General features: G+C 42.2%; 117 protein-coding genes and 1 tRNA gene (2 of these 118 cut by a window edge). 97 read left to right on the top strand and 21 right to left on the bottom strand.

The features are described from left to right. From OCV99_RS03235 to OCV99_RS03200, 8 genes are all read left to right on the top strand, one after another. On the top strand, positions 1 to 432 hold the final stretch of the coding sequence (locus OCV99_RS03235; protein ID WP_158368104.1) for a diaminopimelate decarboxylase. Its footprint begins 843 nt before the window's first position; only the last 432 of its 1,275 coding nucleotides appear in the window; the start codon falls outside the window, past its left edge; its stop codon occupies positions 430 to 432. Between the two features lie 80 nt (positions 433 to 512). Beyond that, positions 513 to 595: transfer RNA gene (locus OCV99_RS03230), tRNA-Leu, on the top strand. Positions 596 to 679: 84 nt separating this feature from the next. Further along, entirely contained in the window at positions 680 to 3,295 is a 2,616-nt protein-coding gene (gene polA / locus OCV99_RS03225) for a DNA polymerase I (protein WP_158368102.1), read from the top strand. A 12-nt stretch (positions 3,296 to 3,307) separates the two neighbouring features. Then, positions 3,308 to 3,898 carry a dephospho-CoA kinase gene (gene coaE, locus OCV99_RS03220; RefSeq protein WP_158368100.1) on the top strand — a complete coding sequence of 197 codons (591 nt, stop codon included), beginning with the start codon at positions 3,308 to 3,310 and terminating at the stop codon, positions 3,896 to 3,898. A 23-nt stretch (positions 3,899 to 3,921) separates the two neighbouring features. Then, positions 3,922 to 4,719, top strand: a complete 798-nt coding sequence (locus OCV99_RS03215; RefSeq protein WP_158368098.1) for an MBL fold metallo-hydrolase — start codon at positions 3,922 to 3,924, stop codon at positions 4,717 to 4,719. Between the two features lie 27 nt (positions 4,720 to 4,746). Then, entirely contained in the window at positions 4,747 to 5,019 is a 273-nt protein-coding gene (locus tag OCV99_RS03210; protein ID WP_158368096.1) for an ACT domain-containing protein, read from the top strand. Between the two features lie 40 nt (positions 5,020 to 5,059). Beyond that, a complete protein-coding gene (locus OCV99_RS03205) occupies positions 5,060 to 6,424 on the top strand; it encodes a PFL family protein (RefSeq protein ID WP_158368094.1) in 1,365 nt (454 codons plus the stop codon). A gap of 17 nt (positions 6,425 to 6,441) precedes the next feature. Beyond that, a complete protein-coding gene (locus OCV99_RS03200) occupies positions 6,442 to 7,299 on the top strand; it encodes a DegV family protein (RefSeq protein ID WP_158368092.1) in 858 nt (285 codons plus the stop codon). Positions 7,300 to 7,355: 56 nt separating this feature from the next. Here the strand turns inward: OCV99_RS03200 and OCV99_RS03195 are convergent, their stop codons facing one another. Then, positions 7,356 to 8,639, bottom strand: a complete 1,284-nt coding sequence (locus OCV99_RS03195) for a nucleotidyltransferase (RefSeq protein ID WP_158368090.1) — start codon at positions 8,637 to 8,639, stop codon at positions 7,356 to 7,358. A 109-nt stretch (positions 8,640 to 8,748) separates the two neighbouring features. Here OCV99_RS03195 and mgtE point away from each other — a divergent pair, with 109 nt between their 5' ends. The 15 genes from mgtE (at position 8,749) to OCV99_RS03120 (ending at position 25,360) form a co-directional block, all read left to right on the top strand. Further along, entirely contained in the window at positions 8,749 to 10,095 is a 1,347-nt protein-coding gene (mgtE, locus tag OCV99_RS03190; protein ID WP_158368088.1) for a magnesium transporter, read from the top strand. A gap of 127 nt (positions 10,096 to 10,222) precedes the next feature. Further along, positions 10,223 to 11,224: a phosphate acetyltransferase gene (gene pta, locus OCV99_RS03185; protein WP_158368087.1), complete on the top strand. Its 1,002-nt coding sequence runs from the start codon at positions 10,223 to 10,225 to the stop codon at positions 11,222 to 11,224. Positions 11,225 to 11,249: 25 nt separating this feature from the next. Continuing rightward, entirely contained in the window at positions 11,250 to 12,440 is a 1,191-nt protein-coding gene (locus OCV99_RS03180; RefSeq protein WP_158368085.1) for an acetate/propionate family kinase, read from the top strand. Between the two features lie 66 nt (positions 12,441 to 12,506). Beyond that, positions 12,507 to 13,034, top strand: coding sequence for a YceD family protein (locus OCV99_RS03175; RefSeq protein WP_158368083.1), 528 nt, complete (start codon positions 12,507 to 12,509; stop codon positions 13,032 to 13,034). Positions 13,035 to 13,037: 3 nt separating this feature from the next. Further along, positions 13,038 to 13,217: a 50S ribosomal protein L32 gene (gene rpmF, locus OCV99_RS03170; protein WP_004606185.1), complete on the top strand. Its 180-nt coding sequence runs from the start codon at positions 13,038 to 13,040 to the stop codon at positions 13,215 to 13,217. Positions 13,218 to 13,351: 134 nt separating this feature from the next. Further along, positions 13,352 to 14,374, top strand: a complete 1,023-nt coding sequence (plsX, locus tag OCV99_RS03165) for a phosphate acyltransferase PlsX (RefSeq protein ID WP_158368081.1) — start codon at positions 13,352 to 13,354, stop codon at positions 14,372 to 14,374. 34 nt (positions 14,375 to 14,408) lie between these two features. Continuing rightward, a complete protein-coding gene (gene acpP, locus OCV99_RS03160; RefSeq protein WP_158368079.1) occupies positions 14,409 to 14,642 on the top strand; it encodes an acyl carrier protein in 234 nt (77 codons plus the stop codon). 55 nt (positions 14,643 to 14,697) lie between these two features. Next, positions 14,698 to 15,393, top strand: a complete 696-nt coding sequence (gene rnc / locus OCV99_RS03155) for a ribonuclease III (protein WP_158368572.1) — start codon at positions 14,698 to 14,700, stop codon at positions 15,391 to 15,393. A gap of 7 nt (positions 15,394 to 15,400) precedes the next feature. Next, positions 15,401 to 18,961 carry a chromosome segregation protein SMC gene (gene smc, locus OCV99_RS03150; protein WP_158368077.1) on the top strand — a complete coding sequence of 1,187 codons (3,561 nt, stop codon included), beginning with the start codon at positions 15,401 to 15,403 and terminating at the stop codon, positions 18,959 to 18,961. Positions 18,962 to 18,976: 15 nt separating this feature from the next. After that, positions 18,977 to 19,936 (top strand): signal recognition particle-docking protein FtsY, encoded by a 960-nt coding sequence (gene ftsY / locus OCV99_RS03145; RefSeq protein ID WP_158368075.1) that lies wholly within the window; start codon positions 18,977 to 18,979, stop codon positions 19,934 to 19,936. Between the two features lie 19 nt (positions 19,937 to 19,955). Beyond that, on the top strand, positions 19,956 to 21,170 hold the full coding sequence (gene ilvA, locus OCV99_RS03140) for a threonine ammonia-lyase (RefSeq protein WP_158368073.1): 1,215 nt from the start codon (positions 19,956 to 19,958) through the stop codon (positions 21,168 to 21,170). Positions 21,171 to 21,336: 166 nt separating this feature from the next. Then, positions 21,337 to 22,737 (top strand): beta/alpha barrel domain-containing protein, encoded by a 1,401-nt coding sequence (locus OCV99_RS03135; protein ID WP_158368071.1) that lies wholly within the window; start codon positions 21,337 to 21,339, stop codon positions 22,735 to 22,737. A 3-nt stretch (positions 22,738 to 22,740) separates the two neighbouring features. Then, positions 22,741 to 23,394, top strand: a complete 654-nt coding sequence (locus OCV99_RS03130) for a GntR family transcriptional regulator (RefSeq protein WP_158368069.1) — start codon at positions 22,741 to 22,743, stop codon at positions 23,392 to 23,394. A gap of 29 nt (positions 23,395 to 23,423) precedes the next feature. Further along, on the top strand, positions 23,424 to 24,620 hold the full coding sequence (locus tag OCV99_RS03125) for an NADP-dependent isocitrate dehydrogenase (protein ID WP_158368067.1): 1,197 nt from the start codon (positions 23,424 to 23,426) through the stop codon (positions 24,618 to 24,620). A 32-nt stretch (positions 24,621 to 24,652) separates the two neighbouring features. Continuing rightward, complete coding sequence (locus OCV99_RS03120) at positions 24,653 to 25,360, top strand: S-layer homology domain-containing protein (RefSeq protein WP_158368065.1); 708 nt, start codon at positions 24,653 to 24,655, stop codon at positions 25,358 to 25,360. 54 nt (positions 25,361 to 25,414) lie between these two features. On the opposite strand, the gene abc-f is transcribed toward OCV99_RS03120, so the two are convergent. After that, the gene (abc-f, locus tag OCV99_RS03115) at positions 25,415 to 27,334 is read right to left on the bottom strand and encodes a ribosomal protection-like ABC-F family protein (RefSeq protein ID WP_158368063.1); all 1,920 of its coding nucleotides are present in this window, start codon (positions 27,332 to 27,334) and stop codon (positions 25,415 to 25,417) included. Positions 27,335 to 27,480: 146 nt separating this feature from the next. On the opposite strand from abc-f, the gene OCV99_RS03110 reads away from it, so the two are divergent. From OCV99_RS03110 to OCV99_RS02995, 24 genes are all read left to right on the top strand, one after another. Next, positions 27,481 to 28,131 (top strand): redox-sensing transcriptional repressor Rex, encoded by a 651-nt coding sequence (locus tag OCV99_RS03110; RefSeq protein WP_158368061.1) that lies wholly within the window; start codon positions 27,481 to 27,483, stop codon positions 28,129 to 28,131. A 102-nt stretch (positions 28,132 to 28,233) separates the two neighbouring features. After that, entirely contained in the window at positions 28,234 to 29,730 is a 1,497-nt protein-coding gene (locus OCV99_RS03105) for an NAD(P)H-hydrate dehydratase (protein WP_158368059.1), read from the top strand. A 6-nt stretch (positions 29,731 to 29,736) separates the two neighbouring features. After that, entirely contained in the window at positions 29,737 to 30,903 is a 1,167-nt protein-coding gene (gene alr / locus OCV99_RS03100) for an alanine racemase (RefSeq protein ID WP_158368057.1), read from the top strand. Positions 30,904 to 30,984: 81 nt separating this feature from the next. Beyond that, positions 30,985 to 31,332 (top strand): type II toxin-antitoxin system PemK/MazF family toxin, encoded by a 348-nt coding sequence (locus OCV99_RS03095; RefSeq protein ID WP_158368055.1) that lies wholly within the window; start codon positions 30,985 to 30,987, stop codon positions 31,330 to 31,332. A gap of 20 nt (positions 31,333 to 31,352) precedes the next feature. Further along, positions 31,353 to 32,156, top strand: a complete 804-nt coding sequence (locus tag OCV99_RS03090; RefSeq protein WP_158368053.1) for a hemolysin family protein — start codon at positions 31,353 to 31,355, stop codon at positions 32,154 to 32,156. A 52-nt stretch (positions 32,157 to 32,208) separates the two neighbouring features. Beyond that, complete coding sequence (locus tag OCV99_RS03085; protein ID WP_158368051.1) at positions 32,209 to 32,940, top strand: YebC/PmpR family DNA-binding transcriptional regulator; 732 nt, start codon at positions 32,209 to 32,211, stop codon at positions 32,938 to 32,940. Between the two features lie 8 nt (positions 32,941 to 32,948). After that, a complete protein-coding gene (locus tag OCV99_RS03080; RefSeq protein WP_158368050.1) occupies positions 32,949 to 33,707 on the top strand; it encodes a CFI-box-CTERM domain-containing protein in 759 nt (252 codons plus the stop codon). A gap of 15 nt (positions 33,708 to 33,722) precedes the next feature. Beyond that, complete coding sequence (locus tag OCV99_RS03075; RefSeq protein ID WP_158368047.1) at positions 33,723 to 35,003, top strand: O-acetylhomoserine aminocarboxypropyltransferase/cysteine synthase family protein; 1,281 nt, start codon at positions 33,723 to 33,725, stop codon at positions 35,001 to 35,003. A gap of 43 nt (positions 35,004 to 35,046) precedes the next feature. Beyond that, the gene (locus tag OCV99_RS03070; RefSeq protein ID WP_158368045.1) at positions 35,047 to 35,727 is read left to right on the top strand and encodes a ClpP family protease; all 681 of its coding nucleotides are present in this window, start codon (positions 35,047 to 35,049) and stop codon (positions 35,725 to 35,727) included. 65 nt (positions 35,728 to 35,792) lie between these two features. Beyond that, a complete protein-coding gene (locus tag OCV99_RS03065; protein ID WP_158368043.1) occupies positions 35,793 to 38,177 on the top strand; it encodes an FtsK/SpoIIIE family DNA translocase in 2,385 nt (794 codons plus the stop codon). Positions 38,178 to 38,200: 23 nt separating this feature from the next. After that, positions 38,201 to 39,871: a formate--tetrahydrofolate ligase gene (locus OCV99_RS03060; RefSeq protein ID WP_158368041.1), complete on the top strand. Its 1,671-nt coding sequence runs from the start codon at positions 38,201 to 38,203 to the stop codon at positions 39,869 to 39,871. An 18-nt stretch (positions 39,872 to 39,889) separates the two neighbouring features. After that, positions 39,890 to 41,128 (top strand): chitobiase/beta-hexosaminidase C-terminal domain-containing protein, encoded by a 1,239-nt coding sequence (locus OCV99_RS03055; protein ID WP_227191905.1) that lies wholly within the window; start codon positions 39,890 to 39,892, stop codon positions 41,126 to 41,128. A 178-nt stretch (positions 41,129 to 41,306) separates the two neighbouring features. Next, positions 41,307 to 42,488, top strand: coding sequence for an iron-containing alcohol dehydrogenase (locus OCV99_RS03050; protein ID WP_158368039.1), 1,182 nt, complete (start codon positions 41,307 to 41,309; stop codon positions 42,486 to 42,488). Between the two features lie 155 nt (positions 42,489 to 42,643). Continuing rightward, on the top strand, positions 42,644 to 43,531 hold the full coding sequence (locus OCV99_RS03045; protein WP_158368037.1) for a sulfide/dihydroorotate dehydrogenase-like FAD/NAD-binding protein: 888 nt from the start codon (positions 42,644 to 42,646) through the stop codon (positions 43,529 to 43,531). Beyond that, positions 43,531 to 44,919 (top strand): NADPH-dependent glutamate synthase, encoded by a 1,389-nt coding sequence (gene gltA, locus OCV99_RS03040; RefSeq protein ID WP_158368035.1) that lies wholly within the window; start codon positions 43,531 to 43,533, stop codon positions 44,917 to 44,919. Before OCV99_RS03045 ends, gltA begins: the two co-directional genes overlap by 1 nt. Before the next feature lie 141 nt (positions 44,920 to 45,060). Then, complete coding sequence (locus OCV99_RS03035) at positions 45,061 to 45,828, top strand: DUF975 family protein (protein ID WP_158368033.1); 768 nt, start codon at positions 45,061 to 45,063, stop codon at positions 45,826 to 45,828. A gap of 22 nt (positions 45,829 to 45,850) precedes the next feature. Continuing rightward, positions 45,851 to 46,582, top strand: a complete 732-nt coding sequence (locus OCV99_RS03030) for a DNA alkylation repair protein (RefSeq protein ID WP_158368031.1) — start codon at positions 45,851 to 45,853, stop codon at positions 46,580 to 46,582. Positions 46,583 to 46,590: 8 nt separating this feature from the next. Next, positions 46,591 to 47,217: an HAD family hydrolase gene (locus OCV99_RS03025; RefSeq protein WP_158368029.1), complete on the top strand. Its 627-nt coding sequence runs from the start codon at positions 46,591 to 46,593 to the stop codon at positions 47,215 to 47,217. Beyond that, positions 47,214 to 47,693: a 23S rRNA (pseudouridine(1915)-N(3))-methyltransferase RlmH gene (rlmH, locus tag OCV99_RS03020; protein WP_158368027.1), complete on the top strand. Its 480-nt coding sequence runs from the start codon at positions 47,214 to 47,216 to the stop codon at positions 47,691 to 47,693. Before OCV99_RS03025 ends, rlmH begins: the two co-directional genes overlap by 4 nt. Positions 47,694 to 47,735: 42 nt before the next feature. Then, positions 47,736 to 48,359, top strand: coding sequence for an NUDIX hydrolase (locus OCV99_RS03015; RefSeq protein WP_158368025.1), 624 nt, complete (start codon positions 47,736 to 47,738; stop codon positions 48,357 to 48,359). Continuing rightward, entirely contained in the window at positions 48,360 to 49,052 is a 693-nt protein-coding gene (locus tag OCV99_RS03010) for an alpha/beta fold hydrolase (protein WP_158368023.1), read from the top strand. A gap of 34 nt (positions 49,053 to 49,086) precedes the next feature. Next, positions 49,087 to 49,455, top strand: a complete 369-nt coding sequence (locus OCV99_RS03005) for a pyridoxamine 5'-phosphate oxidase family protein (protein ID WP_158368021.1) — start codon at positions 49,087 to 49,089, stop codon at positions 49,453 to 49,455. 62 nt (positions 49,456 to 49,517) lie between these two features. Next, positions 49,518 to 49,880: a VOC family protein gene (locus OCV99_RS03000; RefSeq protein WP_158368019.1), complete on the top strand. Its 363-nt coding sequence runs from the start codon at positions 49,518 to 49,520 to the stop codon at positions 49,878 to 49,880. Positions 49,881 to 50,091: 211 nt separating this feature from the next. Beyond that, positions 50,092 to 51,735, top strand: coding sequence for an S-layer homology domain-containing protein (locus tag OCV99_RS02995; RefSeq protein WP_158368017.1), 1,644 nt, complete (start codon positions 50,092 to 50,094; stop codon positions 51,733 to 51,735). Between the two features lie 57 nt (positions 51,736 to 51,792). Here the strand turns inward: OCV99_RS02995 and OCV99_RS02990 are convergent, their stop codons facing one another. Then, the gene (locus OCV99_RS02990; RefSeq protein ID WP_158368015.1) at positions 51,793 to 52,725 is read right to left on the bottom strand and encodes a LysR family transcriptional regulator; all 933 of its coding nucleotides are present in this window, start codon (positions 52,723 to 52,725) and stop codon (positions 51,793 to 51,795) included. A 124-nt stretch (positions 52,726 to 52,849) separates the two neighbouring features. Between OCV99_RS02990 and OCV99_RS02985 the strand changes: the two genes are divergently transcribed. The 41 genes from OCV99_RS02985 (at position 52,850) to OCV99_RS02785 (ending at position 96,434) form a co-directional block, all read left to right on the top strand. After that, positions 52,850 to 53,569 (top strand): YoaK family protein, encoded by a 720-nt coding sequence (locus OCV99_RS02985; RefSeq protein ID WP_158368014.1) that lies wholly within the window; start codon positions 52,850 to 52,852, stop codon positions 53,567 to 53,569. An 88-nt stretch (positions 53,570 to 53,657) separates the two neighbouring features. Further along, a complete protein-coding gene (locus OCV99_RS02980) occupies positions 53,658 to 54,068 on the top strand; it encodes a PH domain-containing protein (RefSeq protein WP_158368012.1) in 411 nt (136 codons plus the stop codon). Positions 54,069 to 54,081: 13 nt separating this feature from the next. After that, positions 54,082 to 55,566 carry an S-layer homology domain-containing protein gene (locus OCV99_RS02975; protein ID WP_262574676.1) on the top strand — a complete coding sequence of 495 codons (1,485 nt, stop codon included), beginning with the start codon at positions 54,082 to 54,084 and terminating at the stop codon, positions 55,564 to 55,566. Between the two features lie 72 nt (positions 55,567 to 55,638). Further along, positions 55,639 to 56,535, top strand: coding sequence for a radical SAM protein (locus OCV99_RS02970; RefSeq protein WP_331490625.1), 897 nt, complete (start codon positions 55,639 to 55,641; stop codon positions 56,533 to 56,535). 3 nt (positions 56,536 to 56,538) lie between these two features. Next, a complete protein-coding gene (locus tag OCV99_RS02965; protein WP_264471370.1) occupies positions 56,539 to 57,096 on the top strand; it encodes a VanZ family protein in 558 nt (185 codons plus the stop codon). Between the two features lie 149 nt (positions 57,097 to 57,245). Further along, the gene (gene pflB, locus OCV99_RS02960) at positions 57,246 to 59,498 is read left to right on the top strand and encodes a formate C-acetyltransferase (protein WP_158368008.1); all 2,253 of its coding nucleotides are present in this window, start codon (positions 57,246 to 57,248) and stop codon (positions 59,496 to 59,498) included. A gap of 33 nt (positions 59,499 to 59,531) precedes the next feature. Continuing rightward, entirely contained in the window at positions 59,532 to 60,260 is a 729-nt protein-coding gene (gene pflA / locus OCV99_RS02955; RefSeq protein ID WP_158368006.1) for a pyruvate formate-lyase-activating protein, read from the top strand. Between the two features lie 110 nt (positions 60,261 to 60,370). Then, entirely contained in the window at positions 60,371 to 61,855 is a 1,485-nt protein-coding gene (locus OCV99_RS02950; protein WP_158368004.1) for an S-layer homology domain-containing protein, read from the top strand. A gap of 111 nt (positions 61,856 to 61,966) precedes the next feature. Next, positions 61,967 to 62,515 (top strand): biotin transporter BioY, encoded by a 549-nt coding sequence (locus OCV99_RS02945; RefSeq protein ID WP_158368002.1) that lies wholly within the window; start codon positions 61,967 to 61,969, stop codon positions 62,513 to 62,515. Continuing rightward, positions 62,506 to 62,913, top strand: a complete 408-nt coding sequence (locus tag OCV99_RS02940) for a DUF1284 domain-containing protein (RefSeq protein ID WP_227191897.1) — start codon at positions 62,506 to 62,508, stop codon at positions 62,911 to 62,913. The genes OCV99_RS02945 and OCV99_RS02940 overlap by 10 nt, the downstream gene beginning before the upstream one ends. 66 nt (positions 62,914 to 62,979) lie before the next feature. Beyond that, positions 62,980 to 66,204, top strand: a complete 3,225-nt coding sequence (gene carB, locus OCV99_RS02935) for a carbamoyl-phosphate synthase large subunit (protein ID WP_158368000.1) — start codon at positions 62,980 to 62,982, stop codon at positions 66,202 to 66,204. Between the two features lie 19 nt (positions 66,205 to 66,223). Further along, entirely contained in the window at positions 66,224 to 66,640 is a 417-nt protein-coding gene (gene mscL, locus OCV99_RS02930; protein WP_158367998.1) for a large conductance mechanosensitive channel protein MscL, read from the top strand. Positions 66,641 to 66,670: 30 nt separating this feature from the next. Next, the gene (locus OCV99_RS02925) at positions 66,671 to 67,972 is read left to right on the top strand and encodes a pyrimidine-nucleoside phosphorylase (protein ID WP_158367997.1); all 1,302 of its coding nucleotides are present in this window, start codon (positions 66,671 to 66,673) and stop codon (positions 67,970 to 67,972) included. Between the two features lie 76 nt (positions 67,973 to 68,048). After that, positions 68,049 to 68,339: a YabP/YqfC family sporulation protein gene (locus OCV99_RS02920; protein ID WP_158367995.1), complete on the top strand. Its 291-nt coding sequence runs from the start codon at positions 68,049 to 68,051 to the stop codon at positions 68,337 to 68,339. 11 nt (positions 68,340 to 68,350) lie between these two features. Next, on the top strand, positions 68,351 to 69,625 hold the full coding sequence (locus OCV99_RS02915; RefSeq protein WP_158367993.1) for a sporulation protein YqfD: 1,275 nt from the start codon (positions 68,351 to 68,353) through the stop codon (positions 69,623 to 69,625). Further along, positions 69,612 to 70,595, top strand: coding sequence for a PhoH family protein (locus OCV99_RS02910; RefSeq protein ID WP_158367991.1), 984 nt, complete (start codon positions 69,612 to 69,614; stop codon positions 70,593 to 70,595). The genes OCV99_RS02915 and OCV99_RS02910 overlap by 14 nt, the downstream gene beginning before the upstream one ends. A 1-nt stretch (position 70,596) precedes the next feature. Beyond that, the gene (ybeY, locus tag OCV99_RS02905; RefSeq protein WP_158368562.1) at positions 70,597 to 71,091 is read left to right on the top strand and encodes an rRNA maturation RNase YbeY; all 495 of its coding nucleotides are present in this window, start codon (positions 70,597 to 70,599) and stop codon (positions 71,089 to 71,091) included. Positions 71,092 to 71,108: 17 nt separating this feature from the next. Beyond that, complete coding sequence (locus tag OCV99_RS02900; protein ID WP_158367989.1) at positions 71,109 to 72,773, top strand: putative polysaccharide biosynthesis protein; 1,665 nt, start codon at positions 71,109 to 71,111, stop codon at positions 72,771 to 72,773. Between the two features lies 1 nt (position 72,774). Next, positions 72,775 to 73,602 carry a pyridoxamine kinase gene (locus tag OCV99_RS02895; protein WP_158367987.1) on the top strand — a complete coding sequence of 276 codons (828 nt, stop codon included), beginning with the start codon at positions 72,775 to 72,777 and terminating at the stop codon, positions 73,600 to 73,602. 38 nt (positions 73,603 to 73,640) lie between these two features. Further along, the gene (locus OCV99_RS02890; RefSeq protein WP_158367985.1) at positions 73,641 to 74,003 is read left to right on the top strand and encodes a hypothetical protein; all 363 of its coding nucleotides are present in this window, start codon (positions 73,641 to 73,643) and stop codon (positions 74,001 to 74,003) included. A gap of 71 nt (positions 74,004 to 74,074) precedes the next feature. Next, a complete protein-coding gene (locus OCV99_RS02885; RefSeq protein ID WP_158367983.1) occupies positions 74,075 to 74,296 on the top strand; it encodes a DUF896 domain-containing protein in 222 nt (73 codons plus the stop codon). A 3-nt stretch (positions 74,297 to 74,299) separates the two neighbouring features. After that, on the top strand, positions 74,300 to 74,476 hold the full coding sequence (locus OCV99_RS02880) for a DUF4250 domain-containing protein (protein ID WP_158367981.1): 177 nt from the start codon (positions 74,300 to 74,302) through the stop codon (positions 74,474 to 74,476). Continuing rightward, positions 74,442 to 75,884 carry a tRNA (N6-isopentenyl adenosine(37)-C2)-methylthiotransferase MiaB gene (gene miaB, locus OCV99_RS02875; protein WP_158367979.1) on the top strand — a complete coding sequence of 481 codons (1,443 nt, stop codon included), beginning with the start codon at positions 74,442 to 74,444 and terminating at the stop codon, positions 75,882 to 75,884. Before OCV99_RS02880 ends, miaB begins: the two co-directional genes overlap by 35 nt. A gap of 69 nt (positions 75,885 to 75,953) precedes the next feature. Then, on the top strand, positions 75,954 to 76,370 hold the full coding sequence (locus OCV99_RS02870) for a putative ABC transporter permease (RefSeq protein WP_158367977.1): 417 nt from the start codon (positions 75,954 to 75,956) through the stop codon (positions 76,368 to 76,370). 78 nt (positions 76,371 to 76,448) lie between these two features. Next, the gene (gene mutS, locus OCV99_RS02865) at positions 76,449 to 79,094 is read left to right on the top strand and encodes a DNA mismatch repair protein MutS (RefSeq protein WP_331490622.1); all 2,646 of its coding nucleotides are present in this window, start codon (positions 76,449 to 76,451) and stop codon (positions 79,092 to 79,094) included. Positions 79,095 to 79,096: 2 nt separating this feature from the next. After that, positions 79,097 to 81,010 (top strand): DNA mismatch repair endonuclease MutL, encoded by a 1,914-nt coding sequence (gene mutL / locus OCV99_RS02860; RefSeq protein ID WP_158367975.1) that lies wholly within the window; start codon positions 79,097 to 79,099, stop codon positions 81,008 to 81,010. A gap of 12 nt (positions 81,011 to 81,022) precedes the next feature. Beyond that, on the top strand, positions 81,023 to 81,961 hold the full coding sequence (gene miaA, locus OCV99_RS02855; protein ID WP_158367973.1) for a tRNA (adenosine(37)-N6)-dimethylallyltransferase MiaA: 939 nt from the start codon (positions 81,023 to 81,025) through the stop codon (positions 81,959 to 81,961). Further along, positions 81,962 to 83,248 (top strand): methionine gamma-lyase family protein, encoded by a 1,287-nt coding sequence (locus OCV99_RS02850; protein WP_158367971.1) that lies wholly within the window; start codon positions 81,962 to 81,964, stop codon positions 83,246 to 83,248. It begins immediately after the preceding gene. Further along, on the top strand, positions 83,245 to 84,516 hold the full coding sequence (locus OCV99_RS02845) for a BaiN/RdsA family NAD(P)/FAD-dependent oxidoreductase (RefSeq protein ID WP_158367969.1): 1,272 nt from the start codon (positions 83,245 to 83,247) through the stop codon (positions 84,514 to 84,516). The genes OCV99_RS02850 and OCV99_RS02845 overlap by 4 nt, the downstream gene beginning before the upstream one ends. Further along, a complete protein-coding gene (locus tag OCV99_RS02840; protein ID WP_158367967.1) occupies positions 84,503 to 86,143 on the top strand; it encodes an NAD(P)/FAD-dependent oxidoreductase in 1,641 nt (546 codons plus the stop codon). The genes OCV99_RS02845 and OCV99_RS02840 overlap by 14 nt, the downstream gene beginning before the upstream one ends. Before the next feature lie 109 nt (positions 86,144 to 86,252). Continuing rightward, on the top strand, positions 86,253 to 86,954 hold the full coding sequence (gene radC, locus OCV99_RS02835) for a RadC family protein (protein ID WP_158368558.1): 702 nt from the start codon (positions 86,253 to 86,255) through the stop codon (positions 86,952 to 86,954). A gap of 6 nt (positions 86,955 to 86,960) precedes the next feature. Next, a complete protein-coding gene (locus tag OCV99_RS02830; protein ID WP_158367965.1) occupies positions 86,961 to 87,980 on the top strand; it encodes a rod shape-determining protein in 1,020 nt (339 codons plus the stop codon). 1 nt (position 87,981) lies between these two features. After that, positions 87,982 to 88,887: a rod shape-determining protein MreC gene (mreC, locus tag OCV99_RS02825; RefSeq protein ID WP_158367963.1), complete on the top strand. Its 906-nt coding sequence runs from the start codon at positions 87,982 to 87,984 to the stop codon at positions 88,885 to 88,887. 3 nt (positions 88,888 to 88,890) lie between these two features. Next, positions 88,891 to 89,409, top strand: coding sequence for a rod shape-determining protein MreD (gene mreD, locus OCV99_RS02820; protein WP_158367961.1), 519 nt, complete (start codon positions 88,891 to 88,893; stop codon positions 89,407 to 89,409). Further along, the gene (locus OCV99_RS02815; RefSeq protein ID WP_262574661.1) at positions 89,402 to 92,332 is read left to right on the top strand and encodes a penicillin-binding transpeptidase domain-containing protein; all 2,931 of its coding nucleotides are present in this window, start codon (positions 89,402 to 89,404) and stop codon (positions 92,330 to 92,332) included. The genes mreD and OCV99_RS02815 overlap by 8 nt, the downstream gene beginning before the upstream one ends. A gap of 25 nt (positions 92,333 to 92,357) precedes the next feature. Beyond that, entirely contained in the window at positions 92,358 to 92,948 is a 591-nt protein-coding gene (locus OCV99_RS02810; RefSeq protein WP_158367957.1) for a septum site-determining protein MinC, read from the top strand. Beyond that, positions 92,930 to 93,721, top strand: a complete 792-nt coding sequence (gene minD / locus OCV99_RS02805; RefSeq protein ID WP_158367955.1) for a septum site-determining protein MinD — start codon at positions 92,930 to 92,932, stop codon at positions 93,719 to 93,721. Before OCV99_RS02810 ends, minD begins: the two co-directional genes overlap by 19 nt. 11 nt (positions 93,722 to 93,732) lie before the next feature. Next, positions 93,733 to 93,945, top strand: coding sequence for a cell division topological specificity factor MinE (locus OCV99_RS02800; RefSeq protein WP_158367953.1), 213 nt, complete (start codon positions 93,733 to 93,735; stop codon positions 93,943 to 93,945). Further along, positions 93,942 to 95,072 (top strand): FtsW/RodA/SpoVE family cell cycle protein, encoded by a 1,131-nt coding sequence (locus tag OCV99_RS02795; protein WP_158367951.1) that lies wholly within the window; start codon positions 93,942 to 93,944, stop codon positions 95,070 to 95,072. Before OCV99_RS02800 ends, OCV99_RS02795 begins: the two co-directional genes overlap by 4 nt. 11 nt (positions 95,073 to 95,083) lie before the next feature. Next, positions 95,084 to 95,479, top strand: a complete 396-nt coding sequence (gene mgsA / locus OCV99_RS02790) for a methylglyoxal synthase (protein ID WP_158367949.1) — start codon at positions 95,084 to 95,086, stop codon at positions 95,477 to 95,479. Next, on the top strand, positions 95,463 to 96,434 hold the full coding sequence (locus OCV99_RS02785; protein ID WP_158367947.1) for a D-alanyl-D-alanine carboxypeptidase family protein: 972 nt from the start codon (positions 95,463 to 95,465) through the stop codon (positions 96,432 to 96,434). Before mgsA ends, OCV99_RS02785 begins: the two co-directional genes overlap by 17 nt. A 37-nt stretch (positions 96,435 to 96,471) precedes the next feature. On the opposite strand, the gene OCV99_RS02780 is transcribed toward OCV99_RS02785, so the two are convergent. Continuing rightward, a complete protein-coding gene (locus tag OCV99_RS02780) occupies positions 96,472 to 96,678 on the bottom strand; it encodes a DUF378 domain-containing protein (protein WP_158367945.1) in 207 nt (68 codons plus the stop codon). Between the two features lie 78 nt (positions 96,679 to 96,756). On the opposite strand from OCV99_RS02780, the gene mnmL reads away from it, so the two are divergent. From mnmL to OCV99_RS02740, 8 genes are all read left to right on the top strand, one after another. Continuing rightward, positions 96,757 to 97,704, top strand: a complete 948-nt coding sequence (mnmL, locus tag OCV99_RS02775; RefSeq protein WP_158367943.1) for a tRNA modification radical SAM protein MnmL/YtqA — start codon at positions 96,757 to 96,759, stop codon at positions 97,702 to 97,704. A 17-nt stretch (positions 97,705 to 97,721) separates the two neighbouring features. Continuing rightward, positions 97,722 to 99,119 carry a biotin/lipoyl attachment domain-containing protein gene (locus OCV99_RS02770; RefSeq protein ID WP_158367941.1) on the top strand — a complete coding sequence of 466 codons (1,398 nt, stop codon included), beginning with the start codon at positions 97,722 to 97,724 and terminating at the stop codon, positions 99,117 to 99,119. A 16-nt stretch (positions 99,120 to 99,135) separates the two neighbouring features. After that, positions 99,136 to 99,831, top strand: a complete 696-nt coding sequence (locus OCV99_RS02765; RefSeq protein WP_158367939.1) for a YggS family pyridoxal phosphate-dependent enzyme — start codon at positions 99,136 to 99,138, stop codon at positions 99,829 to 99,831. 33 nt (positions 99,832 to 99,864) lie between these two features. Next, entirely contained in the window at positions 99,865 to 100,437 is a 573-nt protein-coding gene (locus OCV99_RS02760) for a cell division protein SepF (protein ID WP_158367937.1), read from the top strand. Between the two features lie 13 nt (positions 100,438 to 100,450). Next, entirely contained in the window at positions 100,451 to 101,206 is a 756-nt protein-coding gene (locus OCV99_RS02755) for a YlmH family RNA-binding protein (protein ID WP_158367935.1), read from the top strand. A gap of 45 nt (positions 101,207 to 101,251) precedes the next feature. Then, a complete protein-coding gene (lspA, locus tag OCV99_RS02750; protein WP_158367932.1) occupies positions 101,252 to 101,764 on the top strand; it encodes a signal peptidase II in 513 nt (170 codons plus the stop codon). Further along, entirely contained in the window at positions 101,742 to 102,656 is a 915-nt protein-coding gene (locus OCV99_RS02745; protein ID WP_158367930.1) for an RluA family pseudouridine synthase, read from the top strand. The genes lspA and OCV99_RS02745 overlap by 23 nt, the downstream gene beginning before the upstream one ends. Before the next feature lie 95 nt (positions 102,657 to 102,751). After that, positions 102,752 to 103,396, top strand: a complete 645-nt coding sequence (locus OCV99_RS02740; RefSeq protein ID WP_158367928.1) for a cytidylate kinase-like family protein — start codon at positions 102,752 to 102,754, stop codon at positions 103,394 to 103,396. An 88-nt stretch (positions 103,397 to 103,484) separates the two neighbouring features. Here OCV99_RS02740 and OCV99_RS02735 read toward each other — a convergent pair whose 3' ends face one another. The 3 genes from OCV99_RS02735 to OCV99_RS02725 all read right to left on the bottom strand — a co-directional run bounded on the left by OCV99_RS02735 (position 103,485) and on the right by OCV99_RS02725 (position 105,770). Continuing rightward, positions 103,485 to 104,219, bottom strand: coding sequence for a tRNA 2-thiocytidine biosynthesis TtcA family protein (locus OCV99_RS02735; RefSeq protein ID WP_158367926.1), 735 nt, complete (start codon positions 104,217 to 104,219; stop codon positions 103,485 to 103,487). 33 nt (positions 104,220 to 104,252) lie between these two features. Further along, on the bottom strand, positions 104,253 to 105,320 hold the full coding sequence (locus OCV99_RS02730; protein ID WP_158367924.1) for a tyrosine-type recombinase/integrase: 1,068 nt from the start codon (positions 105,318 to 105,320) through the stop codon (positions 104,253 to 104,255). A 102-nt stretch (positions 105,321 to 105,422) separates the two neighbouring features. Beyond that, a complete protein-coding gene (locus tag OCV99_RS02725; protein WP_158367922.1) occupies positions 105,423 to 105,770 on the bottom strand; it encodes a LysM peptidoglycan-binding domain-containing protein in 348 nt (115 codons plus the stop codon). A gap of 230 nt (positions 105,771 to 106,000) precedes the next feature. Here OCV99_RS02725 and lexA point away from each other — a divergent pair, with 230 nt between their 5' ends. Further along, positions 106,001 to 106,618, top strand: a complete 618-nt coding sequence (lexA, locus tag OCV99_RS02720) for a transcriptional repressor LexA (RefSeq protein ID WP_158367920.1) — start codon at positions 106,001 to 106,003, stop codon at positions 106,616 to 106,618. 39 nt (positions 106,619 to 106,657) lie between these two features. Here lexA and rsfS read toward each other — a convergent pair whose 3' ends face one another. The 14 genes from rsfS to OCV99_RS02650 form a co-directional block, all read right to left on the bottom strand. Further along, a complete protein-coding gene (gene rsfS / locus OCV99_RS02715) occupies positions 106,658 to 107,008 on the bottom strand; it encodes a ribosome silencing factor (protein ID WP_158367918.1) in 351 nt (116 codons plus the stop codon). 5 nt (positions 107,009 to 107,013) lie between these two features. Then, the gene (gene yqeK / locus OCV99_RS02710; RefSeq protein WP_158367911.1) at positions 107,014 to 107,601 is read right to left on the bottom strand and encodes a bis(5'-nucleosyl)-tetraphosphatase (symmetrical) YqeK; all 588 of its coding nucleotides are present in this window, start codon (positions 107,599 to 107,601) and stop codon (positions 107,014 to 107,016) included. A gap of 15 nt (positions 107,602 to 107,616) precedes the next feature. Then, on the bottom strand, positions 107,617 to 108,228 hold the full coding sequence (nadD, locus tag OCV99_RS02705; RefSeq protein ID WP_158367909.1) for a nicotinate-nucleotide adenylyltransferase: 612 nt from the start codon (positions 108,226 to 108,228) through the stop codon (positions 107,617 to 107,619). A 31-nt stretch (positions 108,229 to 108,259) separates the two neighbouring features. Next, positions 108,260 to 108,550, bottom strand: coding sequence for a ribosome assembly RNA-binding protein YhbY (gene yhbY / locus OCV99_RS02700; RefSeq protein WP_158367907.1), 291 nt, complete (start codon positions 108,548 to 108,550; stop codon positions 108,260 to 108,262). Between the two features lie 23 nt (positions 108,551 to 108,573). Then, on the bottom strand, positions 108,574 to 109,854 hold the full coding sequence (gene obgE, locus OCV99_RS02695) for a GTPase ObgE (RefSeq protein ID WP_158367905.1): 1,281 nt from the start codon (positions 109,852 to 109,854) through the stop codon (positions 108,574 to 108,576). A 104-nt stretch (positions 109,855 to 109,958) separates the two neighbouring features. Then, positions 109,959 to 110,240: a 50S ribosomal protein L27 gene (gene rpmA, locus OCV99_RS02690; RefSeq protein ID WP_158367903.1), complete on the bottom strand. Its 282-nt coding sequence runs from the start codon at positions 110,238 to 110,240 to the stop codon at positions 109,959 to 109,961. Positions 110,241 to 110,245: 5 nt separating this feature from the next. Then, entirely contained in the window at positions 110,246 to 110,578 is a 333-nt protein-coding gene (locus OCV99_RS02685) for a ribosomal-processing cysteine protease Prp (protein ID WP_158367901.1), read from the bottom strand. A gap of 18 nt (positions 110,579 to 110,596) precedes the next feature. Beyond that, a complete protein-coding gene (gene rplU, locus OCV99_RS02680) occupies positions 110,597 to 110,905 on the bottom strand; it encodes a 50S ribosomal protein L21 (protein WP_158367899.1) in 309 nt (102 codons plus the stop codon). Positions 110,906 to 111,049: 144 nt separating this feature from the next. Next, positions 111,050 to 112,060: an aspartate--ammonia ligase gene (gene asnA / locus OCV99_RS02675; RefSeq protein WP_158367897.1), complete on the bottom strand. Its 1,011-nt coding sequence runs from the start codon at positions 112,058 to 112,060 to the stop codon at positions 111,050 to 111,052. A gap of 2 nt (positions 112,061 to 112,062) precedes the next feature. Next, on the bottom strand, positions 112,063 to 112,872 hold the full coding sequence (locus tag OCV99_RS02670; RefSeq protein ID WP_158367895.1) for an amidohydrolase family protein: 810 nt from the start codon (positions 112,870 to 112,872) through the stop codon (positions 112,063 to 112,065). Further along, the gene (locus OCV99_RS02665) at positions 112,865 to 113,290 is read right to left on the bottom strand and encodes a CBS domain-containing protein (RefSeq protein ID WP_158367893.1); all 426 of its coding nucleotides are present in this window, start codon (positions 113,288 to 113,290) and stop codon (positions 112,865 to 112,867) included. Before OCV99_RS02665 ends, OCV99_RS02670 begins: the two co-directional genes overlap by 8 nt. Positions 113,291 to 113,327: 37 nt before the next feature. Further along, positions 113,328 to 114,647, bottom strand: coding sequence for an aspartate kinase (locus OCV99_RS02660; protein WP_158367891.1), 1,320 nt, complete (start codon positions 114,645 to 114,647; stop codon positions 113,328 to 113,330). Positions 114,648 to 114,689: 42 nt separating this feature from the next. Next, complete coding sequence (gene ybaK / locus OCV99_RS02655; RefSeq protein WP_158367889.1) at positions 114,690 to 115,172, bottom strand: Cys-tRNA(Pro) deacylase; 483 nt, start codon at positions 115,170 to 115,172, stop codon at positions 114,690 to 114,692. A gap of 81 nt (positions 115,173 to 115,253) precedes the next feature. Next, positions 115,254 to 115,343, bottom strand: the final stretch of a protein-coding gene (locus OCV99_RS02650) for a TIGR03936 family radical SAM-associated protein (protein WP_158367886.1). It continues 612 nt past the right edge of the window; 90 of the gene's 702 nt are visible here — the last part of the coding sequence; its start codon lies off the right edge, out of view — the gene reads right to left on this strand; its stop codon occupies positions 115,254 to 115,256.

The raw sequence follows: 115,343 nt of genomic DNA, 5'->3' as shown, positions 1-115,343 counted from the left end.
TATGGCTGTCTGGTTACGACTGCGATTCATGAAAAGCATACACATAAGGAGTATATTGGAGTAGATGCCTGTGCGGCAAATCTGATGCGGCCGGCAATGTATGGCGCATACCATCACATAACGGTTCTTGGAAAGGAAAACGAACCCTGCAGCCATATGTATGATGTGACCGGTTCTCTGTGTGAGAATAATGATAAGTTTGCAATTGACAGGATGCTGCCCAAGATTGATATGGGAGATGTCCTGGTAATTCATGATACAGGCGCCCACGGGTTCTCTATGGGATACAATTATAACGGACGGCTTCGGTCTGCCGAGGTGCTGCTGAAAGAAGATGGAAGCACACAACTGATTCGCCGTGCGGAAACGCCTTCTGATTATTTTGCAACATTTGATTGCTTTGATATTGGAAAAAAATTAATTGCAAAATAATTGCAAATTGAGACAAAAAAGTATTGTTTTTTTTAAAATACTATGATACAATGAATCTCGGCTTGAAAAGGTCGGGATATGCGGATGTGGCGGAATGGCAGACGCACAAGACTCAAAATCTTGCGGGGGTGACCTCGTGTGGGTTCAAGTCCCACCATCCGCATTGAAGAAAGAACACTGGATTGCCTGAGATGAAGGAATTCCAGTGTTTTTTAAATTAAAAAAATAACCAGATTGGAGAATTCTTATGGCTGGAAAAATTGTATTGATTGACGGACACAGTATTTTGAACCGGGCATTTTATGGACTTCCTGATTTGACAAATGCAGAGGGACTCCATACAAATGCGGTTTATGGTTTCCTGAATATCATGTTTAAAATCCTGGAGGAAGAAAAGCCGGAATATCTGACGGTAGCATTTGATGTTCATGCCCCTACTTTCCGTCATAATATGTATGCGGAATACAAAGGGACCCGGAAGCCTATGGCAGACGAACTGCGTCAACAGGTTCCTATTATAAAAGAAGTGCTGCATGCCATGGGAATTAAGACGATTGAAAAAGCGGGACTAGAAGCTGATGACTTGCTGGGAACCATTTCCAGACGCTGCGAACAGGAGGGAATGGAGGTATCGGTTATCAGTGGGGACAGAGATTTGCTTCAGCTTGCAACGGAGCATGTAAAGATACGGATTCCTAAGACAAAGCAGGGAAAGACGGAAGTAGAAGATTATTATGCCAAGGATGTGAAAGAACGGTATCAGGTGACGCCGAAAGAGTTTATTGATTTGAAAGCACTAATGGGAGATACTTCAGATAATATTCCCGGAGTCCCCAGCATTGGCGAGAAGACAGCCACAAAAATCATAACAGAATATCATTCCATCGAAAATGCATATGAGCATGTGGAGGAAGTAAAGCCGCCCCGTGCCTCAAAAGCTTTAAAGGAACATTGGGATTTGGCAGTTATGAGTAAGACTCTTGCAACGATTCATGTGGATGCAGATTTTGCATACTCCCTGGAAGAGGCGAGGCTGGGTAATATTTATACGGAAGAAGCCTATGCATATTTCCAGAGGCTGCAATTTAAGAATTTGTTGAATAGATTTGACGTAACCGCCCCATCCAATGCAGTAGAAGATGGCTTTACAGAAATCAGGGAGCGGAAAGAGGCAGATCGGATATTTGCAAAGGCGGGAAAAGCTTTGGCAGTGGGGGTATGTGTTTTTAAGAATACGAAAAATGTCCTGCCCCTTTTTGCGGGACAGGCAGGCCCTGGTGGGATTGGCATTTGTTTCGGGAGAGAGAATGTCTTTTGTATTTATGCAGAGAACGACATTACGATGGATTATCTGGTTGAGCGTGTGAAAGAAGTGTCGGAGTCGGTACAGGTTTTTTCCATGTTTGATATAAAAGCTGCTATGAGCTATCTGGAAATAGGAGGAAGAGAGCATTCTTTCGATGCGCTGGTCGCTGCATATTTGCTGAATCCGCTTAAGAATGATTATACTTATGAAGATGTTGCCAGAGAACAGCTGGATCTTATTTTGGAGGATAAAGCCGAAGACTATGTGAAGGTGTGTTATGAAGCATATACTGCATGGGCAAGTATAGAACCACTCACAGCCAAATTAAAAGAAGAGCAGATGTGGCAGCTTTTTACAGAGATAGAAATGCCGTTGGTTTTTACGTTATATGACATGGAGCAGAATGGCGTGAAGGTTGAGGCAGAAGCTTTGCGTTCTTATGGGGCACAACTTGGTGTAAAAATCGTGGAGCTGGAAAAGGAAATTTATGATACGGCGGGTGAAGAGTTTAATATCAATTCTCCAAAACAGCTGGGTGTGATTTTGTTTGAAAAGATGGGGTTAAAAGGCGGCAGAAAGACGAAAACGGGATATTCTACCGCAGCCGATGTGTTGGAAAAACTGGCACCGGACTATCCGATTATTACAAAAATTCTGGAGTATCGTCAGCTTACAAAATTAAAGTCCACGTACGCTGACGGGCTGGCTGCCTATATTAATGAAGATGGAAGAATCCATGGCAGATTCAATCAGACAATCACTGCTACCGGAAGAATCAGCAGCACAGAGCCAAACTTGCAGAATATTCCTATCCGTATGGAGCTTGGCAGATTGATTCGCAAAGTATTTGTGCCGGAAGAAGGATATGTGTTTGTCGATGCAGATTATTCACAGATTGAGCTTCGTGTGCTGGCGCACTGTTCTGAGGATGCACAGTTAATTCAGGCATATAAAGAAGCACAGGACATCCATAGACTTACGGCGTCGCAGGTCTTTCATACGCCGTTTGAAGAGGTGACAGACTTACAGCGCAGGAATGCAAAGGCTGTTAATTTTGGAATTGTATATGGCATTAGTTCCTATGGGCTTAGTGAAGACCTGAGTATAGATATTAAAGAGGCAAAACAGTATATTGAGCAGTATTTTAAAACATATCCGGGAATCAAAAGCTTTCTGGATGATACAGTGAAGCATGCGAAGGAAATGGGATATGTGGTTACGCTCTTTGGAAGAAGAAGACCTGTGCCGGAGCTTAAATCCAGTAATTTTATGCAGCGATCCTTTGGAGAGCGGGTTGCAATGAATGCACCAATTCAGGGAACTGCGGCCGATATTATGAAGATTGCTATGTGTGCTGTGAATAACAGGCTGAAAGAAAACCACATGAAGTCCCGGCTGGTTTTGCAGGTACATGATGAATTACTTGTAGAGACGTATCATACGGAAGTAGAGGAAGTAAAACAGATTTTAAAAGAGGAAATGGAACAGGCGGCTTCTCTGGAAGTGCCGTTGGTAGTGGATATGCATACCGGAGAAAACTGGTATGAAGCAAAATAATCGAGGTAAGAGATGAAAGTTATAGGAATTACAGGTGGAATAGGTTCTGGGAAAAGCGAAGTGTTGGAATATCTGAGACGGGAATATGGAGTATATGTCTGTGAGGCGGATCGCGTAGCAAAAACCTTACAGCAAAAGGATACGGACTGTTACCGGGCAATTGTTGAAAGCTTTGGAGAAGAGATATTGGATGAAGAAGGAGAGCTTGACCGGGCAGGACTGGCAGAGAAAGTTTTCGTCAGTCCGCAGCTTTTGGAACGGTTAAACGGAATCGTTCATCCTGCTGTAAAGGAAATTATCTGCCAAGAGATAGAGGCGCAGCGTGCGGCTGGTGAAAAAATGTTTGTACTGGAAGCGGCGCTTTTATTGGAGGACCATTATGACGAAATTTGTGATGAGGTCTGGTTTATCTATGCAGACCGGGATGTCCGCAGAAGGAGGCTTAAGAATTCCAGAGGCTATAGTGACGACAGGATTACGGCCATTTTTGATTCGCAGATGACGCGGGATGCATATCTGGAAAGATGTGACCGGGCAATTGATAATAGCAGGAGCTTTGATGAAACGTGCGTTCAGCTCGATAGTATAATGGATAGGATGTAAAGGAAGCAGCAGGAGATAGTTATATGAGATTATGCAGTATTGCCAGTGGAAGCAGTGGAAATTGTATCTATGTGGGAGATGAAAGGACGCATCTGCTTGTGGATACCGGAATCAGTAAGAAGAGAATCGACGAAGGGTTACATACGCTGGGAGTGAAAGCAGATGAGCTTTCGGGAATCCTGATTACCCATGAGCATTCGGATCACATTCAGGGGCTGGGAGTGTTCAGCCGAAAATATGAGATTCCTATTTATGCCACAAAAGGGACGATTGACGGAATCAAAGAATACAAAGCATTGGGGAAAATGCCGGAAGGTCTTTTACATCCGGTGGATATAGATCATAAATTCCAGCTTGGAGATATGGAAATCCAGCCCTTTGCCATTTCCCACGATGCCAAAGAACCGTCGGGCTATCGGATTGAACACGGGACAAAATCCGTAGCGGTGGCAACAGATCTTGGAATTTATGATGAATATACGGTGGAGCACTTGAAGAATCTGGATGCTGTGCTTTTGGAAGCTAATCACGACATTCATATGTTGGAGGTAGGACCTTATCCGTATCCGCTGAAGCGGAGAGTGATGGGAGAGAAAGGACATTTATCGAATGAATTGTCAGGAAGGCTTCTTTGTGATATACTACATGATAATTTGAAATGCGTACTCTTAGGGCATCTTAGTAAGGAGAATAATTATGCTGAGCTTGCTTATGAAACTGTCAAACTGGAAGTAACCATAGGAAATAACCCATACAAAGGAGAGGATATTCCACTGATGGTTGCCAGGAGAGATAGCATATCAGATATTATAACAGTTTAATGTAAAGACATGAGGAGGAAACGAACAATGAAAAAATGTGTTATTACTGTTGTAGGGAAAGACACGGTGGGGATTATTGCGAAAGTATGTACCTATCTTGCAGAAGCCAATATTAATATTCTGGATATTTCACAGACGATAGTAGACGGTTATTTTAATATGATGGCAGTTGTTGATGTGACGCAGGCAGTAAAAGAATTCGCAGAGTATGCAGAAGACCTTGAAAAACTGGGCCTTGCAATTGGCGTAACAATCCATTGTCAGAGAGCAGAGATTTTTGAAAAGATGCATAGAATATAATATGGCTCTGACAGATTGAGAGAAAGGACATGCGCAGAAGATGATTAATATATATGAAGTAAACGAAACAAACCAGATGATTGAACAGGAGAATCTTGATGTAAGAACCATAACCTTGGGAATCAGCCTGATGGATTGCATTGATTCAGATCTTAACAAGTTAAATGAAAATATATATCAGAAGATTACGACGATCGCCAAAGACCTGGTGGCTACCGGGGAGGCTATTGAAAAGGAGTTTGGAATCCCGATTGTGAACAAAAGAATTTCCGTTACGCCTATTGCCCTGATAGGCGGTTCTGCCTGTAAGTCTCCGGCAGATTATGTGTCTGTTGCCAGAACTTTGGATAAAGCAGCTAAGGAAGTAGGCGTTAATTTTATCGGCGGCTATTCCGCTCTGGTGTCTAAGGCTATGACAACAGGGGATGAGAATTTGATTCGTTCCATCCCGGAGGCGCTTGCCTGCACAGAGCGGGTGTGCAGTTCCATTAATGTCGGGTCTACAAGAACCGGGATTAATATGGATGCGGTACGTCTGAGCGGAGAGATTGTGAAGGCAACTGCGGAAGCTACGAAAGAGCAGGATTCCCTGGGTTGTGCAAAGTTGGTTGTTTTCTGTAATGCCCCGGATGACAATCCGTTTATGGCAGGTGCCTTTTTGGGAATTACTGAAGGGGATGCGGTAATCAATGTGGGAGTAAGCGGACCGGGAGTCGTGAAAAATGCCATTGCTAAGGTCAGAGGGCAGGGATTTGAAAAATTGTGTGAGATGATTAAAAAGACTGCATTTAAAGTGACTCGTGTGGGACAGCTTGTAGCAGGGGAAGCATCTAAAAGAATGGGAGTTCCTTTCGGAATTGTGGATCTCTCTCTGGCTCCTACACCTGCAATCGGCGACAGTGTGGCGGAGATCCTGGAAGAGATAGGATTGGAACGCGTAGGGGCTCCGGGGACGACGGCGGCACTTGCGATGTTAAATGATCAAGTGAAAAAGGGCGGTGTTATGGCATCTTCCTATGTTGGAGGGCTTAGCGGAGCCTTTATTCCGGTCAGTGAAGACCAGGGGATGATTGATGCAGTGAAGGTGGGCGCCCTGACAATAGAGAAACTGGAAGCCATGACCTGTGTTTGCTCTGTGGGACTGGATATGATAGCTATTCCGGGAAAAACAAGCGCCACTACAATTTCCGGAATTATTGCGGATGAGATGGCGATCGGCATGGTAAATCAGAAAACAACGGCTGTGCGTTTGATTCCTGTTATCGGAAAAGATGTTAGAGAAACGGCAGAATTTGGCGGCTTGCTTGGATACGCTCCTATTATTCCGGTCAATGAGTTTGACTGCAGTGCGTTTATCAATAGAAAAGGAAGGATTCCGGCACCTATCCATAGTTTCAAGAATTAAAAAGAGAGGTTGGTTAAATGGGAAAAGTAGCAATTGTGACAGACAGTAACAGTGGGATTACACAGAAGGAAGCGAAGGAACTTGGAATCCGGGTTCTTCCCATGCCGTTTTATATCAATGGGGACCTATACTATGAAGATATTACTCTTACACAAGAAGAGTTTTATAAAAAACTGGAGGAAGACGCGGATATTTCTACGTCTCAGCCGTCTCCGGGCGAGGTAACCGATTTATGGGAGGAATTACTTAAGGTATATGATGAGATTGTTTATATCCCGATGTCCAGCGGTTTATCCAGCTCTTGCGAAACAGCAATTATGCTTTCCGAAGATTTTGGCGGTAAAGTGCTGGTTGTAAATAATCAGAGAATATCCGTTACACAGAGACAGTCTGTCCTGGATGCAATACAATTGGCAGAAGAAGGAAAGACTGCCCGTGAGATTTATGATATATTAATGCGGGAAAAATTAGAAGCAAGCATTTATATTACGGTAGATACGCTGAAATATCTTAAAAAAGGAGGCCGTATTACCCCGGCCGCCGCAGCAATCGGTACGGTTTTGAATTTGAAGCCGGTACTGCAGATTCAGGGAGAAAAGCTGGATGCATTTGCAAAGGTTCGTGGATGGAAGGCAGCGAAGAAGACGATGCTGGATGCGATGGAGAAGGATATCAAACAGCGTTTTGCAGGAAAAGAGGTTCATCTGGAAGCAGCTTATACCTGTTCGGAAGAAAAAGCGCAGGAGTGGAAGGAAGAAATTGCGGCAAGGCTTCCCGGTTATGAGATACACATGGATAAATTGTCTTTGAGTGTTGCCTGCCATATAGGAGCCGGTTCTATGGCAATTGCCTGCAGTAAAAAAATAGAGAGTTAAAGAAAAGCCGTCATTTGACGGCCTTTCTTGTTTCACAAACTCTTTTTATCAGTCCTTCACACTATAACCAGGGAGTGCTGGTATTCATGGATGAACCGGGATTGAAATTTATTGGTTATAACAGATTCATAAAGGTTGGAGGCAAAGATATCATTTTGCAGCATCTGGCGTGCCGAATTGCTTAATTCCTGTGTCTGAGTAAGCTTTGTTATAAGTGGGATGGAAGAATGCTCTTTCAGGTATTTCAGTATGTCTGTTTCTTCTTTTCGGAAGCCCAGAATACGGGCATACCGGCAGCCTTCCTCCTCTTTATAAAGCTGCATGTCTTCTTTGCGGATATCCAGCAGGATATGCAGCAGCGCCCGGCTGATGCGGGTATAGGTCATATCCCGGGTCTTCAGAAGAGTGCAAAATTGTTCATAGGTAATAAAATCATTGACATGATTCATAATCCGGTTTGCCAATTCGTCGGTGACGTCCATGTATTCCGTAAGACTTTTCCTTGTTGCTGTAAGAAGCTTATATTTTAATAGAAGAGAAAAATCATTACTATAGATGGGATACCGGATTTGGTACGCTTCTTTCAAAAGGCGAACACACGCGGGCGGCATCTGTCCTTCCAATTTTGTAAGAACTTTGGACGGCATGAATTCGTCAGATATTCCTTTGCCCTCCGGAAGAAAAGTACTGCCGTCCTGCCAGAGCAATCTTCGGATTGCAGAGGCAGAGCTGCAGGTGTCTTTTAGTTCAGTGTCATGGTAGTCAGAAATCATTCGTTTCATCGTGTATGCTTTCATGGAACTGTGTCTGGTATAGAGCGCTTTGATGTATTCGATTCCGAGAATATTATTGGGCTGTTCCAAAATTGCATTTACAGAATCATCTTTTAAATATTCTTTTAACGCGTTTTGGCGAGCCTTTGGAAAGGAAATGCCGGCTCTTAGCTGGTCTTGCAGATGGCTGCGGAAGGGCTCTGGTTCATTGGCAAGAACTAGGGCAGCCTGTTCTAACATTTTGTAATCTCCACATTCACTGCCAAAGCAGATTGCATCAATACAGCCCAGCTTCTCCAGAATTGAGATGGCGCCGGATGCAAAATATTCTGCACTTCCGGTGGAGTAACATACGGGAAGTTCTATTACAATAGGGACACCCGCTTCCAGAGCTGCTTTTGCACGAAGGTGCTTTGGCATGACAGCAGGCGCGCCGCGCTGCACATAGTTGCCGCTCATAATGACAATAACAGCGTCGGCACCGGTAAGCTCTTTTGCTTTCTTTAAGTGGTAAAGATGACCGTTGTGGAAAGGATTGTACTCTGTAATGAGACCTGTGATTTTCATAAATTCTCTCCTTGTATATCTTTCTGAAATTGATTATACTATATGAGGATGATTCTATGCAATAAATGTATGATACATGCAGATAAACAGCAAGAAGGGAGGATACAAAATGGGAGTTGAGTGGAAAGAACATATTTTGGATATGTTGGAAGCAAGAAGGTATAAAGAACTGAAAGAAGAACTTGAGAATAATATGTATCCGGTCGATCTTGCTGACTTGATGGAAGGGTTTAGCCAAAAGCAGCTTGTGATGGTATTCCGTCTTCTGGCGAAAGAAGAGGCTGCAGAGACATTTTCCTATATGGACAGTGATTTAAGAGAGCTTCTGATTAACGGACTTACCGATTCAGAATTGGAAGAAATCATGGAGGAAATGTATCTGGATGATACGGTCGATGTGTTGGAAGAGATGCCTGCGAACGTGGTAGACAGGCTTTTGATGGCGACGGACGAGGAAACGAGACAGCAGATTAACCAACTTTTACAGTACCCTGAGGACAGCGCCGGAAGCGTCATGAACGTAGATTACATTGCACTGCGCAAAGAGATGACGGTGGCAGAGTCGATTTTAAAAATCCGTCAGGTGGGTCTGAACCGGGAGACGATTTATACCTGCTATGTGACGGAAAAGCGTAAGTTAATCGGATCTGTTGATGTTAAGGAGCTTCTGACTACCAGCGAATCGAAAAAAATCGAAGAAATCATGGATACCAATATGCTTTACGGGAGAACCACGGATGATCAGGAGGATGTAGCCGGGATTATCCGGAAATATGGTCTGATTGCACTTCCGATCGTGGATCATGAGATGTGTATGGTAGGTATTGTAACGGTTGACGATGCGATGCTGGTTTTGCAGGAAGAGGCAACCGAAGATATCAGCATCATGGCAGGTGTCAATCCAAGTGAGGAATCTTATTTTGGCACGACGGTAGTGGAACATGTAAAAAGCCGTCTTCCGTGGCTTTTGTTCCTGATGCTTTCGGCAACTGTGACACAGATGATTATGAACAGCTATGAAGCAGCACTGGCGGTTATGCCGCAGCTTGCAGGATTTATCCCTATGCTGACAGGAACCGGCGGTAACTGTGGGTCGCAGAGTTCCACCTTGGTGATCCGCGGGCTTACTGTGGGAGAGATTGAATTTCATGATCTTTTTAAGGTGATCTGGAAAGAAATACGTATTGCAGTCTGTATTAGTCTGGTTCTTTCTGTAGTAAATGGAATCCGTATTGTACTGATGGGACAGGGGGACATGCTGATGGCGCTTACAATCGGGCTGACGATGGCGTGTACGGTTGTTATTGCAAAGGTGGTAGGCTGTACGTTGCCGCTTGTGGCAAAGAAGGTGGGCCTGGATCCGGCGGTTATGGCAACTCCTTTGATTTCGACATTGGTCGATATCAGTACAATCAGTGTTTATTTTGCAATCGTAAGCACGGTATTCCAGCTCTAAAAAATGAGAAAATCGGTCAATTGTATGTAAAAATAGACAGAAGATTCGCCTAAGAGACCTTGCTCGCAGGGTCTCTTTGTATTATAATATATTCATGTGAGAAAATATGGAAAGGAGTCTTTAAATCATGGGATTTATTGATGAAATTAAGGAAAAAGCAAAAGCGAACAAGAAAACAATTGTACTCCCGGAGACAGAAGATGCAAGAACTTATGAGGCTGCAGAAGCAGTGTTAAAAGAAGGGACTGCCAATCTGATTTTGGTGGGAAGCGAAGAAGAAATCGCAAAAAATAAAGGTTCTTTTGATATCTCTGGTGCAGCAATCGTGGATCCGGCAACAAGTGACAAGACAGAGGGGTATATTGCAAAATTAGTAGAACTTCGTCAGAAAAAGGGTATGACGGAAGAGCAGGCAAGAGAGCTGCTTCTTACGAATTATCTGTATTATGGCGTAATGATGGTAAAGATGGGAGATGCAGACGGAATGGTATCCGGCGCCTGCCATTCTACCGCAGATACACTTAGACCATGTTTGCAGATTCTTAAGACCAAGCCGGGCACGAAGCTGGTATCTGCATTCTTTGTTATGGTAGTTCCTGATTGCGATATGGGTGCAGACGGAACTTTCATTTTTGCTGATTCCGGTCTGGAGCAGAACCCTGATCCGGAGAAGCTTGCGGCGATTGCGCTTTCATCAGCAGAATCCTTCAGGCTTCTTACGGGCAAGGAACCGGTGGTTGCTATGTTGTCCCACTCTACCAAGGGAAGTGCAAAGCATGCAGATGTGGACAAAGTAGTGGAAGCAACACGGATTGCAAAAGAAAATGCACCGGAAGGATTGATGTTGGACGGTGAATTCCAGTTGGATGCTGCGATTGTTCCGGAAATCGGCGCTTCTAAAGCTCCCGGCAGCCCGGTTGCAGGAAAAGCAAATGTATTAGTATTTCCGGATCTTGATGCTGGTAACATTGGATATAAGCTGGTTCAGAGACTTGGTAAGGCAGAAGCTTATGGACCACTTACCCAGGGAATTGCAGCTCCGGTTAATGATTTGTCACGTGGATGCAGTGCGGAAGACATTGAGGGTGTTGTAGCGATTACAGCGGTTCAGTGCCAGGCTGCTGATTAATAAAAAGTAAAGAGAGGTAATACCAATGAATGTATTAGTAATCAATTGCGGAAGTTCTTCTTTGAAATTCCAGTTAATTAATTCTGATTCCGAACAGGTACTGGCGAAAGGACTTTGCGAAAGAATCGGAATTGACGGAAGTCTTACTTATCAGCCGGCAGGCGAAGAAAAGGTAAAAACAGATAAAGAGATGCCTACACATACAGAAGCTATTCAATTTGTTATTGATGCACTTACAGATGCGCAGACGGGTGTTGTTAAGAGCCTGGAAGAGATTGGGGCAGTAGGACACCGTGTCGTACATGGCGGTGAGAAATTTGCAAGCTCAGTTGTAATCACAGACGAGGTATATCAGGCAATTGAAGAGTGCAACGACCTTGCGCCGCTTCATAACCCTGCAAACCTGATTGGTATTGCAGCATGCCAGAAGTTAATGCCGGGTACTCCGATGGTTGCAGTATTTGATACAGCTTTCCATCAGACTATGCCGCAAAAGGCATATATGTATGGCCTTCCATATGAATATTATGAAAAATACAAAGTAAGACGTTACGGTTTTCATGGGACAAGCCACAGCTTTGTTTCCAAAAGAGCGGCAGAGCTGGTTGGAAAGCCCTATGATCAGGTGAAGACGATCGTATGCCATCTTGGCAATGGTGCCAGTGTGTGTGCGGTAGAAAATGGTAAATCTGTAGATACATCCATGGGACTGACACCTCTGGAGGGTCTGGTAATGGGAACCCGCTCCGGCGACATTGATCCGGCCATCCTGGAGTTCATTGCGAAGAAAGAAAATCTGGATATTGCGGGTCTTATGAATATGCTGAATAAGAAATCCGGTGTGTTTGGACTTTCGAATAATCTTTCCAGTGATTTCCGCGATCTGTCCGCGGGAGCAGCAGAGGGAAATGTACCGGCTAAAATTGCCCTGGAAGTATTCTCTTACCGTGTAGCTAAGTATATAGGAAGTTATGCGGCAGCAATGAATGGCGTAGATGTAATCGCGTTTACGGCAGGTATTGGTGAAAACGATGGTGGCGTACGAGAGATGGTTATGCAGTATCTTGGTTATCTGGGTGTTGAAATGGATGAAAAGGCTAATGCTACAAGAGGAGAGGAGATTACAATCTCTACTCCGGATTCCAAAGTAACCGTTATGGTAATTCCGACTAACGAAGAACTGGCAATTGCCCGTGAAACAGTTGCATTAATATAGAAGATTTATGGTTGACAAATTTGTTTTACGTGATATAATAGTCTAGGTGTGAATAGGAGTAATAATATGATATTAAACCTATCAGATGTTTTGTCTGAACAACATAAGACCATTGAAGAAGATGTTCTCATAGAGATGGAGAGATTCGGGTCTAAGCTGGGATGCTTCCCAATAATAGAAAAAGAGCCGCTGTCTATTAAAGTGGAACATGTGAAGGAAAGAGAATTACTGATTACCGGAAAAGGAAAAATTGTGCTGGAGATTCCGTGCGACAGATGTCTGGAACCGGTGAGGACGGAGCTGTTTCTTGATTTCACGAAAGATGTGGATTTGGATGTGGCCGATGGGGAGCAGACAGAAGAATTAGATGAAACAAATTATATTGACGGATATGCACTCGATGTAGAGCAGTTGCTTTACAACGAGATACTAATAGGGTGGCCGACGAAGATTCTGTGTAGCGAAGACTGTAAAGGAATTTGCAATGTGTGTGGTCAAAACCTGAATCAGGGAACTTGTGACTGTGAAGATACAAGTCTTGACCCTAGAATGTCAGTTATCCGCGATGTTTTTAAGAATTTTAAGGAGGTGTAACCCATGTCAATTTGTCCAAAAAACAAATCTTCTAAGGCAAGAAGAGATAAAAGAAGAGCTAATTGGAAGATGAGCGCTCCAAACCTGGTTAAGTGCAGCAAGTGCGGCGAATTAATGATGCCTCACAGAGTATGCAAGGCTTGTGGCAGCTACAACAAAAAAGAAATTATTCCACAGGATTAATTTTAAGAATAAAAAAGCGAGGGCTGTTGCTCTCGCTTTTTTATAACTTTTTTATATGACAGAAAATTCCTTTTTAGTTGATTTTTATATGGATGTTTAGTAGAATGAACCTAGTAATGCTGGGAGGAATAAGAATGGCAGAAATTACAAAAGTCGTGTTGGACGCTATGGGAGGAGATAATGCTCCTGTCGAGATGGTGAAAGGCGCGGTAGACGCAACGGGAAAAGAGAAAAATGTCAAAGTATTTTTAGTGGGAAAAGAAGAGCTTGTAAAATCGGAGCTTGATAAATATACTTATGACAGAGAAAGAATTGAAATTGTGAATGCAACGGAGGTGATTGAGACAGCAGAGCCGCCCGTGAATGCAATCAGAAAAAAGAAGGATTCTTCTATAGTAGTGGGCATGAAGATGGTGAAGGCAGGAGATGCCGATGCTTTTGTGTCTGCCGGCAGTTCAGGAGCAATTCTTGTAGGCGGTCAGACATTGGTAGGCCGAATCAAGGGTGTAGAGCGTCCGCCGCTTGCGCCGCTGATCCCGACGGAGAAGGGAGTAGCACTTTTGATCGACTGCGGAGCCAACGTAGATGCACGCCCCTCTCATTTGGTGCAGTTTGCCAGAATGGGATCCATTTATATGGAACATGTGGTGGGAGTTAAGAACCCAAAAGTGGCAATTGTGAATATAGGAGCTGAAGAAGAAAAAGGCAATGCCCTTGTAAAGGAAACCTTCCCCTTGTTAAAAGAACTCCGGGATATTAATTTTACCGGGAGTATTGAGGCGAGAGAGATTCCTCGCGGACAGGCAGATGTGATTGTGTGCGAAGCCTTTACGGGAAATGTAATCTTAAAACTGACGGAAGGATTGGCTTCGACGCTTATCAGCAAGATTAAAGGCGGTATGATGAGTTCTTTCCGCAGTAAAATAGGCGCTTTGCTAGTTAAACCTGCACTAAAGAAGACATTGAAAGAATTTGACGCCAGTGAGTATGGCGGAGCGCCGCTTCTGGGACTTAACGGTTTAGTAGTGAAGACCCATGGAAGTGCAACGGCGAAGGAAGTGTCGAATTCGATTCTTCAATGCATTACATTTAAAGAGCAGAAAATCAATGAAAAAATCAAAGAGTGTATTCAAACGGACCGAAAGTCCGCTGAATAGATGAATATGTAACTAAAAAAGGAGAAGAAAGAAAATGGAATTTGAAAAATTACAGGAAATCATAGCAGATGTACTTAATGTTGAGACAAATGATATTACAGAGGATACGACATTCGTAGATGACCTGGGAGCGGATTCTTTAGACATTTTCCAGATTATTATGGGAATTGAGGAAGCTTTTGATATTGAAATTGATAATGATGATGCAGAGCAGATCCGAACGGTCGGCGATGCTGTAGAGCAGATTAAGAATGCAACAAGCAACTAGGCATATTATACGAAAAAGCCCAGGAACGGGCTTTTTCGTCTTGTGAGGCATGGATATGAATCAGGATTTAAAATTATTGGAGAAAAAAATAGGATATACATTTAATGACCGTCATCTTTTAAAAAAAGCAATGATTCACAGTTCTTATGCAAATGAAAAACATCTGCCTAAATATGAGTGCAACGAAAGACTTGAATTTTTGGGAGATGCAGTTCTGGAGATTATTTCCAGTGAGTTTCTGTTTTATGAGCACAAGAAGATGCCGGAGGGAGAACTTACTAAGACAAGAGCAAGCATGGTTTGTGAACCGGCACTTGCATTTTGCGCGCGGGAAATCGGCCTTGGAGAGTATCTTCTGCTTGGCAAGGGTGAGGAGGCTACAGGAGGCAGAAAAAGAGACTCTATCACTTCAGATGCGTTGGAAGCGCTTATTGGCGCTGTGTATATTGATGGTGGTTTTGCTAGTGCAAAAGAGTTTGTTCATCAATTTGTTTTAAATGATCTTGAACATAAGAAGCTCTTTTATGATAGCAAGACTATCCTGCAGGAAATTGTGCAGGCGAATTTTGCAGAAGGGGTTTCCTACCATTTAGTTGGAGAGGAAGGACCGGATCATGATAAATCCTTCCAGGCAGTGGTAAAAATTGGAGAAGAAGAATATGGAAGCGGTAAAGGAAGAACTAAGAAAGCTGCTGAGCAGAAGGCAGCATACCAGGCGATTCTTGCGCTGCATAATAAAAATATAAAGTAGGTGCTGTATGTATTTAAAAAGCATAGAGGTGCAGGGCTTTAAGTCTTTTGCGAACAAGATAGTATTTGAATTTCATAATGGAATTACAGGTATTGTCGGACCAAACGGCAGCGGAAAGAGCAATGTGGCAGATGCAGTTCGCTGGGTTCTGGGAGAGCAGAGTGTGAAGCAGCTTCGGGGCGGCAGCATGCAGGATGTCATTTTTTCGGGAACCGAGAACAGAAAGCCTCTGAGTTATGCATCGGTGGCAATCACGCTGGACAATTCCGATCATCAGCTTCAGATTGAATATGAAGAAGTAACTGTCACAAGAAAATTATATCGTTCCGGAGAGAGTGAATACTTGATTAACGGAAGTACTTGCCGATTGAAAGATATCAATGAATTGTTTTATGATACAGGTATTGGAAAAGAAGGATATTCGATTATCGGTCAGGGACAGATTGACAAAATCCTGAGTGGGAAGCCGGAAGAGCGCAGGGAGCTCTTTGACGAGGCGGCAGGAATTGTGAAGTTTAAGCGCCGAAAGAAGATGTCTGTAAAAAAATTAGAAGATGAACGGCAGAATCTTCTGCGTGTGAATGACATTCTTGCAGAATTAGAAAAACAGATCGGACCGTTGGAAAAGCAGTCAGAAGTTGCAAAAGAGTATCTGAAGAAGAAGGAAGAATTAAAAACATATGACATCAATATGTTTTTACTGGAATCTGCCCGACTGAAGGAACAAATTCAGGAAATGGAAGAAAAGCTTTCTATTGCGCAAAACGAGTTGGATTCGACAAATGAAGCATATGCGAATACGAAGACCGAGTATGAACAGATAGAAAGACAGGTAGAGGAGATTGACGATTCCATTGAGTCGTATAAAAACAAATTAAATGAGACGAATCTTTTAAAACAGCAGCTTGAAAATCAGATCGAGCTTTTGAAGGAACAGATTCATAGTGTACATCTTTCGGATGAACATTATGAACAAAGAGTACTTACCATAGAAAAGGAAGTACAGACTCGTAAAGAACAGCTTGCCCAATTGCATGGGGAGACAGAAACTGTGAGTGAGCAGCTTACTAAGAAGGCGGCGGCTGAAGCACAGACGAAGGAGACTCTGATTGCAATACAGACAAGAATTGCTTCTTTGACAAACCAGATTGAGAATGATAAAAGCAGTATTATTGAACTGTTGAATAACCGTGCTTCAACCAAAGCAAAGATTCAGCGCTATGATACCATGTTGGAGCAGATTCAGGTGCGAAAGTCTGAAATGTACCAGAAAATGATTTTGTCTGAGAGTGAAGCAAGTGAAGCGGCAGAAAATCTGAAGGAATACGAAGAGTCTCTAAAACAAGTTTCCGGAGAGATTATTGCACTTACGGAGGAGAGCAAGGAATACGAAGCGAAGATTGCAGTTATGCAAAAAGAAATGGCAAAACAGTCTGAAACTCTGAGAATCGGACAGACGGCTTATCACCGTGAGCAGTCCCGGCTGGAATCTCTTAAGAATATTACAGAGCGTTATGATGGTTATGGCAATAGTATCCGGAAAGTCATGGAATGCAAAAAGACGGAACCAGGACTTATTGGTGTTGTGGCGGATATTATTAAAGTGGAACAGAAGTATGAAGCCGCTATTGAGACTGCACTTGGCGGAAGTATTCAAAACATTGTGACAGATACAGAGAATACTGCGAAGAAAATGATTGCTTTTCTGAAGAAGAATAAGTATGGGCGGGCAACCTTTCTTCCGCTTACCAGTGTAAATGGAAGTTCTGGAATCCAGAGACAGGAAGCTCTGAAAGAAAAAGGTGTGATTGGTGTTGCGAGCACATTGGTAAAGGTTGAGGATGCCTTTTCAGGGCTTGCCGCTCACCTGCTGGGAAGAACGATTGTGGTAGACCACATTGACAACGGAATTGCGATTGCCAGAAAGTACAAGCATTCTCTGCGGTTGGTAACACTGGAGGGTGAACTGCTGAATCCGGGTGGATCTATGACCGGCGGTGCGTTCAAAAATTCCAGCAATCTTCTAAGCAGAAGAAGAGAGATTGAAGATTTTGAAAAGACGGTCCGGCAGCTGAAGTCAGAAATGGAAGCTATGGAGCAGTCTTTGGAAGCTATGCGCCAAGAGCGTACCGGATACTATGCAAGAGTTGACGAGATACAAAAAGAGCTGCAGGAAGTCTATGTTCGTCAGAATACGGCGAAGATGAATGTAGAACAGGCAAGATCTAAAATCACACTTGCCAAAGAAGCATCAGAAAGTGTAAGGAAGGAGACAACCGAATTAGATCAGCAAATTACGGATATCAGTGATAATCAGGAATCCATTACTGTAGAGCTGGAAACTTCTGAAAAATTGGAAGAAGAACTTTCGGCAGAGATTGAAAAGAACCGGGAATTGCTGGAGGAACAGAAACTTCTGGAAACGAAAGGGCAGAAAGATGCCGAAGATGCACATCTGGAACGTGTAAGCCTGGAGCAGAAAAATGACTTCCTTTTGGAAAATAAAACCCGTATTGAAGAAGAAATTACCAAATTTGAAGAAGAGCTGCGAGAGCTTGCTGATGGAAAAAATGATGCATCCAGGGAAATTCAGGAGAAAGAAAATCAAATCCAGTCGATTCGCCAGACCATAGAAAATTCAAAAGAAGTATTTGAAGAAATTGAAAAAGAGATTGAAGAGGCTGCAGAAAAAAGAGAAAAGCTGAACCATCAGCACAAAGCATTTCTTCAGAAGAGAGAAGAGCTTTCAAAACATATGTCAGATCTGGACAAAGAGGTTTTCCGGCTGGAAAGCAGAAAAGAAGGTTACGAAGAGACGGCAGAGAAGCAGATGAATTACATGTGGGAAGAATATGAGCTTACCTACAACCGTGCACTGGAACTTAGAAATGAAAATCTGACAGATCTCTCCGTGATGAAACGAAGAATACAGACTTTAAAAAATGAAATTAAGGCGTTGGGTTCTGTTAATGTCAACGCGATTGAGGATTTTAAGAATCTGTCTGAACGGTATACATTTTTGAATAATCAGCATAATGACCTGGTGGAGGCAGAAGCAACGCTGGTAAAGATTATCGAAGAGCTGGATGAAGCAATGCGCAAACAGTTTGCCGAGCAGTTTGCCAGAATTGCAAAAGAATTCGATACGGTATTCAAAGAACTTTTCGGCGGCGGTAAGGGAACACTTGAACTTATGGAAGATGAAGATATTCTGGAAGCGGGAATCCGCATTATTGCACAGCCGCCCGGAAAGAAACTGCAGAATATGATGCAGTTATCAGGCGGAGAGAAGGCTCTGACAGCTATTTCGCTTTTATTTGCAATACAGAATTTAAAACCCTCTCCTTTCTGTCTTCTTGACGAGATTGAGGCGGCGTTAGATGATTCAAATGTTACAAGGTTTGCCAGATATCTTCACAAACTAACAGCGAATACACAATTTATAGTGATTACCCATAGAAGAGGAACTATGACGGCTGCGGATCGGCTGTATGGAATTACCATGCAGGAAAAGGGCGTCTCTACCCTTGTTTCGGTTAGCCTTTTAGAGGATGAATTAGATAAGTAGGAACAGGAGGAAAATATGGCGGAGGAAAAAGGTTTTTTTAAACGGTTATTTTCCGGACTTTCTAAGACCAGAGACAATATTGTGTCTGGTATGGATAGTATTTTTAACGGATTTAGCAAGATTGATGAAGAGTTTTATGAGGAATTGGAAGAAGTTCTGATTATGGGAGACCTGGGAGTACAGGCAACCTACGATATTCTGGATGATTTAAGAGAGAAAGTGAAGACACAGCATATCAAGGAGCCTGCTGCCTGCAGACAGATTTTAATTGATAGTATTAAAGAACAGATGGATGTGGGAGAGACAGCCTATGAATTTGAGGACAAAACATCTGTTGTGATGGTAGTGGGTGTCAATGGCGTCGGCAAGACTACTACTATTGGCAAGCTTGCCGGAAAACTCCGGGCACAGAATAAGAAAGTCATACTGGCGGCGGCAGATACTTTCCGGGCAGCCGCGGGAGAACAGTTGAAAGAGTGGGCGAACCGGGCGCAGGCAGAACTAATTGGGGGCCAGGAGGGTTCCGATCCGGCGTCGGTGGTATATGACGCAGTTGCTGCGGCGAAAGCAAGACATGCGGATGTGCTGCTGTGTGATACAGCGGGGCGTTTGCACAACAAGAAGAATTTAATGGAAGAACTGAAGAAGATTAACCGGATTGTGGACAGAGAATACCCGGAAGCGTTCCGCGAGACTCTGGTGGTTCTTGACGCGACGACAGGACAGAATGCACTTCAGCAGGCGAGAGAATTTAAGGAGGTTGCCGATATTTCCGGTATTATCCTTACGAAAATGGACGGAACTGCTAAGGGAGGAATTGCTGTAGCGATTCAGTCAGAACTTGGCATCCCGGTAAAATACATTGGGGTTGGAGAAACCATCGACGATCTGCAAAAATTTAATGCGGATACGTTTGTGGATGCATTATTCGCATCCACAGACAGAGAATCAGAAACGGACAACGAAGAAATATAGAAGAGAAAGAGGAGAGAATATGCTGACATTAGAGAAGTTTGAAGAAGCAAGTGAACTTGTAAAGAAAGTTACAAATCCAACGAAGCTGGTATATAGTGAGTTTTTAAGTGAACAGACCGGAGGAAAGGTTTATCTGAAGCCGGAGAATATGCAGTATACCGGAGCGTATAAGGTAAGAGGGGCATATTATAAAATCAGTACCTTGTCTGAAGAAGAACGGGAAAAAGGGCTGATTACGGCATCGGCAGGGAACCATGCACAGGGAGTTGCTTATGCAGCACAAAAGTTTGGATGCAAGGCAGTTATTGTGATGCCCACGGTAACCCCTCTGATTAAAGTAAACCGCACGAAAAATTATGGAGCGGAAGTGATCCTTCATGGAGATGTATATGATGATGCCTGTGCATATGCTATGAAACTGGCTGAGGAGAAGGGCTATACTTTTGTGCATCCTTTTGACGATCTGGATGTGGCAGCCGGCCAGGGAAGTATTGCCATGGAAATCGTTCAGGAATTGCCTACGGTAGATTATATTTTAGCGCCCATCGGTGGCGGCGGGCTGATTACCGGAGTGGCTACTCTTGCGAAAATGCTGAATCCCAAGATTAAGGTAATCGGCGTTGAACCATCTCCGGCAGCCAGTATGACTGCCGCACTGCGGGCGGGTGAACCAGTGACGCTGCCGACTGCCAATACCATAGCAGATGGCACGGCTGTCAAGCGAGTGGGTGAAAAGATATTCCCTTATGTTCAGGAGAATGTGGATCAGATTCTGACAGTAGAAGATGATGAACTAATCGGAGCATTTCTTGATTTGGTTGAGAATCATAAAATGATTGTGGAGAATTCCGGTCTTCTTACGGTGGCGGCATTGAAGCAATTAGAGCTGACAGGAAAGAAGGCGGTGGCCATTTTAAGCGGCGGAAATATGGATGTCATTACCATGTCTTCCATTGTACAGCATGGATTGATTCAGAGAGACCGTATTTTTTCTGTGTCTGTACTGCTTCCGGATAAACCGGGTGAGCTGGTTCGTGTTGCTGCGACAATTGCCAATGCGCAGGGAAATGTAATTAAACTGGAGCATAACCAGTTTGTCAGCACAAACCGAAATGCGGCAGTGGAGCTGAGAATTACGATGGAGGCTTTTGGAACAGAGCATAAACAGGAAATTATGCAGGCTTTGGAAGATGAAGGATTTCGTCCAAGAGAAATAGGAGCAAAGTTATACTAAAGTTTTTTGGAACAAATGCGAAAAAGGAGGATTGCAGTTATGAAGCGGCAATCCTTTTTTTGATTGTTAATATTTTATCTTGACAGAGTGTGTATAATTGTATACAATTATACAAGTTAAAAAGAGGAAATAAATGCCTTGTTATTTAAAGATGGGAGAGATAGAGATGGAAAACAGAAAAGTGTATTTCGATAAGCACACAAATCTATTACAGTTAGAGGAACACATGTATCCGCTTGTAGATGTGGATACCCCGAATGTGTTCCGCAATCTGTTCCATTATGATGAAATTCCGAAAATTGCATTTAATGACCGTATTGTTCCCCACAGTATGCCGGATGAAATATGGATTACGGATACGACTTTCCGTGATGGCCAGCAATCCCGTGCGCCATACAGCACAGAGCAGATTGTAACCCTATATGATTATTTTCACAAGCTTGGAGGACCAAACGGTAAGATACGTCAGAGTGAATTTTTCTTATACAGCAAGAAAGACAGGGATGCTGTATATAAATGCCTGGAAAGAGGATACGAGTTTCCGGAAGTGACAAGCTGGATCCGTGCGAGTAAGAAGGACTTTGAGCTGGTAAAAGATATTGGAATGAAAGAGACCGGAATTCTGGTAAGCTGTTCTGATTATCATATTTTTTATAAATTAAAAATGACAAGACGGGAATGTATGAATCATTATCTGTCTGTTATAAGAGAATGTCTGGAGAAGGGAATCAGCCCGAGATGCCATCTGGAAGACATTACGAGATCAGATATTTATGGCTTTGTAATTCCGTTTTGTTTGGAGCTTATGAAATTAATGGAGGAATATAAGATTCCGGTTAAGATTCGTGTCTGCGATACTATGGGATATGGAGTCAATTATCCGGGGGCTGTAATTCCGCGTTCCATACCGGGAATTATTTACGGACTCCGTGTCCATGCAGGAGTTCCAAGCGAGCTGATTGAATTTCACGGACACAATGATTTCTATAAAGCAGTCAGCAATTCTACGACAGCGTGGCTTTATGGGGCGTGTGGTGTAAATTGCTCCCTGTTTGGAATTGGCGAGAGGACGGGGAATACTCCTCTGGAGGCTATGGTGTTTGAATATGCACAGCTCAGAGGGACGCTGGATGGTATGGATACCACAGTTATTACAGATCTGGCAGAATACTATGAGAAAGAAATTGGCTACCGTGTTCCGTCGAGAACGCCTTTTGTGGGGAGAAATTTTAATGTGACAAGAGCTGGGATCCATGCGGACGGGCTTTTGAAAAATGAAGAGATATATAATGTGTTTGATACGGATAAATTCTTGAAGCGGCCGCCACTGGTGGCAGTATCCAATACATCCGGACTTGCCGGGATTGCGCATTGGATTAATACTTATTTCCGGTTGCCGGAAGGAAAGCAGGTTGATAAAAACACAGAGCTGGTAACGATGGTAAAGGCATGGGTAGACAAGGAATATGAAGAAGGGCGTGTTACTGTATTGACAGATGATGAACTGCTTGCCGTTATTGATGATGCCTGCCGTCAGCTTGGAATAGAGTTAACCGGGGAGAAATAAGTTATGGAAGAGTATCAGGATCAATCGCTCAGAGGAAAAGTATTCCGTAAGTTAAGGGAAGATATTTTATCCGGTGTCTATAAAGAGCATGATGAACTCCGTGAAATTACGATTGGCGAGGAGATGGGGGTAAGCAGAACCCCGGTAAGAGAAGCTTTGCGGCAGCTGGAGCTGGAAGGTCTTGTAGCAATCATTCCCAATAAAGGAGCTTATGTAACAGGGATTACACCGAAGGACGTGCACGATATATATAAAATCCGGTCTATGCTGGAGGGGCTCTGCGCACGGTGGGCAACCATGAATATTACGGAAAATCAAATCAGTGAATTGGAAGAAATTATTTTGCTTTCAGAATTTCATTTAAAAAAAGCAAGTAGCGGGAAGGCCAAACAAGTATCAGAACTTGACGGAAAATTTCATAAAGTCTTGTATATAGCATCAAATAGCCGTATACTGGAACATGTATTATCCGATTTCCATAAATATGTGCAGGTGGCAAGAACCATGTCTGTTGGTGCAGAGAGCCGCGCCGAAAAATCTATAGCAGAACACAGAGACATTTTGGAGGCGATAAAAAGCAAAGATGCAGATCTGGCAGAGCGGCTTGCGAATGAACATATTATGAGGGTTATGGAAAATCTTCATATAGAAGAGTAGTGTAAATAAAACAAAAAGGAGTGTAAGCGATGGCAAAAATTAAAATGACGACACCAATCGTAGAGATGGATGGAGACGAGATGACAAGAATCCTTTGGAAGATGATTAAAGAAAATCTTCTGGAGCCATTTATTGAGTTGAATACAGAGTATTATGATTTGGGTCTGGAGAACAGGAATGCAACGGATGATCAGGTGACGGTAGATTCTGCCAATGCAACGAAAAAGTATAAGGTGGCGGTAAAATGCGCGACAATCACACCAAATGCCGCACGTATGACAGAATATGACCTGAAGGAGATGTGGAAGAGTCCGAATGGCACGATCCGTGCGATTCTTGATGGAACTGTGTTCCGCGCCCCGATTGTGGTAAAGGGAATTGAACCGTGCGTAAAAAATTGGAAGAAGCCTATCACTATTGCAAGACATGCCTATGGTGATGTATATAAGGGATCGGAAATGAAAATTCCGGGAGCAGGAAAGGTGGAGCTGGTTTATACTGCTGAGGATGGCTCAGAGACAAGAGAGCTGGTACATAATTTTGATGGAGTCGGGATTGTGCAGGGAATGCATAATATCAACCGTTCTATTGAAAGCTTTGCAAGAAGCTGCTTTAATTATGCCCTGGATACCAAACAGGATCTTTGGTTTGCAACGAAAGATACAATTTCTAAAAAATATGACCATACATTCAAAGATATTTTCCAGGAAATCTTTGATGCAGAATATAAAGAGAAGTTTGAGCATGCCGGAATTACTTATTTTTATACTTTGATTGATGATGCAGTTGCCCGCGTTATGAAGTCCGAGGGCGGTTATATCTGGGCATGTAAGAATTACGACGGAGACGTGATGAGTGATATGGTATCCTCTGCTTTCGGTTCACTGGCAATGATGACCTCTGTTCTGGTATCGCCGGACGGATATTATGAGTATGAGGCGGCGCACGGAACCGTACAGCGTCATTATTACAAGCATCTGAAGGGGGAAGAGACATCAACTAACTCAGTGGCAACCATTTTTGCATGGACAGGAGCGCTTAGAAAACGTGGAGAGCTGGATGGCAATGAAGAACTGATGGCATTTGCTGATAAGCTTGAGAAAGCAACAATTGAAACAATTGAAGATGGTAAAATGACAAAAGATCTGGCGCTGATTACAACGATTGAGAATCCGACAGTGCTTAACAGTGAAGCGTTTATCAAAGCAATTGCAGAGAGGTTGTAATGATATAATTTCATACTTAAAGGGGGATTATTGTGAAAAAGAAAATAGTGAGGGCTGTGGCTCTTGTATTGGTATGCAGCATGATGGTACTGCCGGTTTCCGCAGCAGAAATGACGGAAGAAGCAGTAAATGCGGTAGGCGGAGAAGTTATTGAGCTTAGTGAGGAAGAATCACTCTATGATTTTCCGTATGTCGATGTAGATGAAAATGAATGGTTTGCGCTGGAAGCCTATGTTATGTATGAAACCGGGCTGATGATGGGAAAAGACACTGAGCATTTTGCCCCATATGAGCCACTGGCGCGCGCTCAGTTTGCAATGATTATCTGGAGAACCGTCGGCGAACCGGATATTCCGTATGATGAGATTTTTCCGGATGTACCGGATGGGACATGGTATACCCGGGCTGTTCTTGCAGCATATGGACTTAATATAATTACAGGTTATTCAGATACCGGATATTTTGGACCGAGCGACTACATTACCAGGGAACAGATGGCTACAATGATGTACCGTCTTGCGATTACAGCAGAGCTGGATGTAAGTGCAAGATCGGATTTCGGTAATTTTGTTGATGGAGAAAGTGTAAGTTCTTTTGCACAGGATGCAATGTCATGGGCAGTTGCCAGAGGGATCATTACGGGAAAGGATAGCGGTACGAGGCTTGACCCGCAAGGAAGTACCAGCCGTGCGGAAACGGCAGTTATTTTGACAAGATTCTTCTTAAGTTATGGTGAGTAAATAAAAGGAAACAGGGAGCGAAAGTACGTGTTTTTGCTCCCTGTTTCTTCTTAATTATTCAGCCAAAGATTCCCAGCGTTCATAGAGTGTTTCCAGTTCCAGAGCAATTTGGGATTTTTCTTTTGAAAGCTCCTGGCATTTTACAGAATTGGTATAAATTTCTTCCCGGGTCATAAGCTCGTCAATCTCAGCATCCCGTTCTTCCAGTTCGCTGATATGGTTTTCTGTTTTTTTCAAATCGTTTAAGCGCTTTCGTTCTTTAGCCTGCGCTTCTTTCTGCTCCTGCCAGCTGAGTTTAGAATCGGATACCGTTTCTTTTGCAGAAATGGAAATCTCTGCATTAGGAACACCGGCGTAAGCAGCGGTCAGGGTTTCTTTCTTTTCTAAATAATAATCGTAATTTCCGATATAATTTACAAACTTATGATTTATAAGTTCCAAGATTCTGGTAGCTGTTTGATTAATAAAATACCTGTCATGGGATACAAAGAGTACTGTTCCGGTATAATTGTTCAACGCTTTTTCCAGAATTTCTTTGGAGGTAATATCCAGATGGTTGGTCGGCTCGTCCAGAATCAGGAAATTTGCTTCTGACAGCATTAGTTTTGCCAGAGAGACACGTCCACGCTCTCCGCCGCTTAAATCAGAGATCTGTTTGAATACATCGTCGCCGGTGAATAAAAAGGCGGCCAGAATGTTGCGGATTCTGGTATTGGTGAGAGTGGGATAGGCATCTGATATTTCTTCAAAAATAGTCTTCTCCATGTGAAGTACATGATGTTCCTGATCGTAATATCCTATCTTGACATTGGTTCCCAGCGTAAAGGTTCCTGTATCCGCGGGAAGGACTTCGTTTAAAATCTTAAGAAGCGTTGTTTTACCTGTTCCGTTATCGCCGATAATCGCAACATGTTCGCCGCGTTTGATGTCAAAGTTTATGTCGGAAAACAGGGTTTGCGAGGAAAATGCTTTGCTTAAATGTTCTACAGTCAGAACATCGTTTCCGCTGGTGCAGGAGGGCTCTAAAGTCAGATGAATCTCACTGTGAATTTCGGCAGGTTTTTCCACAGGCGTTATTTTATTCAGCATTTTTTCCCGGCTTTCTGCTCGTTTAATGGATTTTTCCCGGTTGAAGGAACGTAATTTTTCGATGACAGCTTCCTGGTGTTTGATTTCCTGCTGTTGGTTTAAATATTCTTTTAATTTTGCATTCCGGATCTGTTCTTTTTTTTCGGCGTAAGCAGTATAGTTGCCGAGGAATGTCATAAGCCTTCCAGACTCGATTTCAATAACTTTTGTGACGACTCTGTTCAGAAAATAACGGTCATGAGATACAATCAAAACTGCTCCTGGATAGTTAAGCAAATAATTTTCCAGCCATGCAATAGAGTTTAAGTCCAGGTGGTTGGTGGGTTCATCCAGAAGCAGAACATCGGGTTTTGTGAGAAGCAGCTTTCCCAGCGCTACCCGTGTTTTCTGACCTCCGGAAAGTGTATCGACGGATTTATTAAATTCTGATTCGTGAAAGCCAAGTCCTTTTAAAACACCTGTAATCTCACTTTCGTATGCATATCCGTTTTCACGTTCAAAGCGGTCTGTCAGACGGTGGTAGGCGGCAAGGCGGTTTTCCAGTTCCTGACCGGCCAGAGTTTTCAATTCCAACTCAATGCTTCGGATTTGTTTTTCCATTTTAATAATATTTGCTTTTGCAGTCTTTACTTCTTCGTATATGGTATGTCCGTTTGTGACTTCCTGATGCTGGGAGAGATATCCCAGAGTTTTGCCCTTGGCAAGGGTAACAGTCCCGGCGTCCAGGGAAAGTTCCCCCACAATCATTTTGAGGATTGTGGATTTCCCTGCACCATTTAATCCTACCAGGGCGGCTTTTTCGTGTTCTTCTATATGAAAAGAGCCATGTTCGACAATAACTTCTTCTCCAAATGCTTTTTTAATGTCATGGCAAGCTAAAATCATAGTATAACCTCCGTAAATTCTTCCACTTCATTATACAAAAAACAAAAGAAATTACAACTAAAGTAGAAAGATTTTTATCAAAAGTTTGACATTAATTAAACAATTCTATATAATATCTCTAGAATGTAATCGGGAAGGTGAGACTAGTGGAAGAAAGAGAGATCTCTCAGGCAGTGATACGAAGACTCCCCAGATATTATCGTTATCTTGGAGAACTGTTGGAAAATGGAGTGGAGCGTATTTCCTCCAATGATTTGAGCAAGAGAATGAAAGTTACGGCATCTCAGATCAGACAGGATCTGAATAACTTTGGCGGATTTGGCCAGCAGGGATATGGATATAATGTGAAATATTTGTATACGGAGATTGGTAAGATACTCGGGTTGGAGCAGCATCATAATATTATTATTATCGGGGCAGGTAATCTTGGACAGGCGTTAGCGAATTATGCAGATTTTGAGAAACGAGGCTTCATTCTGAAGGGGATTTTTGATGTTAATCCGACTTTGGCAGATGTATCAATCCGCGGTGTTCCGGTTCGGATGATGGATGAATTGGAACAGTTTGTCAGAGAGAATGATATAGAGATCGGTGTGCTGACGATTCCCAAGACAAAGGCAGTTGAAGTGGCGAATAACCTGGTGAATAATGGTGTTCGGGCAATTTGGAATTTTGCTCACATTGATTTGAATCTTCCTGAAAATGTGATTGTTGAAAATGTGCATTTATCAGAAAGTCTGATGCGGCTGTCTTATAATATCAGCCGGTATCATGAAGAACATAAAGAAAGTAAGTAAAAAGACATTGCGGCGTGTATGGAAGGCCTGTATAACGGGCTTTTTTTACACGTTGTTTTGTATAACGGACATTGTCATAAAATAGTCGAAGAAGGTGGAAGAATGATATATTTTCCAGATGCAGGGCAGATGAAGGCGGCGGACAGATACACCATTGATGTGTTGGGAATTCCATCGCTGGAACTTATGGAAAGAGCGGCGGAAAGTTGTGTACAGATTATGGAGGCGGAAGGCATTGACTTGTCGAAAATATGCGTGATATGCGGATCGGGAAATAACGGCGGAGACGGATTCGCCATTGCACGGATGCTGAAGGAGAAGAAGTTGGATGTGGAGCTTGTCTTTATCGGAAAGGAAGTTAGCTGTACGGAGGAAACCAGGAGGCAGATGCAGTTATTTCAGAAAGTTGGCGGAAGAATAAGCAACACTTATGAAGAGAAAGAATATAGTGTAATAGTAGATGCAATATTTGGTGTAGGCCTCAGCAGACCGATTGAAGGGAAATATTTCGAGATTATAGAATCTTTGAACCGCTCTAAAGCTGTGAGAGTGGCTGTAGATATTCCTTCTGGCATATCAGCAGATACAGGATGTGTGATGGGAACGGCTGTTCGCGCGGATCTGACGGTTACTTTCCAGAAAAGGAAACTTGGTCTTATCTTTTATCCCGGATGTGAGTATGCAGGAAGAGTGTTTATTGCCGATATTGGAATTTGCACAGAGAAAATGGAAGAGGATGCAGAGACTGTGTTTTCTTATGAGCCTTCACTGTTTTCAGAACTCTTGCCGGAACGAAAACCGGATTCTCATAAAGGAACTTATGGAAAAGTGCTGATTATTGCAGGGAGTAAGGGAATGGCCGGAGCTGCGTACTTGAATGCATTGTCCGCTTATCGGACAGGTGCCGGGCTGGTTCAGATTTATACGGTGGAAGAGAACAGAATGATTCTGCAGCAGCTTTTGCCAGAAGCAATTATTACGGCATATGATTCTTATGATGAAGAGGAAGTACGAGGGCTTCTGACGTGGGCAGATGTTGTGTGTATTGGTTCGGGAATCGGCGTCAATGAGTGCTCGGAAAAGATTTTGGAGATGGTTGTAAAGAATGTTCAGGTACCTTGCGTTGTTGATGCGGATGGACTGAATATTTTAGCAGGACATCCGCAGTATCTGGAAGGAATATCTGCCGGGCAATTTGTATTTACCCCACATCTGAAAGAAATGTCCAGACTGACACGGATAGATGTAGAAACATTGAAGAGCCGCAGAATAGATGCAGCCAGAGCATTTGCAGAAAAATATCCCGTTGTCTGCGTTATGAAAGATGCCAGAACGGTGGTGGCCTGTGCAGGCAGACAGACCTACGTAAATATTAGTGGGAATGCAGCTATGGCGAAAGCTGGTTCTGGCGATGTGCTGGCGGGTATCATTACAGGTCTTTTGGCTCAGGGCAAGGATTGCTTTGAAGGCGCATGTATAGGAGTGCTTCTGCATGGAATGGCGGGAGATGCGGCAAAGGTTGAGAAAGGCAGCTATAGTGTACTGGCAAGAGAGCTGGCGGATGGAATCGCGGCTGTGCTCAGCCGGAAGGAGGATTAAGAGAGCATGAAAAAGTACAGCAGAGTATGCGCAAGAATTGATTTGGACGCGATTGAATATAATATGGAAATGATGAAGAAGAATATAGCGGCAGATACAAAGATTATTGCCGTACTTAAGACGGATGCCTACGGGCATGGAGCAGTTCAGATCGCAAGATTGTTTGAATCTGTCGAATATATATGGGGATATGCTGTCGCAACAGCGGATGAAGCAGTTTTGCTGAAAGAAAAGGGGCTGAAAAAACCTGTTTTAGTGCTGGGTTGTGTCTTTCCGGAGCAGTGGGCGGAGATGATTGAAAAAGAAGTGCGCATGACTTGTTATTCGGAAGAAATGGCAGAGGGAGTTTCCAGTCTTGCTTTTGATATGGGAAAAAAGGCTTATCTTCACATAAAAATTGACACAGGAATGGGAAGACTTGGCTTTTCTGTATGTGAGGAAAGTGTTGATAAGATTGCAGGAATTGCAGCCATGCCTTGTCTGGTGTTGGAGGGGATGTTTACACATTTTGCGAAAGCAGATGAGACGGATAAAGGATATACGGATCAGCAGATAAAGGAATATCTGTGGATGAAGAAAGCGCTGGAGGAAAGAAAAATCTGCTTTCCATATTGTCATTGTTCTAACAGTGCCGGAATTATAGATATAAAAGAAGCCAATATGGATCTTGTCCGCGCCGGGATTTCTATTTACGGAATGTATCCGTCGGAAGAAGTGAGAAAAGAGAATGTCCCATTAAAACCTGCAATGGAATTAATCAGCCATGTAACTTATGTAAAATGGATAGAGGCAGGAACGTCCGTTAGCTACGGGGGAACATATACGGCAAAAGAGAAGCGGAAGATTGCTACCATTCCGGTAGGCTATGGCGACGGTTATCCCAGAAGCTTGTCTAACAAAGGCTACGTGTTGATTCATGGCAGGAAGGCGCCAATCTGTGGAAGAGTGTGCATGGATCAGTTTATGGTTGATGTTACAGAAATTGAAGATGTAAAATTCGGAGATAGAGTTGTCCTTGTAGGATATGATGGGGCAGAACATCTTCCGGTGGAGACACTTGGCGATATTTCCGGCAGATTTAATTATGAATTTGTCTGTTGTCTCAGTAAACGTATACCAAGGGAATATCTGCGTCAGGGTAAATTGGTAAAGCAGATTGATTTTTTCACGTAGGTAAAAATAAAACTCTGCAGAATACATCCGAAAAAGATGGAAATACTTATTTTATCTTAGAAAATCGGAGTGTGAAATAGAGTGCAGGTAAGACGTGGAGATATTTATTATGCAGATTTAAGTCCGGTAGTGGGTTCAGAACAGGGAGGCATCAGGCCGGTGCTGATTATTCAGAATGATATTGGGAACAGGCACAGTCCAACTGTGATCTGTGCGGCGATCACTTCCCGCATGAATAAGGCAAAGCTTCCGACACATGTGGAAATTGATGCACGCAAATATCAGATTGTCAAGAATTCGGTTATTCTGCTGGAGCAGATTCGTACGATTGATAAACAAAGGCTCAAAGATATGGTTTGCCATTTGGATAAAGAACTAATGAATAAAGTAGATGAAGCAATTAAAGTTAGTTTTGAGCTTCATACATAGAAAAGGAGCATAGGCGAAAAATGGAAGAAGGCAGTTTATTTCTGCGGATGAAGGAAATATTTCAGGGAGAAAATGGGCAGAAGGAAGTCCTGGGGAAAGAGGCGGCGGATTTAATTCGAAATATTTTCCGGTATATGGATAAAGATGCAAAAGATATCATGACGCACCGGAGAGATATTGTGGCGATTGACGGAGAAGAAACGCTGGAAAAGGCGTTAAAGTTTATGTTAGATGAAAAGTTTTCACGCTTTCCAATTTACAGGGAAGATATTGATGAAATTATTGGAATCTTTCATTTGAGAGATGCGATGAAAGCTTATCTGGACAAAACGCTCCGGGAAACTCCGGTAAAAGACCTTGAAATGTACATACGTCCGGTAGCATTTATTCCGGAAACGAAGAGTATCGACAGACTTTTCAAGGAAATGCAGGCAGAGAAAAACCACATAGCCGTTGTACTGGATGAATATGGTCAGACTTCGGGTATTGTGGCAATGGAAGATATTCTGGAAGAGATTGTCGGAAATATCATGGACGAGTATGATGAAGAGGAAGAAACGATTGTCTGTCAGGCGGATGGCTCTTATATTGTAAATGGGTTTATCGATCTGGAAGATTTGGAAGACTTGATGGGGCTTAGTTTTGACAAAGAAGAGTATGAGACGCTTAATGGATTCCTGATTGCGGAGCTTGACCGGATACCGGGAGAGAATGAGCGATGTGCCGTAGAATATGAAGGATATCGCTTTACGATATTATCTGTAGACAATAATACAATTCAATCTGTGAAAATGGAAAGGATTGCAAAAAACGAACAGGAGTGATAAGATAGAAAGTGTGAGTAAAAATTAGGAAGATACAAGGAGAGATCAAGACATGTCAGGACATTCAAAATTTGCCAATATTAAGCATAAGAAAGAGAGAAATGATGCCGCAAAGGGAAAGATTTTTACGAAGATCGGGAAAGAGCTTGCTGTTGCGGTAAAGGAAGGCGGAAGTGCAGATCCTGCGAATAACAGCCGTCTCCGCGATGTGATTGCAAAGGCGAAAGCGAATAATATGCCCAATGACACCATTGACAGAAGTATTAAGAAAGCGGCAGGCGATGCCAATTCTGCTAATTATGAGCATATTACATATGAGGGATATGGTCCGAATGGAACGGCAATCATTGTAGAGACACTTACTGACAATAAGAATCGTACGGCATCTAATGTAAAGAGCGCATTTACTAAAGGAAGCGGAAATGTGGGAACACCGGGATGCGTATCTTTTATGTTTGATAAAAAAGGACAGATCATTATCGACAAAGAAGAATATGAAGGGGATGCGGATGATCTGATGATGCAGGCGCTTGACGCGGGGGCAGAAGATTTTAGCGAGGAAGAAGACAGTTATGAAGTGCTTACAGATCCGGAAGATTTTAGTGCGGTTCGACTTGCGTTGGAAGAGGCGGGAATTGCTATGGCACAAGCAGAAGTAACAATGATTCCGCAGACATGGGTAGAATTAACAGACGAAAAAGATATCCAGAATATCAGAAGGACATTGGACTTATTGGAAGATGACGATGATGTTCAGAATGTGTACCACAATTGGAATGAATAGGTGATAGAATGGAACGAGTAAAACAGAAATTAATTGATTTATTTCTGGATGCATCGAATTATCAGTCACAATTCAAGAGAAAACTTTATGAGGATGCATTTACTAAATATTATAAAAAACACAAAGCTCTTTTTGAGGAAATAATTGCTATGTGTGAGAATGCGGAAGATGCAGATCAGGTTATAGAAGAACTGTCGGCGGTAATACCGGAATATGCACATGAGCAAATCAATCAGATTCAGAAAAAAAGGAAGAGAAGCAGCAGAATCCTGGATTATAATCTGGATATGATAACTTTCGTGTTTCCTGCAATTGTATATGACGAAAATGAGTACTGTGTTAAACTTGCGGATGCGATTCTGGAAAAATGGAATCGTCCGCCGATTGAAGGAAATATCCAGTGGACAAGCTATGAGAAGCTGCAGGGCGGTTTCCGGAGGCGTCTTTGCTATATTACAACAGCTGTATGCGAGAGCCAGAATAAGGCAGATGACTGCTATGAATTAAAACTTTTGCGCAGCTACAGAGATTCTTATCTTATGAGCAGTGAAGAGGGAAATGCTGTCGTTGAAGAATATTATGACGTGGCGCCGACAATCGTAAATCATATCAATAAAAGAGAAAATGCCAGTGAAATATACAATGAGATATACGACAGATATATCTGCCCTTGTATCCGTCTGCTTGAACAGGGCAAAAAGGAAGAATGCCGGGAGGTATATACCGAGATGGTAAAGGGACTTAAGAGACAGTATCTATATTCTTAGATAAGGAGGAACAACATGAGCAGCTATAATTTAGAAACAAAATGCGTACAGTCAGGGTATGAGCCCAAGAAGGGTGAGCCGCGAGTGGTGCCTATTTACCAAAGCACTACTTTTAAATATGATACCAGTGAGCAGATGGGGCGTCTGTTTGATTTAGAGGATGCAGGATATTTTTATACCCGTCTTCAGAATCCAACCAATGATGCGGTGGCTGCAAAAATCTGTGATCTGGAGGGAGGCGTGGCTGCTATGCTTACGTCATCCGGGCAGGCGGCAAGCTTTTACGCAATTATGAATATTGCACAGGCGGGAGACCATATTGTGTGTGCTTCAGCAGTCTATGGGGGAACCTATAACCTGTATGCCCATACGATTAAGAAAATGGGCGTGGATGCAACTTTTGTAGATCCGGACTGCAGTGAAGAGGAACTGAATGCGGCGTTTCGTGATAACACGAAGGCAGTGTTCGGTGAGACAATCGCCAACCCGGCTCTTGTTGTTCTGGACATTGAAAAATTTGCTAATGCAGCGCATGCTCACGGAGTACCGCTTATTATTGATAATACTTTTGCTACGCCGATTAACTGCCGTCCATTTGAGTGGGGAGCAGATATTGTGACTCATTCTACAACGAAGTATATGGACGGACATGCAGCGGCAGTGGGCGGTGCGATTGTAGATAGTGGTAATTTTGACTGGTCTGCCCATGCTGACAAATTCCCGGGGCTTACGACTCCGGACGAGACGTATCATGGCATTGTATATACGGAGAAATTTGGCAAGGGTGCCTATATTACCAAGGCTACGGCACAGCTTATGCGCGACCTTGGATCCATTCAGTCACCGCAGAATGCATTTTTGTTAAATATTGGTTTGGAAACACTCCATCTTCGTGTCCCAAGACACTGTGAAAATGCGCTGAAGGTTGCGAAGTATCTGAAAAATCATGAGAAAGTTGCCTGGGTAAATACCCCTGCCCTGGAGGGCGATAAATATTATGAGCTGGCGCAGAAATATATGCCAAACGGAACCTGCGGCGTTATCACATTTGGATTGAAGGGCGGCAGAGAGGCATCCGTGAAAATGATGGATAGTTTGAAAATGGTCGCTATTGTGACGCACGTGGCAGATGCAAGAAGTTGCGTACTTCATCCGGCAAGCCATACACACCGTCAGATGAATGACCAGGAGCTTCTGGAAGCGGGCGTACAGCCGGATTTGATTCGATTTAGTGTAGGAATTGAAAATGCTGATGATATTATTGCAGATGTTGATCAGGCACTTGCACAGGTATAAAATGATGAAAACATCTCCATACTAAGTATGGAGGTGTTTTTTTATGGGTGAAAAAAATGAACAGATTAAAGAAATGGGAGCAATGGATCTTGATAATGGAAAGAGAAAACATCATATAAAACTGATTACAATTATAGGAGAAATAGAAGGGCATGAAGCGGTGTCAGGGAATACGAAAGCAACTAAGTATGAGCACCTGCTGCCTATGCTGGCGGAAATTGAAGACAGTACGGAGATTGAGGGACTTTTAATCCTTCTGAATACTCTTGGCGGAGATGTGGAAGCAGGACTTTCTATTGCTGAAATGATAGCCTCTCTGAGTAAGCCGACAGTTTCGCTGGTTCTGGGAGGAAGCCATTCCATAGGAGGACCACTGGCGGTGTCGGCAGACTATTCTTTTATTGTCCCGTCCGGCACTATGATTATTCATCCGGTGCGCTCAAGCGGAATGTTTATCGGAGTTATGCAGAGCTTTAAAAATATGGAAAAGACACAGGATCGAATTACAAGGTTTCTTGCAAAACATTCACATATGAAACAACACAGAATCGAGGAGTTGATGCTGAATCCGACCCAGCTTGTGAAAGATGTGGGAACCCTTCTTGAGGGGCAGGAAGCCGTAGATGAGGGGCTAATTGATGAGGTTGGCGGCATGAGTGATGCGTTGAATAAATTGCACGAAATGATTGAAATGCAAAAAAGAAAAAACAATGAAAATTCATAATGACATCACTTTTTAAAGATGATATACTAAACATAGTATGTTTAGATCTTCAAGGGGGATGTATTATGGCTTCTAAAGCTGGCAGAAAAAAGGGGTCCAGACAGAAAAATAAGAAAAAGCAGGAACAGAATTTTGTTTTGAATGAAATTATTATATGGGTAACGCTTGCGGTCAGTATATTTCTGTTAATCAGTAATTTTGGATTTGGCGGCTTCCTGGGAGCCGGTATTGCTGATTTTATGATGGATATTTTTGGCGCCGGCGCTTATATCGTACCGTTTCTTTTATTTGTGGCAGTTGCCTTTATTATTTCCAATAAAGGCAATATGACCGCATATATCAAAACATTTGTCAGTGGAATTTTATTCGTGCTGATTTGTACTCTTTTTGAATTGATTCATGAGGCGGGCGGCAGGCTGGGATGTGTTCTTGCAGACCTGCTGATTCCGGCGGTCGGCATTGTCGGTACATATGTGATTGTTTTGATTCTGATGATTATCTGTGTGGTAGTAATTACCGGAAAATCGCTTTTAAAAGTTATGGATGATAGTGGGAGAAAGGCTTATTCCAAAGTAAAAGAAGACGCGAAAAAGCGTCATGAACATGCAAAGGAACAGAAGGAACAGGAGAAATCGGCAAAGGTTTCCGGAAGAACAAGCCGGAGGAAGAACCGGGTAGAAGGGGTATCCTTTGATACAACACTTTCTAAGAAATCGCCGGATATGAGGGAATTAAAACCTGAAGGCGAAGCAATGACACAGGATGTTCCAAAAGAACCGCAGTTCATAATTAACCGTGCAGGAGCAGACGAGCCTGAATTCCCGGAACCGGAAGCAGTTGAAGCGGTTTCGGAATCTGCGAGGTTGGAGAATGAAGCGGAGGAAAGGCCGCGAAGGAAAGGAAAACTGAGCACAGAGGTTATGGCGGCAGAAGTAGCGGATGTAGAGAATGCTGTTGCCGCAGCGGATTCCAAGCCGAAAAAAGCATATAAGATTCCGCCCTTGTCTCTTCTTACCAGGGGAAAGAAAGGCGGTGGAGATTCCGATGCACATCTTCGGGAGACTGCGATGAAGCTGCAGCAGACATTACAGAATTTTGGCGTTAATGTTACGATAACAAATGTAAGCTGCGGACCGTCTGTCACCAGATACGAATTACAGCCGGAACAGGGAGTTAAGGTTAGTAAAATTGTCGGGCTGACGGATGACATCAAGTTGAATCTTGCCGCAGCAGACATTAGGATTGAAGCTCCAATCCCGGGAAAGGCGGCTGTAGGAATCGAGGTCCCGAATAAGGAAAATTCAACAGTTATGTTGAGAGATCTTCTGGAAACAGAAGAATTCAAGAACAGTAAATCTAAGATATCTTTTGCTGCCGGCCGTGATATTGCAGGGAAGGTTGTTGTTGCAGATATAGCGAAGATGCCGCATCTGCTTGTTGCCGGGGCAACAGGTTCCGGAAAATCTGTCTGTATCAATACGCTGATTATGAGTATTCTGTATAAGGCTTCGCCGGAGGAAGTAAAACTTCTTATGATAGACCCCAAGGTGGTGGAGTTGAGTGTATATAATGGGATTCCGCATTTGATGATTCCGGTGGTCACTGATCCTAAGAAGGCGGCAGGAGCTTTGAACTGGGCGGTATCTGAGATGACAAAGCGTTATCAGTTGTTTGCCGAGTACAATGTCAGGGACATGAAAGGCTATAATGATAAAATCGCACAGCTTCCGGTTGAAGAAGGAAAGGAACTGCCGCAGAAGATGCCGCAGATCGTGATTATCGTGGACGAGTTGGCGGATCTTATGATGGTTGCACATGGAGAAGTGGAAGATGCAATCTGCCGTCTGGCACAGCTTGCAAGAGCGGCGGGGATCCATCTTGTTCTTGCGACACAGCGCCCGTCCGTAGATGTTATCACTGGTTTGATTAAGGCAAATATGCCATCCAGAATTGCTTTTTCTGTTTCTTCCGGTGTGGACTCCCGTACTATTATTGATATGAATGGAGCAGAAAAACTTCTTGGAAAAGGCGACATGCTGTTTTATCCGGCAGGTTACCAGAAACCGGCGCGTGTGCAGGGCGCGTTTGTATCGGATAAAGAAGTACAGAGTGTAGTGGATTTCCTTAAGAGTAAAAACGGAGAATCTGTCTATAATGAAGAAGTCGTCAACCATATGAATTCCAGCGCTTTGGGAAGAGATGGCTTGGCGGGAACTTCGTCTGACGGAAAAGATGCATACTTTGTAGAGGCAGGAAAATTTATTATTGAGAAGGATAAGGCATCCATAGGGATGCTGCAGAGAGTTTTTAAAATCGGTTTTAACCGTGCGGCAAGAATTATGGATCAGTTATGCGAAGCGGGGGTTGTAGGCGGAGAAGAAGGAACGAAGCCAAGAAAGATATTAATGTCAATGGAAGAATTTGAACAATATATTGATGAGTACATATAAAAGAGAAAGGATTGTGAAAAACTATGAAATCTGATATTCAAATTGCTCAGGAAGCGAAAATGATCCATATCCGGGAAGTGGCCCAGACAGTAGGGATTGAGGAAGAGGATTTGGAGTTTTATGGAAAGTATAAGGCTAAGCTGTCAGATGATGTTTGGGAGAAAGTAAAGGATAAACCTGACGGAAAGTTAGTGCTGGTTACGGCTATCAATCCAACTCCTGCCGGAGAAGGAAAAACGACTACTACAGTGGGACTTGGACAGGCAATGGCAAAATTAAACAAAAAGGCAATTATCGCACTTAGGGAACCTTCGCTCGGTCCTTGCTTTGGCATCAAGGGAGGTGCGGCCGGAGGCGGATATGCCCAGGTGATTCCGATGGAAGATTTGAATCTTCATTTTACAGGGGATTTTCATGCAATCACTTCTGCAAATAACCTGTTGGCAGCCCTTCTTGACAATCATATTCAGCAGGGAAATGAGCTTGGAATCGATCCGCGTCAGGTTGTGTGGAAACGCTGTGAAGATATGAATGACAGAAATTTAAGAAATGTTGTGATTGGTCTCGGAAATAAAATGGACGGCATGGTGAGAGAGGATCATTTTGTCATTACGGTAGCGTCAGAAATTATGGCAATCCTCTGCCTTTCCGATAATTTAAAGGATCTGAAGGAAAGACTGGGACGAATCATTGTCGCTTACAATTTCAAAGGGGATCCGGTAACTGCAGAAGAACTGCATGCTACGGGCGCCATGGCGGCACTGCTTAAGGATGCGATTAAGCCGAACATGATTCAGACACTGGAACATACGCCGGCGCTTGTACATGGTGGACCTTTTGCCAATATTGCACATGGATGTAATAGTGTGCGTGCTACCAAAACGGCGCTCAAGCTGGCTGATATCACGATTACAGAGGCGGGCTTTGGAGCAGATCTTGGAGCTGAAAAATTTTTCGATATTAAATGCCGTCAGGCGGGATTGAAGCCGGATGCAGTAGTTTTGGTTGCAACTGTCCGTGCTTTGAAGTATAATGGTGGAGTTGCAAAGAGCGATCTGGGTGAAGAGAATCTGGAGGCTCTTGCACGTGGAATTGTTAATCTTGAAAAACATATTGAGAATATACAGAAATATGATGTTCCGGTTATTGTTACATTGAATTCCTTTGTGACGGACACAGATGCCGAGAATGAATATATTCGCAAGTTCTGTGAAGAAAGAGGATGTGAGTTTGCTCTTTCAGAAGTCTGGGAAAAGGGTGGAGAAGGCGGAATTGCTCTTGCTGAGAAAGTACTGGAAACATTGGAAACAAAAGAAAGTCATTTTCATCCTTTGTATGAGGATGATATGTCCTTAAAAGCTAAGATTGAAACGATTGCGAGAGAGATTTACGGTGCGCGGGGCGTTATTTATGAGCCTGCTGCTGAAAAGCAGCTTGCTAAAATTGAGGGGATGGGTTTTGGTAAGCTTCCGGTTTGTATGGCAAAAAATCAGTATTCTCTGTCAGACGATGCGAAGAAGCTGGGAAGACCCACTGATTTTGACATTCATATCAGGGAAGTGTATGTAAGTGCGGGAGCAGGATTTGTAGTTGCGCTTACCGGAGCAATTATGACCATGCCGGGGCTTCCGAAGGTTCCGGCGGCAAATAGCATCGATGTGACAGACGAGGGAAATATTATAGGCCTGTTTTAAAGGGGAGTAGAAACAAGCATGATGAAGTGTAAGTATTGCGGGCATGAAATGCCGGATGGGATGCTGCGCTGTGAAAATTGTGGACAGGATGTGCGCATTGTTCCAGATTATAATCCGTTAGATGATGTCCTGGAAGCACAGGTCAAGGGTTCTATGGACGGCACATCAACACCGCTGGACGATTATGAATACAAAGCAGAGGTTTCTCATTCTGACAGACGCCGCCGGAATGCGGGAAGTACCACGTCCGGAAGGCGCACAAGTACGGGGAAAAATGGTGCAAATCAGACGGAACGGGAGCGTAGGCGGCGCCAGGCAGAACGCAGGAAGGCTCTGCGCAGAAAACGGCGCAGAATGGTACTGGGGATTCTATTTGTTTTTTTGATTTTGTCAGGAGTTCTGCTCTATGTACTTTATCAGAATTCCTATGCCGGGCAGGTAAAGAAGGGAAACAAAGCAGCACTTGAGCAGAATTTTGACGAAGCAATTGCATATTATCAAAGGGCGATAGAAAAGAATCCGGAACGCCCGGAGGCATATACGGGACTGGCGAAAATCTATATTCTTGAAAGTGACGAGCAAAAAGCTGAAGATTTATTTTTGAATGCAGTAGAAAAATATCCGCAGAACACAGAGTTGTATGATGCGGCAATTCAGTTTTATATCAGTATCGGTGAAGAAATGAAGGTTTCGGAGCTTTTGGAGGATGCGGAAAATTCTGTGCGCGGCGAATTAAAAGAGTATATTTCTAATGTGCCGGAATTCAGCTTAGATGATTCAAAGACTTACGATGATGTCCAGCAGCTGACGCTTACTTCATCAGGAAAAGAAATCTATTACACCGACGATGGAACGGATCCTACAGTAGAAACCGGTAAAAAATATACGGAACCTTTGCAAATTGGAGAGGGAGAAACTACAATAAAAGCGATTTCTGTCAATGATGCCGGGATTCCAAGTCTGGCTGAATCCAGGACGTATGAGGTGAAGTTCCCGATTGAAGATGCGCCTGCAGTGTCTCCATCCACCGGGCAGTATGATACTGCAATGAAAATTACGATTAATGTTCCAGAAGGATATACGGCTTATTATACTATGGGGGCTGAAGATGTTGAAGACCCTTCGACATCCAGTACAATGTATACGGAGCCGATTGAGATGCCGGAGGGAACCACCATTTTTAAAGCGATTCTTGTAAATGCAAAGGGGAGGAGCAGTGCAGTTACAACCAGAAATTATGAATTAATCTATGAGTAAGGAAGAACACATTACATTTGAAATAGTAGACAAATGTAATGTGTTCTTTTTGTTAGTTTTGCCCAATTGTACAAAATAAAAAACAATTAATTTGTTAAAAATGTATTGAGTTAATTTTCTGATGGAGTTATAATTTTATTGTCAAATATTTAACGAATTATAAAGGAGATGCATAAAAATGGGCAGATTTACATTACCAAGAGATGTCTATCATGGAAAAGGCTGTTTAGAAGAATTGAAGAATCTGAAAGGTAAGAAAGCTATTCTTGTTGTAGGCGGCGGATCTATGAGACGGCAGGGATTTCTTGACAAAGCGGTAAATTATTTAAAAGAAGCAGGGATGGAAGTGGAATTATTTGAAGGCGTTGAGCCGGATCCGTCTGTTGAGACCGTTATGAAAGGCGCTGAAGCGATGCGTGCATTTGAGCCTGACTGGATTGTTGCAATGGGCGGCGGATCTCCGATTGATGCTGCAAAAGCAATGTGGGCATTCTATGAATATCCGGAAACAACATTTGAAGATTTAATTACGCCATTTAATTTCCCGGAACTGAGGCAGAAAGCAAAATTTGCTGCGATTCCATCTACTTCAGGTACGGCGACAGAAGTTACGGCATTCTCCGTTATCACGGATTATGCAAAAGGGATCAAGTATCCTCTGGCAGATTTTAATATAACACCGGATGTCGCAATTGTAGATTCTGAACTGGTAGAAAAGCTCCCGGCTCATCAGGTCGCTTACACAGGAATGGATGCGTTGACGCATGCAATTGAAGCTTATGTATCAACATTAAATTGTGTTTATACAGATCCTTTGGCAATTCAGGCAATTGAGATGGTATTCGATTATCTGCCGGCTTCTTACAAGGGAAATATGGAAGCAAGAGCACAGATGCATGATGCACAGTGTCTGGCTGGTATGGCATTTTCCAATGCGCTTCTTGGAATTGTACATTCTATGGCACATAAGACAGGGGCAGCGTTCTCTACAGGTCACATTACCCATGGTCTTGCAAATGCAATGTATCTGCCATATGTAATCAAATACAATGCAAAAGACCCTGTTGCTGCAAAGCGTTACGCAGAAATTGCAAGAAGAACAGGTCTTGCCGGAGCTTCTGAAAAGGCTCTGATTAACAGTCTTTGTGCAAAAATTAATGAATTTAATGTAATTCTTGGAATCCCGGCTACCTTAAAAGAGTTTGGAATTAAAGAAGACGAATTTAAAGAAAAGATTGCGGCAATTTCAGAAAACGCTGTCGGTGATGCATGTACAGGTTCTAATCCAAGGGCAATTGATCCTGCAACAATGGAAAAACTCTTTACCTGCATCTATTATGGAACAGAAGTTGATTTCTAGACCAAATTACATAGAAACGGCGGATGGCTTATGGCACCCGTCGTTTTTTGTTGTGCGGCAGTAAGGAATTCCAGTGATTTCATTTATATGTCACTTGATATTTTCGCCCAGATACATTATGATGAAAGAAGGATTAAAACTTAGGAGGGAATAAGATGTACAAGATATTAAAGGCCGAAAAACTGGCTGATATGATTTATCTTATGGATGTAGAAGCTCCACGTGTAGCGAGACATTGTGAACCCGGACAGTTCGTTATTGTGAAGATGGATGAGAAAGGTGAGAGAATACCGCTTACTATCTGTGATTATGATAGAGAAGTAGGTACAATTACGATTGTGTTCCAGACGGTAGGGGCTTCTACTCATAAAATGGCGGAATTAAAGGCGGGAGATGCGTTCCGTGATTTTACCGGGCCGCTGGGATGTCCATCTGAATTTGTTGGAGAGGATATTGAAAGCCTGAAGAATAAGAAAATACTATTTGTAGCCGGAGGAGTTGGGGCTGCCCCGGTCTATCCTCAGGTTAAATGGATGAAGGAGCATGGAATTGATGTAGATGTCATCGTAGGTTCTAAGACGAAAGATATGTTGATTCTTGAGTCTGAGATGCGGGCAGTAGCCGGGAATTATTATCCGTGTACGGATGACGGTACATATGGCCATGCAGGAATGGTTACGACTAAAATTGAAAAATTAGCGGAAGAGGGCAACAAATATGATGTCTGTGTTGCAATCGGACCGATGATTATGATGAAATTCGTATGTCTTCTGACGAAGAAGCTGAATATTCCTACTATTGTCAGCATGAACCCGATCATGGTAGATGGTACAGGCATGTGCGGGGCATGCCGTCTGCATATAGGCGATGAGATTAAATTTGCTTGTGTAGATGGACCTGAATTTGACGGACATCTTGTAAACTTCGACGAGGCAATGAAGAGACAGCAGATGTACAAGACAGAAGAAGGGCGTGCAATGCTGAAATTACAAGAGGGCGACACTCACCATGGTGGATGTGGCCACTGTGGAGGTGACAAGTAATGGCAGATGTATTAAAAAGAGTTCCTGTAAGAGAGCAGGATGCAAAGGTAAGAGCAACAAATTTTGAAGAAGTGTGTTATGGATATAATATGGAAGAAGCAATGGAAGAAGCTTCCCGCTGTCTGAATTGTAAGAATGCAAAGTGTATCCAGGGATGTCCGGTATCAATCAATATTCCGGGATTTATTTCTAAAATAAAAGAAGGCAATATCGAAGAAGCGTACAAAGTAATCGGTGAATCTTCAGCGCTGCCGGCAATCTGCGGACGTGTATGTCCGCAGGAGTCTCAGTGTGAATGTAAGTGTATCCGTGGAATTAAGGGAGAGCCGGTATCCATCGGCAAATTGGAGAGATTCGTGGCTGATTATGCCCTTGAGAATGACATTAAGCCGGTAAAAGCGGAAAAGACAAATGGACACAAGGTAGCTGTAATTGGTTCCGGCCCGTCTGGTCTTACTTGCGCAGGTGATTTGGCAAAACTCGGATATGAGGTAACCGTATTTGAAGCTCTTCATGAACTTGGTGGTGTACTCGTATATGGAATTCCGGAATTCCGTCTGCCAAAACAGAAGGTTGTAAAGAAAGAAATTGAAAAGGTAAAAGAGCTGGGTGTTAAATTTGAGACAAATGTTGTTATCGGCAAGTCTACCACAATTGATCAGTTAATGGAAGAAGAGGATTTTGAAGCTGTGTTTATCGGTTCTGGTGCGGGGCTTCCGATGTTTATGGGAATTCCCGGTGAGACAGCGAACGGTGTATTCTCTGCAAATGAGTATCTGACCAGAAGTAACCTGATGAAGGCTTTCGACAGTTCTTACGATACACCAATTGCGGCGGGCAAGAAGGTTGCCGTAGTTGGCGGCGGCAACGTGGCTATGGATGCTGCAAGAACAGCCCTCCGTCTTGGCGCGGAAGTACATATTGTATACCGCCGCAGTGAAGCAGAACTTCCTGCCAGAGTGGAAGAAGTGCATCATGCAAAAGAAGAAGGTGTTATCTTTGACCTTCTTACAAATCCGAAAGAGATTCTTGTTGATGAAAATGGATGGGTTAAAGGTATGAAAGTGATTAAGATGGAGCTTGGAGAGCCTGACGCATCCGGAAGAAGACGTCCGATGGAGATCCCGGGTTCTGAGTATGAGATTGAGCTGGATACAGTTATCATGTCTCTGGGTACTTCTCCAAATCCGTTGATCGCATCAACAACAAAGGGACTGGAAACCAACAGAAGAAAATGTATCGTTGCAGAAGAAGAGAACGGACAGACTTCCAAAGCCTGTGTATTTGCAGGAGGGGACGCTGTAACAGGAGCTGCAACCGTTATTCTTGCGATGGGAGCAGGTAAAGCCGGAGCAAAAGGTATTCATGAGCTGTTATCCCGTAAATAATTTTAGCAGGAAACTTGTTCTGAATAAAAAGCCGGAGATAGAACCGTTTGGTTTTGTCTCTGGTTTTTTTATTTCTATACAATAGCGACAAATTGAGGTATAATGAACAAAAATAAATTTTTATATGCAGGGGGAATATTTATGTGGAAAAGAGCAGATTTAAAGGAAAGAGGGAAAATTGCTTTTCAGAGGAATTATTGGAGATGTGTATTGGTTTCCTTTGTTTTGATGTTGTTTACATACGGAAGCTCTGGTTCTGTAAGAACAACTATTGGAGAAGATAACGATATCTCATATAATTCTTCCCATACAGAGATTTATGAAGATTATGAAGGGATTCTTTCAGGTGAACAGAGCGGAGATCATGAAGGAACGATTGCTTCATGGATTCTGGGAGGCATTGCTGCAATCATACTCAGCGGAGTTGTGATAGTAATGGTATTATTGGATGTCTTTGTTTTCCAGCCGCTGGAAATTGGCGGATGCAGGTTCTTTTTGGAAAATGCATATGGAACGGCGGATGCGGGAAAATTACTTTTTGCCTTTAAAAGTGGCTATTATGGCAAGGTAGTACTTACCTTATTTTTGAGAGGGCTGTATATCTTTTTATGGACATTGCTCTTCATCATTCCCGGAATTATCAAATCTTATGAATACAGAATGGTTCCGTATCTTCTGGCAGATTGTCCGCAGATGAGCAGGAAGGATGCGTTCCGTATTAGTAAAGAGATGATGCAGGGACAGAAAATGGATGCCTTTATTTTAGATTTGTCTTTTATAGGCTGGCATCTCCTTTCTGCAGTTACCTGCGGTTTGGCTGAAATTTTTTACGTATCACCGTATGTGAATGCGACAAATGCAGAATTGTTTCTGGCGTTAAAAGGAACTTACACTTACCGCTCATATTAATAAATAAAAGGCAGGAGAAACAATGGAAAATACAATTGAGAAAGTCAGATCTTTTCTGATAAATTCTATAGATGAAAAATATCGTTCTTTTAATCAATCGCTTGTTCCGGGAGAGTCTTCGGAAATGTTGGGAGTACGCATTCCGCAGCTTCGCGAGATTGCAAAAAGAATTGCACGTGAGAGTGGGATAGAATATATACGGGCTATAGAGGAAATGGAAAAGAAGGCGCCGGTGTATCATGAGGAGCTTTTGCTTCATGGTATGATAATCGGATATCTGAAATGTGACTTCGATACCCGGACCGGGCTGTTAGACGAATTTGTGCCGGTGATTGATAGTTGGGCGGTCTGTGACAGCAGCTGCATGACCTATAAGTTTATGAAGAAAGACATGGATTACTGGTTCCGGTATTTGTTGAAATATACGGAAAGTGAGCGGGAGTATGAGATTCGTTTCGCAGTTGTTGCATTTCTGGATCATTTCATAACAGAAGAATATATTGAGAAGATTCTTACTATTTTGGGCAATATAAAACATGACGGATATTATGTAAAGATGGCAGTAGCATGGGCAGTATCCGTGTGTTATGTGAAATTTCCGGAACTTACATGGGAGTTGCTTGCCGGAGACAGGCTGGATGACTTTACACATCAGAAATCCATCCAGAAAATCCGGGAATCATATCGTGTCACAAAAGAAGAGAAAGAACGTCTTGCTGCGCTGCGCCGTATGAAAAAAGAGAAAAACAGGTGAATTCGCTTATGATTAAAAATATAATATTTGATATGGGAAATGTGCTTCTTGATTATAATCCACAGATTTGCCTGGATTGTTTCTTGGAGAATGAAAAGGATAAGGCGCTCATTATGGAAGAACTATTCCGAGGACCGGAGTGGATAGAAGGCGATTTGGGTTATCTGACAGATGAAGAACGGTATGATCAGGTGAAAAAGCGGATTCCCGAACGGCTGCATGGCGCTCTAAAAAACTGTGCAATCCAATGGACGATGTGTATGAAACCAATAGAGGGAGCAAAATCCTTCTGCGATTATGCAAAGGCAGAAGGATACCGCCTGTATGTGTTGTCCAATGCAAGTAAGTCGTTTTACGAATATTTTCCAAGGGAATTCGCACCGCTGTCTTATTTTGACGGTATTGTTGTGTCTTGCGACATTCACAAAATAAAACCGGACAGAAGGATTTACGAGTATCTTCTGGGAAAATACCGGTTAATACCGGCGGAATGTTTCTTCCTTGATGACAGGCAGGAGAATGTAGACGGGGCAAAAGAAACAGGAATGTCCGGGATGGTATTTACAGGGGATTATCTGAATGTGAGAAAAATGTTCACAAAGACTGCCGGGATAGAGAGGGAGCATCTCAAATGAAGATTACAATCATTGCGGTAGGAAAAATAAAAGAAAAATATCTGAAGGATGCAATCACCGAATACAGCAAAAGACTTGGCAGGTATTGCAGACTTGAGATTATAGAAGTTGCAGATGAAAAGACGCCTGACCATGCAAGTGAAAACATGGAAGACGCTATCCGTGAAAAAGAAGCCGAAAGAATCGGGAAATATATCAAAGAGGACGCCTATCTTGTGACTCTGGAGATACAAGGAAGGCAGCTTACTTCAGAAGAATTTGCAGATAAGATTGAAAAGCTGGGAGTTTCCGGAATAGGCCATATGATTTTTATTATCGGCGGTTCCATCGGACTTGGCAAGAGTATACTGGAAAAGTCCGATTATGCATTGAGTTTCTCGAAAATGACGTTTCCGCACCAATTGATGCGGGTGATATTGCTGGAGCAGATTTATCGAAGTTATCGGATAATAAATGGGGAACCATATCACAAGTAAATGAGGATTTTTTCAAACTGTAATAAAGAAAGAAGAGAGATTATGCGAAGAATTGAAAACATCAGACAGACCACAAAGAACAGATTCCTTAACATGTATGAGCTTGAAATGAAAAGCGATACAGGAAAAAGGAGTACTTATTTTGTGGCTTCAAGGGCAGAAAAAATTGAGGATTTGAAAATAAGTACCAGAAAAAACACAGCAGACGGCGTAATCATTTACAGCGTCTATAAAGATGAGGATGATAATCAGGAAAAACTTGTGTTGATCCGCCAGTATCGCTGCCCCATTGATACATATATCTATGAATTCCCGGCAGGGCTTGTAGATGATGGAGAAGATTTTAAAACTGCAGGCAGGCGGGAGTTGAAAGAGGAAACTGGGCTTGATTTTGAGCCAATCAATGCGAAAGATATGTATACAAAGCCTTATTTTACGACTATTGGGATGACCGATGAATCCTGTGGGACTGTGTACGGATATGCCAAAGGGACACCATCCAAAGCAGGGCAGGAAGAAAACGAAGAGATTGAGATTATTCTTGCAGATAGAACGGAAGTAAGAAGAATTTTAGAAGAAGAGAATGTGGCAATTATGTGTGCGTATATGTTAATGCATTTCCTGAACACACCGGAAGGGCATGTATTCGATTTTTTGGAGATTTAAATGGATATAGATTTATATTATCAGGAAAAAGGAAATAAAGATAAAACTCCTCTTATTCTTTTGCATGGGAACGGAGAGGACGGCTCATATTTTAAGAATCAGATAGATTATTTTAGTGACAAATACAGAGTGATTGCTTTGGATACACGTGGTCATGGCAAATCACCAAGGGGTACCGAACCATTTACTATTGAGCAGTTTTCCTGCGATTTATATGATTTTATGGTAAGGCTTGATATTTCCAACGCTGTTATTTTGGGATTTTCAGATGGAGCGAATATAGCAATGAAATTTGCAATGAGATATCCGGATAAAGTAAGGGCATTGATATTAAATGGCGGAAATCTGAATCCGAAAGGAGTAAAAAGGACGACACAAATTCCGATAGAAATAGGATACAGAATAGCAAGATGGTTCTCTTCAAAATCCCCTGATGCAAGGAAGAATGCAGAAATGCTTGGGTTAATGGTTAATGAGCCGGATATTGAACCAAACGAGTTAGCAAGCATAATAGTTCCCACGCTCGTGATTTGTGGAAGCAAGGATATGATTAAGGAATCCCATACAAAAGAGATTGCAGAAAATATACCTAATGCAAAATTATCAATTATAAAAGGCAATCACTTTATTGCAAATAAGCAACATGCTACATTTAATAATGCGGTCGAAGAATTTTTACAGACAATTTTTTAACTTGAGCAAATCAGGATTTTTAATGGAGGTAATTATGAGTAAAGCATATGAATTTTTAAAAGAATGCGGCAGTTTTTTTGTTTTGACGATAAATAACGATTTCCCAGCTGGCAGACCATTTGGAGCCGTAATGGAATATAATAATAAGTTGTATATTTCTACGAATAATGGAAATCAAGCGCATAAACAATTAAGAGAAAACGGAAATATTCAGATAGTATCGAAAAAAGAAGGGACAAGAGAGTGGATAAGAATAACAGGTAAAGTGGCGGAGTGCAATGACATCCAAATGAAACAAAAAATGTTAGATGAATGTCCTGTTCTGGCAAAGCATTTTTCATCGGCAGAAGCTGAAAATTATTTGCTTTTTCAAGTAGAAGTCTTAGAGGTGGAATTTCATTAATTAATTTCAGGTTATCAAAAAATAAAGGAACAATAAATTGGGAGTTTGGAGGGATACCGCCGATGAAATTAAAAAACATTTTGATTGTTGTTGAAGATATTGAAAAATCGAAACAATTTTATCATGACTTGTTTGGGCTTGATGTTGTACTTGATAATGATGGAAACATGATTTTAACGGAAGGTCTTGTGCTCCAGGATAAAAAAGTGTGGGGAAAGTTTTTGGAAAAGGAAATTATCCCGAAAAGCAATTCTTGTGAATTGTATTTCGAAGAATCAGATATAGAAGCATTTATTGAAAAATTGGAAAATTTATATCCCTCAGTCCAATATGTCAATCGCCTTATGACGCATAGCTGGGGACAAAAGGTGAGCCGTTTTTATGATTTAGACGGTAACTTGATTGAGGTAGGAACACCTATGTAATGTGATGACTTCCGGTTCCTGGAACTGAGTAAAGCAGGATTTCAAGAAACGGATGAAAAAAAACAATTTGAGCGTTTGAGCAATATGCCCATTATTGTGCTACTTTATTTGTTTTTTCTATATTTAATATAGATATTTAAATTATTGATTGGTAAATTTCAAGAAGATGTGAGTATAATAAAGTCAGAATATATTTTAGGAGGACGGCTTTATGAAGAAACAAATTTTAGCTCTTTTCCTTGTGGGGGCAATGATATTTGGCAGCGCAAGTGCCATATTTGCCGAAAAGAGCGCAGACAATGTGGTTGCAGCAATTAATGATGGACAAGAAAACGATTCTTTGCCATTCACAGATGTTCCGGAGGGAAGCTGGTATTACGATTACGTAAAAAGTGTCCGCGAACAGGGATTGATGACCGGTTTGGATGATACGACTTTCGGACCAGCTTCAGAACTTGTAAGGGCGCAGTTTGCAGTGATTATTTATCGCATGGAAGGCTCGCCGGAAGTAGATTCTTCTGAAAATCCATTCCCGGATAATACGGAAGATTGGTACAAGAATGCTGTGATTTGGGCTAATAAAGAAGGAATCATCACAGGTTATTCGGATTCTGGAATGTTTGGACCCAATGATGCAGTTACCCGTGAGCAGATGGCTGCGCTGATGTATCGGTATGCTGCTTATAAGGGATATGATATTGCGGATCAGACAGATATTCATCGTTTTCCAGATGCCGGAGATGTACAGGAATTTGCAAAGAAGGCTATTAGCTGGACGGTGAAAGTTGGTATTATCAGTGGTGATAATGGGAAACTTAATCCACAGGGTTCTGCTAACCGTGCGGTAGGCGCTACGATTATTGACCGTTTTGTAAAAAAGATGACGCGGGAAGTATTTGTATCTCCTGAATGGGTGAAGAGTGTCATCGATGGAGAATTACCTGCATCTGAAAATTATTTGGTTGCTAATGTAGACTGGTATGGCAGAACAACCTACGATGAGGGACATCTTCCGGGCGCTGTGTATATGACATCCAATGAGGTGGAGTATACTGATTGGGAGCCATGGCCGGAAGAAGGAGATATTGGTGATGGTTTAGACGATCTGACAGGAAAACCTTACGATGTATATAATCTGTATAATTTGAGAACTCCGGAAGAACTGGCTGCATTTTTGAAAAAATTTGGAATTGAGTCTGATACAACATTGATTCTCTACAGCAGTAATACATCTATTGATTCCAGTGTATCCCGTGTTGCTATGGGATGTTTATATGCTGGTGTGGAGAATGTAAAAATTATGGATGGAGGTCTTGAGTTATGGAAAGAAAAGGAGCTTCCTCTCACAACGGAAGAAACCCTGCCCGTAGCAGGAGACGACTCTTATGATTTTGGTGCAGAAATACCGGCTCATCCGGAATACATCATGTCAATTGAAGATGTGCAGGAGAATTTGGAGAATAATCCGGATTTTCGTCTTGTCAGCATTCGAAGGCGTGAAGAATTTACTGGTGAGATTTCCGGTTATAAATACATACCGAAGACCGGAGAACCGAAAGGTGCTATATGGGGACGCAATTCAGACGCCTATATTGAAGAGGATGGAACGGTTGTAGGTATTGATGTCGTGGAAAGCATTCTTGCCGAAGCGAATTCTTCGTTAGATAATGAGCTTTCTTTCTACTGTGGAACCGGATGGAGAGCCACAATCCCATTCTTCATCTGCTATCAGGAAGGAATGGATAATGTTACTCTTTATGATGGTGGCTGGTATCAATGGCAGTTATCAGATCCAGAAGAATATCCAATCCAGCAGATAACGCCGGAAGAAGCAGCGGCCAATGTTTTAAAATAAGAATTTTGCGATAAGCTTTTAATGATTTACAACTTAAAGCCGCTGCAGTCTCCCTGTTTAATGGAGCTGCAGCGGCTTTATTATACTGTTTTTAGCCGATTCAATAAAATCTGTTATGATATCCCAGTCATCTTTCCATCCGATGCGGATACTGTATTGTGCTTCCTTGCCAAGTGTGATGATCCGGACTTTCTGTAATTCTTCTTGTGACAGTGTGTTTCTTACAATGATTTCAGGACAGAAACATCCGCCAAGACCATTAACGCATAGCTTTAAAAGCAGTTCAATATTTGCAGCTTCCGCTTTAATAGGTGGCTGATATTCAAAAGCGTCTGTAATTTTCCGGGCATATCTGCCGGAAATATTCTGTTCATGGCTGATAAGCAATGGACAGGCTTCCAGTAATCTGTAATCGTTATCAGTCTGAATCCTCTGAACCGCTTTTTCTGTATCATTTTTAAATAAAGCGGAAAAAAGTTCTCGTTCTATTACGAATACGACATTCTCTTGGTAAAGTTCCAATTGATTCAGCTTAGAGTGATAGTCGGCAAAATCTGATATGCAAATGTCGATTTCTCCGGTTTTTAGTTTTTGAGTTAAGATATCATTTGTTCCGTCTACTATATTTAAGTCAATTCCGGGATGTTTTTGATGAAAATCCATGATAATAGGCGGAAGGATGATATTGCCTCGTGTGTGCGTAATACCAAGTTTCAGGACTCCCATTTCTTCATCAGAAAATTTGTTCAGTGTATGTTTTAATTCCCGAACCTGATTTTGGATAATCTGCGCATGTTTTATAAATTCTTTTCCGGCATATGTTATTTCCAGAGGGACATGCCGTACAAATAATTGGCATCCCAATTCTGCTTCTAAGGATGCAATGTGCGCACTGAGCGTCTGCTGTGTTATGTTCAGGCGCTCGGCAGCTTTGGTGATGCTTTTTTCGTTTGCTGTTGTTATAATATAATCCATACTTTGCAGGTTCATATTTTACTCCTTTATATGATACATTACAGATTTTTACTGTGATTTATACTAATAATTACAGTTAGACTTTTTGTCTCTATCTATTATACTATAATTTGGCAATATAGAATTCAAGGAGAAAAAAATGAAAACATCAAAAAAAGATTCTAAGTATCTCGTTTGTGAATCGAAAACTACTTATATTTTGCTTATGTTCAGTGCAGGAATGATGGGAGCGTATACATTTAATCTGCGTGGAGAAGTTTTCTGTAATGCGCAGACAGCAAATTTTGTTATTATGGCTGTCACACTCGGAAAAGGGGAAATTGCAAAAGGGCTTTATTATCTGATCCCGATTTCGGCTTACTTTTTGGGTACTTTTATATCAGAAGTAATTCCAACACCTATAAAGAAAATTGGTTTTCTCCGCTGGGATACCTGCCTTATAGCGATTGAGGCAGCGGTTCTTTTCGCGATAGGGTTTATTCCGCTGAGTATCCCGGATCAAATTGTGCAGGTGGCAATTAATTTTATTGCTTCCATGCAATATAATACATTCAGACAGGCAGAGGGAGTTCCGATGGCTACTACCTTCTGTACGAATCATTTGAGGCAGGTTGGCGTCGCATGTGCAAAAATAATACGGAAAAAAGACCGTTCTGCTGTAAGCCGCGGCCTGATTCATGCCGGTATGCTTGCTTCGTTTACACTGGGGGCAATCATTCTGACCTTTTTTGCCGACATTCTTCAGGAGAAATCTATTTGGCTGGCGCTGGTTCCTGAGCTCCTTTTGTTATGCAGACTGGTACATGCTGACCTTTACGAAGAACATGATTTATTGATGCGCAAACCCTCCGGTCACTAAGAGACAATTGCTATTTTGGGCAATCTGTCATATAATAGTACTATGTGTATAAAACAGGAAATAATTGTTGATTTGGGAGGAGTTCATTATGACGTTTAAAGGGAAAGTGTCAATATTCTGGAAATTGGCTATAGCAATTCTTAACGGGATAGCAATTGCTACTGTTATAATCAGCGGTATTTCAGAAGCGCTGATTGCTCCAGCTCTGTTTTTAGTAGTATTGGATTTGTATTTCATTCCGGTTCTTTTTAAAAACGAGGTGATTGTCACAAAGAAAGAGCTGATTGTACAGTTTGGATTACTGAAAAAAGTTCTTCCGATTCAGGAAATCCTCGTAGTGAGGCAGATGAAGGATTATTCTGCTTCTTTTGCGGCGGACTTTAACCGTATTGGGATTGAATCTAGGAGGAAGACTACGGTCTTTGTGTCCGTCGATGACCCTGACGCCCTGATAAGTGAGCTGAGAAAGCTGAACAAAAAGATTAAATATGTTCTATAAAGGAAAAAAAGAGATGTACAAAAAAATATTAAAAAAAATAACAGCATTGTTTTTAGCTGGAGCAATGGTTTTGCCAGGCCTTACCGTCCGGGCTGGGTCTGAGGACGAGATTGCAGTGAATACAGAGGAAAATGTTACAATAGATCGGGAACATTTTCCGGATGAAAAATTTAGAAGTTATATTGATACCTATATTGACTGGAATCATGACGGGGTATTATCGCAGAATGAAAGAAGTTCAGTAAAGTATATTTCGGTTACGGATTTGGGAATAACGGATTTGAGCGGAATAGAATATTTTCCTTTGCTTGTCGGATTGAGCTGTTCAACTAATTCGATAACAACTCTCGATTTGAGTGCGAACACGGCGTTGGAAATGCTTTATTGTAGTGAAAACGGTATGACCAGCCTAAATATAAGCGGATGTACAGCATTGCAGACATTAGCTTGTGGATGGAATGAATTGGATTCTCTGGATTTGAGTCAAAATGTGAACTTAGTACATATTACATGCGAAGATAATAATCTGGCTAGTTTGGATCTGAGTCGAAATAAAGTATTGGAAGAATTGTACTGTGGATGGAATAAATTGACTTCTTTGGATTTGAGTCAGAATACGAAGCTGACTAGATTGTCATGCTACGAAAATCATATGAAAACATTAGAATTGGGAAATAATCAGAATCTGAGCCTTCTGCTTTTAAGCAACCAGACGATTTCTATGGAAGCTAATTGGGTAAACGGAGAATGGATTCTGGATATGTCTCAGGCAATTGAAAAAGATAAATTGACAAGATTGACGCCTAACCACGGCGATTATGATGCGGAAACCGGAATTTTAGTTCTTCCTGAAGGACAGCCGGATCACATTCAATATGAGTATGAAACAAATAGTGCAGAAAATATGTCGGTGGAAGTGGAAATTTCTTATAATCGTTCGTTGCCATTTGTAGATGTAAATGAGGGCGACTGGTTCTACGATACAGTATACTATAATTATTTTGAAGGGTTGATGACAGGTCTTGACCCGATACATTTTGGCCCGGCTGATTCGCTGGCAAGAGCGCAGTTTGCAGTTATACTTTGGAGAATGAATGGCTCACCGGAGGTAGAGTATAAGGCATTATTTCCGGATGTGCAGGATGGAATCTGGTATACAGATGCGATTTTATGGGCAGAAAGTACAGGAGTTGTTACCGGTTACACCAACACGGGAATGTTTGGCCCTGCTGATAAGATTACCCGTGAACAGATGGCAGTAATGATGTACCGTTATGCAAAATATCTGAAATATGATGTCGGCAAAAAAGAAGATTTCAGTCGCTTTGAAGATGCGGCAATGGTGAGTCGTTATGCAGAAGATGCAATGCAATGGGCAGTAGGTAATGGAATCATTACCGGAAAGAATAATGGAACCATTATTGATCCACTTGGAAATGCGGCACGCGCGGAATGTGCGGCGATTATCCAGCGGTTTATTTCTGTCGGAAATGAGTAAACGAAAAACACACTGTAAAACATCTTGCAGTGTGTTTTCCTATACAGAATGATAAGATACTTAAGAGGCGTGATGAAGATGGAATGCGTGCTTTGTCCCAGAGAGTGCGGGGCAGACAGAGAACAAGGAAAATTGGGGTTCTGCGGTGAGACAGCCGCCCTCCGGGTATCGCGGGCGGCGCTCCACATGTGGGAGGAACCTTGTATATCCGGAAAGGAAGGATCTGGAACCGTCTTTTTTACCGGCTGTACATTGCGGTGTGTATACTGTCAGAATCATGTAATAGCCACCGGCAAAGTGGGAAAACTAATCAGTATAGAGCGGCTGGCTGAGATCTTTCTGGAATTACAGGATGCAAAAGCGAATAATATTAACCTTGTGACACCTACACATTTTGTCCCGCAGATTATAAAAGCATTGGATCTTGCGAAAGAAAAAGGACTTATGCTCCCGGTAGTTTACAATACTGGTGGCTATGAGAACGTGGAGACGCTTCGGGCTTTGGAAGGTTACGTGGACATCTACCTTCCGGACTTCAAATATTTAGACCCTGTCCATGCCGGACGTTACTCTATGGCGGAGGATTATCCGGAAGTGGCGAAGAAGGCGCTGGCTGAAATGGTACGGCAGACAGGAAATCCGGAATTTGACAGACGGGGGATGATGATGCGTGGGGTGATTGTACGTCACCTTCTCTTGCCGGGCTGTCTGCATGATGCAAAGAAAATCGTATCTTACCTGCATCATGCCTACGGAAACCGGATTTATATGAGCTTACTGAGCCAATACACCCCTCTGGATTCGCTGGATAAAAAGGCTTTTCCGGAACTTGCCGTTAAGGTGAGACATAAAAATTATGAGCGGCTGGTGGATTATACCATTGATCTTGGAGTGGAACAGGCATTTATACAAGAAGGAGAGACGGCGAAAGAAAGTTTTATTCCGCCGTTTACATTGGAAGGAGTTTAAAATATGCAGATTATAAAGCAGCTTATTCTTATGATACTGAAACCGCTGTCGTTTCTCCCGGCAATTCTTATGATGTGTGTGATTTTTAATTTTTCGGCACAGACAGGAGTTGATTCAGGAAATTTGAGTTACGCGGTAAGCCATAAGACGGTAGAAATCGGAAATAAAGTCTTGAATAAGAATCTGGAGGAATGGGAAATTGATGAGGCAGCATATCGAATTGAATATCCTGTAAGGAAATTAGCCCATATGACAGAGTATTTCCTTCTGGCAATTGCAGTATCTTTTCCTTTTTATGTTTACGGAGTAAGAGGCATTGCGCTTATGGTTGTGGCAGGATTCATATGCGTGGGTTTTGCATGCGGAGATGAATACCATCAGTCTTTTGTGGATGGAAGAGGTCCTTCCGTAAAAGATGTTATAATAGACAGTGTTGGTGTGTTTGCCGGAATTATTGCAGTCAGAATCTGCTGCTTTACGATACTTGCACCATTCAGAATGCTGGAGAGGCGGAGAAGAAAAAAAGCGCAGATACGGCGTCGGAAAAAGGCTTATCGGTAAATGGAAAGAAAACGAAGTGAGGCGGATTGCATAAAATTAAGTACAAGGGCTTAAATGAGAACGGTTTTCATTTAAACCCTTGCTATTTTTATAACGAAGTGTTATACTGTGCGAGTCAAAGAAATTATAAGAACAAAGGAGAATGAAAGATGGCACAGTTTGAACAGTGGGCAGGATTTACCGGAAGAAACTGGAAAAGTTCCGTAGATGTTCGTGATTTTATTCAGAATAACTACACGCCGTATGATGGTGATGAATCTTTCCTGGAAGGACCGACAGAGGGAACAGAAAAATTATGGGGCAAGCTGCAGGAGCTTCAGAAGGAAGAACGTGCAAAAGGCGGCGTACTTGATATGGAGACAGAGATTGTTTCCGGTCTTACTGCTTATGGCCCGGGATATATCAGTGAAGAGTTGAAGGATCTTGAAAAAATTGTCGGCCTTCAGACTGATAAACCGCTTAAGAGAGCTTTCATGCCTTATGGTGGTATTAAGATGGCAGAACAGGCTTGTACAACTTATGGGTATCAGCCAAGTGAAAAACTGCATGAGATTTTTACAAAATATCACAAAACACATAATCAGGGTGTGTTTGATATCTATACACCGGAGATGAAGAAAGCACGTCACAATAAGATTATCACAGGACTTCCGGATACATATGGCCGCGGACGTATCGTTGGCGATTACCGCCGTGTTGCTCTTTATGGTATTGATTTCCTGATTGAGAAGAAGCATTATGACTTTGAGCGTTATGCAAGACACGGTATGAAAGGAACCGATTTCCGCCTTCGTGAAGAAGTAGCAGATCAGATTCGTGCACTGCAGGATATGAAGGTAATGGCTTCTGTATATGGGTTTGATATTTCACAGCCTGCAAAGGATGCGAGAGAAGCAGCTCAGTGGCTGTATTTCGGATATCTTGCTGCGATTAAGACCCAGAATGGCGCTGCAATGAGTGTTGGCCGTGTCTCCACATTCCTTGATATTTATATTGAAAGAGACTTAAAGAATGGAACCATTACAGAGGCAGAGGCTCAGGAGTTGATTGACCACATGGTTATGAAGTTCCGTATGGTTAAATTCGCAAGAATCCCATCCTACAATGAATTATTCTCAGGTGACCCGGTTTGGGCAACTCTGGAGGTCGCAGGACTTGGGCAGGATGGACGTTCTATGGTAACAAAGAACGATTTCCGTTTCCTTCATACACTGGAGAACATGGGTCCGTCACCGGAGCCGAACCTGACGGTTCTTTATTCAGAAAGATTGCCTGAGAACTTCAGAAAATATGCAGCGCATATTTCTGTGACAACAAGTTCCATCCAGTATGAGAATGATGACGTAATGCGCCCGGTATGGGGAGATGACTATAGTATCTGCTGCTGTGTATCTGCTACGCAGACCGGTAAGGAGATCCAGTTCTTCGGAGCACGTGCGAACCTTGCAAAATGCCTGTTGTACGCAATTAATGGCGGTGTTGATGAAAAAACCAAGCAGCAGGTAGGTCCGGCTTACAAGCCGATTACATCGGAATATCTTGATTATGATGAAGTAATGGAGAAATACGATGATATGATGGAATGGTTATCTAAGCTCTATGTAGATACCCTGAACATGATTCATTATATGCATGATAAATACTATTATGAAGCAGCAGAAATGGCTCTTATTGATACCAATGTAAGACGTACCTTCGCAACAGGTATTGCAGGCTTTTCACATGTAGTAGATTCTCTGAGCGCAATTAAGTATACAAAGGTTAAAGTAATCCGTGACGAAGATGGCCTTGCTGTAGGGTTTGAGCCGGAAGGAGACTTCCCAAGATATGGTAATGATGATGACCGTGCAGATGATATTGCAATCTGGATTCTTAAGACATTTATGCACAAACTGAGCAAATGCCATACATACAGGGATTCTGAACCTACAACCTCTATTCTTACTATTACTTCTAACGTAGTATATGGTAAGGCAACAGGAACGCTTCCGGATGGAAGAAAAGCCGGAGAACCATTGTCACCGGGTGCAAACCCATCTTATGGAGCAGAGAAGAACGGTCTGCTTGCGTCCCTGAATTCTGTGGCAAAACTGCCATATGAACTGGCACTGGATGGTATTTCTAATACACAGACAATCAGCCCGGATGCACTGGGACATAATGATGAAGAACGTACCAACAATCTTGTTACAGTTATGGACGGCTATTTCAAGAAGGGCGCACATCATTTGAATGTAAATGTATTTGGTACAGAAAAGCTGATTGATGCTATGGAACATCCAGAGAAGCCGGAATATGCTAACTTTACGATTCGTGTTTCCGGATATGCTGTTAAATTTATCGACCTGACACGCGAACAGCAGATGGATGTTATTTCAAGAACCTGCCATGGTACGATGTAATTGATTATTAAGTAGATAAAAGGAGCTTAAACGATGACAAAAGGATATATTCATTCTTTAGAAAGTTTTGGCTCTGTAGATGGACCGGGTGTCCGTTTTGTAATCTTCACTTCCGGCTGTGCCATGCGCTGCCAGTTCTGTCATAATCCAGACACCTGGAAGATGCAGTCCGGCACGCAGTACACAGCGGATGAACTGCTGGATAAAGCTATGAAATACCGCGCTTACTGGGGAAGTAAGGGCGGTATTACAGTAAGTGGGGGAGAACCGCTTCTACAGATTGATTTTCTGATAGAATTATTCCGGAAAGCCAAGGAAGCGGGGATACATACCACCTTAGATACAAGCGGTAATCCATTTACAAGAGAAGAACCTTTCTTCGATAAATTCAAAGAATTAATGAAGTATACAGATCTGATACTTCTGGATATTAAACAAATTGATGATGAGCAGCATAAGATTCTGACCGGTCATAGCAATCAAAACATATTGGATATGGCGAAATATTTGTCCGATATCGGGAAACCGGTATGGATCCGCCACGTTCTTGTGCCGGAGAGAAGCGACAAGGATGAGTATTTGGAACGGCTGCACGATTTCATATCCGGACTTTCTAATGTAGAAAAAGTAGAAGTGCTTCCATACCATACGCTTGGTACTTTCAAATGGAAAGAACTTGGCATGGAGTATCCGTTGGAAGGGATAAATCCTCCTACAAAAGAGCGGGTGGAAAATGCAAAACAGAAACTGGGAGCTCAATAGAAAAATATGGTAAAGCAGGTTATAAGTTGAAATATGCGGATACTTAGCGTATAATAGATTAAGTTACAAATAACTTTTTTGCGCGTTGCGTTGTATAAAGGAGGTAGATAATGAAATTAACAAAAGCTGCAAAAAGGATAACATGCTTTTTGCTGTGCGTCATGTTATCTTTTAATGTACTGTATGTCCGTGCAGATGCCGCAGAAGACGAGAATACAGCGGCCGGACAGAATGTGACAGAAGCGGAAAATCTGGATCTGATGCCGCTGGATGAAGAAGAAACCGAAAGTCCTGATGCAGAAATGACGGAAGACAATTGGAGATACCAGGATGGTGAGAGAATAGATGAGACCGAGGACGCGCTTCCTGACGATACGATTTCTATTCAGGCAACGGAGACTCCTACACATCCTGAGGGAACACGTCTGGGAATTGACGTGAGTGAACATAATAGCGGTATTCACAATCACGAGACGGACAAGACTCCCATTGATATTGACTGGGAAAAAGTAAAAGCTGACGGCGTGGATTTCGCAATCATCCGCTGTGGCTGGGGTATGAATTATACTTCACAGGATGACTTGACATGGGAAAGAAATGTCAGCGAATGTGAACGTCTTGGCATTCCTTATGGGGTCTATATCTATTCCTATGCAGATAGTGTGGAGCGTGCGAAAAGCGAGGCAGAGCATGTATTAAGGCTGATTGAAGGACATAATCTGTCTTATCCCGTATTCTATGATATGGAAGACAACTCGACCCTTGGCGCTGACCTGGCTGAGATTGCAAAGACTTTCTGCGGCATCATTGAAGATGCGGGTTATCCGGTGGGCGTCTATGCGAATTTGAACTGGTGGAATAACTATCTGACAGATGAGTGCTTTGACAACTGGTATAAATGGGTTGCACAGTATTATACGACCTGTAATTATAAAGGAGACTATACTATGTGGCAGTTTACTTCCAGTGGTAAAGTGGATGGAATTACCGGCGCTTGTGATATGAACTGGCAGATTGGTTATCCGAATGACCATGGATACATAGGTCCTTTTCAGGATGTAACAGCTGATTCGTGGTATGCGGATGCGGTTTCTTATGTTTATAACAAAGGATTAATGAAAGGCCTTGAAGAGACTGTTTTTGGACCGGACCAAATTCTCGCCAGAGCACAGTTTGCTGTCATTATCCACCGCTTTGAAGGGAAGCCGGTAACAACTTACAGCGATGTTTTTCCGGATGTAAAGGCAGGAACATGGTATATGCAGGCGGTTCTTTGGGCAAACAGCGAGGGAATCATAACAGGATATGATGATACAAAATTGTTTGGCGTGGCTGATGATATAACCCGCGAACAGATGGCGACGATGATGTACCGTTATGCACTGTACAAGGGGTATGATGTATCAGAAGTTGGTGAGCTGGATTCCTTTGCAGATGGTGATAAGGTAAATGATTTTGCCAAAGATGCTATTAAATGGTGTATCGGAACCGGAATTATTACCGGAAAAGATGGTCTGATCGCGCCGCAGGATCATACAAACCGTGCAGAATGTGCAACGATTATTATGCGTTTCATGCAATACTATGAGCAATAATCGCTGATAGAATGAAATGCCAATTGTAAACTTTTTCTTGATAAAGGTTGACAATTGGCATTTTTGCATTTATACTTGGAAAAGATTCAATAATCAAGGAGGAATAAAACAATGCAAAAATCTAAAATTTCTATTCAGGATATATGCAGTATTGCGATTATGACCGCACTAATTGCTGTAATGGCACAGATTTCAATTCCGATGCCGCTTGGGGTTCCCATGACAATGCAGACATTTGCCATAACTCTGGCGGGAATTGTCCTGGGGTCAAAACGCGGGGCGCTTTCCGCAATTGTTTATCTCCTGCTGGGAGCGGTGGGAGTCCCTGTTTTTGCCGGTTTCAGCGGCGGCGCGCAGAACCTGATCGGACCGACAGGCGGATTTTTGATTTCTTTTCCAATTATGGCATTTTTAATAGGTCTAGGCGTTGAATTAAAGAAGAAAAAAGGAATGTTTTTACTTTTCCTGATTTTGGGAACGGTGTCAAACTATGTGGTTGGCGTGGCAATGTTCTGTATTGTGACACAGAGTCCGGTTATAACAGGAATTACGGCCTGCGTTCTTCCTTTCATTCCGACTGCGATTATTAAGGCTGCAGTCGCTTCTGTTCTTGGATTACAGATACAAAGAAGACTGGGAGCAGCGCTGCAATGGACATAAAGTTAAGGCCGCATCATCTGCTTTGTACGCAGGGCTATCAGGGAAATGGATACAGTAAAGAATTTGTGGAGAATATGAATCAGATTACCGCACGCTTACGAAGCCACGAGCCGGTGAAAATCAGGCTTGTTTTTTCCACCGATGATTTATGCCGTTGTTGCCCCAACATGCTGGCAGAAGGCTTGTGCCGGACAGATGATAAAGTAACAAAATTTGATCGCAAGATTGTAGCGTACTTTGATTTGAAGGAACAAGAGTACATTTACCAGGATATTGTAACAGAAATCCAAAGTAAAATAACACCGGAAATACTGGCCGATATCTGCGAAGGCTGCGGCTGGTATCCGGTAAGTGCATGTAGAGAAAAAATTTTAAAAGATAGGCTGCACCATTGCTAGCCTGTCTTTTTTCGTGTATAATATTTTAAAATGGATTTGAAAAAAGTACAAACAGGAGGATTTGAGATGTCTAAGAGAAAAGATATCCATAAAGTACTGATTATTGGTTCTGGACCGATTATTATAGGGCAGGCATGTGAATTTGATTATTCCGGAACACAGGCATGTAAAGCACTTAGGAATTTAGGGTATGAGATTATATTAGTTAATTCCAATCCGGCAACTATTATGACCGATCCGGAGATTGCAGATGTTACCTATATTGAACCGTTGAATGTGGAGAGAATTGAACAGATTATCGCAAAAGAAAGACCAGATGCGTTATTGCCGAATCTTGGAGGGCAGTCCGGTCTTAATTTGTGTTCGGAACTTTCACAGAAAGGGATTCTGGACAAGTATCAGGTTAAGGTTATCGGTGTGCAGGTAGACGCTATTGAACGTGGAGAAGACAGAATTGAATTCAAGCATACGATGGAAAGTCTTGGAATTGAGATGGCAAAAAGTGAGGTTGCTTATTCTGTAGAAGAGGCATTGGCGATTGCTGACAAACTGGGATATCCGGTGGTACTCCGCCCGGCATATACTATGGGCGGTTCCGGCGGCGGCTTGGTCTATAATGTAGAAGAATTAAAGACAGTCTGTGCCCGTGGGCTGCAGGCAAGCCTTGTGGGACAGGTGCTTGTAGAAGAATCTATTCTCGGATGGGAAGAGTTGGAACTGGAAGTCGTACGTGATGCCAACAATAATATGATTACCGTATGTTTTATTGAGAATATGGACCCTCTTGGCGTCCACACAGGCGATTCTTTTTGTTCTGCGCCGATGCTCACGATTTCCGAAGAAGTCCAGAAACGGCTGCAGGAGAAATCATATAAGATTGTTGAGTCTATCCAGGTAATCGGGGGAACCAATGTGCAGTGGGCACATGACCCGAAGACGGATAGGGATATTATTATTGAAATCAATCCAAGGACGTCCCGTTCTTCTGCTTTGGCTTCTAAGGCAACCGGATTCCCGATTGCTCTTGTATCCGCAATGCTGGCAGCCGGACTTACGCTGGATGAGATACCGTGTGGAAAATATGGTACGCTTGACAAATATGTTCCGGATGGTGATTATGTAGTAATTAAATTCGCCAGATGGGCATTTGAGAAGTTTAAAGGAGTGGAAGACAAGCTGGGAACCCAGATGCGTGCTGTCGGAGAGGTTATGAGTATCGGTAAGACTTACAAGGAAGCATTTCAGAAGGCAATCCGCAGTCTTGAAACCGGACGCTATGGACTGGGACACGCTAAGGATTTCGATCAGAAATCAAAGGAAGAACTGTTAAAATTGTTGATTACACCTTCCAGTGAACGGCATTTTATTATGTATGAAGCACTCAGGAAAGGGGCATCCGTAGATGAGATTCATGAAATTACGAAGGTAAAACATTATTTCATTGAACAGATGAAGGAATTGGTAGAGGAAGAAGAAGCGCTCGCTGCATTCCGGGGCGGCCTTCCGTCTGATGAAGCTTTGATTACAGCAAAGAAGAATGGGTTTTCTGATAAATATTTAAGTCAGATTCTTGATATACCGGAAGATGCAGTGAGGGAGAGACGAATTGCACTGGGTATGGAAGAAGCCTGGGAGGGTGTGCACGTCAGCGGAACAAAGGACAGCGCCTATTATTATTCTACTTACAATGCACCGGATCAGAATCCGGTAAAGGAGAGCAAGCCGAAGATCATGATCCTTGGCGGCGGCCCGAACCGTATCGGCCAGGGGATTGAGTTCGATTATTGCTGTGTACATGCATCATTAGCACTTAAGAAGTTGGGATTTGAGACAATTATCGTGAACTGTAATCCAGAGACCGTATCTACCGACTATGATACATCTGACAAGCTTTATTTTGAACCGCTGACGCTGGAAGATGTACTGAGCATTTATAAAAAAGAAAAGCCGGTAGGCGTAATTGCGCAGTTTGGAGGGCAGACACCGCTGAACCTTGCTTCTGACCTGGAGAAAAACGGAGTGAAAATCCTGGGAACCTCTCCTTCTGTGATTGATCTTGCAGAGGACAGAGATCAGTTCCGTGCCATGATGGATAAGTTGGAAATCCCTATGCCCGAATCGGGAATGGCTGTCAATGTGGAAGAAGCACTGCAGATTGCAGAAGAAATCGGTTATCCGGTCATGGTTCGTCCATCTTACGTGCTTGGCGGAAGAGGGATGGAAGTTGTATATGATGCGGACAGCATGGTTGGATATATGAATGCGGCAGTGGGCGTGACACCGGACAGACCGATTCTGATTGACCGTTTCCTTGGACATGCCACAGAGTGTGAAGCTGACGCTATTAGCGATGGAACCCATGCATTCGTTCCGGCAGTTATGGAACATATTGAGCTTGCCGGTGTTCATTCCGGTGACTCTGCATGTATCATTCCGTCCAAATATATTTCAAAAGAGAACCTGGAGACGATAAAGGAATATACTAGAAAGATTGCCGAAGAAATGCATGTGCAGGGGCTTATGAATATGCAGTATGCCATCGAGAATGGCAAAGTGTATGTTCTGGAAGCGAATCCAAGAGCTTCCAGAACAGTTCCATTGGTATCTAAAGTATGTAATATACGGATGGTGCCGCTGGCGATTGACATTGTCACATCTGAATTAACAGGAAAGCCTTCTCCGGTTCCGCAGCTTAAAGAACAGAATATTCCATATTATGGCGTGAAGGAAGCTGTTTTTCCATTTAATATGTTCCAGGAGGTAGATCCGGTACTTGGGCCGGAAATGCGCTCTACAGGAGAAGTTCTGGGACTTTCCAGGTTCTACGGGGAGGCATTTTACAAAGCGCAGGAGGCAACTCAGAAGAAGCTGCCGCTTAAAGGAACCGTCTTACTTTCTGTCAACGATAAAGACAAACCGGAAATTGTGGAGGTGGCAAAAGAATTTGCTGAGACAGGATTTACGATTATTGCATCCAGACATACTTGTGAGTTAATCCGCGAAGCCGGAATCGAAGCTGAAATGGTAAATAAGCTTCAGGAAGGCAGACCAAATATGCTGGATCTGATTACAAATGGTAAGATTGATTTGATTGTAAATACACCAATCGGACAGGAACGAAAAGAAGATGACAGCTATCTTCGTAAGGCGGCAATTAAGAAAAAGATTCCGTATATGACAACAATTGCCGCGGCGAAAGCAACTGTAAGCGGCATTAAATCCATGAAAAAACAAGGCTGCGGAGAAGTGAAATCCCTCCAGGAATTACATGCCGAGATAAAGGAAAAATAGATAGCAAGGAGAACGAAAGATGAAGAAATTTATAGAAGAATTTAAAGCATTTATCAATCGCGGCAATGTGATGGATATGGCGGTCGGCGTAATTATCGGTGGTGCATTCACTTCGATTGTAACATCACTTGTAGAAGATATTTTAAGTCCTATTATCGGTTTGTTTGGTGGTAAGAATTTTGACTCGTTGAGTGTGAATATTCTGGGTGAGGTAACACTGAATTACGGAAAGTTCATTACAGCAGTTGTGAATTTCCTGATTATGGCAGTTGTTGTCTTTCTGATTGTAAAGGCAATGAATACAGCAGCGGCTAAATTTTCTAAAAAGGAAGAGGCTGTGGAAGCGGCAACAACGAAAATCTGTCCCTTCTGTAAGACGGAGATTGCAATTGATGCCACAAGATGTCCGAATTGTACATCTATGCTGGAGGAATAAAACGGCAGGTAATAAAATGGAGGCGGTTTTATGACTATGTATGACCTGATTATCAAAAAGAAGAGAGGAATGGCTCTTACAAAGGAAGAAATTCATTTTATGATTCAGGGGTACGTATCAGAAAAAATTCCTGATTATCAGATGTCTGCTATGATGATGGCAATCTGCTTCCGGGGAATGAATGAAAACGAGACGAAAGAACTGACGCTTGCTATGGCTCACAGCGGAGATATGATGGATTTGTCGCATGTTGAAGGAATAAAAGTGGATAAACACAGTACCGGAGGAGTAGGAGATAAGACATCTCTTGTGCTTGGACCAATGGCGGCCTCCGTTGGGATTCCGGTGGCAAAGATGGCAGGAAGAGGTCTGGGGCATACGGGCGGAACCATTGATAAGCTGGAAAGTATACGTGGATTTTCTACGGAGCTTTCCGAAGAAACTTTTATCCGCAATGTAAATGATATTCATATTGCAATTGCGGGGCAGACCAGGAATCTTGCCCCGGCAGACAAGAAACTATACGCTCTCCGGGATGTGACCGGGACGGTGGATCAAATGTCCCTGATTGCCAGCAGTATTATGAGCAAGAAACTCGCAGCCGGGGCAGACGCTATTATACTTGATGTAAAAACAGGTGACGGGGCATTTATGAAGAGTCTGGAAGATGCAAGAGCGCTTGCAAAAGAGATGGTAACAATCGGGCGGCTTGCAGGAAAACGGATGAAAGCTGTTATTTCTGATATGGATCAGCCGCTGGGTTATGCGGTAGGAAATGCATTGGAAGTAAAAGAGGCGATCAACACATTGCAAGGGCACGGCCCGGAGGATTTGACAGAATTGGCTGTTACGCTTGGCTCTTATATGGCAGTTGCTGCAGAAAAAGCAGAGACTTTTGAAGAAGGCAGGGAACTGATGAATGAAACCTTGCAGAACGGAAATGCCTGGAGGAAATTCTGTGAATTTGTGAAAGCGCAGGGTGGGGACGTCTCACAGGTAAAAGAACCTTCTCGTCTCCCGTCTGCACAATATATTGTGCCGGTACAATCTCCGGTGAGTGGATTTACGGCCGATATTAAAACAGAGGAAATCGGTCGCATCAGTTTGCTTTTGGGCGGAGGACGCGAAACGAAAGAAAGCATCATTGACCCGGCAGTCGGAATTGTTCTTTGCAGGAAAAAAGGCGAGTATATTGAGAAAGGCGATACGCTGGCTTATCTTCATGCAAATGCTAAAGAAAAGCTGTCCGCTGCAGAAGAAAGGCTTCTTGCGGCTTGGTCCTGGTCTGATACACCGGTAAAGGCAAAATCTATCATCAAAGAAGTTATTTAATTTCTGAAGCAGGATAATGTAATAAGAAACAAAAGCTGCACATAGATTAGTTATAAAACTATGTGTGGCTTTTATTATGAAAAGAAAAGGAACGAACATAGATGCCACTTCGCTGCAGAGCCGTATGGCAGATGCTTATGGGATACCGAAAGATGTTGCCCTTGGAATGCCGATTCTTACTGTGACCGGAAACTCAGAACTGTGCCTTGAAAATTATCGTGGTATACAGGAATATACCGATACTTTAATTCGTATACAGACGAAAACAGGACAGATTAAACTGCATGGAACCTGCCTGAAGGTAGAATATTACACGAATGATGAAATGAAAGTAACAGGAAGACTGCATTCAGTTGAATATCAATAGGGGGAATTTCATTGTTAACATCACTCATCCGATATTTGAAAGGCTATCTGAGAATCCGCGTGGCAGGATATTCACCGGAAAGATTTTTAAATGCCTGCAGTCACAGAGGGATTTATATTTGGAATCTTACAGCCGATCAAGGGGCTTATGATATGTACATAACTATCAAAGGATTTCATAAATTAAAGCCAATTATAAAGAAGACCGGGACGAAGGTTATCATAACAGAACGGTTCGGGCTTCCTTTTTTTTTACACAGATACCGGAAACGCAAGCTTTTTTTTTCCGGTGCGGCAGGATGTGTTTTCCTCGTTTATCTTCTTTCACTGTTTATATGGAATATTGACATAAGCGGCAACATTCGATATAGTGATGATACAATTCTTACCTTTTTGGAATCACGAGACATTACACATGGAATGAAAAAGTCGGAGATTGATTGTGCCGGTATTGTAAAGGCACTCCGAAAAGAGTATAACGATATTGTGTGGGCGTCGGCTTCCGTAAAGGGTACAAGATTGTTTGTACAGATTAAGGAAAACGAGGATTCCTATAAAAATGAAGAAAGTGATTCTGCTATACAGGAACAGGGGGAAGATATCGTAGCAGACAGGGATTGTGTCATTACAGAAATGATTACAAGGAGCGGAACCCCGATGGTTCATGTGGGAGACAGCGTTAAAAAAGGAGATATCCTTGTCTCGGGACGAGTAGAAATTTTAAATGACAGCGGAGAAGTTACGGGATATCATTATTTGAAATCCGACGCAGATATCCGCGGTCAGACTTCCATAGTTTATGAAGAAAGACAGAACCTTACTTATACAGCAAAAAAGTATGAAAATATTAAAAAAGAATTTTACTTCATAAGAGCCGGCCATTATATCATTGGTTTTGGAGCATATAAAAATCCTTATGAAACCTTCGAAATATGGACCGAGGAGACTGCCCTTCAGATAGGAAAAAACTTTTTGCTTCCGTTTTCTTATGGAACACGTACCATCATCCCCTATCAACCTGTAGAAAAAAGTTATGGAAAAGAAGAAATTCAGGATATACTTAGTGAAAAGTTTTCTAGATATTGTGCAGATATGAAAAAAAAGGGGGTAGAAATTCTGCAGAATAATGTTAAAATATACACAGAGCGCGATTTTGCATCGGCAAAGGGAACATTAACCATTCTTACAGATATCGGCGGTAAATTGCCAACGGAAGAAATCCCTTTGCCTGAAACCACCGGGGAAGACGGGACAGAAAGGACAGATACAGACGATGGGAATGAATGAAATAACGGTAGATATCCCGGCCGAGTACCAGAGCGTGGTATTTGGTCAATTTGATGCATTTGCAAAGAAAATAGAAAGAACACTTCACGTTACTTTGATTGCTCGCGGAGATACGGTGAAAATCCTCGGTGAATCTTCCAGGACGGCAAAGGCGGAGAGCGTGCTGAAGCAATTGATAGAACTTGCCAAACGGGGAAACGATATCAGGGAGCAGAATGTTGATTATACTTTGTCGCTTGCCATGGAAGGCAGTGAAGAAAAGGTGCTTGAGATAGACCAGGACATTATCTGTCATACCCTGCAGGGGAAGCCCATTAAACCTAAGACACTGGGACAGAAGAAATATGTAGACGCAATCCGGAAACAAATGATTGTATTCGGCTTAGGACCTGCCGGAACCGGAAAGACGTATCTGGCAATGGCGATGGCAATCACAGCTTTTAAAAATAATGAAGTGGGAAGGATTATTCTTACCAGACCCGCGATAGAAGCCGGAGAGAAGCTGGGATTCCTGCCCGGAGACCTGCAGAGTAAAATTGATCCCTATCTCCGTCCTCTCTACGATGCGTTATATCAGATTATGGGGGCAGAAAGCTTTCTTAAGAATTCTGAAAAGGGACTGATTGAGGTGGCGCCTCTTGCTTATATGAGAGGGCGGACACTGGATAATGCATTTATTATACTGGATGAAGCACAAAATACGACTCCGGCGCAGATGAAGATGTTTTTAACAAGAATTGGTTTTGGCTCTAAAGTTGTCATTACCGGAGATGCCACGCAAAAAGACCTTCCGGGCAATCAGATTTCAGGTCTGGATGTGGCGGTTAAGGTAGTAAGAAATATTGAAGATATCAGCATTTGCAACCTAACCAGCAGAGATGTTGTAAGACATCCGCTGGTACAGAGGATTGTAAAAGCATATGAAGAATATGAGACAAAAAAACCAGGAAAGAACCGGAGGAAAAAATAAGATGACTCTTTATTTTGAAGAAGAAGGGGAAGGCAGGCTCCCTCTGGAGTGTGAATCATTTGCCAGGCAGATTATTGAAGATACATTAAATTACATCGGCTGCCCATACGAGGCAGAAGTGAGCCTGCTTTTGACAACGAATGAACAAATCCATGAAATGAACCGGGAATTTAGAGGAATAGACCGCCCAACGGATGTGCTTTCCTTCCCTATGGTTCAGTACCCGGTTCCGGGAGAATTTGCATTTCTTGAAGAAACGCAAGATTGCTTTCATCCGGAGTCCGGCGAACTTCTGCTTGGCGATATTGTGATTTCTAAAGAAAAAGTATTGGAACAGGCGGCCGCTTACGGACATTCTGTCAGAAGAGAATATGCTTTTTTAATTATCCATTCTGTGTTACACTTAATTGGATATGACCATATGGAAGATGAAGAACGTCAGATTATGGAAGCAAAACAGAGAGAAATACTGGAACATTTACAGATTATGCGATAACGGATGGAGTATTTTATATGTCGGAGAGAAAAAAAGGAACGAATTTTATTATGCAAGGTACAATTCTTGGTGTGGCTGCGATTATCACCAAACTAATTGGTCTTGCCTACCGCATCCCGCTTACCAATATTATGGGAGCAAAGGGAAATGGGTACTACGGAGTTGTATTCCAGGTGTACAGCCTGGCGCTGATGCTTACTTCTTACAGCCTTCCGATGGCCGTGTCTAAGCTGGTATCTGCCCGGGTTTCGACGGGGCAGTATAAGAATGCTTACCGGGTATTGAAAGGAGCAATGACATTTGCTGTTTTGGCGGGCGGTATCGTTGCGGCAATCGTATTTTTCGGAGCGGGCATTATTTCAACTAATATCCTGAAGATGGATTTAAGCGTATATGCTTTGCGCGTACTTGCTCCCTGTATCTTAATCGTTGCTATTCTGGGCGTGCTCAGAGGTTTCTTCCAGGGATATGGGACGATGATTCCCACCGCATTTTCACAAATTTTAGAGCAGATTGTAAATGCAATTGTCAGTGTGACGGGAGCTTATTTGCTTTTGAATCTTGGAAAAACGGTGGCGCAGTCCAACGGAAATGACAATTACAAGGCTGCATTTGCCGCTGCAGGCGGTACCCTGGGAACGGTTATGGGGGCGTTGACGGCGCTTTTATTCCTGGTATTTGTATTTGGTGTGTACCGAGGAACGCTGAAAAAGCAGATGCGGCGTGATAGGACGAAGAAACTGGAAAGCCGTAAGTATATTTATAAAATATTATTCTTAACTATCGCTCCGGTTATTTTAAGTGCGACTGTGTATAATATCAGTAACCTTCTTGACCAGGCTATTTTTTCTAATATTATGGCAGCACAAGGATATGCGGAAGAAGAGTACACAGCGCTTCTCGGTATGTTCAATGGTCAGTACGATACGATGACAAATATTCCACTTAGTATGGCAAGTGCGCTGGCTTCTTCATTTATCCCGAGCCTTGTTGCGACAATTCAGACGGGGAAACGCAGACAGATACATAATAAGATTGACATGGTGTCGCGGTTTAATATGCTGATAGCAATCCCCTGTGCTGCAGGATTCATTTTCCTGGCAAGGCCGATTCTTGACCTTTTATTCTATACACAGGACAATGAAATCCCGGCCATGCTGCTTAGAATAGGTGGTATTTCTGTCGTCTTTTTCTGCTTGTCTACGGTTACGAATGCCGCACTTCAGGGAATGGATCAGATGGCAAAGCCGGTGAAGAACGCGGCGATTTCGCTGGTTATTCATATTGTATCGCTTTTAATTATGCTGATTGTATTTAAGTGGAGCATTTATTCCATCGTAGTCAGCAAGATTATTTTTGCCGCGGCAATCTGTGTCCTGAATGCTCATGATCTTCGGGAAGCTTGCGGATACATACAGGAAAGGAGGCGTACTTTTGTTATTCCTACGATAGCTTCCATTATTATGGGGCTTGGTGCGCTTTTGGTTCATTTGCTTTGTGAATTGTTTATTGGGGAGAAAATCGCAACCGTTATCGCAATTCTTGTTGCCGTACTTCTGTATGGAATTATTTTGGTTCTGCTGGGAGGAGTGACGGAAGATGAACTGCGAAGTATCCCGAAGGGTGATGTCTTAATCTACGTTCTCAGGAAAATGCATCTGCTTAGAGGTGAAAGAAGATAATATGAAACCAGTAAAAAAAATAGCGCTTCTCCATGACATGTGTGGAGTGGGGAAAGCAGCGCTGACGAATATGCTTCCTGTGCTTACAGTGCAAGGAATCGAAGTATGTCCCATACCTACCATCCTTTTGTCAACCCATACCGGCGGATATGGGAAACCTGCTGTTTATAAGGTGTCAGGAGATTACATACGCAGTTGTGCGGATCATTATCAGGAGCAGAAAGTTACCTTTGATATGATTTTTGTAGGATATCTGGGAAGCCCGGAGTTGGTGGATGCCGTGCAGTATTTCCTGAAAGCTTTTCCGGGGACAACCGTTGTTCTGGATCCGATCATGGGTGATCACGGAAACTATTATTGTAATTTCGATAGCTCCTATGGTACCGCTGTAAGGGCACTGCTTCCCTATGCGGATTTGATTTTGCCGAATTTAACAGAATGTTATCTGCTTCTGGGAGAAGAATTTGTCCTTACCGATGAAAAAGAAAGCATAGAAGAAATTTGCTGTTCCCTCAGGAAATTGGGTGCGAAGGATATTATAATTACCAGCATTCCGGCTGGTATGGGCGGCAAAGGGATTGCCGTTCTCCAAAAAGAACAGCTTACGATATTAGAAAACCGGGAAATGCTGAGAGAATTCCATGGGACAGGCGATGTATTTGACGGCATGGTGACAGCCGGACTGCTCAACGGAAAAACCATTTTACAGAGTGTAGAAGAAGCGCATAACTTCGTCTGCAGCTGTATCCGGGAAAGCAGCCGTTACGATTACCCTGAACGAGAAGGGCTTATGATAGAAAAAACGCTGAAAAGCCTGTATAAATTTTAAAGAAAAGCCGATACTGTACTAAAAAAGGAGTTGTCCTTATGAATAAAAAATATAGTATTGGCTTTTTTCTGGTTACAATTCTGGCACTGGTTCTTATTTCCGGCGCTTACCGTTTCAGCTATGAAAAGGCGAAGGAGCGTTCGTTGGAGGAACAGAAAACAGAAACTAAGCAAGAACAGGCTGTGGCTGCGGAAGGAGAGGCTTCTAAGGAAGAGGGCTATTATCTTGTGGATATAAACGGATATATTGTCGTATATTTAAGTGATAAAAAAACAATCTATGAATATACAGATATATTGGTGGATGAACTTCCTGTTTCTGTACAGACAGAAATAGAAACAGGAAAATATGTGGAAGATATACAGACTCTTTATGGATTTCTTGAAAATTATTCCAGTTAATGCCTATTGCCGGGTATCAGCAGATGGTGTAAGATAAAAGCGTGTCTGAAACAGAAAGGAACAAAAAAAAAATGAATGAAGAGAAAATCACAAGAATTAATGAATTATACCGAAAATCAAAAGCCGAAGGGCTTACAGATACAGAGAAAAAAGAACAGCAGCTGCTGCGCCGGGAGTATATTGATGCAGTCCGCAGAAATCTCCGGGGGCAGCTTAATAATATTTCTATTAAAGAAGCGGACGGGAGTATTACAGATTTGGGCGAAAAATATGGAAATAAGAAGGGAAATTAAAATATGGAGTTACCAAAGGATCCCATGCTGCTTCTCAGCGTAATTAACACAAAACTCAGAGATTATTATGATTCTCTGGACGCGCTGTGTGAAGACATGGATGCAGAAAAAGAATGGATTATAAATACACTGAAAGGAATGGATTATGAATACGATGAATCCAGAAATCAATTTATCTAAGGAAGCTCCCCTTGAAGAGCCGGAAAGACAGTATTATTACATAGAAAAAGCGAAGAAATATGTAAAAGAACAAATGGAAAAGCTTGGACGGCAGCTTACTTTCTGCGTTGTCACTTTTGGCTGTCAGATGAATGCGCGAGATTCTGAAAAATTAACCGGTGTCCTCCGTCAGATCGGATATACAGAGGAATCAAATGAAGAAAAGGCAGATTTTGTAATCTACAATACCTGCACCGTCCGGGAAAATGCCAATATGCGCGTCTATGGACGTCTGGGACAGTTGAACCGCATTAAGCGCAGGAAGCCATACATGATGATTGCCCTGTGCGGATGCATGATGCAGGAGCCGGAGGTTGTAGAAAAATTAAAGAAAAGTTATCGGTTCGTCGATATCATTTTTGGAACACATAACATTTATAAATTTGCTGAATTGATTGCAACCCGTTTTGAATCAGAACGGATGGTAATTGATATTTGGAAAGATACGGATAAAATAGTGGAGAATCTGCCAAGCGAGAGGAAATTTCCCTTTAAATCCGGTGTCAACATTATGTTTGGATGCAATAATTTCTGCAGCTATTGTATTGTGCCTTATGTGAGAGGACGGGAGAGAAGCCGTGACAAAGAAGCAATTATAGCAGAGATAAAACGCCTGGTGGCAGACGGTGTTGTGGAGGTCATGCTGCTTGGACAAAATGTCAATTCTTATGGCAAGACGTTAGAAGAACCCATAAGTTTTGCAGAGCTTTTAAAAGAAGTGGAAAAAATCGAAGGGCTGGAACGGATACGGTTCATGACATCCCATCCGAAGGATCTGTCAGATGAACTGATTGAGGTCATGAAAGATTCTAAAAAAATCTGTAAGCATCTTCACCTTCCGGTACAGTCAGGAAGCAGCCGCATCCTTGAAAAAATGAACCGCAGATATACGAAAGAACAATATCTGGAATTGGTAAGAAAGATTCGTGAGGCGGTTCCGGATATTTCCTTGACGACGGATATTATTGTTGGGTTTCCGGGAGAAACGGAGGAAGATTTTCTGGAAACAATGGACATTGTAGAAAAAGTCCGGTACGACAGCGCCTTTACTTTTATTTATTCTAAAAGAACCGGGACCCCGGCTGCAGTTATGGAAGAGCAGGTTCCCCAGGAAATTGTAAAAGATCGCTTTGACAGGCTTCTTAAGCGGGTGCAGGAGATATCTTCCGAAGTCTGTGCTGTTCATGAGGGAACTACGCAGACCGTGCTGGTGGAATCTGTTAATGATCATGATGAGACACTTCTTACCGGACGGCTCAGTAATAATCTGCTGGTACATTTTCCGGGAGATGCCGGTTTGATTGGCAGTTTCGCAGATGTAAGGCTGGATGAATGCAAAGGATTTTACTATTTGGGGACAATGGTTTAAAATCCCACCCATAATTTGTGCCTATAACGCCTAAACTATGTAGTATAACACATAGCGAGGGCGTTTTTTATGAAAAAATTGAGTGAATATATTTTCTTCTGGGCATTGGGAGGTTGTATCTATTATTTTTTTGAGATTCTTTTCCGCGGCTTTTCTCATTGGTCCATGTTTGTCCTGGGAGGGATCTGTCTTTTGTTTTTTTATATTCAGGGTTCCCTGTTGCATTGGAAGGAACCACTGTGGAGGCAGGTTCTGCGATGCATTATCTTTGTAACGGCGATGGAATTCATAACCGGAATTATTGTCAATAAATGGCTTCATCTGGAAGTGTGGGATTACAGTGGGCTTCCTTTACAGCTTTTTGGACAAATCTGCTTTCCGTTCATCGTAATATTTTCCGGCTTGTGTCTGGTAGGAATCTTTATAAGCGGATATTTAAGTTATTGGCTTTTTGGAGAAGAAAAACCATCTTATCATATACTGTAAGCAGAATATTTTCATCTTTCTTTATGAAAAGAAAGATGATATAATGAGCACAATGAAAAAACGAAAGAGGAGATAGATGTGGCTGAATTAACACCAATGATGCAGCAATATATGGAAACCAAAAAGGAATACAGCGACTGCATCTTATTCTATAGATTAGGGGATTTTTATGAAATGTTCTTTGACGACGCCCTGACTGCGTCCAGAGAGCTGGAAATTACTTTAACGGGTAAAAACTGTGGTTTGGAAGAGAGGGCTCCGATGTGTGGAGTCCCTTATCATGCCGTAGACATTTACTTAAATAAACTCGTATCAAAAGGATATAAAGTAGCTATTTGTGAACAGATGGAAGATCCTGCGACTGCAAAAGGGCTGGTTAAAAGGGAAGTGGTGCGTATTGTCACGCCGGGTACAAACCTTAGTATGCAGACACTGGATGAGACGAAAAATAATTATATTATGTGCGTTGTATACATTGCCGACCGCTATGGACTCTCTGTGGCAGATATTACAACAGGAGATTATTTTGTGACGGAACTTGACAGCAGCGGTAAGCTTTTGGATGAAATCTGCAAATTCATGCCTTCGGAACTTATTTGTAACGAAGCCTTTTTTATAAGCGGACTGGATATTGATGATCTGCGGGAACGGCTGAAAATCACGATCTATTCTTTGGAGTCCTGGTATTTTGATGATGCTATATGCGTCCGCAGGTTAAAAGAACACTTCCATGTCAGTTCGATGGAAGGTCTGGGCATTGCAGATTATTCCTGCGGAATCATCGGTGCCGGCGCTCTCCTTATATATTTGGAAGAAACACAGAAGAATTCTCTTTCCCACCTTACCAGGCTGACCCCTTATGCAACAGGAAAATACATGCTTCTGGATAGCTCTACCCGTCGGAATCTTGAACTGACAGAAACATTACGCGAAAAAAATAAAAGAGGCTCTCTTCTGTGGGTGCTTGATAAGACAAAGACGGCCATGGGCGCCCGAACCTTGCGAAAGTATATTGAACAGCCGCTGATTCATAAAGAATCGATTGAAAGACGCTTGGATGCAGTTGAAGAATTGAAGAGTAACGCTATTTCCAGAGAAGAGATTAGAGAATACCTGTCTCCGGTTTACGATTTGGAACGTCTGGTTACAAAAATCACTTATAAATCTGCTAATCCAAGAGATATGATTGCTTTTCAGAGCTCTCTTGCAATGCTTCCTCATATTAGATACATATTGGAAGATATGCAAAGCCCGCTGCTTAAAAAGCTGTGGGAAGACCTGGACACATTAGAAGACCTGTGCACACTGATTTCTTCAGCAATTTGTGAAGAACCGCCTCTTGCGATGAAAGAAGGCGATATTATCCGCGATGGTTATAATGAAGAGGTAGACCGTCTGCGAAGCGCTAAAACAGAAGGCAAAAACTGGCTGGCGGATCTGGAGGCAGAAGAACGGGAAAAAACCGGGATTAAAAATCTTCGCGTAAAGTATAATAAGGTGTTTGGATATTATCTGGAAGTCACGAATTCTTACAAAAACCTTGTTCCGGATTATTATACCCGCAAACAGACACTTGCTAATGCAGAGCGGTATATTACACCCCGGCTCAAAGAATTGGAAGATACTATATTGGGAGCGGAGGACAAATTATATGCCCTTGAATATGAGCTGTATTGTGAAGTTCGGGATATCGTAGGACGTGAAGTCGTTCGGATACAAAATACGGCAAAAGCCATCGCCGATATTGACGTGCTCGCCTCCCTTGCACTGGTGGCAGAGCGAAATAATTACATACGGCCGAAAATCAATGAAAATGGGAAGATAGAAATCAAAGATGGCCGTCACCCGGTAGTGGAAAAAATGATTCCCAACGATATGTTTATTGCCAATGATACTTTTCTGGATGACAAAAAGAAACGAATCGCCATTATTACCGGCCCTAATATGGCAGGAAAATCCACCTATATGCGGCAGACAGCGCTGATCGTATTGATGGCGCAAATTGGTTCTTTCGTACCGGCTTCAGAAGCAAATATCGGGATTGTAGACCGAATTTTTACCCGTGTAGGAGCATCGGATGACCTTGCCTCCGGTCAGAGTACTTTTATGGTGGAGATGACGGAAGTCGCAAATATTCTTCGCAATGCTACGAAAAATAGTCTTCTGATTCTGGATGAAATCGGAAGAGGAACCAGTACTTTTGATGGTCTCAGCATTGCGTGGGCGGTTGTTGAACACATCAGTAATACGAAGCTTCTGGGAGCTAAAACACTGTTTGCCACCCACTACCATGAACTTACAGAGTTAGAAGGTAAGATTGATAATGTAAATAATTATTGTATCGCGGTAAAGGAAAAGGGAGATGATATCGTATTCCTTCGTAAAATTGTAAAGGGAGGCGCGGATAAAAGCTATGGAATCCAGGTAGCAAAGCTGGCAGGCGTGCCCGAATCTGTCATTAGTCGTGCGAAAGAGATTGCGGAAGAACTTTTGAATGCTGATATCACCGGGCGGATAAAGGATATTGCAGCAGGAGGACATGAAGCAGCAGTTAAAACAAAAAAATATGATGATGTGGATCTTGCACAAATGTCATTGTTTGATACGGTGAAAGATGACGATGTACTGGAAGAATTAAAAAATTTAGATATCAGCCATTTAACTCCCATTGATGCACTGAACACCCTTTATCAGCTTCAGAATAAATTGAAAAACAGGTGGTAACAATGAAAATACAAGTATTAGACCAGGTAACAATTGACAAGATTGCAGCAGGAGAAGTGATTGAAAGGCCTGCATCGATTGTAAAAGAACTGGTAGAAAATTCTATCGATGCCCAGGCAACTGCAGTGGTCGCAGAGATTAAAGAAGGAGGGATCTCTTTTATCCGGATTACCGATAATGGATGCGGGATGGATAAAGAAGACGTTCCTTATGCATTTTTACGTCATTCCACCAGTAAAATACGCTCCGTAGATGACCTGTCGCATATTTCTTCCCTTGGGTTTCGTGGAGAAGCGTTATCCAGTATTGCGGCGGTTTCTCAGGTGGAATTGATTACCAAACCGGCGGATTCATTGTTTGGGACAACCTACCGGATTGAGGGCGGAAAGGAAATTTCTATTGATGAAACAGGAGCGCCTGATGGTACCACCTTTTTGATAAGGCAGCTGTTTTACAATACGCCTGCCCGCCGGAAATTCCTGAAAACTGCAATGACAGAAGCAAGCCATGTGGGCGACCTGATTACACGTCTTGCCTTATCCCACCCTGAAATTTCTTTTCAGTTTATAAATAATGGACAGTCCAAATTACATACTTCAGGAAATGGAAATTTAAAAGATGTGATTTATCATATATATGGCCGTGAAATAGCGTCGCATTTGCTTGCTGTAGACTATGAAAGCGGAGGAATACGGATTACCGGATTTGCCGGAGAACCGATTATTTCCCGTGGAAACCGTAATTTTGAAAATTATTTTATTAATGGGCGATATGTGAAAAGCAATATCATATCAAAAGCAATTGAAGACGCATATAAAGATTTTACGATGCAGCACAAATATCCGTTTACGGTTCTCCACTTGTCGATCGACGGTGAAACGGTGGATGTGAATGTCCATCCGACCAAGATGGAACTTCGTTTTAGTAATCAACAGCAGATTTATAATTGCGTATGTGAAGCAGTTGGAAAAGCTTTGCATCAGGAAGAATTGATTCCGCATGTAGAAATCCCCGAACCGCCCAAACCGCCGACAGAAAGGAATCCACAGGATACGGTTACTTTTGGGACAACTGTAAAAAAGAAGGAGCCTGCAGCGCAGAAAAATCTGGACTACTTTATGGAAAAGATGCGTGAACGGGTTCTGTCCTATCATGAACAGAACTCTGCCGCGGAAGTAAAGAATAAGAACGATATTTTCAAGCCGGAGCGGCAGACAAACCGTATCAGAGAAGCAGTAAATTACCGAAAAGCTAATTTGGAGGAAAATACTCCATCTGTGCCGTCAGGTGAACAGCTGAATTTCTTTGATGAGAAACTTCTGACGAAAAAGGCAGCCACAGAATACAAACTTATCGGACAGGTATTTGAAACTTATTGGATTGTAGAATTTCACGATAATCTTTATATCATTGATCAGCATGCTGCACATGAACGCGTGCTGTATGAGAAGACACTTGCCGGGATGAAGAAAAGAGAATTTACTTCTCAACTCATCAGCCCGCCGATTATTCTGGAGCTTTCTATGAAAGAAGCTGAACTTCTGAATAAATATATGGAGCGGTTTACCAGGATTGGTTTTGAAATCGAAGAATTCGGACAGGATTCTTATGCCGTCCGTGCTGTTCCCGACAATCTGTTTAGCATTGCCAAAAAGGATCTCCTTATGGAAATGCTGGATTCGCTCTCAGATGAGCTGTCCACGGAAAACACACCGGATTTAATCGACGAAAAGATAGCATCTATGTCCTGTAAAGCTGCTGTAAAAGGGAATATGAAATTGTCAGCCGCAGAGGTTGAGACTTTGATCGGAGAATTGCTGGAACTGGAAAATCCTTACCATTGTCCTCATGGCAGACCGACAATCATTGCCATGTCCAAACGGGAACTGGAGAAGAAATTCAAAAGGATTGTATAGAAAGGAAATATTATGAAGCAGCCATTGATTATTTTGACGGGGCCGACTGCTGTCGGGAAAACCAAAGCATCTATCGGACTTGCGCAGGCGATTAACGGTGAGATTATTTCTGCAGATTCTATGCAGATTTATAAATACATGGATATTGGTTCTGCTAAAATTTGCCCGGCAGAAATGGAGGGCGTGCCTCACTATCTGGTGGATGAGCTTTTACCGGAAGAAGAATTCCATGTTGTAAAATTTCAACAGATGGCAAAAAAAGCGATGGAGCAGATTTACAAGAAAGGACACATCCCCATTGTAGTAGGCGGAACCGGCTTTTACATTCAGGCACTTCTTTACGATATTGATTTTACAGAAAATAAAGAAGACAGCGGATACCGGCAGGAACTGGAACGATATTGCCGCGAGCACGGGGCTGAAGCGCTGCATCAAATGCTCGCTGTAAAAGACCCTCAGGCTGCCGAAGAAATTCATGCAAATAATGTAAAGCGTGTCATCCGCGCGCTGGAATTTTATCACCAGACAGGCCAAAAAATATCAGAACATAATGCAAGGGAAAGGCAAAAGGAATCTCCCTATGAATTTCGCTATTTTGTGCTGAATGATGAAAGGCAGCATCTATATACCCGCATTAACCAACGTGTAGACCAGATGATGGATGCCGGACTTTTAGATGAAGTAAAACGCTTGAAAGCTATGGGATATACACGAGATATGGTGTCCATGCAAGGGCTGGGTTATAAAGAACTTCTTTCCTATCTTGACGGGGAATGTACGCTTACGGAGGCTGTCTATACTATTAAAAGAGACACCAGGCATTTTGCTAAACGGCAGCTTACCTGGTTTAAACGGGAACGTCAGGTTCTTTGGATTGACAAGCCATCTTATGCTTATGATGAAGAGAAAATACTGAAAGCAATGCTTTCGCATATGGAGGGAATCATATAAATGTTAGACGAAATAAAAGAAATGTATCAGGAAATGGGAATCCGGAAAAGTGTGCTTGATTTTGGGCAGGACGCATTATCCGGTCTGAAAGAACGCTTTGAAAAAATAGACGAGATTGCAGAATACAATCAATTGAAGGTAATCCATGCCATGCAGAAAAACAGAGTGAATGAATCTTGTTTTAAATTTGCCAGCGGATATGGATACAGCGATTACGGCAGGGATACGCTTGAGAAAGTATATGCCGACGTGTTCCATACCGAAAGTGCCCTCGTAAGACCGCAGATTACATGTGGAACGCATGCATTGTCTCTTGCCTTAAGCGCCAACCTACGTCCCGGAGATGAACTTCTTTCACCGGTGGGCAAGCCTTATGACACGCTGGAGGAAGTGATTGGTATCCGTCCGTCCTGCGGTTCCCTTGCTGAATATGGAATCACATATTCTCAGGTGGAATTGTTTCCGGATGGGAGCTTTGATTATGAAAATATAAGAAAAGCGATCAATGATCGGACCAAAATTGTTACCATTCAACGGTCAAAAGGTTATCAGACGCGTCCGAGCTTTTCTGTAAAACAGATTGGAGAGCTGATTTCCTTTGTAAAAGGGATTAAGCCGGATGTAATTTGTATGGTGGATAATTGTTATGGTGAATTTGTAGAGACCATAGAACCAAGTGATGTGGGAGCAGACATGGTAGTTGGATCACTGATCAAAAATCCGGGAGGCGGTCTTGCGCCTATTGGCGGTTATATTGCAGGAAGAGAGGATTTGATTGATGCCTGCGGATACCGTTTGACCTCACCAGGGCTTGGAAAGGAAGTTGGCGCTTCTCTCGGAGTTATGCAGACTTTCTTCCAGGGGCTTTTTCTTGCGCCTACAGTTACTGCAGGCGCACTAAAGGGAGCCATTTTTGCTGCGAATATTTATGAACGGCTGGGCTTTGGTGTAATCCCCAATGGATCAGAAAGCCGTCACGACATCATTCAGGCGGTAGAATTTGGCGTACCTGAAGGTGTAATTGCTTTTTGTAAAGGCATCCAGGCTGCCGCTCCGGTAGATTCTTATGTTACGCCGGAACCATGGGCAATGCCGGGGTATGACAGCGATGTAATCATGGCAGCCGGAGCCTTTGTACAAGGGTCATCCATTGAACTGAGCGCTGACGGACCGATAAAACCTCCTTATGCAGTCTATTTTCAGGGCGGACTTACCTGGCAGCATGCAAAGCTTGGAATTTTAATGTCTCTGGAATATCTGGTAAGAGAAGGGATTGTAACTTTATGAGAATCTATATTATCGGCGGAGGGGCTTCCGGCATAGCCGCTGCCATAGCCGCCGCAAGAAAAGGTGCCGCTGTAACAATTCTCGAACATAAAGACCGGATTGGGAAAAAAATTCTGGCCACCGGAAACGGACGCTGCAATTTGACAAATCTCCATATGGAAGCGTCCTGTTTCCGGGGAGATGATACTGCTATTGTAGATAAAGTGCTGCGTCGTTTTGATGCAGAAGATACCCTGAAATTTTTTCGGGATCTGGGACTTCTGACAAAGACACGGGGGAATTATGTGTATCCGCGCACTGACCAGGCCTCCACTGTACTGGAAATCCTGCTTATGGAACTTAGAAGGCTCCACGTCCATCTGGAGACAGATACCCATGTAACCTCTGTAGAAAAGACAAAAAAGGAATTTCGTATTCGGGCTTCACAGAAAGAAAAAGGAGAAAAAGTGTATCATGCAGATAAGGTGATTCTTGCTTCCGGAGGGAAAGCTGCGTCTGCCCAGGGATCTGACGGAAGCGGCTATGGACTGGCAAAAGCTATGGGACATTCGCTTTCGCCGGTGGTTCCTGCATTGACCGCTCTCAGAGCCTCGGAGAAAATTTTTTCCAGGCTGGCAGGGATCCGCACCGAAGCAACGGTAACCCTTTATCTTGATGGCAGAGAAACCGCAGCTGATACCGGGGAATTGCAGCTGACAAATTATGGGATTTCCGGGATTCCCGTATTTCAGGTTAGCAGATATGCTTCTAAGGGACTCTATCAGAAAAAAGAGGTCACTGCCAGGATAGATTTCCTGCCTGCAATGTGTGAGAAGGAATTCCTTCTGTATCTGTCCGAAAGGAAAAGAAAGGAAACGGATACTGTGATGGAGGAATTTCTTATCGGAGTTTTTCATAAAAAACTAATTCCGGTATTCTTAGAGTATGCCGGGATCGGATGTCATATGAAAGCAGAAGTGGTTTCAGAAGCAGATTTTCAGAGACTTGTTAAGACGTGTAAGGGATTTCCGGTGCATATTATTGCCGCCAATTCCTTTGAACAGGCGCAGGTTTGTGCCGGCGGTGTGCGGACGGCACAAGTAAAGGCAGATACTTTGGAATCCATATATACGCCGGGTTTTTATCTGACGGGAGAATTACTAGATATCGACGGAATCTGCGGCGGATATAACCTGCAATGGGCGTGGGCCACCGGATACCTGGCAGGCAGAGATGCCGCTGCGGAGCGTGTTCATCGTACAGACAGGAGGACCTATGATTCAGATTAATCAGTTGAAATTAAATATCCATCACACAGAAGCGGATCTGGAGAGAAAGATTAGAAAAATTCTCCATTTGAAAGAAGATACGCTTCTTTCTTATCAAATTAAGAAACAATCTATAGACGCAAGAAAGAAACCGGATTTATTTTTTGTATATACAGTAGACGTGCAGATAAATGCAGCTTTAGAGAAACAGATTCTACGCAGATGCAATGATAAAAATCTGTCTGCCGTTCAAAGAACCTCCTGGCATTTCCCGTTATGTAAGAATGGAAAATTTCTGCAACACCGTCCTGTTGTAATCGGAAGCGGTCCGGCAGGACTGTTCTGCACATATTTCCTTGCACAAAATGGTTACCGTCCCATCCTTATTGAACGGGGAATGCCGGTAGAAGAACGGTTAAAGGATGTGGAAGCTTTCTGGAAAACAGGAAAACTAAATACCGAATCTAACGTACAATTTGGCGAAGGCGGAGCCGGTACATTTTCCGATGGAAAATTAAACACACTGGTAAAAGACAGCGATGGGCGCGGCCGGAAAGTGATGGAGATTTTTGCAGAATATGGGGCGCCGAAAGAGATTCTATACGTAAACAAACCTCATATTGGGACAGATGTCCTGATAAATGTAGTCAGAAATATGAGGAATGCTATTTTGGAAAATGGCGGGGAAGTGCTTTTCCATACCAAAATGACTGATATCCACACTCGCAATACAGACGGAAGCAAGCAACTGGAATCCTTACTTCTTACGGATACACTGACAGGAGAAGAACGGATACTCCCCACTGATATTACAGTTCTTGCACTGGGGCACAGCGCAAGAGATACTTTCCAGATGCTTTATGAGCGTGGGATAGATGTACAGGCAAAATCTTTTGCGGTTGGTGTAAGAGTCGAACACCCACAAGCCATGATTAACCTGTCGCAATATGGCAGGGAACATCCGGATATTCTATCGGCAGCTTCTTATAAATTAACGACGAAACTGGAAAATGGAAGAGGTGTCTATACCTTCTGTATGTGTCCGGGAGGTTATGTAGTTAATGCTTCTTCCGAGCAGGAGAGATTGGCAGTCAATGGGATGAGTTACCATGCAAGGGATGGACGTAACGCCAACAGTGCTGTTATTGTAACGGTGACTCCGGAGGATTATGGCGGCAGCCATCCGCTTGCCGGTGTGGCGTTCCAGCGAAAATTAGAAGAAGCGGCATACCGTGAAGGAAAGGGCAGTGTACCTGTGCAGACTTTTGGCGATTATAGACGGAACATGCCATCCGAAAAACTGGGAACAGTGATCCCGCAGATAAAAGGCAAATACCGTCTTTCCAATGTCAGAAATATTTTCCCCGGGGAAATCGGCGATTCCATTGAACAGGGAATTCTTGCCTTTGACAGAAAAATTCCGGGATATGCCGGAGAGGATACGATTCTTTCCGGTGTGGAGAGCAGGACGTCATCTCCCTTACGTATAAACAGAGATGCACAGATGGAAAGCCCGGTAAAGGGAATCTACCCTTGCGGAGAAGGTGCCGGGTATGCGGGAGGAATTACATCAGCTGCAATGGATGGGATAAAAACTGCAGAAGCAATCGCCAAAAAATACCTTCCATTCGACAAGGCACGCGAATGATTAAGAAATTTTTAATGGGATAAGTCTATACACACTTTTTGAAATATGGTAAAATATACTGAGTTTTCAGAAGAGAAAATGCATTGTGGGCATCGTACGAATTGGAAAAATGAATCAGACCAATACCATGAAAGATTTATTAACGGCAGAGCGTCCCTACGAGAAATGTGAGCACAGCGGGGCGGGAAGCCTTACAGATGCAGAGCTATTGGCCGTCCTACTTCGGACAGGCACAAAAGGGGAGAATGTACTGGAGCTTTCCCGGCGTCTTTTATATGAAAAGGGACAGGGAATTCTGGGAATCCATCAGCTTGATATGGCGCAGCTTAGACAGATGAAAGGAATTGGGAGAGTCAAGGCAATACAGATTGCCTGTATCTCTGAATTGGCAAAGCGTCTTGCTAAGGCAACAGCTTCTGAAACACTTAGTTTTACATGTCCTGCGTCGATTGCAAAGTATTACATGGAAGAGATGCGGCACGAAAAACAAGAACACATGAAATTACTAATGCTGAATTCGAAATCACATCTTCTTGGTGAATCAGATATTTCCAAGGGAACGGTTAATTCATCGCTGATTACACCGAGAGAATTGTTTATAGAAGCGTTACAGAAAAATGCAGTGTCCATTATCCTGCTGCACAATCACCCCAGTGGTGATCCGACGCCCAGCAGGTCTGATATCCTGATAACAGAAAGAATTTATCAGGCGGGATTATTAATCGGAATTGACTTACTGGACCACATCATTATTGGGGACAATTGTTATATGAGTTTTTCCGAAGCGGAGCTGCTAGGTACGAAAGGATAATAGAAAATGGCAAAACATATATATGGACTGGATCTTGGTTCATACGAAATTAAAGTATATGACAAAAAGCAAGATACTATTTGGAAAGAAAAGAATGCAATTGCAGTTAAAAATGACAAAGAAATCTTTGCCGTCGGTGATGATGCCTACCGTATGTATGAGAAGTCTCCCACTGGTATTCAGGTTGCATTTCCTATGAAGGAAGGCGTTATTTCCAGATTTAATGATATGCAATATCTTCTGCAGAACCTGTTGAAAAAAGAACGCCGGTTTGCAAGAGGGGCAGAGTATGTAATTGCTGTTCCAACTGATGTGACCGAAGTGGAAAAAAAAGCTTTTTTTGATTTGGTAATACATTCGACGGCGAGGGCGAAAGAAGTTAATATTGTAGAACGAGGGATTGCTGATGCTATTGGACTCAATCTGGATATTGAAAATACAAAAGGAATCCTGATTGCTAATTTTGGTGGTGAGACTACTGAATTGTCCGTTATTTCCGGCGGCGGCATTGTTTTTAACCGGCTTGTAAAGGTAGGAGGGATTACTTTTGATCAGGCGATAGCAACCCTTGTGCATTATAACCATGACTTTTTAATCGGAAGGCTGACATCGGAGACGTTGCGGAAAAAATTTGGCGTGGTCATTGACGATTCCTCATTCCTCACAGTTGCAGGGCGGGATCTGATTACGGGGCTGCCCCAGCGGCGAGAGATTTCAAGCACTCTTGTTCGCGTGGCAATACAAGAACCTTTGAAGGATTGCCTCCGGGCAATCCAATCGCTTTTGGACAGGATACCACCGGAAATACGGAAGGCAATTTATAAGAATGGTATTTTCCTGACTGGCGGGGGTGCCTGTCTTCCCGGACTTGATGAGCATATGGAAAATGCTCTTGGAATTACCGTGCATACGGCTATTGAACCGGATATCTGTGCGGTAACCGGGCTGAAACAAATTATAATGTCAAAAGAACTGAAGAAACTGGCATATTCCATGTTGAATGAAAGTTATAGGTGGATGAGATAAGATGAAAATTAAACAGCAAAACAGTATTCCAAGTAAATATATATTTCTGATTTTTGTTGTCATATGCGGCGTCCTGATGGGAGCAGAGCTTTTTACTGACAGTGGCGGACCGCTTCGCTGGATTGGCAATTATACGATTGTACCCATGCAAAAAGGAATCAGTTATGTAGGAACCTGGATGAGTGATCTTTCAGACAATTTTCAAACACTGGACGAGGTGAAGAAAGAAAATGAAGAACTCCAGACACGTGTAGACGAACTGACTATCGACAATACAAGACTTCGTCAGGAACAGTATGAACTTGAACGTCTGAAAGAGCTCTACAAACTGGACCAGAACTATGCGGATTATGAAAAGGTAGCAGCACATGTTATTGCTAATAATGGTACGAACTGGTTTAGTTCTTTTACCATAGATAAGGGCAGTAATGATGGAATTAAAGAGGATATGAATGTTCTTGCAGGAAGCGGACTTGTTGGAATTGTCACAGAGGTTGCACCGAATTATTCACAGGTTCGTTCTATCATTGATGATGAAAGCAATATCAGCGGCATGATTCTTTCTACCTCCGATCTTTGCATGGTTCGCGGAGATTTAAAACTGATGGAGGATGGAAGAATTCGTCTGGAGAAGCTTCCAAATAACGATACCGAAATAGAAGTCGGCGAACAGGTAGTTACATCCCACATCAGTTCAAGATTTTTACAGGGATTGCTTATTGGGTATGTCAGCGAGATTTCTGTTGATTCCAATAATCTTACCCGTTCCGGCTATATCACTCCGGCGGTTGACTTTACAAAGCTGCATGAAGTCCTTATCATCACATCTACGAAACAAGATATGATAGATGCAAAAGACAGTGATACAGCGGATAATACGGCGGATTCTGCATCAGAGGAGGAGTAATACATGAAAAGAAAAGTGATTTCTTTCCTTATCATTCTGGCCTGCTTTTTGCTGCAGAGCGCGGTATTTCCCCGGATAACATTCTTTACTGTAAAACCGAATCTTCTGATTATTGTCACAGCATCTTTTGGATTTATGCGTGGAAAGAAAGAAGGAATGCAGGTTGGATTTATCTGCGGTATTCTGATGGATGTATTCTGGGGCGGGCTGTTAGGGTTTTATGCTTTAATTTATACAACAGCCGGTTACGTGAACGGCTTTTTTAAGCGCATGTTTTATGATGAGGATATTAAGCTCCCACTGGGAATGATAGCCGCCAGTGAATTGGTTTATGGACTGGTAGTATATTTCTGCCTTTTTATGCTGCAGGGAGAATTCCATTTCTTCTATTACCTTTTCCATATTATTCTGCCTGAATTAGTATATACTATTTTGGCTACGATTGTTTTATACCAGATTATTCTTCAGATTAACCGTAAATTAGAAGCAGAAGAACAAAGGAGTGCCAGCAGATTTGTATAGTTTATGGGAAAAAATAAAAAACGGAGCAGCAGAAATCGCCCGAACAAGGTTGTTTATTGTTATTATTGTTTTTTGTGTATTATTTTCAATTTTAACTGGGCGTTTATTTAGCCTGCAAATTATCCATGGTGAAGAATATCTGAATAATTATAAGCTTCAGATTCAAAAAACCCGGACAATCCAGGCAAACCGCGGAAATATTTACGACCGCAACGGTGTTCTGCTTGCCTATAATGAACTGGCGTATTCTATTACGATTGAGGACAACAGTGAATATACCGGCTCTGAAAAAAACAGAGAATTGAATAAAGAAATCGGTCAGATTATCGAAATCGTTGAATCGAATGGCGACTCTGTAATTAGTAATTTCAATGTCGTTCTGGATAGCAACAATGAATATCAGTATGCAATGGATAACGAAACCCTGCGGCTCCGTTTCATTGCGGATGTATTTGGGGAGTCAACAATTGATAAGCTTACGGACGAACAGTGTAATATGAGCGCGAAGGATTTGATTGATTATCTCTGCGAGGATGAAACCAATGGTTATGGAATTAATCAAGATGAGATGGAGCGTTCCGAGGTGTTAAAATATGTAAATATCCGCTATGCTATCAGCCTGAATCGTTTTCAGAAATATATTCCGGCAACTGTTGCAGAAGATGTAAGCAACGAAACAGTCGCAGATATTATGGAGCATATGGATGAACTGCCGGGAGTAGATGTGGCCGAAAAATCCCTGCGCCGTTATACAGACAGTAAATATTTTGCCAATATCATCGGATATACCGGTCAGATTTCTCAGGATGAATATGACGCACTTGATAAAGAAGAGCAGGAGAAATATTCTTTAACTGATACAGTAGGAAAATCAGGGCTTGAACAGGTAATGGACGAGTATCTTCAGGGCGAGAAAGGGGAAGTGAAACTGTATGTCAACAGTGTAGGTAAGGTTATTGAAACGGTAGAGAATAAAGAACCTACTGCCGGTAATAATCTTTATCTTACAATTGATGCCAATCTCCAGAAAGCCGCATACGATATCCTGGAACAGGAGCTTGCGGGAATCCTTCTGGCGAAGATGGCTGATGTACTGGATTATGACCGCTCTACGTCTACGGATGCAGGCAATGTCATTGTTGCAAGCGGCGATGCTTATTATGCATTTATTGGAAATGATATACTGGATATGCAGCATTTTTCCGATGAAAATGCAGGCAATACGGAAAAAACAGTATATGCTTCTTTCTCTGCATATAAAGAACAATTAGTGAACGACCTGATTTCCATTATGGAAAATGAAAGTGCACCTGCATATAAAGATATGTCCCGTGAGACACAGGCGTACCTGTCTTTTATCGTGACAGATCTTCTGACGGAAAGCAGAGGCGTTCTTGTACAAGAGTCTATTAATACGGAAGATGCTGTATATCTCCAGTGGCGGAATGAAGAAACAATTAATATTAATACTTATTTGAATTATGCAATATCACAGAATTGGATAGATTCTTCTAAGTTGCAGGACTATGTATCCACAGACGGGAAATATTCCAGCGCCGGCGAATTATACAGCGGTCTTGTTTCTTATGTACAAGATGCTTTGCTTAACAGTTCTTCTTTTGATAAACTGGTTTATCAGTATATGATTAAAGCCGGAAGCATTACGGGAACGCAGATGTGCATGATGTTATATGAACAAGGTGTTCTTGCTTTTGACGAAGAACAGTACAACAGTCTGGCAAGCGGAGCAACAAGCGCTTATGATTTTCTCCGCAGTAAAATTCAGTCGCTGGAACTAACCCCCGGACAATTAGGGCTTGAGCCTTGTACCGGGTCTGTGGTGATTACGGATCCTGATTCCGGTAATGTACTGGCTTGTGTATCTTATCCGGGATATGACAATAACAGGCTTGCCAATTCTATGGATAGCGCTTATTATAACAAACTACTTACGAATACGGCCCGTCCGTTTTATAATAATGCAACCCAGGAAAAAACGGCTCCGGGTTCTACCTATAAACCTTTGTCAGCGATTGCAGGTCTTACAGAGGGTGTGATTGATCTGAATACGACCACTTATTGTGATGGTACATTCAAGAAGGTCGTCCCCAATATTAATTGTTGGGTATATCCCAGCAATCATGGGACACAGGATGTAGTCAGCGCTATTACCAATTCCTGCAACGTATTCTTTAATGAAGTAGGATATCGGCTGGGGCTGGAAGAGGCGGACGCTGCTCAGATGGAAAATGAAGACGGCTCCGAGACGAAAAATATTTATTCCAGTGAACTGGGGCTTAGTAAGTTAAGGAAATATGCCACCATGTTCGGGCTGAATGAAACCTCCGGCCTTGAAATTCCGGAATCGGAACCTCAGATATCCGACGATTCCTCTGTACCATCGGCGATGGGACAGGGAACTAACAATTATACAACCAGTCAGCTTGCGCGGTATATCAGCACTGTCGCAAATGAAGGGGCGGTATATAAACTGTCTCTGCTGGACAGGGTAGAGAAAATAGACGGGACGGTGGTAGAAGAGTTTCAGTCCGAACAGACAAATACAATAGAAGAAGTTTCACAGGATACATGGGATGCCGTGCATTCCGGAATGAGAGGAGTTATTCTGAATAACAGCAGCCTGTTTTCTAAAATAAACGAAAGCAGTGTTTCGTTATATGGAAAGACCGGTACGGCACAGCAGAGTAAGACCCACGCTGATCATGGCCTGTTTGTTGGATTTGCATCCAATGGAGGCGATCCGGAGATCGCATTTGCAATCCGGATTGCAAATGGTTACAGCTCTACTTTCGCGGCAGAAGTCGGTAAGGGTGTTATAGAATACTATTACAATATAACCGATTCGTCAGAGCTTATTAACGGCAGCGCTTCTGCGGTAAGCGCAGGCTCTCACAGTGATTAATTGCCGACGCAGGGAGATGAACTTTTTGAAGGATCATGTAATCATTAAAAGCAACAAATACGGTTTAACAGTCTATCTTGATTCAGAAATTGAATATAAGGAACTGTTAGTAGAAATAGAAAATAAATTCAGAGCGTCCTCTCGCTTTTTCAGGGGAAATGAAGTAGCATTAAGCTTTGAAAACCGTATTCTTACAAAAGCTGAAGAAAAAGAGATTGTAGGAATCATATCCACAGCGGCAGATATCCGAATTCTCTGCATCATTGATCACGACGCGAAAACAAATCAGATGTACAAAAGTATAGTAGATGAGACCCTTGCCATGGTACCTGAGGCAGACGGGACTTTCTATAGGGGGACGTTAAAGCGGCGGCAATTACTGGAAACCGAAAGAAGCATTATCATTATCGGTGATATTGAAGAGGGAGCAACTGTTGTCTCCAAAGGAAATATTATCGTAATCGGGGCTATTTATGGTTCTGCACAGGCCGGCGCATCCGGAAAGGTGGACGCCTTTATCGCCGCTCTTGATATGGAGCCGGCACATCTGAAAATTGGCGACCTGGAAGTAAGACCAGTGATAGGAGGAGATTATTCATGGGCGAAGTTATCGTAGTTACATCAGGAAAAGGCGGTGTTGGCAAGACAACAACTACCGCAAATTTAGGCGCAGGACTTTCAAGGCTGGATAAAAAAACTGTAATCATAGATACAGATCTTGGACTCCGGAATCTTGATGTCGTTCTGGGACTAGAAAATTTAATCGTATATAATCTAGTAGATGTGATTGAAGGAACCTGCCGGTTGAAGCAGGCGCTGATTAGAGATAAACGATATGAAAATCTTTATCTTCTTCCTTCGGCACAGACAAAGGATAAAACCGCAATATCGCCGGAACAGATGAGAAAGCTTACTGCAGAGCTGAGAGAAGAATATGATTATATCCTTTTGGATTGCCCGGCAGGTATTGAACAAGGATTTCAGAATGCAATTGCAGGAGCAGACCGGGCACTTGTGGTAACGACTCCGGAAGTTTCTGCGATCCGCGATGCTGACCGTATTATAGGTCTTCTTGAGACAAACGGAATCAGGAAAACAGATTTAATTATTAACCGTATCCGGACCGATATGGTAAAGCGTGGAGATATGATGTCGGTGGATGATGTGACAGAAATACTTTCTGTTCCGCTAATCGGAGCCATACCGGACGATGAACAGGTTGTTATCGGCACCAATCAGGGAGAACCGGTAATAGGAACGGAAAGTTTAGCCGGGAATGCCTATATCAATATCTGTAAGCGGATTTTGGGAATCGAAGTTCCCTTCCTTGATTTGAATGCAGGACAGGGATTTTTCTCCAGACTCTCCCGCATTTTAAAGAGAAATTAGGAGGGAGCGGGATGGCAGGAAAATCTTCTGTAGCAATTGCAAAAGATAGATTGAAGGTTCTTGTTATATCAGACAGAGTGCAGTGTACACCCGATGCTTACGGACGTATCTGTTCCGAGCTGCAGCAGACACTTTCAAAATATATTGAAATTACACCGGAAGACTTTGATGTTTCCATTACTCGAACACATATACATATTAAAATAACAGGAGAAAAAAATTGAAATTACCTTTTATTAAAAAGCCCTATCATTTAAAAGATTACAAATTCAGCCTGGTTATTCTTGTGCTGGCTTTATCCTGCCTTGGGGTACTAGTAATCGGAAGTGCGAATAGACCTTATCAAAGCAGGCAGATTCTGGGGTTAGTCCTGGGAATCATCGTTATGGTAGTTGTTTCACTGATTGATTATATATGGATCATGAATTTTTATTGGATTCTTTACTTCCTTTCTGTTTTCATGCTTGCAATTGTCCTTGTTCCCGGAATCGGAGAGGTAGTGAATGGAGCAAGAAGATGGATCAATCTTGGATTTACGAATTTTCAGCCTTCAGAGATGGCAAAAATACTCTTGATTATTTTCTTCGCTAAGTTTATTATGCAGCATGAAGAAGATTTAAGCGACAAAAAGACAATCCTGAAGGCGGTTGTATTGATCGCCATTCCTCTTGCGTTGATTTATAAAGAACCTAATCTGTCTACAACCATTGCGACAACTGCCTTATTCTGCGTACTGATGTATGCGGGAGGGCTGAGTTATAAATTCATAGGAACCGTCCTGTTAATTGTAATTCCACTGGCAATTGTCGCTCTTAGCATTGTTGTTCAGCCGGATCAAAAACTTTTGGATGATTATCAGCAAAAACGTATTCTGGCATGGCTTGAGCCGGAGAAATACGCCAGTGATGATGCTTATCAGCAAAATAACTCTGTTATGGCAATCGGTTCCGGACAATTAACCGGAAAGGGGCTAAACAACAATACGACCACTTCTGTTAAAAACGGGAATTTTATTCTGGAGCCCCAGACAGATTTTATTTTTGCTATTGTCGGGGAAGAATTGGGATTTGTGGGTTGCTGTATTGTCATTGCTCTGTTATTATTAATAGTGATTCAGTGTATTTTGATAGGCATCCGATCGCAGACTATGGGAGGCAGAATCATATGCTGCGGCGTAGGATCACTTATCGGAATACAAACATTTATCAATATTGCCGTAGCAACGCAGCTTTTCCCTACAACAGGAATCCCATTACCCTTTGTGAGTTATGGACTCACATCTCTGATTAGTTTATACATTGGTATTGGGCTTGTACTGAATGTAGGTTTACAACCGAAAAAATATCAATAGGAGTGAAAAGAATGAATATAGGTTTAATTGCGCATGACGCAAAAAAAACATTGATGCAAAATTTCTGCATCGCATACCGCGGCATTCTCAGCAAGCATGAACTATACGCGACCGGAACTACCGGACGTCTGATTGAAGAGGTAACGAATCTCTCTATCCATAAGTTCCTCGCCGGGCATCTGGGCGGTATGCAGCAATTGGGGGCACAGATTGGACACAACGATATTGACGCTTTGATTTTTTTGCGTGATCCGTCGACAGTAAAACCTCATGAACCGGATGTAAATGATGTAATTCGTCTGTGCGATATGCATAATATCCCGATGGCGACGAATCTTGCCACCGCTGAATTACTTGTTTTAGCAATAGACAGAGGAGATTTAGACTGGCGTGAAATGTATAGATAGAATCAAAATATTTCTTTGCTGCATCTGTGTAAGTATTGTTGCCATAACAGGATGCAGCCGGGGAAATGCAGCAACAACGTATGAAATAGAAAATTACAATAAGAATTTATATCAGAGCAGCCTGTTTGCGGAACATCTCTGTGTGGCTAGTGAGGATGTTGAAATTGCAGGCTTCACCGGCAATTCTTCTCTGCACGCTGCAGGACTTTTTAATGTTGACAGCGGGGAGGTTGCATATGCTTATCACATCCATGACCGCATTTATCCGGCAAGTACAACGAAAATACTTACAGCATTGGTTGCACTTAAGAATTCTAACCTGGAGGATATTGTAACCGTCAGCAGTACCGCTGCCGCATCCAGCTTCGGTATCGAAGATCAGGTCTGTGGGCTGCAGGAGGGGGATCAGCTTACCATGGAGGCTCTTCTCTATGGATTACTCTTATACTCCGGCAACGATAATGCAGTGGCAATTGCAGAGTATATCAGCGGTAGTACGGAAGAATTTTCCGAACTTATGAATCAGCAGGCGGCAGAATTAATGGCAACAAATACACATTTTACATCGCCAAACGGGCTTCATGATGATGACCATTATACTACGGCTTATGATATGTATTTGATTTTTAATGAGTGCATTAAAAATCAGGAATTTATGACGATTATTGGTGCCGACCAGTATACGGCAGACATTACAGGGGCAGACGGAAGCGTAAGGCAGATTACCTGGGAACCTACCAGCTATTACGCCCGGGGATTGGCATCACTTCCAGAAGGCGCTGCCATAATCGGCGGGAAAACGGGATATACAGGAGAAGCAGGGAACTGCCTGATTCTTCTTGATAAGGATGATGCCGGATCTTCCTATATTTCTATTGTCATGGGTGCCGAGACTAAAACGCAATTGTATGAAGATATGACTGCTTTAATCAATCAGATACCAAATACAAAATAAAAAGAGGGGCATCTGTTTAGATACCTCTCTTTCCGTTTTATACATCTGATGCACTGCCAATTCTTCCGTAAAGGCTGATAAGATACAGCCCGCACAGACCAACGATAGTATAAATGATTCGTGACAGCCATGTCAGGTTCCCAAACAAGAATGCAACCAGATCAAAACGGAAGATTCCAATAAGGAGCCAGTTAACAGCTCCGATAATAACGATTGTTAATGATGTGTTGTCAAACCATTTCATGATTGTTCCTCCTTTTTATCTATGAATATATGATTGACAAAAAAGGAAAAGTTATACCTAAAAAAGGAAAGTATTTCTATGGAATGCAAAAAATTATATTATACATATTCTGAATATTTAAAAGGAAAATATGGCGAAAAAGTTTATAAACTTCCGATTAATCTGCCGGTTACATGTCCGAACAGGATTTCCGGTAAGGGTGGATGTACATTCTGCGCCGAATCCGGTACCGGATTTGAAGCTGCAGATTCTGGCATTTCCGTTCAGGAACAACTGTTGTCTGTCCGTCAGAAAATAGAAGAGAAGTACCATGCCCACAAATTCATTGCATATTTTCAAAATTATACGAACACTTTTCTGCCGATTGAATTTTTTTCTTCTTATATAGTGGAAGCTGCTGTGATTTCAGATATTGTAGGAATCGCAATTTCTACCAGACCAGATTGTATCCGTAAAGAATATTTGGATGTATTGAAGAAAGTGTCGGATGATTATCATTTGGATATTTGTATCGAACTTGGACTCCAGACGGCGAATTACCATACTCTGGATCAGATTAACCGTGGACACGGTCTGGCGGAATTTCTGGATGCAGTCAATCAGATTAAAGTATATGGTTTTGATATTTGCACACATGTAATCCTGAACCTTCCGAATGATACCATAAGAGATGCAGTTGAGACGGCAAAAATCTTATCTGCCATGAAGATAGATATGGTAAAAATACATTCTCTTTACATTGCCAAAAACACTATATTGTGTGAAGCTTATGAAAATGGTACAATAACTCTGTGTGAAAAAGAAGAATACATCGATAGGCTGATCACTTTTTTGGAATATCTGAATCCGGAAATCGTTGTAGAGCGCATATTTAGTCGGATTCCGAAAGAAGATTCCGTATTTTGCAATTGGGGGACCAGTTGGTGGAAATTAACAGATGAAGTGAGAACCGAAATGAAAAAACGGGAAAGCTTTCAGGGAAAAAGGTTTCACTATTTAGATGGAGCCGCATTAAATCAACTATAATATAGGAGGCAGATGTTTTGTCTGATAATAAACTGACGAATATACAGGTTTACCGAAAAAAATGGAATATCAATATCGGCGTTATAATTTTTGGTGTTATTTTTATTTATCTGGTTATTACTGTGTTGACCTATGTGACTGCAAAACATATATCTGTGTACGAAGTCCGGGAAGGATCTATTCTTAAAGATACTTCTTACACAGGCATCATTATCCGTGAAGAAGAGGTTGTTTCGGCCCAGGGAAGCGGCTATGTGAATTTTTTTGTCACAGAAGGCAGTAAAGTTGGTAAAAAAACGAATGTCTATAGTCTTTCCGATGAAAAAATTGATTTTTCATCTACGGAAACTTCTGTTGATGAGAACGGAAATTCTATAGAAACAGAATTGACGTCTGAAGAGAAAAATTCTATCGAAACTAAAGCACAGAATTTTATCGAAAGTTTTAGCGATCTAAAATATGAAGATGTTTACACTCTGAAGGATTCTGTAAATAATATCATTACTGCCAATTCCGCACAAGGAAGGCAGGCACAACTGAACAGTATGATTCAGAGCGGGCAAACCGGATTAAATGTCTATCCGGCAGAAGAAGACGGAATTATTCTATATTCTGTAGATGGCTACGAATCTCTTACTGCTGAGACCGTGACGAAGGAAGATCTTTCCAGGACGGATTATGAAAAAATAGAGATGTACAATAACACACAGATAGATTCCGGCAATCCTGTGTATAAACTTGTTACCAGTGAAGATTGGACGATTGTAATTGAGCTTGATGATGAAATGAATGAAGAGCTGAAAGAAAGTACCAGTGTAAAAGTACGATTTGCTTATGATGGACAGACAACATGGGCAGGGCTTTCTATTAAGGATATCGATGGAACGCATTTAGCATTCCTTACATTTGACCATTCTATGGTTCGATATGCTGGCGAGCGTTTCCTGGATATAGAATTAATTCTTGAAGATGAATCCGGGCTTAAAATCCCCACATCTTCTGTAATCCAAAAAGATTTCTATATAGTACCTGAAGATTATCTGACACAGGGCGGGAACAGCAAATCAACCGGGGTATTAATTCAGGAAGAGTCGGATACAACACGGTTTGAAGCGGTTACGGTATACTATCGTGACCAGGATACCGGGATGATTTATCTGAATCCATCTGATTTTGACAGAGAAACCATATTGGTAAAACCGGACTCATCGGAAACCTATACATTAAAAGAAAGGGAGCGCCTTCCCGGAGTTTATAATGTAAATAAAGGTTATGCCGTATTCTGTCAGGTAAATATCCTGTGTGAAAGTGATGAATATTATATTGTTGAAGAAGGAAGTGACTATGGATTATCCAATTATGACCACATTGCGTTAGACGGCAATATTGTTCACGAAAATGATATTGTATTTTAAAAACAGGAGGGATACCATGTTAAAGGATAATTTTGAAGAAGTGGAAAAGAAAATACAAGCTGCCTGCGATCGTTCCGGACGCAGAAGAGAGGATATCACATTAATTGCGGTTAGTAAAACAAAACCTGTCGATATGCTTAAAGAAGCCTATGACTTCGGCACAAGAATATTCGGCGAAAATAAAGTGCAGGAGATTACCGAGAAATATGATGCTCTTCCCCGGGATATTTCCTGGCATATGATCGGACATCTACAACGCAATAAAGTAAAATATATTATTGATAAAGTAGATTATATTCATTCCGTTGATTCTGTAAGACTTGCTGAGACAATTGAAAAGGAAGCCGCAAAGCATAATTTAACAGTAAAGATACTGGTTGAAGTCAATGTTGCAGGTGAGGAGAGCAAATTCGGCTTGAGTCCGGAAGAAGTACTTCCTTTTATTGAAGAAATATCAGAGTTTTCACATATTCAGGTCTGTGGATTGATGACAATTGCTCCTTTTGTCGAAAATCCGGAAGAAAACAGGCCATATTTTAGCCGTTTACGTAAATTATCTGTTGACATTGACTCGAAAAAAGTTAATAATGTTAATATGAGTATGCTTTCAATGGGGATGACCAATGATTATGAAGTTGCAATTGAAGAAGGAGCAACAATGGTTCGTATCGGAACCGGTCTTTTCGGTGCAAGAAATTATGCTCACGAATGATTGACGAAAGAGTAAGATAGGAGAGTTAAAAAAATGGGAGTATTAGATAAGTTTCTTGATATTATGAAATTGAGTGATGATGACGATTACGATGAAAATGATGATTTCTTCGATGATGAATATGATGATGAATACGAAGAGAAACCAGCGAAAAAGGGGATTTTGAACCGTTTTAAATCAAAAGACACTTATGATGATTATGACGATGCCGACGAAGGTTATGATGATTATTCATCCAGGCAGTCTAAAGCTTCTCACACAGTAAGCAATAAGGTTACTCCTATGCGTCAGCCTGCAAGAAGAAGTACAGGTGTGAGCATGGAAGTTTGTGTAATCAAGCCATCTTCCGTAGAAGATGCAAGAGAGATTACGGAGACACTGCTCAGTGGAAGAACGGTTATTCTGAACCTCGAGGGGCTGGATTTAGAGATTGCGCAGAGAATTATAGACTTTACTTCAGGAGCAGCTTTTGCGATTAATGGAAATCTTCAGAAAGTTTCCAATTACATATTCCTTGTAACGCCGACGAATGTTGATATTTCCGGTGATTTGCAGGATTTGTTGAATACTTCTTTTGATGCATCCTCTATGAAAACGAGGTTTTAGGACAATTTGAAATATGAATAAGGAAGAATTGATGCTTCAGAAGCATCTGATAGACTTATCCGAGACAGCTTACAAAAGGGATATCGTTACTTTCTCGGATTTTCTGAATCTTAATGAATTAAATATACTGCATTCTACACCCAAGAATATGTTTTCTGCGAATTATGAAACATATGGTGGTTATGAAGCTTCCGAGCGTCAGATGGTTGCCTTTCTACCTGATGCTCTTTATTATGAGTATAGTTATCCTGTTTCTGTGCTGAAGATCGTTCCATCTGCACCAAAATTTGCAGAACAGCTTACTCACAGAGATTATCTGGGAGCTGTTTTGAATTTAGGGATAGAGCGATGCAAAATTGGTGATTTACTAATCGGCGAAAAGGAATGTATCCTTTTTGTGTGTGATTCTATATCCCGCTTTATAATAGACAATCTGACCAGAATACGGCATACATCTGTAACGGCCGCCGAGATTCCTCCGTCAGATTTTTCCTATACACCTGCTTTTCAAGAAATCAAGGGTACAGTTGCATCTGTCAGACTGGACACAGTCCTTTCCGTGGCATTTCCATTATCCCGCAGCAAATTAACCGGATTTATCACAGATGGCAAAGTATTTGTTAATGGCAGGCTGATTACATCCAATGGGTACCATCTGAAAGAAAGAGACGTGATCTCTGTACGTGGTATGGGAAAAATTTCCTATAACGGTGTATTATCAGAGACAAAGAAAGGACGTTTCTATATCACCGTTAATAAGTATGTGTAAAAATATATTGTAGTATTTACTGCAGGAGAGGATACTTGAATACCTATGAAACCAAAAAAAACGAAACGGCTATTCCATTATTTTGCAGCTATTTTTCTGATATCCGCATGTGTAATGCTGGATCAATGGACAAAATATCTGGCTGTCACTTACTTAAAAGGGAAGGCGCCACTTGTGTTATTCCCGGGAGTTTTTGAACTGTATTATCTGGAGAACAAGGGAGCTGCATTCGGGCTTTTCCAGAATCAGCAAATCTTCTTTTTGGCAAGTGCGGTTGTCATTCTTATATTTATTATTGTACTTTATTTGCGGATTCCGATGAACAAACATTTTTTACCTCTCAGAATATGTGCTGTTATGATAGCAGTCGGGGCAATCGGCAATAGTATTGACCGGATGAGACTGGGATATGTAATTGATTTCTTCTATTTTAAATTGATTGATTTCCCTGTTTTCAATGTAGCAGATATTTTTGTAACAGTCAGCGTGGTTCTGCTTATTTTTTTCATTCTTTTTTTCTATAAGGAGGAAGACCTTGATAAAATACTTCACTATTGAATTTGAAAGCGGAGAGCGGCTGGATCGTTATCTTGCCGGAGAAATGCCGGATATGTCTCGCTCTTACATCCAAAAGCTAATCAAAGATTCCCAAATCTATGTTAATGAAAAGCCTGTAAAAGCAAATTACAGGCTTTGTTTTGATGATGTGATAAAAGTTACCATACCGGAGCTTAAAGAGCCTGAAATCGCCGCTGAAGAGCTTCCGTTGGACATTCTGTATGAGGATTCAGATATCATCATTGTAAATAAACCTAAACAGATGGTAGTACACCCGGCTCCCGGCCACTATTCCGGAACGCTTGTAAATGCGCTGATGTATCATTGCGGAAAAGAGCTTTCCGGAATCAATGGGGTTATGCGTCCCGGCATCGTACATCGGATTGATATGGATACTACCGGTTCTTTGGTTGTGTGTAAAAACGATACTGCTCATAAATGCATTGCCCGTCAATTAAAAGAGCATTCTATTAAACGCGTATATGTAGCTCTGGTACACGGTAACATAAAAGAAAACCAAGGGACAATAAACGCACCTATCGGCCGCCATCCTACAGACCGGAAAAAAATGAGTACCCATGCAAAGCATAGCCGTGAAGCAATTACCCATTATAAAGTTCTCGAGCGGTTTGGGGATTATACCTATATTCAATGTGAGCTTGAGACCGGACGCACTCATCAAATTCGCGTCCATATGGCGAGCATCGGTCATCCATTGCTGGGTGACCAGGTATATGGTCCTGCCAAATGCCCGTTCAAGCACCTGCAGGGGCAGACTCTTCATGCAAAAACACTTGGAATTATCCACCCGTCGACAGGAGAGTACTTGGAAGTAAACGCTCCGCTTCCTACGTATTTCAAAGAATTATTAGTCATATTAACTAAATTATAGCTAATTTTTTTAAAAAAATTATATACTTTTTCTTCAAATTGCTATATAATAGATACAAGGCTAAATAACTGCGGAGAAAAGGAGCGTGAATTTTTATGGAAAAAACGAATACAGTTATTACAATAGGAAGACAATTCGGAAGTGCAGGGCGTGAAATCGGATATAAAGTCGCAAAAGATTTAGGTATTAAATTATACGATAAAGAAATGTTAGATCGCGCCGCAAAAGAAAGTGGTATCTGCCAGGAATTATTCGAAACACATGATGAAAAACCTACCAATAGTTTTTTATATTCCTTGGTTATGGACACGTATTCTTTGGGTTATTCTTCCGGAAGCTATACGGATATGCCGATTAATCATAAAGTATTTCTTGCCCAATTTGATGCAATTAAAAAAATTGCAGATGAGGGTCCATGCATTCTGGTTGGCCGATGTGCTGACTATGCGTTGGAAGAATATGATAATGTACTCAGCGTGTTCATTCATGCTGATTTAAATGCACGTATCCGCAGAATTGCACGTATCTATGATCTGACAGATGCAAAAGCAAAAGATATGATTAACAAGACAGATAAAAAGCGTTCCAGCTATTATAATTACTATACGAATAAGCGCTGGGGAGACGCTGTCAGCTATGACGTCAGTCTCAACAGTTCCCTTCTCGGAATTGACGGAACTGCAGAAGCAATCAAACGGCTGGTAGAAATAAAAGAAAACAATAATAATAAAAAATTATAATGTAATCTGAAAAGAAAAGAGTAGGAAGGAAATATCTCTGCCAGTTCATCAGTAACAAAGGCTGGTAAGATATTTCCTTTTTTCTTTATTATCTTACATGCAAAATCCGCTCCGGCCAGCCGCTGATATTTCCATTAAGAATCGCCGTAAACATCCTTTGCTTTACACCGGGATGTTCTGTATTCAACTGTTTCACCAGTTCTTTTGCATATTGCCGCTTCGTGTAACCATCAACAGGACATCGGCTTTTTACAACCGGAAGATTATATTTGTTCTTAAAACCTATAACATCGGCTTCGTCCACGAACATAATCGGTCGAATCACTGTAAGCTCCATGCGATCCAGATATGTTTTGGGAGAAAAAGAATAGAAACGTCCCTCAAATATAAGAGAGAGAAGCATAGTTTCTACAATATCATCCTTGTGATGGGCATAAGCAACCTTATTACATCCCATCTCTTTAACTGCCTGGTTTAAAGCCCCTTTCCGCATCTTTGCACAAAGTGAGCAGGGATTACTTTCTTTTCGTTCCTCAAATAAAATACGGGAAATATCTGTTTTTACAATATGATATGGGACATCAAGCTCCCTGCACAGACTTTTTACCGGAGAAAAATCACAGTCTTCGTAGCCTAAATCCACGGTGACGGCACTTAATTCAAACTTCTGTGGGTAAAACCGTTTCAGACCATGCAGAGCATAGAGCAGCGTCAGACTATCCTTTCCACCTGAAATTCCTACAGCGATATGGTCGCCTTCCTGTATCATAGAATACTCGTCAACAGCTTTTCTTGTATAGCTTAATAATTGTTGTAATTTCATAGCTTTTTCCTTTTCTTACTTTATTATGGTTCATTATGGTTCACGCAGCTTCACGGCAGATGCAGCCTGACGGCGTCTGTTTTCATCGATTGCAGCATAATGTTTTTTTGTAGTATTCACATCCTTATGCCCAAGGACATCGGCAACAAGATAAATATCTCCGGTTTCTTTATATAAAGAAGTACCATAGGTACTGCGAAGTTTATGGGGCGTAATTTTCTTATTGGGCGTCACCTGGCGGGCATATTTCTTTACCATATTTTCAACAGCCTGTACACCCATTCGACGACGCTGCGTGGATAAAAACAGAGCGTTTTCATGTCCCGGGAGAGGAGTGATGGCCTTTCTGTCCTTTTCCATATAATTCTGTAACGCCTGTTCCACTTCATCGCCAAAATAAACAACCATCTCATTGCCGCCTTTTCTGGTTACTTTAATGCCATTATTCTTAAAATCCACATCATTTATATCCAATCCTACACATTCTGATACACGGATACCGGTTCCGAGAAGTAAGGTCAAAATAGCCATATCACGATTTTTCGTTTTTTCATAATAAAGCTTCGCTTGACCGGTAAGCTGATCGCCACAAGAATCAACATAATCTAAAAGCATTGCAACTTCATCCGTTTCCAGTCGTATAATTGCTTTCTCATGGATTTTAGGCATGTCTACAAGAAGCATCGGATTATTGGAAATAGCCTGATGTTTGTAATAATAACCGAAAAAGCTTCTCAGAGCTGATAATTTACGCGCAAGCCCTTTTTCACCATTCGTCATAAGTTCATCATCATCACGCTTATAAACCTTGAGATATTCCATATATTCTTCAATATCTACAGGGGTTAGGTTTTCCAAATCCCGGAGAGTAAATTGTTCTGTTGTATAATCGGTATACAGCGGATTATTCTCCATCAAAAAACGGAAAAATACCCGAATATCATAAGCATAGTTCATTCTGGTACGTATGGATGATGTTGGTTCAATTGCCCGGAAAAAATCTCCGGCAAAAGGCGGAAGTGTTTTGAGAATATCCCGAAGACGCAAGGTATAGTCAATCACTGTCTGTTCATGATAAGTTCGATTTTTTGAATTAGCCATAAATAAAAACCTCCATGTGTTTCATTTTATCACATTGTCCTATCTATGTCTATATCTTTTGGAAAAATCGGTATTTTACATATAGATATATTCTTCTAATCCTTAATAATCCGTATCTTGATAAGCTACAGTAAGGTATCTTTCCGCGTATATATCATCACTCTTTAATCCATTAATGTCTTTCAATGTATCTATATATTCTTGAATGGAAGAATAATCTTCCGGCATATATTCTTCAGCAATACTCCAAAGTGTATCTCCGGATTTAAGTTCCACGCTTGTGTAATACGTATTGTAAGCAGAGTGTGTGTCTTTCTCCTTTCCGCGAGCCTTTACAAATCCCTTACATGCCAAAATAGAAACCAGGATGCATATCATGGATACTGTAACAATAAAACAACGTCTGATAAATAATTCCTTTGCTTTTCTTCTCTTAACTTTTGTCTGCATAGCTGCTTCCCCCTTATTAGATTTAATATGGATATGAATTCTTTTCTCGATTTCGAACGTCCGTTCCTGGTGATTTTGATTATATAGCAAGAACAAATGTTTGTCAACAGAAAACGCTAAAAATTTCGAACATATTTTCGCAACATTTGTTTGCTTTTTTTGAATTCATATGATAGAATTAAGAAAAGCTCATGTAACATATATATTATCGAAAGGGGATTTTAAAGCCTATGGGATACGGAAAGATTACTCCAAAACAAAAGGAAATTCTAGAATACATTAAAGCGCAGATATTGGAGCGGGGCTTCCCGCCGGCCGTACGAGACATATGTGAGGCCGTTAATTTGAAATCCACTTCTTCTGTCCATTCACATCTGGAGACACTGGAAAAAAATGGATACATAAGACGGGATCCTACAAAGCCAAGGGCAATTGAGATTCTGGATGATACCTTCAACCTTACAAGACGTGAACTTACGAATGTTCCGCTTATTGGCCGCGTTGCTGCAGGAGAACCGCTGCTTGCACAGGAAAATATTGAAAATTACTTTCCGATTCCGGTAGAGCTTCTCCCCAATAATACTACTTTCCTTTTGACGGTGAAGGGTGAAAGTATGATTAATGCAGGTATTCTGGACGGCGATATGATTCTTGTTGAAGAAAAGCATACTGCCAGTAATGGCGAAATGGTTGTAGCGTTAATTGAGGATAGCGCTACCGTCAAGACTTTTTATAAAGAAGAAGGAATTATCCGGCTGCAGCCTGAGAACGACGAGATGGAACCTATTATGGTGAGAGATGTTATGATTCTCGGAAAAGTAATCGGTGTCATACGTTTTTTTAAATAAAATGACCGGGAGCGCCTTTCGTGCGCTTCCCGGTTATTTTTACAATTCGCTCCTCGGAATTTCTTCCCCATCACTCCACACATGCTCCAGATTATAAAATGAGCGGTTTTCTTTGTCAAACACATGTACGATCACATCGCCAAAGTCCAGAAGCACCCAGCTTCCCTGCCCGTACCCTTCTCTTTGTTTAAGCGGATAACCGGCTTTATGCATTTTTTCATTTACATTATCAACCAATGCGTTCATCTGGCTGTTGCTTCCTCCGGTTGTAATGATAAAATAATCAGCAATTACTGATATGGCAGATATATTAATGATTTTTGTATTTTCACCTTTTTTTTCTTCCAGGGCATCATATGCAATGCGTGCCATTTCTTTTCCATGCTCCATATACGCTATACCTCCTCCTTTTTCAGATATGCTTTATAATACAGATAAGTTTTTTCTGTCATAGGATCTACTGTTATATTCCTCGTATTCAGATAATTGAGGGAATCCTGTAAAATCTGATAGATACATTCATCAATATTTTCAAAAGCCAGCCTTCTTATTTCGGCCATGTTAGGAAGTTCTCTTCTCCCCGGCTCTATATAATCGGCAACATACACGATTTTCTCTAAGAGAGACATAGCAGGTTTCCCGGTCGTATGAAAAGTTATTGCGCTGAGGATGGCTTCATCCCTAACGTGATATTTCTTTTCTGCAAGATAAGCTCCAAGCTTGGCATGAAGAAGGCTGGGATTTGAGCGTTCGGTTTCAGAAACCTCCAGATGATATTTGCTGCACATTTTAAATTTCTTATTCGTAGGAATACATTTTGCACAGTCATGCAAAAGTCCTGCAATCAATGCACTTCTTATGTTTTCCTGATAGCGCATTGCAAGCGCTCCTGCCGTGTACATGACTCCCAATGTATGCTCATAACGATCCTCGTCCAAATGTTTCTTAAGCTTCTGCTGCATTCTTTTTATCTGTTCGTTCATCTCTCATCCTTCTCCTCATATAGCCTTATATAATTCATGTCTCTGAATATAATTCTCCACTATCTCTGGAAGATATTCCGAAACGGAACCGCCCTCTTTTAGAACTTCTCTCAATTCATGCGAGGATACATGGAGCAGCGGAGTATCCAAAAGCCTGATCTTAGCGTTATATTTCTCACAAAGTTCCTGCATCTTGCTGTTCATTTTTTCGCGGGTATCTATATCGTCTCTGTAGGCAGCCAGAATTGTACATGTTGGAAAAATACGTTCCGGATGCACCCAGCTTTCTATTGTAAATAAAGAGTCAGCGCCAATGATAAAATAAAATTCGTCCTGTGGATAGTTTGCCTGCAGATATTCAAGCGTCTGATAAGAACAGGATATTTTTTCCTGATTTACCTCGTGCAGATTTAATTTAAAATATTCTGTATCTGCAATGGCTAATCCCACCATCTCCGCACGTGTTTTTGCATCAGATTCAATGCTGCTGTTTTTTTTATGGGGCGGATTGCCGTTTGGCATAAACCATATCTCATCTAATTTGCATTGACGGTAGGCATATTCTCCAAGCATTAAATGTCCATTGTGAATCGGATCAAATGTCCCTCCCATAATTCCTATTTTCATTGATATACCTCATTATATTTACATAATAAAATTATGGTAACTGTATCTTCTTTTTGTCTGGTTTACCTTCTTTATAAAGGACAATTTTTTTTCCAATCACCTGAACGACCAAAGAATGGGTACGCTCTGCCAGAATCTGTGCCAGTTCCTTCGGATCGTCCGCACAGTTCTGCAGTACACTGACTTTAATCAATTCTCTTGCGTTCAACGCTTCTTCCACCGCTTTTGTAAGCTCTGGAGTCATGCTGTTTTTACCGATTTGAAAAATCGGATCCATTGTCATGGCCAGACTTTTTAAATATGCTCTTTGTTTTGTCGTCATCTTTATTAACTCCCATATCTTATTTATTTATAGTAATCAAATTGAAGACCATACATGCGAACGGTATCACCTTCCTCAATCCCGGCCTCCTCAAGCTCGTCCAGAATTCCGGTATCTTTGAGAAACTTCTGAAAAAATGCAAAGCCCTTTTCGGAATCCAGATTTGTATATCCAAGCATTTTTTCAATCTTAGGCCCTTCTACTACATAAATATCCTCTTCTTTTTCTACCGTATAAGGCAGTTCCGCATAAATAAGCTCGTCTTCCGGAAAATATTCTTGTTCGAATATAATCGGTTCTGAATCCAGCTTCTCAAGTTCTCCCGCGACATAATACAGCAGCTCTTTAATGCCGGTTCCCGTTACACCGGATATAGGGAATACCTGGATCCCTTTTGGTTCAAATTCTTTGCGCAGCCTTTCTATAGGGTCGTTATCCTGATAGACGGCATCCATCTTGTTCGCTGCAATTACTTGCGGTCGTTTTGCTATTTCAGGATTATATTTTTCAAGTTCTGCGTTAATTTTATAAATATCCTCAACGGGGTCACGTCCCTCTGTCCCTGCCGCATCCACTACATGTATCATAAGCTTTGTCCGTTCAATGTGACGCAGGAACTCATGTCCAAGACCGATTCCTTCTGATGCCCCCTCAATCAATCCCGGAATGTCCGCCATCACAAATCCTTTGCTTCCTTCCAGGTCGACAACACCCAGATTGGGATCCAGAGTAGTAAAATGATAGTTCGCAATCTTAGGCCGGGCGTTCGTCACACGTGATAAAAGAGTAGACTTTCCTACATTCGGAAATCCGATTAATCCTACATCAGCAATAACTTTAAGCTCCAGATTGACCCATAGCTCCTGTGCAGGCTGTCCAGGCTGTGCATATTTAGGAACCTGCATGGTCGCTGTAGCAAAATGCTGGTTTCCAAGACCTCCTTTTCCACCTTTTAGAATGATCTGTCTGCGGTTATTCCCGGACATGTCAGCAATGACTTTTCCAGATTCAGCTTCTTTGATTACGGTTCCTTCCGGAACCCTCAATATAATATCATCAGCGTCAGATCCATGGCACCGTCTCTTACCGCCCGGCTCTCCGTCTTTTGCCGCATATTTCCTTCTATGACGGTAATCCTGAAGAGTGTTCAATCCCTCGTCTACCTCAAAAATAACGTCGCCGCCACGACCTCCGTCACCACCGTCCGGCCCGCCATTGGGAACATATAATTCTCTGCGGAAACTGACATGGCCGTCGCCGCCTTTACCTGAACGTATAAATATCTTTGCTCTGTCTGCAAACATATATAAACTCCTCTCTTTCTCGTACCCAAGGGTGATATAATAAAAGGGCTGTTGTAAACTTATCAATCCCCAAGTCTTTCAACAGCCCTTTTCGTCTCATCTAACTAAGCTACCGGATAGATAGAAACCTGTTTCTTATCTCTTCCTTTTCTTTCAAATCTAACAACACCATCAACCAAAGCGAACAATGTATCGTCACCACCGCGGCCTACATTAAGCCCTGGGTGAATCTTTGTTCCACGCTGTCTGTAAAGGATATTACCGGCTTTTACAAACTGTCCGTCTGCTCTCTTAGCTCCTAATCTCTTAGATTCAGAGTCACGTCCGTTCTTTGTAGAACCAACTCCCTTTTTATGAGCGAAAAATTGAAGGTTTAATTTCATCATGGTCGTTACACCTCCTCAAATGTTAACTGAATATATTTTGCATAGTTTTCGTCATCTGCCATATCTCGAAGACCAAGAATCATGGCATCCAACAACAATGCGGCTTCGGCAGATGGTCTGTCCTTCAATTTGAAATCAATCAGACCCTCTTCATCATCCGACACAACTGAAAAACGGTCATCGGTATACTTCTCAACAGCATTCACTGTATTCATAATCAATACAGATGCTGCGGCACACACAATATCCTGACCTTCCTCGCTGTAACCGGCATGCCCTCTGGCAACGAAGCCTTCACACTTTTGCTTACTATTACGATAAACCGTTACCTGAATCATCTCTGGACATCCTCAATACTAAGCATTGATTTTTTCAATCTTAACTGCTGTGTACTGCTGTCTGTGTCCATTTTTCTTATGGTATCCAGTCTTTCTCTTATACTTGTAAACGATAACTTTTCTGGCTTTTCCGTTCTCTACAACAGAAGCCTCAACGGTTGCTCCCGCTACGGTAGGATTTCCAACCTTTAACTCGTTGTCGCTTACTGCAAGCACCTGGTCAAATGTATAAGTCTCTCCGGCTTCTACACCAAGCTTCTCTACTCTAATGATATCGCCTTCGGCTACTTTGTACTGTTTACCACCTGTTGCTATAATCGCGTACATATGGCACCTCCTATTATCATTACTCGCCAATTATGGTATCCATCAAACAGATGGATTTTAGGAACCTCATTGTGCGGCATACTGTAGTATAATAACATAAATATTTTATAAAATCAATAGATTTATCATAAAAAATCAAGAGAATTACAACAAATGAACCCCTTTTTCTTCTGTCTTTTGAATAGTATCTTCCGGCCATATGGAGGACTGTACTTCGCCGATATGGGCTTTTCTCAAATAATACATACAAATTCTGGACTGTCCGATTCCACCGCCGATGGTACAGGGAAGTTCTCCGGCAAGCAACGCTTTCTGAAATTCCAATTCTGCCCTTTCTTCACATCCTGCCAAAGCAAGCTGACGCTTCAGGGATTCCTCGTCTACACGGATTCCCATAGAAGAAAGTTCCAACGCAATATCAAGCACAGGATAATATACAACAATATCTCCGTTTAACTCCCAGTCATCATAATCCGGGGCACGCCCGTCGTGTTTTTCCCCGGAAGCTAATATCTTGCCAATCTGTGAAATAAACACAGCTCCTTTATTTCTTACAATCTGATATTCCCTCTCTTTGGCATCCATACCCGGATACATATCTTCCAACTCCTGGGAAGTAATGAATGTAATTTCCTCCGGAAGCAGAGGTTCTATGTAATTGTAACGGCGGGACATAAAGTCTTCCGTATCTTTCAGAGCGGCATACACCTTTCTGACGGTATACTGCAGTGTCTCTGTGTTTCTTTCTTCTCTGGAGATTACCTTCTCCCAGTCCCACTGATCTACATATATGGAATGAATATTGTCTGTATCTTCGTCCCGACGGATAGCACTCATGTCTGTATATAATCCCTCGCCTGAATGAAAAGCATACCGTTTTAATGCATATCTTTTCCATTTTGCCAGAGAATGTACTATTTCTGCCATATCGTCATTCTGCTCTTTTATCCCGAATGAAACCGGTCTCTCCACTCCATTTAGATTATCATTCAACCCTGTCTGAGGTTTCACAAACAGAGGGGCAGATACGCGGGTCAAATGTAGTGATTTCGCAAGAGCTCTTTCAAAATGATCTTTTACTTCTTTAATTGCCACCTCTGTTTCGCGGATCGTGAGCGGCGACCGGTAGCCTTCAGGTATCAATACTTCTCCCATATCTATATTACTCCTTTTTCACCAATTTTCATTCCCAGCAGTTTTTCTGCATTACCATGAAAAATTGCCTGTTTCTCGCCTTCCGTAAGTGGAAGTCCCTTTAAATGTTCTACAAATTCTTTCTGCCCCGCCCATGGGGAATCTGTTGCAAACAAAATTCTGTCTGTTCCATGCTTTCTGGCAATCCGTATAAATTGCTCGTCTGAGATTTTTCCAAAAACAACCGCCGTATCAAACCATACGGGAAGTCCTGTCAGGTACGTTTCTACCTCATCCCAGCGAAGGAACCCTCCCATGTGCGCAAGGACCAGCTTCTCCGGCTGTACTTCACGGAACATCTCATAAACCCGCTTTGGAGTACAGTGCGTGCACTCCGGGTATCCGGGGTCATATCCGGCATGGACGCTGATAATCAGTCCCAGCTCTGTCGCATAAGAAAGAATCCTTTTATAACGGATATCATCAATATAGACTCCCTGATAATCCGGATGTAACTTAATCCCTTTAAAGCCAAATTCCTTCAGTATCTTTAACTGTCCTTTGTAATCTTCACTATCAGGATGGATTCCGCCGAATGACAGAAGCTTTCCTTCCTGAAATCGGGAGGCAAAGCGATTGATTGAATCAAACTGAGAAGGCTTTGTCACCACCGGCAGCACCACCGAACAATCCAGGCCTGCCTCTTCCGTAGAAGCAAGAAGACCATCGGCCATCCCATTAGTAGCCGGTTCCGTCTGACATCTTTCTGCCAGAAAAGCAAGCGTTTTCGCCGCTATCTTTTCCGGGAACATATGTGTATGAAAATCAATCATGGTGTTCCTCCTGCTTTTTTATCTGATTGTAACAATATCCTATAATATCTTTACGTGTAATAATACCAATAAAATTCTTCTGATCGTCAATAACCGGAACAAAATTCTGTTCCATAGCGCGGTCAATCAAATCCTCCATGTTCGATTCAGCGCTGACACACTGGTAATCCAGGCGTCTTTCAATTTTCATGACACTGATGGATTCTGTTTTCTTGACATCAATCGTCTTCAGTTTTTTCAGTCCCCACAGAAGATCCCCCTCTGTGATGGAGCCGACATATTTTCCATCTTTACTCAAAATCGGAACCGAAGAATACTTATGGTATTCCATAATTTCCAAAGCCTGCCTGACCGTGTGGTAATCATATATGTATGCAAGCTCCGCCTTAGGTTTTAGAAAAAACAATATGTTTTTCATCTTCTTATGAACCTCCCATCCGATTCATAATGATAGATTAAATCTGCGTTGTGACAAAAATATCATAAATAGCTGTGATAGCAGCATTGAAGTCATGGTTCCTTACACCGATAATAATGTTCAGCTCGCTGGAACCCTGATCAATCATCTTGACATTTACATTGCTATGAGCAAGTGCAGAAAAAATGCGTCCTGAAGTACCTCTGGTAGCCCGCATACCGCGCCCCACAACGGCTATCAGCGCAAGATCCGATTCTAATTCCAGAAAATCCGGATTTACCGCTCGGTGGATGCCCGCCAGTACTTTCTGCTCTTTTTCTTCAAATTCATCCTGATGGACGAAGATTGTCATCGTATCAATGCCGGAGGGCATATGTTCAATGGAAATCTGATTATCTTCAAATACCTGAAGCACTTTCCGACAGAATCCCACTTCTGAATTCATCATATCTTTTTCTACGGTAATCGATGCGAAATCCTTCTTCCCGGCAATACCCGTAATTACAAAACGGGGCTTTCTGCAGGTTCCCTCTACGATTAAGGTACCCTTATGCTCCGGTGCATTCGTATTGCGGATGTTGATGGGGATGCCTTCCTTTCTTACAGGGAAGATTGCATCTTCATGAAGAACAGTTGCTCCCATATAAGAAAGCTCCCGCAACTCCCGATATGTAATCACATCAATAGATTTTGGATTCTTCACCACTCTCGGATCTGCAATCAGAAAACCAGATACATCTGTCCAGTTTTCATAGATATCTGCATGTACGGCTTTTGCTACGATAGAGCCTGTAATATCAGACCCTCCCCGTGAAAATGTCTTAATCTTGCCGTCAGGCTTACTTCCGTAGAATCCGGGAATTACAGCTTTGGCGGTACCGGAAAGCCGCTCTGAAAGAATCGTATCTGTTTTTTCTGAATCAAAATTGCCATTTTCATCAAAAAAGATTACTTCCGCTGCGTCAATAAATTCATAGCCAAGATAATTTGCCATGACGATACCGTTTAAGTATTCTCCTCTAGAAGCAGCATAGTCTCTTCCGATCTTCTTACTGAAATTCTCACGGATAATCTTAAATTCTTCATCCAGGTTCAGATGAAGCTTAAGACCGTCAATGATTTCCTTATAACGGGCTTTGATGCCTTCAAGCTGTTCTTCAAATTCCTCCTCCTGAATAGCCAGGCAGTAACAGCTATATAACATATCGGTTACTTTCGTATCGTTTGATGTGCGTTTCCCCGGTGCTGATGGAATTACATATCTCCTTGATTCCTCCTGCCGGATGATTCTTCCGACTTTTTTAAACTGCTCCGCACTTGCCAGTGAACTTCCACCAAATTTTACTACTTTTATCATTCCAGTAACCCTCCGTTTATTTCTTTTGTTTACATTTTACTCTTATTGATGGATGACATCTTCAAAAACTGCATGGGACACCTTCTGTAGGTCAGATGGAGACAGCTCAATCTGCATGCCAAGCTTTCCACCGCTTACATAGATTTTCTCAAGCTCTTTGGCATCCTCCTGGATCACTGTCGGGAACTGCTTTTTCATCCCGATTGCCGTACATCCGCCTCGGACATAGCCTGTCACCTTCGTCAGATCCTTTAAATGCAGCATCTCCAGAGACTTCTCACCCACCGCCCTTGCCGCCTTCTTAAAATCAATCTCCGCTTCAATTGGGATAACGAATACATAATGCTCTCCGGTCTTTCCGGTTGTCACCAATGTCTTATAGACAAGCCGGTGCTCCAGACCAAGCATATCGGCAACCTGTATTCCATCTGTAAATTCTTCACATACATAGGTCTGATAAGAATACTTTATTTGATTGCGGTCAAGGATTCTCATCGCGTTGGTTTTTATCTCTTTTTTTCCCATCAAAGTCACCTCTAGTCTACTATAATACCTTCTCTGCTGTAATTGTCAAGCCTTTATCGAATTAAACTGTCAAAGTTTCAGTTATAGAAATATTTCCGTTCCCAGTGACTCAAGAGAACAGAACCCCGTGCCATCCGGTTTCTTTGCATATACTTCCAAGCGGTGATAATG

It is taken from the genome of Dorea acetigenes, assembly GCF_025567385.1.
GTDB classification, from domain to species: Bacteria; Bacillota; Clostridia; order Lachnospirales; family Lachnospiraceae; genus Claveliimonas; species Claveliimonas acetigenes.
Note: the sequence above shows the minus strand (reverse complement) of the source record. Positions and strands in the feature narration are given on the sequence as shown.

Bases quoted from the DNA above. Each gene is read 5' to 3' on its own strand.
- OCV99_RS03135 (WP_158368071.1), top strand. From the start codon at position 21,337: ATGGAAAACAGAAAAGTGTATTTCGATAAGCACACAAATCTATTACAG.
- OCV99_RS02830 (WP_158367965.1), top strand. From the start codon at position 86,961: ATGGCAAAACATATATATGGACTGGATCTTGGTTCATACGAAATTAAA.
- carB (WP_158368000.1), top strand. From the start codon at position 62,980: ATGTCTAAGAGAAAAGATATCCATAAAGTACTGATTATTGGTTCTGGA.
- mgsA (WP_158367949.1), top strand. From the start codon at position 95,084: ATGAATATAGGTTTAATTGCGCATGACGCAAAAAAAACATTGATGCAA.
- OCV99_RS03180 (WP_158368085.1), top strand. From the start codon at position 11,250: ATGAATGTATTAGTAATCAATTGCGGAAGTTCTTCTTTGAAATTCCAG.
- OCV99_RS03085 (WP_158368051.1), top strand. From the start codon at position 32,209: ATGTCAGGACATTCAAAATTTGCCAATATTAAGCATAAGAAAGAGAGA.
- miaB (WP_158367979.1), top strand. From the start codon at position 74,442: ATGAATACGATGAATCCAGAAATCAATTTATCTAAGGAAGCTCCCCTT.
- OCV99_RS02945 (WP_158368002.1), top strand. From the start codon at position 61,967: ATGCAAAAATCTAAAATTTCTATTCAGGATATATGCAGTATTGCGATT.
- ybeY (WP_158368562.1), top strand. From the start codon at position 70,597: ATGACTCTTTATTTTGAAGAAGAAGGGGAAGGCAGGCTCCCTCTGGAG.
- OCV99_RS03005 (WP_158368021.1), top strand. From the start codon at position 49,087: ATGAGTAAAGCATATGAATTTTTAAAAGAATGCGGCAGTTTTTTTGTT.
- rsfS (WP_158367918.1), bottom strand. From the start codon at position 107,008: ATGGAGCATGGAAAAGAAATGGCACGCATTGCATATGATGCCCTGGAA.
- abc-f (WP_158368063.1), bottom strand. From the start codon at position 27,334: ATGATTTTAGCTTGCCATGACATTAAAAAAGCATTTGGAGAAGAAGTT.
- alr (WP_158368057.1), top strand. From the start codon at position 29,737: ATGAAAAAGTACAGCAGAGTATGCGCAAGAATTGATTTGGACGCGATT.
- OCV99_RS03080 (WP_158368050.1), top strand. From the start codon at position 32,949: ATGGAACGAGTAAAACAGAAATTAATTGATTTATTTCTGGATGCATCG.
- OCV99_RS02665 (WP_158367893.1), bottom strand. From the start codon at position 113,290: ATGAAAAACATATTGTTTTTTCTAAAACCTAAGGCGGAGCTTGCATAC.
- yqeK (WP_158367911.1), bottom strand. From the start codon at position 107,601: ATGAACGAACAGATAAAAAGAATGCAGCAGAAGCTTAAGAAACATTTG.
- OCV99_RS02970 (WP_331490625.1), top strand. From the start codon at position 55,639: ATGAAGATGGAATGCGTGCTTTGTCCCAGAGAGTGCGGGGCAGACAGA.
- ftsY (WP_158368075.1), top strand. From the start codon at position 18,977: ATGGCGGAGGAAAAAGGTTTTTTTAAACGGTTATTTTCCGGACTTTCT.
- OCV99_RS03060 (WP_158368041.1), top strand. From the start codon at position 38,201: ATGAAATCTGATATTCAAATTGCTCAGGAAGCGAAAATGATCCATATC.
- OCV99_RS02995 (WP_158368017.1), top strand. From the start codon at position 50,092: ATGAAGAAACAAATTTTAGCTCTTTTCCTTGTGGGGGCAATGATATTT.
- mreD (WP_158367961.1), top strand. From the start codon at position 88,891: ATGAAAAGAAAAGTGATTTCTTTCCTTATCATTCTGGCCTGCTTTTTG.
- OCV99_RS03105 (WP_158368059.1), top strand. From the start codon at position 28,234: ATGATATATTTTCCAGATGCAGGGCAGATGAAGGCGGCGGACAGATAC.
- OCV99_RS03130 (WP_158368069.1), top strand. From the start codon at position 22,741: ATGGAAGAGTATCAGGATCAATCGCTCAGAGGAAAAGTATTCCGTAAG.
- OCV99_RS02685 (WP_158367901.1), bottom strand. From the start codon at position 110,578: ATGATTCAGGTAACGGTTTATCGTAATAGTAAGCAAAAGTGTGAAGGC.
- ilvA (WP_158368073.1), top strand. From the start codon at position 19,956: ATGCTGACATTAGAGAAGTTTGAAGAAGCAAGTGAACTTGTAAAGAAA.
- asnA (WP_158367897.1), bottom strand. From the start codon at position 112,060: ATGGGAGAAGTATTGATACCTGAAGGCTACCGGTCGCCGCTCACGATC.
- pta (WP_158368087.1), top strand. From the start codon at position 10,223: ATGGGATTTATTGATGAAATTAAGGAAAAAGCAAAAGCGAACAAGAAA.
- polA (WP_158368102.1), top strand. From the start codon at position 680: ATGGCTGGAAAAATTGTATTGATTGACGGACACAGTATTTTGAACCGG.
- radC (WP_158368558.1), top strand. From the start codon at position 86,253: ATGAATCAGACCAATACCATGAAAGATTTATTAACGGCAGAGCGTCCC.
- mscL (WP_158367998.1), top strand. From the start codon at position 66,224: ATGAAGAAATTTATAGAAGAATTTAAAGCATTTATCAATCGCGGCAAT.
- OCV99_RS02725 (WP_158367922.1), bottom strand. From the start codon at position 105,770: ATGCAGACAAAAGTTAAGAGAAGAAAAGCAAAGGAATTATTTATCAGA.
- OCV99_RS02730 (WP_158367924.1), bottom strand. From the start codon at position 105,320: ATGGCTAATTCAAAAAATCGAACTTATCATGAACAGACAGTGATTGAC.
- OCV99_RS02660 (WP_158367891.1), bottom strand. From the start codon at position 114,647: ATGATAAAAGTAGTAAAATTTGGTGGAAGTTCACTGGCAAGTGCGGAG.
- rnc (WP_158368572.1), top strand. From the start codon at position 14,698: ATGAATCAGGATTTAAAATTATTGGAGAAAAAAATAGGATATACATTT.
- mreC (WP_158367963.1), top strand. From the start codon at position 87,982: ATGAAAATTAAACAGCAAAACAGTATTCCAAGTAAATATATATTTCTG.
- OCV99_RS03000 (WP_158368019.1), top strand. From the start codon at position 49,518: ATGAAATTAAAAAACATTTTGATTGTTGTTGAAGATATTGAAAAATCG.
- OCV99_RS02845 (WP_158367969.1), top strand. From the start codon at position 83,245: ATGAGAATCTATATTATCGGCGGAGGGGCTTCCGGCATAGCCGCTGCC.
- rpmA (WP_158367903.1), bottom strand. From the start codon at position 110,240: ATGATGAAATTAAACCTTCAATTTTTCGCTCATAAAAAGGGAGTTGGT.
- plsX (WP_158368081.1), top strand. From the start codon at position 13,352: ATGGCAGAAATTACAAAAGTCGTGTTGGACGCTATGGGAGGAGATAAT.
- OCV99_RS03205 (WP_158368094.1), top strand. From the start codon at position 5,060: ATGATTAATATATATGAAGTAAACGAAACAAACCAGATGATTGAACAG.
- coaE (WP_158368100.1), top strand. From the start codon at position 3,308: ATGAAAGTTATAGGAATTACAGGTGGAATAGGTTCTGGGAAAAGCGAA.
- OCV99_RS03035 (WP_158368033.1), top strand. From the start codon at position 45,061: ATGTGGAAAAGAGCAGATTTAAAGGAAAGAGGGAAAATTGCTTTTCAG.
- OCV99_RS02735 (WP_158367926.1), bottom strand. From the start codon at position 104,219: ATGAAATTACAACAATTATTAAGCTATACAAGAAAAGCTGTTGACGAG.
- mgtE (WP_158368088.1), top strand. From the start codon at position 8,749: ATGGGAGTTGAGTGGAAAGAACATATTTTGGATATGTTGGAAGCAAGA.
- OCV99_RS02940 (WP_227191897.1), top strand. From the start codon at position 62,506: ATGGACATAAAGTTAAGGCCGCATCATCTGCTTTGTACGCAGGGCTAT.
- OCV99_RS03200 (WP_158368092.1), top strand. From the start codon at position 6,442: ATGGGAAAAGTAGCAATTGTGACAGACAGTAACAGTGGGATTACACAG.
- minD (WP_158367955.1), top strand. From the start codon at position 92,930: ATGGGCGAAGTTATCGTAGTTACATCAGGAAAAGGCGGTGTTGGCAAG.
- OCV99_RS02910 (WP_158367991.1), top strand. From the start codon at position 69,612: ATGGGAATGAATGAAATAACGGTAGATATCCCGGCCGAGTACCAGAGC.
- lexA (WP_158367920.1), top strand. From the start codon at position 106,001: ATGGGATACGGAAAGATTACTCCAAAACAAAAGGAAATTCTAGAATAC.
- OCV99_RS02840 (WP_158367967.1), top strand. From the start codon at position 84,503: ATGATTCAGATTAATCAGTTGAAATTAAATATCCATCACACAGAAGCG.
- OCV99_RS02900 (WP_158367989.1), top strand. From the start codon at position 71,109: ATGTCGGAGAGAAAAAAAGGAACGAATTTTATTATGCAAGGTACAATT.
- OCV99_RS03090 (WP_158368053.1), top strand. From the start codon at position 31,353: ATGGAAGAAGGCAGTTTATTTCTGCGGATGAAGGAAATATTTCAGGGA.
- rlmH (WP_158368027.1), top strand. From the start codon at position 47,214: ATGAAGATTACAATCATTGCGGTAGGAAAAATAAAAGAAAAATATCTG.
- yhbY (WP_158367907.1), bottom strand. From the start codon at position 108,550: ATGACGACAAAACAAAGAGCATATTTAAAAAGTCTGGCCATGACAATG.
- OCV99_RS02880 (WP_158367981.1), top strand. From the start codon at position 74,300: ATGGAGTTACCAAAGGATCCCATGCTGCTTCTCAGCGTAATTAACACA.
- lspA (WP_158367932.1), top strand. From the start codon at position 101,252: ATGAAACCAAAAAAAACGAAACGGCTATTCCATTATTTTGCAGCTATT.
- OCV99_RS02950 (WP_158368004.1), top strand. From the start codon at position 60,371: ATGAAATTAACAAAAGCTGCAAAAAGGATAACATGCTTTTTGCTGTGC.
- ybaK (WP_158367889.1), bottom strand. From the start codon at position 115,172: ATGGGAAAAAAAGAGATAAAAACCAACGCGATGAGAATCCTTGACCGC.
- rplU (WP_158367899.1), bottom strand. From the start codon at position 110,905: ATGTACGCGATTATAGCAACAGGTGGTAAACAGTACAAAGTAGCCGAA.
- OCV99_RS03070 (WP_158368045.1), top strand. From the start codon at position 35,047: ATGGGTGAAAAAAATGAACAGATTAAAGAAATGGGAGCAATGGATCTT.
- OCV99_RS03065 (WP_158368043.1), top strand. From the start codon at position 35,793: ATGGCTTCTAAAGCTGGCAGAAAAAAGGGGTCCAGACAGAAAAATAAG.
- OCV99_RS03195 (WP_158368090.1), bottom strand. From the start codon at position 8,639: ATGAAAATCACAGGTCTCATTACAGAGTACAATCCTTTCCACAACGGT.
- mutL (WP_158367975.1), top strand. From the start codon at position 79,097: ATGAAAATACAAGTATTAGACCAGGTAACAATTGACAAGATTGCAGCA.
- OCV99_RS02885 (WP_158367983.1), top strand. From the start codon at position 74,075: ATGAATGAAGAGAAAATCACAAGAATTAATGAATTATACCGAAAATCA.
- OCV99_RS02990 (WP_158368015.1), bottom strand. From the start codon at position 52,725: ATGAACCTGCAAAGTATGGATTATATTATAACAACAGCAAACGAAAAA.
- OCV99_RS03030 (WP_158368031.1), top strand. From the start codon at position 45,851: ATGGAAAATACAATTGAGAAAGTCAGATCTTTTCTGATAAATTCTATA.
- OCV99_RS02980 (WP_158368012.1), top strand. From the start codon at position 53,658: ATGACGTTTAAAGGGAAAGTGTCAATATTCTGGAAATTGGCTATAGCA.
- OCV99_RS02870 (WP_158367977.1), top strand. From the start codon at position 75,954: ATGAAAAAATTGAGTGAATATATTTTCTTCTGGGCATTGGGAGGTTGT.
- gltA (WP_158368035.1), top strand. From the start codon at position 43,531: ATGGCAGATGTATTAAAAAGAGTTCCTGTAAGAGAGCAGGATGCAAAG.
- OCV99_RS02920 (WP_158367995.1), top strand. From the start codon at position 68,049: ATGAAAAGAAAAGGAACGAACATAGATGCCACTTCGCTGCAGAGCCGT.
- OCV99_RS03015 (WP_158368025.1), top strand. From the start codon at position 47,736: ATGCGAAGAATTGAAAACATCAGACAGACCACAAAGAACAGATTCCTT.
- OCV99_RS02800 (WP_158367953.1), top strand. From the start codon at position 93,733: ATGGCAGGAAAATCTTCTGTAGCAATTGCAAAAGATAGATTGAAGGTT.
- OCV99_RS03045 (WP_158368037.1), top strand. From the start codon at position 42,644: ATGTACAAGATATTAAAGGCCGAAAAACTGGCTGATATGATTTATCTT.
- OCV99_RS02975 (WP_262574676.1), top strand. From the start codon at position 54,082: ATGTACAAAAAAATATTAAAAAAAATAACAGCATTGTTTTTAGCTGGA.
- OCV99_RS02965 (WP_264471370.1), top strand. From the start codon at position 56,539: ATGCAGATTATAAAGCAGCTTATTCTTATGATACTGAAACCGCTGTCG.
- OCV99_RS03215 (WP_158368098.1), top strand. From the start codon at position 3,922: ATGAGATTATGCAGTATTGCCAGTGGAAGCAGTGGAAATTGTATCTAT.
- OCV99_RS02765 (WP_158367939.1), top strand. From the start codon at position 99,136: ATGTTAAAGGATAATTTTGAAGAAGTGGAAAAGAAAATACAAGCTGCC.
- OCV99_RS03075 (WP_158368047.1), top strand. From the start codon at position 33,723: ATGAGCAGCTATAATTTAGAAACAAAATGCGTACAGTCAGGGTATGAG.
- nadD (WP_158367909.1), bottom strand. From the start codon at position 108,228: ATGAAAATAGGAATTATGGGAGGGACATTTGATCCGATTCACAATGGA.
- OCV99_RS03055 (WP_227191905.1), top strand. From the start codon at position 39,890: ATGATGAAGTGTAAGTATTGCGGGCATGAAATGCCGGATGGGATGCTG.
- obgE (WP_158367905.1), bottom strand. From the start codon at position 109,854: ATGTTTGCAGACAGAGCAAAGATATTTATACGTTCAGGTAAAGGCGGC.
- pflA (WP_158368006.1), top strand. From the start codon at position 59,532: ATGACAAAAGGATATATTCATTCTTTAGAAAGTTTTGGCTCTGTAGAT.
- OCV99_RS02740 (WP_158367928.1), top strand. From the start codon at position 102,752: ATGGAAAAAACGAATACAGTTATTACAATAGGAAGACAATTCGGAAGT.
- OCV99_RS02850 (WP_158367971.1), top strand. From the start codon at position 81,962: ATGTTAGACGAAATAAAAGAAATGTATCAGGAAATGGGAATCCGGAAA.
- OCV99_RS03175 (WP_158368083.1), top strand. From the start codon at position 12,507: ATGATATTAAACCTATCAGATGTTTTGTCTGAACAACATAAGACCATT.
- OCV99_RS03025 (WP_158368029.1), top strand. From the start codon at position 46,591: ATGATTAAAAATATAATATTTGATATGGGAAATGTGCTTCTTGATTAT.
- OCV99_RS03210 (WP_158368096.1), top strand. From the start codon at position 4,747: ATGAAAAAATGTGTTATTACTGTTGTAGGGAAAGACACGGTGGGGATT.
- OCV99_RS03125 (WP_158368067.1), top strand. From the start codon at position 23,424: ATGGCAAAAATTAAAATGACGACACCAATCGTAGAGATGGATGGAGAC.
- OCV99_RS02670 (WP_158367895.1), bottom strand. From the start codon at position 112,872: ATGATTGATTTTCATACACATATGTTCCCGGAAAAGATAGCGGCGAAA.
- OCV99_RS02895 (WP_158367987.1), top strand. From the start codon at position 72,775: ATGAAACCAGTAAAAAAAATAGCGCTTCTCCATGACATGTGTGGAGTG.
- smc (WP_158368077.1), top strand. From the start codon at position 15,401: ATGTATTTAAAAAGCATAGAGGTGCAGGGCTTTAAGTCTTTTGCGAAC.
- pflB (WP_158368008.1), top strand. From the start codon at position 57,246: ATGGCACAGTTTGAACAGTGGGCAGGATTTACCGGAAGAAACTGGAAA.
- rpmF (WP_004606185.1), top strand. From the start codon at position 13,038: ATGTCAATTTGTCCAAAAAACAAATCTTCTAAGGCAAGAAGAGATAAA.
- OCV99_RS03010 (WP_158368023.1), top strand. From the start codon at position 48,360: ATGGATATAGATTTATATTATCAGGAAAAAGGAAATAAAGATAAAACT.
- OCV99_RS03050 (WP_158368039.1), top strand. From the start codon at position 41,307: ATGGGCAGATTTACATTACCAAGAGATGTCTATCATGGAAAAGGCTGT.
- miaA (WP_158367973.1), top strand. From the start codon at position 81,023: ATGAAGCAGCCATTGATTATTTTGACGGGGCCGACTGCTGTCGGGAAA.
- OCV99_RS02760 (WP_158367937.1), top strand. From the start codon at position 99,865: ATGGGAGTATTAGATAAGTTTCTTGATATTATGAAATTGAGTGATGAT.
- OCV99_RS02985 (WP_158368014.1), top strand. From the start codon at position 52,850: ATGAAAACATCAAAAAAAGATTCTAAGTATCTCGTTTGTGAATCGAAA.
- OCV99_RS02755 (WP_158367935.1), top strand. From the start codon at position 100,451: ATGAATAAGGAAGAATTGATGCTTCAGAAGCATCTGATAGACTTATCC.
- mnmL (WP_158367943.1), top strand. From the start codon at position 96,757: ATGGAATGCAAAAAATTATATTATACATATTCTGAATATTTAAAAGGA.
- OCV99_RS02890 (WP_158367985.1), top strand. From the start codon at position 73,641: ATGAATAAAAAATATAGTATTGGCTTTTTTCTGGTTACAATTCTGGCA.
- OCV99_RS02925 (WP_158367997.1), top strand. From the start codon at position 66,671: ATGACTATGTATGACCTGATTATCAAAAAGAAGAGAGGAATGGCTCTT.
- acpP (WP_158368079.1), top strand. From the start codon at position 14,409: ATGGAATTTGAAAAATTACAGGAAATCATAGCAGATGTACTTAATGTT.
- OCV99_RS02780 (WP_158367945.1), bottom strand. From the start codon at position 96,678: ATGAAATGGTTTGACAACACATCATTAACAATCGTTATTATCGGAGCT.